The organism is Pedobacter sp. KACC 23697, assembly GCF_045348445.1.
Lineage (GTDB): Bacteria > Bacteroidota > Bacteroidia > Sphingobacteriales > Sphingobacteriaceae > Pedobacter.
In genome coordinates, this window is record NZ_CP157485.1 from 4,440,703 (window position 1) to 4,556,045 (window position 115,343).

Annotated in this window: 102 protein-coding genes and 1 riboswitch (2 of these 103 only partly in view); of the genes, 51 read left to right on the forward strand and 51 right to left on the reverse strand. The window is 38.4% G+C overall.

Annotated elements, in window-relative coordinates:
- Positions 1–3,009, reverse strand: the 5' portion of a protein-coding gene (locus ABEG20_RS17920; RefSeq protein WP_406824621.1) for a SusC/RagA family TonB-linked outer membrane protein. The gene continues 39 nt to the left of window position 1, outside the view; only the first 3,009 of its 3,048 coding nucleotides appear in the window; it begins with the start codon at positions 3,007–3,009; its stop codon lies off the left edge, out of view.
- A 179-nt stretch (positions 3,010–3,188) separates the two neighbouring features.
- Between ABEG20_RS17920 and murF the strand changes: the two genes are divergently transcribed.
- Entirely contained in the window at positions 3,189–4,490 is a 1,302-nt protein-coding gene (gene murF, locus ABEG20_RS17925) for a UDP-N-acetylmuramoyl-tripeptide--D-alanyl-D-alanine ligase (RefSeq protein WP_406824622.1), read from the forward strand.
- 1 nt (position 4,491) lies between these two features.
- On the opposite strand, the gene ABEG20_RS17930 is transcribed toward murF, so the two are convergent.
- From ABEG20_RS17930 to ABEG20_RS17945, 4 genes are read right to left on the reverse strand one after another with little or no spacing between them, the layout of a single operon-like run.
- Positions 4,492–4,965, reverse strand: coding sequence for a hypothetical protein (locus tag ABEG20_RS17930; RefSeq protein WP_406824623.1), 474 nt, complete (start codon positions 4,963–4,965; stop codon positions 4,492–4,494).
- A gap of 7 nt (positions 4,966–4,972) precedes the next feature.
- On the reverse strand, positions 4,973–5,476 hold the full coding sequence (locus ABEG20_RS17935) for a gliding motility lipoprotein GldH (RefSeq protein WP_406824624.1): 504 nt from the start codon (positions 5,474–5,476) through the stop codon (positions 4,973–4,975).
- Entirely contained in the window at positions 5,445–6,983 is a 1,539-nt protein-coding gene (gene ricT, locus ABEG20_RS17940; RefSeq protein WP_406824625.1) for a regulatory iron-sulfur-containing complex subunit RicT, read from the reverse strand. The genes ABEG20_RS17935 and ricT overlap by 32 nt, the downstream gene beginning before the upstream one ends.
- Position 6,984: 1 nt before the next feature.
- On the reverse strand, positions 6,985–8,133 hold the full coding sequence (locus ABEG20_RS17945) for an ATP-binding protein (protein WP_406824626.1): 1,149 nt from the start codon (positions 8,131–8,133) through the stop codon (positions 6,985–6,987).
- A 578-nt stretch (positions 8,134–8,711) separates the two neighbouring features.
- On the opposite strand from ABEG20_RS17945, the gene ruvX reads away from it, so the two are divergent.
- The 7 genes from ruvX (at position 8,712) to ABEG20_RS17980 (ending at position 13,737) form a co-directional block, all read left to right on the forward strand.
- On the forward strand, positions 8,712–9,128 hold the full coding sequence (gene ruvX, locus ABEG20_RS17950; RefSeq protein ID WP_406824627.1) for a Holliday junction resolvase RuvX: 417 nt from the start codon (positions 8,712–8,714) through the stop codon (positions 9,126–9,128).
- Positions 9,129–9,135: 7 nt separating this feature from the next.
- A complete protein-coding gene (locus ABEG20_RS17955; protein ID WP_406824628.1) occupies positions 9,136–9,774 on the forward strand; it encodes an O-methyltransferase in 639 nt (212 codons plus the stop codon).
- A gap of 80 nt (positions 9,775–9,854) precedes the next feature.
- Positions 9,855–10,529, forward strand: coding sequence for a glucosaminidase domain-containing protein (locus ABEG20_RS17960; protein ID WP_406824629.1), 675 nt, complete (start codon positions 9,855–9,857; stop codon positions 10,527–10,529).
- 124 nt (positions 10,530–10,653) lie between these two features.
- Complete coding sequence (locus tag ABEG20_RS17965; protein ID WP_406824630.1) at positions 10,654–11,496, forward strand: glucosaminidase domain-containing protein; 843 nt, start codon at positions 10,654–10,656, stop codon at positions 11,494–11,496.
- A gap of 48 nt (positions 11,497–11,544) precedes the next feature.
- Positions 11,545–12,297 (forward strand): hypothetical protein, encoded by a 753-nt coding sequence (locus ABEG20_RS17970; RefSeq protein ID WP_406824631.1) that lies wholly within the window; start codon positions 11,545–11,547, stop codon positions 12,295–12,297.
- Positions 12,294–12,617, forward strand: coding sequence for a hypothetical protein (locus tag ABEG20_RS17975; RefSeq protein WP_406824632.1), 324 nt, complete (start codon positions 12,294–12,296; stop codon positions 12,615–12,617). Before ABEG20_RS17970 ends, ABEG20_RS17975 begins: the two co-directional genes overlap by 4 nt.
- Before the next feature lie 94 nt (positions 12,618–12,711).
- Positions 12,712–13,737: a DUF3078 domain-containing protein gene (locus ABEG20_RS17980; RefSeq protein ID WP_406824633.1), complete on the forward strand. Its 1,026-nt coding sequence runs from the start codon at positions 12,712–12,714 to the stop codon at positions 13,735–13,737.
- Positions 13,738–13,739: 2 nt separating this feature from the next.
- Here ABEG20_RS17980 and ABEG20_RS17985 read toward each other — a convergent pair whose 3' ends face one another.
- A complete protein-coding gene (locus ABEG20_RS17985; protein WP_406824634.1) occupies positions 13,740–14,471 on the reverse strand; it encodes a hypothetical protein in 732 nt (243 codons plus the stop codon).
- Between the two features lie 96 nt (positions 14,472–14,567).
- Here ABEG20_RS17985 and ABEG20_RS17990 point away from each other — a divergent pair, with 96 nt between their 5' ends.
- The 7 genes from ABEG20_RS17990 (at position 14,568) to ABEG20_RS18020 (ending at position 22,060) form a co-directional block, all read left to right on the forward strand.
- Positions 14,568–15,557 carry a helix-turn-helix transcriptional regulator gene (locus ABEG20_RS17990; RefSeq protein ID WP_406824635.1) on the forward strand — a complete coding sequence of 330 codons (990 nt, stop codon included), beginning with the start codon at positions 14,568–14,570 and terminating at the stop codon, positions 15,555–15,557.
- 231 nt (positions 15,558–15,788) lie between these two features.
- Positions 15,789–17,126, forward strand: coding sequence for a signal recognition particle protein (gene ffh, locus ABEG20_RS17995; RefSeq protein WP_406824636.1), 1,338 nt, complete (start codon positions 15,789–15,791; stop codon positions 17,124–17,126).
- Positions 17,127–17,490: 364 nt separating this feature from the next.
- Positions 17,491–19,029 (forward strand): YifB family Mg chelatase-like AAA ATPase, encoded by a 1,539-nt coding sequence (locus ABEG20_RS18000; RefSeq protein WP_406824637.1) that lies wholly within the window; start codon positions 17,491–17,493, stop codon positions 19,027–19,029.
- A 126-nt stretch (positions 19,030–19,155) separates the two neighbouring features.
- Complete coding sequence (locus tag ABEG20_RS18005) at positions 19,156–19,875, forward strand: hypothetical protein (protein WP_406824638.1); 720 nt, start codon at positions 19,156–19,158, stop codon at positions 19,873–19,875.
- Positions 19,876–20,237: 362 nt separating this feature from the next.
- Positions 20,238–20,612 carry a hypothetical protein gene (locus tag ABEG20_RS18010; RefSeq protein WP_406824639.1) on the forward strand — a complete coding sequence of 125 codons (375 nt, stop codon included), beginning with the start codon at positions 20,238–20,240 and terminating at the stop codon, positions 20,610–20,612.
- 112 nt (positions 20,613–20,724) lie between these two features.
- Entirely contained in the window at positions 20,725–21,294 is a 570-nt protein-coding gene (locus ABEG20_RS18015) for a Crp/Fnr family transcriptional regulator (protein WP_406824640.1), read from the forward strand.
- An 85-nt stretch (positions 21,295–21,379) separates the two neighbouring features.
- Complete coding sequence (locus ABEG20_RS18020; RefSeq protein WP_406824641.1) at positions 21,380–22,060, forward strand: type 1 glutamine amidotransferase domain-containing protein; 681 nt, start codon at positions 21,380–21,382, stop codon at positions 22,058–22,060.
- A gap of 53 nt (positions 22,061–22,113) precedes the next feature.
- On the opposite strand, the gene ABEG20_RS18025 is transcribed toward ABEG20_RS18020, so the two are convergent.
- The gene (locus tag ABEG20_RS18025) at positions 22,114–22,368 is read right to left on the reverse strand and encodes a hypothetical protein (RefSeq protein WP_406824642.1); all 255 of its coding nucleotides are present in this window, start codon (positions 22,366–22,368) and stop codon (positions 22,114–22,116) included.
- Positions 22,369–22,462: 94 nt separating this feature from the next.
- Between ABEG20_RS18025 and ABEG20_RS18030 the strand changes: the two genes are divergently transcribed.
- Both ABEG20_RS18030 and ABEG20_RS18035 read left to right on the forward strand, forming a co-directional pair.
- A complete protein-coding gene (locus ABEG20_RS18030) occupies positions 22,463–22,813 on the forward strand; it encodes a hypothetical protein (protein WP_406824643.1) in 351 nt (116 codons plus the stop codon).
- A 183-nt stretch (positions 22,814–22,996) separates the two neighbouring features.
- Complete coding sequence (locus ABEG20_RS18035) at positions 22,997–24,379, forward strand: MBL fold metallo-hydrolase (protein ID WP_406824644.1); 1,383 nt, start codon at positions 22,997–22,999, stop codon at positions 24,377–24,379.
- Positions 24,380–24,615: 236 nt separating this feature from the next.
- Here the strand turns inward: ABEG20_RS18035 and ABEG20_RS18040 are convergent, their stop codons facing one another.
- Complete coding sequence (locus ABEG20_RS18040; protein ID WP_406824645.1) at positions 24,616–25,863, reverse strand: glutamate-5-semialdehyde dehydrogenase; 1,248 nt, start codon at positions 25,861–25,863, stop codon at positions 24,616–24,618.
- 112 nt (positions 25,864–25,975) lie between these two features.
- On the reverse strand, positions 25,976–27,055 hold the full coding sequence (gene proB, locus ABEG20_RS18045; RefSeq protein WP_406824646.1) for a glutamate 5-kinase: 1,080 nt from the start codon (positions 27,053–27,055) through the stop codon (positions 25,976–25,978).
- Between the two features lie 238 nt (positions 27,056–27,293).
- Here proB and ABEG20_RS18050 point away from each other — a divergent pair, with 238 nt between their 5' ends.
- The 4 genes from ABEG20_RS18050 to def all read left to right on the forward strand — a co-directional run bounded on the left by ABEG20_RS18050 (position 27,294) and on the right by def (position 31,981).
- A complete protein-coding gene (locus ABEG20_RS18050; RefSeq protein WP_406824647.1) occupies positions 27,294–29,444 on the forward strand; it encodes a S9 family peptidase in 2,151 nt (716 codons plus the stop codon).
- A 117-nt stretch (positions 29,445–29,561) separates the two neighbouring features.
- A complete protein-coding gene (locus ABEG20_RS18055) occupies positions 29,562–30,014 on the forward strand; it encodes a hypothetical protein (protein ID WP_406824648.1) in 453 nt (150 codons plus the stop codon).
- A gap of 26 nt (positions 30,015–30,040) precedes the next feature.
- Positions 30,041–31,273 (forward strand): M16 family metallopeptidase, encoded by a 1,233-nt coding sequence (locus ABEG20_RS18060; protein WP_406824649.1) that lies wholly within the window; start codon positions 30,041–30,043, stop codon positions 31,271–31,273.
- 147 nt (positions 31,274–31,420) lie between these two features.
- Positions 31,421–31,981: a peptide deformylase gene (gene def, locus ABEG20_RS18065; RefSeq protein WP_205056946.1), complete on the forward strand. Its 561-nt coding sequence runs from the start codon at positions 31,421–31,423 to the stop codon at positions 31,979–31,981.
- Between the two features lie 161 nt (positions 31,982–32,142).
- Here the strand turns inward: def and ABEG20_RS18070 are convergent, their stop codons facing one another.
- The 4 genes from ABEG20_RS18070 to ABEG20_RS18085 all read right to left on the reverse strand — a co-directional run bounded on the left by ABEG20_RS18070 (position 32,143) and on the right by ABEG20_RS18085 (position 34,807).
- The gene (locus ABEG20_RS18070; RefSeq protein ID WP_406824650.1) at positions 32,143–32,643 is read right to left on the reverse strand and encodes a hypothetical protein; all 501 of its coding nucleotides are present in this window, start codon (positions 32,641–32,643) and stop codon (positions 32,143–32,145) included.
- 118 nt (positions 32,644–32,761) lie between these two features.
- Positions 32,762–33,397 (reverse strand): hypothetical protein, encoded by a 636-nt coding sequence (locus ABEG20_RS18075; protein WP_406824651.1) that lies wholly within the window; start codon positions 33,395–33,397, stop codon positions 32,762–32,764.
- Between the two features lie 53 nt (positions 33,398–33,450).
- On the reverse strand, positions 33,451–33,696 hold the full coding sequence (locus ABEG20_RS18080; protein WP_090497495.1) for a NifU family protein: 246 nt from the start codon (positions 33,694–33,696) through the stop codon (positions 33,451–33,453).
- Positions 33,697–33,730: 34 nt separating this feature from the next.
- Complete coding sequence (locus tag ABEG20_RS18085) at positions 33,731–34,807, reverse strand: Mrp/NBP35 family ATP-binding protein (protein ID WP_406824652.1); 1,077 nt, start codon at positions 34,805–34,807, stop codon at positions 33,731–33,733.
- 131 nt (positions 34,808–34,938) lie between these two features.
- Between ABEG20_RS18085 and ABEG20_RS18090 the strand changes: the two genes are divergently transcribed.
- The 3 genes from ABEG20_RS18090 to ABEG20_RS18100 all read left to right on the forward strand — a co-directional run bounded on the left by ABEG20_RS18090 (position 34,939) and on the right by ABEG20_RS18100 (position 38,577).
- Positions 34,939–37,104, forward strand: coding sequence for a transglycosylase domain-containing protein (locus ABEG20_RS18090; RefSeq protein ID WP_406824653.1), 2,166 nt, complete (start codon positions 34,939–34,941; stop codon positions 37,102–37,104).
- Positions 37,105–37,319: 215 nt separating this feature from the next.
- A complete protein-coding gene (hpt, locus tag ABEG20_RS18095) occupies positions 37,320–37,862 on the forward strand; it encodes a hypoxanthine phosphoribosyltransferase (protein WP_406824654.1) in 543 nt (180 codons plus the stop codon).
- Between the two features lie 55 nt (positions 37,863–37,917).
- Positions 37,918–38,577 carry a phosphatidylserine decarboxylase family protein gene (locus ABEG20_RS18100; RefSeq protein WP_406824655.1) on the forward strand — a complete coding sequence of 220 codons (660 nt, stop codon included), beginning with the start codon at positions 37,918–37,920 and terminating at the stop codon, positions 38,575–38,577.
- Positions 38,578–38,954: 377 nt separating this feature from the next.
- Here ABEG20_RS18100 and ABEG20_RS18105 read toward each other — a convergent pair whose 3' ends face one another.
- The 7 genes from ABEG20_RS18105 to ABEG20_RS18135 all read right to left on the reverse strand — a co-directional run bounded on the left by ABEG20_RS18105 (position 38,955) and on the right by ABEG20_RS18135 (position 43,805).
- A complete protein-coding gene (locus ABEG20_RS18105) occupies positions 38,955–40,130 on the reverse strand; it encodes a mechanosensitive ion channel family protein (RefSeq protein WP_406824656.1) in 1,176 nt (391 codons plus the stop codon).
- Positions 40,131–40,200: 70 nt separating this feature from the next.
- On the reverse strand, positions 40,201–40,548 hold the full coding sequence (gene rplS / locus ABEG20_RS18110) for a 50S ribosomal protein L19 (RefSeq protein WP_057930964.1): 348 nt from the start codon (positions 40,546–40,548) through the stop codon (positions 40,201–40,203).
- A gap of 138 nt (positions 40,549–40,686) precedes the next feature.
- On the reverse strand, positions 40,687–41,361 hold the full coding sequence (gene trmD, locus ABEG20_RS18115; protein WP_010600017.1) for a tRNA (guanosine(37)-N1)-methyltransferase TrmD: 675 nt from the start codon (positions 41,359–41,361) through the stop codon (positions 40,687–40,689).
- Positions 41,362–41,611: 250 nt separating this feature from the next.
- Positions 41,612–42,079, reverse strand: a complete 468-nt coding sequence (locus tag ABEG20_RS18120; protein ID WP_406824657.1) for a hypothetical protein — start codon at positions 42,077–42,079, stop codon at positions 41,612–41,614.
- A 28-nt stretch (positions 42,080–42,107) separates the two neighbouring features.
- Positions 42,108–42,536, reverse strand: a complete 429-nt coding sequence (locus tag ABEG20_RS18125; RefSeq protein WP_406824658.1) for a hypothetical protein — start codon at positions 42,534–42,536, stop codon at positions 42,108–42,110.
- 77 nt (positions 42,537–42,613) lie between these two features.
- Positions 42,614–43,141: a ribosome maturation factor RimM gene (rimM, locus tag ABEG20_RS18130; protein WP_406824659.1), complete on the reverse strand. Its 528-nt coding sequence runs from the start codon at positions 43,139–43,141 to the stop codon at positions 42,614–42,616.
- 118 nt (positions 43,142–43,259) lie between these two features.
- On the reverse strand, positions 43,260–43,805 hold the full coding sequence (locus tag ABEG20_RS18135) for a 30S ribosomal protein S16 (protein WP_406824660.1): 546 nt from the start codon (positions 43,803–43,805) through the stop codon (positions 43,260–43,262).
- Between the two features lie 142 nt (positions 43,806–43,947).
- On the opposite strand from ABEG20_RS18135, the gene ABEG20_RS18140 reads away from it, so the two are divergent.
- Positions 43,948–44,469, forward strand: a complete 522-nt coding sequence (locus ABEG20_RS18140) for a 5' nucleotidase, NT5C type (RefSeq protein WP_406824661.1) — start codon at positions 43,948–43,950, stop codon at positions 44,467–44,469.
- Positions 44,470–44,781: 312 nt separating this feature from the next.
- On the forward strand, positions 44,782–45,105 hold the full coding sequence (locus tag ABEG20_RS18145) for a heavy metal-binding domain-containing protein (RefSeq protein ID WP_090497467.1): 324 nt from the start codon (positions 44,782–44,784) through the stop codon (positions 45,103–45,105).
- A gap of 84 nt (positions 45,106–45,189) precedes the next feature.
- Here the strand turns inward: ABEG20_RS18145 and pfkA are convergent, their stop codons facing one another.
- The 4 genes from pfkA to ABEG20_RS18165 all read right to left on the reverse strand — a co-directional run bounded on the left by pfkA (position 45,190) and on the right by ABEG20_RS18165 (position 49,233).
- Entirely contained in the window at positions 45,190–46,173 is a 984-nt protein-coding gene (gene pfkA / locus ABEG20_RS18150; RefSeq protein WP_406824662.1) for a 6-phosphofructokinase, read from the reverse strand.
- Entirely contained in the window at positions 46,166–47,860 is a 1,695-nt protein-coding gene (locus ABEG20_RS18155; RefSeq protein ID WP_406824663.1) for a protein-disulfide reductase DsbD family protein, read from the reverse strand. The genes pfkA and ABEG20_RS18155 overlap by 8 nt, the downstream gene beginning before the upstream one ends.
- A 139-nt stretch (positions 47,861–47,999) precedes the next feature.
- Positions 48,000–48,449, reverse strand: coding sequence for a protein-disulfide reductase DsbD domain-containing protein (locus tag ABEG20_RS18160; protein ID WP_406824664.1), 450 nt, complete (start codon positions 48,447–48,449; stop codon positions 48,000–48,002).
- Positions 48,450–48,456: 7 nt separating this feature from the next.
- A complete protein-coding gene (locus ABEG20_RS18165) occupies positions 48,457–49,233 on the reverse strand; it encodes a biotin--[acetyl-CoA-carboxylase] ligase (RefSeq protein ID WP_406824665.1) in 777 nt (258 codons plus the stop codon).
- 44 nt (positions 49,234–49,277) lie between these two features.
- On the opposite strand from ABEG20_RS18165, the gene rsfS reads away from it, so the two are divergent.
- From rsfS to ABEG20_RS18180, 3 genes are all read left to right on the forward strand, one after another.
- Positions 49,278–49,652 (forward strand): ribosome silencing factor, encoded by a 375-nt coding sequence (rsfS, locus tag ABEG20_RS18170; RefSeq protein WP_205056929.1) that lies wholly within the window; start codon positions 49,278–49,280, stop codon positions 49,650–49,652.
- A gap of 27 nt (positions 49,653–49,679) precedes the next feature.
- On the forward strand, positions 49,680–51,695 hold the full coding sequence (ftsH, locus tag ABEG20_RS18175) for an ATP-dependent zinc metalloprotease FtsH (protein ID WP_406824666.1): 2,016 nt from the start codon (positions 49,680–49,682) through the stop codon (positions 51,693–51,695).
- A 64-nt stretch (positions 51,696–51,759) separates the two neighbouring features.
- Positions 51,760–52,404, forward strand: a complete 645-nt coding sequence (locus ABEG20_RS18180; RefSeq protein WP_090497452.1) for an LUD domain-containing protein — start codon at positions 51,760–51,762, stop codon at positions 52,402–52,404.
- Between the two features lie 5 nt (positions 52,405–52,409).
- Here ABEG20_RS18180 and ABEG20_RS18185 read toward each other — a convergent pair whose 3' ends face one another.
- The 3 genes from ABEG20_RS18185 to ABEG20_RS18195 all read right to left on the reverse strand — a co-directional run bounded on the left by ABEG20_RS18185 (position 52,410) and on the right by ABEG20_RS18195 (position 55,367).
- A complete protein-coding gene (locus ABEG20_RS18185) occupies positions 52,410–53,549 on the reverse strand; it encodes a lipid A-modifier LpxR family protein (protein ID WP_406824667.1) in 1,140 nt (379 codons plus the stop codon).
- Positions 53,539–54,306, reverse strand: a complete 768-nt coding sequence (locus tag ABEG20_RS18190) for a C1 family peptidase (protein WP_406824668.1) — start codon at positions 54,304–54,306, stop codon at positions 53,539–53,541. Before ABEG20_RS18190 ends, ABEG20_RS18185 begins: the two co-directional genes overlap by 11 nt.
- A 77-nt stretch (positions 54,307–54,383) precedes the next feature.
- Positions 54,384–55,367, reverse strand: a complete 984-nt coding sequence (locus ABEG20_RS18195; protein ID WP_406824669.1) for a cell envelope integrity protein TolA — start codon at positions 55,365–55,367, stop codon at positions 54,384–54,386.
- Positions 55,368–55,514: 147 nt separating this feature from the next.
- Here ABEG20_RS18195 and ABEG20_RS18200 point away from each other — a divergent pair, with 147 nt between their 5' ends.
- The 3 genes from ABEG20_RS18200 to ABEG20_RS18210 all read left to right on the forward strand — a co-directional run bounded on the left by ABEG20_RS18200 (position 55,515) and on the right by ABEG20_RS18210 (position 59,197).
- Positions 55,515–57,392, forward strand: coding sequence for a 7TM diverse intracellular signaling domain-containing protein (locus ABEG20_RS18200; RefSeq protein ID WP_406824670.1), 1,878 nt, complete (start codon positions 55,515–55,517; stop codon positions 57,390–57,392).
- A complete protein-coding gene (locus ABEG20_RS18205) occupies positions 57,392–58,042 on the forward strand; it encodes a response regulator (protein WP_406824671.1) in 651 nt (216 codons plus the stop codon). Before ABEG20_RS18200 ends, ABEG20_RS18205 begins: the two co-directional genes overlap by 1 nt.
- 78 nt (positions 58,043–58,120) lie before the next feature.
- Positions 58,121–59,197: a 3-oxoacyl-ACP synthase III family protein gene (locus ABEG20_RS18210; protein ID WP_406824672.1), complete on the forward strand. Its 1,077-nt coding sequence runs from the start codon at positions 58,121–58,123 to the stop codon at positions 59,195–59,197.
- On the opposite strand, the gene ABEG20_RS18215 is transcribed toward ABEG20_RS18210, so the two are convergent.
- The 5 genes from ABEG20_RS18215 to ABEG20_RS18235 all read right to left on the reverse strand — a co-directional run bounded on the left by ABEG20_RS18215 (position 59,194) and on the right by ABEG20_RS18235 (position 63,698).
- On the reverse strand, positions 59,194–60,681 hold the full coding sequence (locus tag ABEG20_RS18215) for a tetratricopeptide repeat protein (protein ID WP_406824673.1): 1,488 nt from the start codon (positions 60,679–60,681) through the stop codon (positions 59,194–59,196). The genes ABEG20_RS18210 and ABEG20_RS18215 overlap by 4 nt on opposite strands.
- A gap of 172 nt (positions 60,682–60,853) precedes the next feature.
- Positions 60,854–61,597, reverse strand: a complete 744-nt coding sequence (locus ABEG20_RS18220) for a C4-type zinc ribbon domain-containing protein (protein WP_205056920.1) — start codon at positions 61,595–61,597, stop codon at positions 60,854–60,856.
- Entirely contained in the window at positions 61,597–62,694 is a 1,098-nt protein-coding gene (locus ABEG20_RS18225; protein ID WP_406824674.1) for a Nif3-like dinuclear metal center hexameric protein, read from the reverse strand. The genes ABEG20_RS18220 and ABEG20_RS18225 overlap by 1 nt, the downstream gene beginning before the upstream one ends.
- Before the next feature lie 309 nt (positions 62,695–63,003).
- Positions 63,004–63,390 (reverse strand): TM2 domain-containing protein, encoded by a 387-nt coding sequence (locus tag ABEG20_RS18230; RefSeq protein WP_090497432.1) that lies wholly within the window; start codon positions 63,388–63,390, stop codon positions 63,004–63,006.
- Positions 63,391–63,395: 5 nt separating this feature from the next.
- Positions 63,396–63,698 carry a DUF2752 domain-containing protein gene (locus ABEG20_RS18235; RefSeq protein WP_406824675.1) on the reverse strand — a complete coding sequence of 101 codons (303 nt, stop codon included), beginning with the start codon at positions 63,696–63,698 and terminating at the stop codon, positions 63,396–63,398.
- Between the two features lie 230 nt (positions 63,699–63,928).
- Here ABEG20_RS18235 and mfd point away from each other — a divergent pair, with 230 nt between their 5' ends.
- From mfd to ABEG20_RS18250, 3 genes are all read left to right on the forward strand, one after another.
- Complete coding sequence (gene mfd / locus ABEG20_RS18240; protein WP_406824676.1) at positions 63,929–67,267, forward strand: transcription-repair coupling factor; 3,339 nt, start codon at positions 63,929–63,931, stop codon at positions 67,265–67,267.
- 91 nt (positions 67,268–67,358) lie between these two features.
- The gene (locus ABEG20_RS18245) at positions 67,359–68,495 is read left to right on the forward strand and encodes an ATP-binding protein (RefSeq protein WP_406824677.1); all 1,137 of its coding nucleotides are present in this window, start codon (positions 67,359–67,361) and stop codon (positions 68,493–68,495) included.
- On the forward strand, positions 68,496–68,714 hold the full coding sequence (locus tag ABEG20_RS18250) for a DUF3820 family protein (RefSeq protein WP_025141651.1): 219 nt from the start codon (positions 68,496–68,498) through the stop codon (positions 68,712–68,714).
- Positions 68,715–68,901: 187 nt separating this feature from the next.
- Here the strand turns inward: ABEG20_RS18250 and ABEG20_RS18255 are convergent, their stop codons facing one another.
- Entirely contained in the window at positions 68,902–69,618 is a 717-nt protein-coding gene (locus tag ABEG20_RS18255; RefSeq protein WP_406824678.1) for a DsbA family protein, read from the reverse strand.
- 222 nt (positions 69,619–69,840) lie between these two features.
- Complete coding sequence (locus tag ABEG20_RS18260) at positions 69,841–72,528, reverse strand: M14 metallopeptidase family protein (RefSeq protein WP_406824679.1); 2,688 nt, start codon at positions 72,526–72,528, stop codon at positions 69,841–69,843.
- Between the two features lie 126 nt (positions 72,529–72,654).
- A riboswitch (cobalamin riboswitch) is annotated at positions 72,655–72,863 on the forward strand.
- Between the two features lie 192 nt (positions 72,864–73,055).
- Here ABEG20_RS18260 and metE point away from each other — a divergent pair.
- From metE to ABEG20_RS18275, 3 genes are all read left to right on the forward strand, one after another.
- Positions 73,056–75,389: a 5-methyltetrahydropteroyltriglutamate--homocysteine S-methyltransferase gene (gene metE / locus ABEG20_RS18265; RefSeq protein WP_406824680.1), complete on the forward strand. Its 2,334-nt coding sequence runs from the start codon at positions 73,056–73,058 to the stop codon at positions 75,387–75,389.
- Between the two features lie 111 nt (positions 75,390–75,500).
- Positions 75,501–75,887, forward strand: a complete 387-nt coding sequence (locus ABEG20_RS18270) for an acyl-CoA thioesterase (RefSeq protein WP_406824681.1) — start codon at positions 75,501–75,503, stop codon at positions 75,885–75,887.
- 52 nt (positions 75,888–75,939) lie between these two features.
- Entirely contained in the window at positions 75,940–76,614 is a 675-nt protein-coding gene (locus tag ABEG20_RS18275) for a class I SAM-dependent methyltransferase (protein ID WP_406824682.1), read from the forward strand.
- A 33-nt stretch (positions 76,615–76,647) separates the two neighbouring features.
- On the opposite strand, the gene ABEG20_RS18280 is transcribed toward ABEG20_RS18275, so the two are convergent.
- The 3 genes from ABEG20_RS18280 to ABEG20_RS18290 are packed head-to-tail and all read right to left on the reverse strand — an operon-like array spanning position 76,648 to position 78,614.
- Positions 76,648–77,457 carry a phosphatidate cytidylyltransferase gene (locus ABEG20_RS18280; RefSeq protein WP_406824683.1) on the reverse strand — a complete coding sequence of 270 codons (810 nt, stop codon included), beginning with the start codon at positions 77,455–77,457 and terminating at the stop codon, positions 76,648–76,650.
- 43 nt (positions 77,458–77,500) lie between these two features.
- Positions 77,501–77,707, reverse strand: a complete 207-nt coding sequence (locus ABEG20_RS18285) for a putative signal transducing protein (protein WP_406824684.1) — start codon at positions 77,705–77,707, stop codon at positions 77,501–77,503.
- Entirely contained in the window at positions 77,688–78,614 is a 927-nt protein-coding gene (locus ABEG20_RS18290; RefSeq protein WP_406824685.1) for a lysostaphin resistance A-like protein, read from the reverse strand. The genes ABEG20_RS18285 and ABEG20_RS18290 overlap by 20 nt, the downstream gene beginning before the upstream one ends.
- A 43-nt stretch (positions 78,615–78,657) precedes the next feature.
- Here ABEG20_RS18290 and dusB point away from each other — a divergent pair, with 43 nt between their 5' ends.
- The 3 genes from dusB to ABEG20_RS18305 all read left to right on the forward strand — a co-directional run bounded on the left by dusB (position 78,658) and on the right by ABEG20_RS18305 (position 81,111).
- Positions 78,658–79,665: a tRNA dihydrouridine synthase DusB gene (gene dusB / locus ABEG20_RS18295; RefSeq protein WP_406824686.1), complete on the forward strand. Its 1,008-nt coding sequence runs from the start codon at positions 78,658–78,660 to the stop codon at positions 79,663–79,665.
- Between the two features lie 35 nt (positions 79,666–79,700).
- Positions 79,701–80,087 (forward strand): Co2+/Mg2+ efflux protein ApaG, encoded by a 387-nt coding sequence (apaG, locus tag ABEG20_RS18300; protein ID WP_406824687.1) that lies wholly within the window; start codon positions 79,701–79,703, stop codon positions 80,085–80,087.
- A gap of 103 nt (positions 80,088–80,190) precedes the next feature.
- On the forward strand, positions 80,191–81,111 hold the full coding sequence (locus ABEG20_RS18305; protein WP_406824688.1) for a hypothetical protein: 921 nt from the start codon (positions 80,191–80,193) through the stop codon (positions 81,109–81,111).
- 12 nt (positions 81,112–81,123) lie between these two features.
- On the opposite strand, the gene ABEG20_RS18310 is transcribed toward ABEG20_RS18305, so the two are convergent.
- From ABEG20_RS18310 to ABEG20_RS18320, 3 genes are all read right to left on the reverse strand, one after another.
- Positions 81,124–83,580 (reverse strand): Hsp70 family protein, encoded by a 2,457-nt coding sequence (locus tag ABEG20_RS18310; protein WP_406824689.1) that lies wholly within the window; start codon positions 83,578–83,580, stop codon positions 81,124–81,126.
- 3 nt (positions 83,581–83,583) lie between these two features.
- Positions 83,584–83,877, reverse strand: coding sequence for a hypothetical protein (locus tag ABEG20_RS18315; protein ID WP_406824690.1), 294 nt, complete (start codon positions 83,875–83,877; stop codon positions 83,584–83,586).
- Positions 83,878–84,024: 147 nt separating this feature from the next.
- Positions 84,025–84,720: a zinc metallopeptidase gene (locus ABEG20_RS18320; protein ID WP_406824691.1), complete on the reverse strand. Its 696-nt coding sequence runs from the start codon at positions 84,718–84,720 to the stop codon at positions 84,025–84,027.
- 82 nt (positions 84,721–84,802) lie between these two features.
- Between ABEG20_RS18320 and ABEG20_RS18325 the strand changes: the two genes are divergently transcribed.
- On the forward strand, positions 84,803–85,942 hold the full coding sequence (locus tag ABEG20_RS18325) for an NAD(P)/FAD-dependent oxidoreductase (protein ID WP_406824692.1): 1,140 nt from the start codon (positions 84,803–84,805) through the stop codon (positions 85,940–85,942).
- A gap of 115 nt (positions 85,943–86,057) precedes the next feature.
- Here ABEG20_RS18325 and purU read toward each other — a convergent pair whose 3' ends face one another.
- Positions 86,058–86,897 carry a formyltetrahydrofolate deformylase gene (purU, locus tag ABEG20_RS18330; protein WP_406824693.1) on the reverse strand — a complete coding sequence of 280 codons (840 nt, stop codon included), beginning with the start codon at positions 86,895–86,897 and terminating at the stop codon, positions 86,058–86,060.
- Between the two features lie 118 nt (positions 86,898–87,015).
- Between purU and ABEG20_RS18335 the strand changes: the two genes are divergently transcribed.
- Positions 87,016–88,401 carry a DNA recombination protein RmuC gene (locus ABEG20_RS18335; RefSeq protein ID WP_406824694.1) on the forward strand — a complete coding sequence of 462 codons (1,386 nt, stop codon included), beginning with the start codon at positions 87,016–87,018 and terminating at the stop codon, positions 88,399–88,401.
- 353 nt (positions 88,402–88,754) lie between these two features.
- Here ABEG20_RS18335 and thiL read toward each other — a convergent pair whose 3' ends face one another.
- The 3 genes from thiL to nadA all read right to left on the reverse strand — a co-directional run bounded on the left by thiL (position 88,755) and on the right by nadA (position 92,205).
- Positions 88,755–89,795, reverse strand: a complete 1,041-nt coding sequence (gene thiL, locus ABEG20_RS18340) for a thiamine-phosphate kinase (RefSeq protein WP_406824695.1) — start codon at positions 89,793–89,795, stop codon at positions 88,755–88,757.
- An 85-nt stretch (positions 89,796–89,880) separates the two neighbouring features.
- A complete protein-coding gene (locus ABEG20_RS18345) occupies positions 89,881–91,110 on the reverse strand; it encodes a dicarboxylate/amino acid:cation symporter (protein WP_406824696.1) in 1,230 nt (409 codons plus the stop codon).
- 54 nt (positions 91,111–91,164) lie between these two features.
- Complete coding sequence (gene nadA, locus ABEG20_RS18350) at positions 91,165–92,205, reverse strand: quinolinate synthase NadA (protein ID WP_371717080.1); 1,041 nt, start codon at positions 92,203–92,205, stop codon at positions 91,165–91,167.
- Positions 92,206–92,614: 409 nt separating this feature from the next.
- On the opposite strand from nadA, the gene nadB reads away from it, so the two are divergent.
- Entirely contained in the window at positions 92,615–94,201 is a 1,587-nt protein-coding gene (nadB, locus tag ABEG20_RS18355; protein ID WP_406824697.1) for an L-aspartate oxidase, read from the forward strand.
- Between the two features lie 71 nt (positions 94,202–94,272).
- Entirely contained in the window at positions 94,273–94,785 is a 513-nt protein-coding gene (locus ABEG20_RS18360; RefSeq protein WP_406824698.1) for a gamma carbonic anhydrase family protein, read from the forward strand.
- Between the two features lie 172 nt (positions 94,786–94,957).
- Here the strand turns inward: ABEG20_RS18360 and ABEG20_RS18365 are convergent, their stop codons facing one another.
- From ABEG20_RS18365 to ABEG20_RS18385, 5 genes are all read right to left on the reverse strand, one after another.
- Entirely contained in the window at positions 94,958–96,598 is a 1,641-nt protein-coding gene (locus ABEG20_RS18365) for an Ig-like domain-containing protein (protein ID WP_406824699.1), read from the reverse strand.
- A 122-nt stretch (positions 96,599–96,720) separates the two neighbouring features.
- On the reverse strand, positions 96,721–98,583 hold the full coding sequence (gene mnmG, locus ABEG20_RS18370) for a tRNA uridine-5-carboxymethylaminomethyl(34) synthesis enzyme MnmG (RefSeq protein WP_406824700.1): 1,863 nt from the start codon (positions 98,581–98,583) through the stop codon (positions 96,721–96,723).
- Between the two features lie 201 nt (positions 98,584–98,784).
- Entirely contained in the window at positions 98,785–100,647 is a 1,863-nt protein-coding gene (locus ABEG20_RS18375; protein WP_406824701.1) for an ABC-F family ATP-binding cassette domain-containing protein, read from the reverse strand.
- Positions 100,648–101,321: 674 nt separating this feature from the next.
- A complete protein-coding gene (gene ybeY / locus ABEG20_RS18380) occupies positions 101,322–101,759 on the reverse strand; it encodes an rRNA maturation RNase YbeY (protein ID WP_406824702.1) in 438 nt (145 codons plus the stop codon).
- 123 nt (positions 101,760–101,882) lie between these two features.
- The gene (locus ABEG20_RS18385) at positions 101,883–105,200 is read right to left on the reverse strand and encodes a DUF4175 family protein (RefSeq protein WP_406824703.1); all 3,318 of its coding nucleotides are present in this window, start codon (positions 105,198–105,200) and stop codon (positions 101,883–101,885) included.
- Between the two features lie 544 nt (positions 105,201–105,744).
- Between ABEG20_RS18385 and ABEG20_RS18390 the strand changes: the two genes are divergently transcribed.
- Both ABEG20_RS18390 and ABEG20_RS18395 read left to right on the forward strand, forming a co-directional pair.
- Positions 105,745–107,250 (forward strand): glycerophosphodiester phosphodiesterase family protein, encoded by a 1,506-nt coding sequence (locus ABEG20_RS18390; RefSeq protein WP_406824704.1) that lies wholly within the window; start codon positions 105,745–105,747, stop codon positions 107,248–107,250.
- Positions 107,251–107,472: 222 nt separating this feature from the next.
- A complete protein-coding gene (locus ABEG20_RS18395; protein ID WP_406824705.1) occupies positions 107,473–109,842 on the forward strand; it encodes a phosphocholine-specific phospholipase C in 2,370 nt (789 codons plus the stop codon).
- Positions 109,843–110,052: 210 nt separating this feature from the next.
- Here ABEG20_RS18395 and ABEG20_RS18400 read toward each other — a convergent pair whose 3' ends face one another.
- Positions 110,053–110,622: a DUF2911 domain-containing protein gene (locus ABEG20_RS18400; RefSeq protein WP_406824706.1), complete on the reverse strand. Its 570-nt coding sequence runs from the start codon at positions 110,620–110,622 to the stop codon at positions 110,053–110,055.
- Between the two features lie 130 nt (positions 110,623–110,752).
- Positions 110,753–110,938, reverse strand: a complete 186-nt coding sequence (locus tag ABEG20_RS18405; protein WP_025141696.1) for a hypothetical protein — start codon at positions 110,936–110,938, stop codon at positions 110,753–110,755.
- Positions 110,939–111,275: 337 nt separating this feature from the next.
- Here ABEG20_RS18405 and ABEG20_RS18410 point away from each other — a divergent pair, with 337 nt between their 5' ends.
- The 4 genes in view from ABEG20_RS18410 to ABEG20_RS18425 are tightly spaced (at most 8 nt apart) and all read left to right on the forward strand, a layout consistent with a single transcriptional unit that may run on beyond the window.
- Positions 111,276–111,902: a TetR/AcrR family transcriptional regulator gene (locus ABEG20_RS18410; protein ID WP_406824707.1), complete on the forward strand. Its 627-nt coding sequence runs from the start codon at positions 111,276–111,278 to the stop codon at positions 111,900–111,902.
- Positions 111,899–113,218 carry a TolC family protein gene (locus tag ABEG20_RS18415; protein WP_406824708.1) on the forward strand — a complete coding sequence of 440 codons (1,320 nt, stop codon included), beginning with the start codon at positions 111,899–111,901 and terminating at the stop codon, positions 113,216–113,218. Before ABEG20_RS18410 ends, ABEG20_RS18415 begins: the two co-directional genes overlap by 4 nt.
- Before the next feature lie 8 nt (positions 113,219–113,226).
- Complete coding sequence (locus tag ABEG20_RS18420) at positions 113,227–114,264, forward strand: HlyD family secretion protein (protein ID WP_406824709.1); 1,038 nt, start codon at positions 113,227–113,229, stop codon at positions 114,262–114,264.
- A gap of 8 nt (positions 114,265–114,272) precedes the next feature.
- A protein-coding gene (locus ABEG20_RS18425) for a DHA2 family efflux MFS transporter permease subunit (protein WP_406824710.1) crosses the window boundary here: on the forward strand, positions 114,273–115,343 show its 5' portion. Its footprint extends 477 nt past the window's final position; 1,071 of the gene's 1,548 nt are visible here — the first part of the coding sequence; it begins with the start codon at positions 114,273–114,275; its stop codon lies beyond the right edge, outside the window.

Genomic DNA, 115,343 nt, shown 5'->3' on the forward strand with positions numbered 1-115,343 from the left:
TGTCGGGGTAACAAAATTGGTAAAACTGGCACCATTACCTGTTCCGTACAAACTTACTTCCGGATCCGAGCCCGTGTAATGTGGGGCGTAAATCCATAAGTTTCTACCTGTAGCCGCGATACTCAATCCTTTAAATGGAGTTCTTTTTAGAAGCGATGGACTAAAACTATAAGATAGGGTTACTTGCCTTAACTTATAATAGGTACCATCTTCTACACCGGTTTCATCTACCACACTCTCATTGTTTTGATAATATTTCTGATCAAGTTTAACTACAGTTGTATTGACCGTACCATCACTTTCTCTTATCCCATCAAACACTTTCGTAGCTGTTCTGTCTTCAGTCTTTTTGGTTGTCCCGTAAAAATCTAAATAATGACCATCCAGGTTATATACATCTCCGCCATACCGCATATCAAATACGGCCGATAAACTAAAGCCCTTGTAGGAGAAACTGGTGGTTAAACCAGCATTCCATTTCGGCGTAGTGTTTCCGATGACACCTAACTGATCATCAATGATCGGATATCCATCATCATCAATCAACAATTTGCCATCGCCATTTCTTTTATACCTGGAACCATATATTACCCCATAAGGCTGGTTTTTATAGGCAAAAATACCTGGGTTAGTAAAGCCTGCAAATTGTATATTCTCCAGGCCCTGACCAATTTCGGTAACCTCATTTTTAATTTTAGAGAAATTAAGTCCAATATTCCAGGTAATATCTTTGGTTTTTACAGGTGTACCATTCAAAACTAATTCTATCCCCTTATTGTACATACTTGCCGCGTTAATAGTGGCCGCATTAAAACCTGATGACGGCGTAATTGGCGTTGTGGTAATTAAATCAACACTTTTTTTGTCAAAATAGGTAGCCTCCAAACTCAATCTGCTTCTAAACATCTTTAATTCGACCCCTGTTTCAAACTCTTTTAATCCCTCGTTTTTAAGGTTCGGATCGCCATAAGTGTTGGTAAGCAAAAATCCATTCTGGCCTTGATAAGGAAATTCTATGTTAGAAATTACAGGATGTAAATAGGTATTGCTTAACGCATACGGCCCTACGTTATCATTTCCTACGTATGAATATGACACTCTGATTTTACCAAAATTTAATATGGCATTATCTTCAAGATGTAGCGGCTCGGTAAAGATAAAAGCAGCCGATGCTGAACCATAAGGATAGTAATTTTTATCCTGGCTCAAAACCGAAGTACCGTCATAACGCCCGGTTAGAGATAAAGATATCATTCTTTTATACTCGGTTGTTAACTGGGCATAATAACCAACTTTTCTTTTGGTATAATTATTTATAGAAGATATCTGGGTGGAAGCATTGTTGATATTATAAAAATCGTTAACAGATAATCCTACTCCCTTATCAAACACAATCCGCTGAGAGTTGCTTAGAATGTTGTTACCAACAAGGATACTACCAAACCAATCTTCATTAAAGTTCTTTTTGGCCTCAACAATAATATCATTATTGAACTGTTTGTAATTTATTTCACGGTTATACATCTTGCCATCTGCAGATTCTCCACCCACTATGCCAGGTGCTTCATGGTAGTTGCTATTATCATTGTAAATATCGGCACCTCCACGTTCGGTTATGGTTAACCATGGCAAAGGATTATAACTCACCGTAAGCACTGGTAAAAAGCGATTAATCGCAGATACGAACTTGGTATTATCTACCAGCCAGTATGGGTTATTTCTAGCTGCACGGTAAACACGTTGTGAACCGTCCGGATTGGTTGTAGGGAATGGATCCCACGAAATAGGAGCTGCGTACACCGTCCAATATGGGCTGGCTAATCCGTTACCTTCGGCCAAACGATCGTTTATAGAGTTAACGTAGTTAAACTGACCGGTAAGCGTAATGTCTTTTGTAATTTTATTAGAGAATTTTGTAAATAAGGAATGTCTGCCAAAATCCGTTGACGGCACTGTTCCATTTGTTTTTAAATAGGAATAAGAAACCAGGTATGTAGAATTATCTGTTGAACCGTTTACCGCCAGGGTATTATCTGTTGTGAAACCCGTTTTAAAAAATTCTTTCCTGGGATCATGCTTTTGTACAGGCTGACCATTTACCATCAGACCATCAATAAGTGGCCCCCATGAAGATGAACTTAACTTACCATTGTTTCCATCCACATAAACACCATTACTGCCTTGAGCATATTTATCCTGAAACTCTGGTAAAATAGGATTATCAAATGTTACACCAGAACTCAAGGTTACAGATGGTTTTCCTTTTCCTGTTTTTGTCGTAATAATCACTACACCTCTTGCCGCTGCTGCTCCATATAATGCACTTGCTGCTGCTCCTTTTAATATGGTTACGCTCTCAATAATGTTCGGATCGATATCAATTGCACGGTTGGATGTTCCGCCGGCGCTTAACGCACCATCAGGATTACCGGCTTCAGAGTTGTCGATTGGCACACCATCTAAAATAAAAAGCGCACCATTTTCGCCTGTTAAAGATGTATTACCACGAATTACAATTTTTGACGATCCTCCTGCTGCACCGCTCGAGTTCGTAATCTGAACGCCAGCAACCTTACCCGCTAAGGCATTAACCAGGTTGTTTTCTTTCGCATCTACCAAAGCACTGCCACTAACTTCTTGTGTAGAATAGGTCAGTGTTCGTTTTTCTCTTTTAATACCTAAAGCCGTAACCACAACCTCGCCCAAAACTTTAGAGTCGGTAACCAGCACAACGTTAATTACATTAGAAGCACCGATATTTACGTTTTGCGTGGAAAATCCGATAGATGAAAATTGTAAACTCTTTGCCCCGGATGAAATTTTAACTGAAAACTTCCCGTCTGCCCCGGTAGATACACCGGTATTAGTGCCAATTACTTTTATGCTTACCCCAGGTATCGGCATGCCATCCTCCTTGGCCGTAACTGTACCCGTAATGGTTCTTTCTTGTGCCATTGCGACAGAAGCCAATAGCAATAGGACGAACAAACTTTGTAGTAGTTTCTTCATGATATAAATTAGTTTAGTTAATAATGGTCCGAAAACGATGCTAAAAACAAGCACAAGTCGGTTATAAATAATGAATTTAGCGCCTTTTAAAAGGAATTTGATGAAGAAATGGTGAAGATTGGAAAAAGAGTGTTTTATTTGGACTTGATTCGTAATTTTACCCGCGTAATTCATTTGAGATGACAAATACAGAAACTCTTTACCAGCATTATTTACAGCATCATATTATTTCTACGGATACCAGGAACATTACACCCGGTTGTATTTTTTTTGCCTTGAAAGGAGATCTTTTTAATGCCAACGAATTTGCGGCCGAAGCCATAGAAAAAGGAGCTGCATTTGCCGTAATTGATGAAGAAAAGTATGCGCAAAACGATAGGTTTTTATTGGTTAAGGATGTGCTAAGTAGCTTACAGGACCTGGCACGCCATCGCCGCAAACAGCTCAATATCCCGGTTATTGGCTTAACAGGCAGCAATGGAAAAACCACAAGCAAAGAATTGGTAAATGCTGTATTAGCCGAACGATATAAAACCTTTGCCACCTTTGGCAACTTAAACAATCATATTGGTGTTCCACTATCCATACTATCCATTACCGATGAGGTGCAGGTTGCCGTAATTGAAATGGGTGCTAATCACCAAAAAGAAATCGAACTGCTCTGTACGATTGCCCAGCCTACTCACGGCATTATTACCAATGTAGGCATGGCGCATTTAGATGGATTTGGTGGGTTTGAAGGCGTAAAAAAAGGCAAAGCAGAACTTTACGCTTACCTTAAACAAACCAATGGCTATACTTTTATCAATAGAGACAATGCGAGCCTACTCGAAATGAGTACCGCTGCGGGTTTAAGCAAGCTTATTTATTATGGGACCGAAAATGGAAATACCATTAAAGGGGAACTAAAAAGCAGCGATCCTTTTATCGAAGTGAACTGGACCAATCACGAAGTTTCATCATCAGTAAAAACCAATTTAACCGGCAGTTATAATTTTGAAAATATCCTGGCAGCCATCTGCATCGGTGATTTTTTCGACATGAGCCCTGAAGAGATCAATATGGGCTTATCAAACTATCAGCCAAAAAATAACCGCTCGCAACTTACTAAAACGGAGAAAAATACCGTGATCTGCGATTTCTATAATGCCAATCCAAGTAGTATGACGGCAGCACTGAAAAATATCGCCGTATTATCGGCCGATAAAAAAACCGCTATCTTGGGCGATATGTTTGAATTAGGCCCCGAGTCACCAAGTCAGCATGAACTTATTGCAAAACAAGCCACAGAAAGCGGTTTAAACCAGTTAATTTTTATTGGAAAAGATTTCTATGCTTATAAAAACAATTATAAAGGCATCTATTTCGAAACGCCCGCTGAGGCCGCCCAATACTTACAAGAAAACTCAGTTCAAGATCATTTAGTATTACTCAAAGGCTCGCGGGGAATGAAACTGGAAACCCTGTTAAAATACCTATAACTTATTTTGAAAATTGAATTTCATACCTTTCACCAGTAATTTCTAAAAGTTCAGGTTTCATTTTATCCGGATAGCTAATCAGCAATATTCTTTTTAAACTTTTTTGAGGCCCTAAAGTTGTTTTATTTTTTGCGGGTATTGCAACAACTGTAGCCTGGTACACAAAAGAAACCGGATATTCTATCTTATTTACAAGATCCAACAATGAAACTTCTGAGAAATCTAAATCAACGGTTTCGTTGGTTTTATTAGTCACTTTCATCTTTACACTAACAAAAGTATAACCTTTTTTAGCAACTATTCTGCTGTTTCCCGTGGCTTGCTGACTTGCAGAACTCATTCCATAAACTTCATATTCAATATTATTTTTGTAGTTGAAGTTGTTTTTCGCCGGGCTGAGCTGATAGATAGTCACACATGATGAAAGTGTTAAAATTAAACCTAAAAAGATTAAGCTAAAGAGAGGTGTTTTCAAGAGTTAATTAATTTTTATTGCTTAGGGATTCACTTACGGTTAAACCAACATCGCTGATTTCCAAAAGCGGATTATCGCGCATATTCTGCTCAATTTCAATCTCAAACTTACCATTATGGGTAAAATGATAATTGGTTAACATCGGAAGGGTATAACTGAATACATTTCCAGAACCGCTACCCAACCATTCTCCATCATTTTTAGCCAGTTTATATTGATAGCGTTTGGTTACCATCCTTTTACCGTCTTTAAAATGGGCCAGTATAAAAATATTGGCATATTTATAATTGGCGGTATGCCTTAACTTAAAGTAAACATTATAGGCTTTTGTATGATCCTTAATGTCAAATGTTGTAGAAATATGGTTACGGTAAGTCCACCTGCGGTCGGCAATTTCTACATTGCTATCAACTACACTGTCTGTACAGCCAGCAAATAAGGTAGTAATCAATAAAAAAACAAGCAAAAATACTGGTCTTTTATTCAGCAGCAGGTTTATTTTCTGAGCCATTATTATTGTTGCGGCGGTTATTGTTTTTCCTACGGTTATTTCTGTTCTTATTTTTGCTCTGCTCTGGCTTGGCACCTTCTACAGTAACATTTCCTTCAGCTTTAACTACAGGCTTTGGCCCTTGCGAAGGCTTTGGTTTGTTATTTTGAGGCTTTGGTCCATTAACATGCTGTGGTTTCGGCACTGTTTGTTGAGGCTTTTGCCCAGAATTTTGCTGCGGCTTTGCGCCGTTAGGCTGCTGTTTTCCGCCCTGTTGCGTTTTCTGTACACCTTGTTGAGACTGCTGAGGCTTGTTATTAGGCCCTGTATTTTTCTCTCCTGCAGGAATTCTTTCTCTCTTATTCTGGTTATTGTTGCGGTTATTTTTCTGGTTATTGTTCCTGTTCTGATTATTTTTGCTGCGAGAACGTTCGTCAAGGCGGGTTAAACTATCCTGCCCTACTACATTTTCGTAATCGAAAGATTTTTCGACCACAACCGGCGCGGCAATCTGAACAGCTTCTTCTTTTAAGTTAGGTGCTTTTTTACCTGCCTTATTCATTGCCATGATCTCTTTTACACGTGCGGCTTTAACCGGGATCCAGTTTTCATCACCCTGATAACTAAACCACATGATTTTTTTGAAAATATCGGTTTTCTGGTGACGGGCATAACCAGCCTCGGTATCCAGGTTTTCGATCCTGTCGGGAATATCTTTTAAAGCATCCAGATACGTATCCAGCTCATAGTTTAGGCAGCATTTTAATTTTCCGCACTGCCCGGCAAGTTTTAAGGTATTTAACGATAAATTTTGATATCGGGCTGCAGCTGTAGATACGGTTTTGAAATTGGTTAACCAGGTAGAGCAGCATAATTCGCGTCCGCAAGAACCGATTCCACCTAAACGTCCGGCTTCCTGGCGCATTCCAATCTGGCGCATTTCAATCCGGATGCGGAAACTCTCCGCCATCTTTTTAATCAGCTCGCGGAAATCCACACGCCCATCTGCAGTATAAAAGAAAGTGGCTTTTGTTTTATCGGCCTGATAATCCACATCGCTGATTTTCATCTGCAAACGGAGATCAAGTGCCAGTTTACGCGCCTTATGCATGGTTTCCCATTCCATTCCTTTGGCAGCATTCCATTTCTCCACATCAGCTTCTGTAGCCTTGCGGTATATTTTTTTAGTTACCTGGTCAAGGGTGGTTTTGCGGCGTTTCATCTGGATCCGCACCAGCTCGCCGGTAAGCGAAACATGTCCTACATCAAAACCACCTGTTGGCCCTTCAACGGCAACAAGTTCTCCAATTTCCAGGTAAATGTTATCGCTATTGAGGAAAAATTCCTTCCGCGAGCCCTTAAACTTAATCTCTGTAACCTGAAAAGGTTTATAATTAGAAGGCATATCCAAATTAGACAGCCAATCGTGTACTTCCATTGTCTGGCAACCACCGGTGCCACATGAGCCATTACTTTTGCATCCATTAGGGGTGCAACCACCACCTGTTGAACAACTTCCACATCCCATATTAATTGTATATATATTGAGTCCCCGCAGGGAGCGTTTTAAACTTGATAATTTTTACCAATTGTAAAGATACATCTAAAAACAGAATTTTTGGGTTTGCGTTTCTTTCAATGTGGTAATGTGCCTTTTCCAGTTCGCCAATTATGGCCTCTGCCATCGGTAGGGTAAGCACGTGTGTGCTGAGTTTTTTAGCGGTTTCAAACGTTAGGGGAGGTAATTTAACCAATTCCTCAGCACCGCTTAAAATTAAACAGCATTCGCGTAAATAATTTACGCCATATTTTAAAAAATTCTTCTGGTTTTCTCTTCCCCACTTGGCCGCCTCATCGGTAAAATCGATCAGATCGGGCACTTTATTGCCAAAACCCATCCTTAGCCAGGCCGTAAACGTTCCGGAACTGTCGCTTTGTGTATCGGCAGCCAGTGCTTTGGCCTCAATTAAATTTCCATCGGCCAAAAAGGAATAATCAATAGCCTGGTGCTCGGTTAATCCGCTTGCATTTAATAAATATCCGGTTACCTCTTCTGACGAAAGTTTTGGGATCTTCACAATCTGCGTCCTGGATAAAATGGTCGTTAAAATCTGATCCTGACTTTGGGCAATTAAAATAAATAAGGTATTTGCAGGCGGTTCTTCAATTAATTTTAACAGGGCGTTCCCGGCTTTATCCAGGTATTCTGGAAGCCACATAATTAGAACCTTTGTCTCGGCTTCGAAGGCTTTGTAGCTTAGTTTTTTAATAATGTCGTGGCATTCGGCGATATTGATATTGGCCTGTTTATTGGCCGCATCAAGTTTGGAACGCCAGATATCCATATCGAAATAAGGATCCTGCAGTAACATTCCCCGCCATTCTTCCAGCACATCTACAGCCGTTTTTACACTGGCAGACGCAAAAAAAGGATAGGAGAAATGCAGATCGGGGTGGATGAGGCGTTCGTATTTTCTGCAACTCGAACACTCGCCGCAACTATCGTTCTCACCTTTATTAAGGCAATTGATGTATTGCGCATAGGCAATAGCCAGGGGTACAGCTCCGGAACCGGCAGGCGACAAAAACAGTTGCGCATGGCTAATACGGTTTTCTTTAACCGTTTGCACCAATTGTTGCTTCACTCTTTCCTGTCCGATGATTTCTTTAAACTGCATTTGGTGCAAAATAAGAAATAGATATGAGATTCACACACAAGTGACCATGTTCTTACGTTCGGCATACATATTTGGCATGTAGCAACCGCTTAAGTTTTCAAAATTTAAGCGGTTTGCCTGCACATCGTATAGCGATAGCGAAGCTTCATTATTGTTTTTTTTGGAAATGGCTGGTTCTGTTTCAATGGTAAATGCAGTACTGCTATCCCTTCAAGTCCTCGCTGCGCTCCGGGCTTTTCGTTCTATCAGGTTTATATAACTAAAATCAATAATTCTTCGGGAACATCAAATAGCACACTACGCAACTTTACCCAACCGCACTGGCCTGCATCAACTAAACCTGATGGGAGCGGCAGCCCCGAAGCATGAGGGCTAGCGCATACAGCAGGACCCGACATGCCAAAGTACTACAGGTTTTGCTGTCCAAAAAACAGAACAAATCAATTTTTCAGTCAACAACAAATACGTTACCAAGGCATTACCGCTTAGGTTTACCGATTATTTCAAAAACCTTACCTTTGGCTTTTATTTTTTAAATGGCAGTAAACACTTTGCGCCAAACACCCAACGCTTAATATATGGCACGGATCCTCGCATTTGATTATGGAACAAAACGCATCGGCATTGCGGTAACCGATCCTTTGCAGCTAATTGCAACAGGCCTGGATACGGTGCACCCGAAAGATGTAATCGAGTATATTAAAAAGTATATGCTTAACGAACAGGTGGAGGCATTTGTGCTTGGCGATCCTAAACAAATGGATGGTTCTCCGTCTGATTCGGCACAACATGTAAAAGGTTTTGCTACGCTGTTGAAAAAATCGTTTCCCGATATCCCCAGGCACTGGGTTGATGAACGTTTTACTTCTAAAATGGCCCATCAGGCCATTATGCAAAGCGGGTTAAAAAAAACCGACAGAAGGGATAAAAACAGGGTTGATACCATTGCTGCAACCATCATTTTACAATATTTTATGGAAAGTAACCGTTTATAACCAACAAATGAGCCTGATAAACGACGATTTACAAGATTTATTAATTGCCTATTGCGAGCCTGAAAGCGAATTGCTTCAACAGATAGACCGCGAAACCAACCTTAAAGTTTTAATGCCCCGTATGCTCTCAGGCCACTATCAAGGCCGGGTGTTGAGCATGCTCAGCAAAATGATTTCACCTAAAAGGATTTTAGAAATCGGCACTTTTACCGGTTATGCCACTTTATGCCTTGCCGAGGGCTTAACCAAAGATGGCCTGCTGTATACGCTGGATATTAATGAGGAACTGGAAGATATGGTTCGCAGAAACTTTGCCAAATCAGCATATAACAATCAGATTAATTATATCCTTGGCGACGCTACCACTACAATAAAAAGTTTGGATGAAGTTTTCGACATTGTTTTTATCGATGCCGACAAGAAGAACAACGGTACTTATTACGACCTGATTTTTGACTGTGTACGCCCGGGCGGGATTATTATTGTGGATAACGTGTTATGGAGTGGAAAAGTACTCCAGGAGAAACAAGATAAAGATACCAGAAATATTGCTAGTTTTAATGATAAAATAGCTGCAGATGAACGGGTTGAGAAATTGATTTTACCTGTGCGTGATGGTTTGTTTGTGATCAGGAAGAACGGATAATGGCATATTGTTAATGGCCCTTGGCCTTCCAAGCCAAGGCCATCAACCATTAAAACCATGGTCTATTAACCAAAAAAGAAATGAAGAAAATCTTTACTTTTTGCCTGTTCTTTTTAACAGGGATTATTGCAAAAGCGCAAGACACAGAAGAATATATTGCAGCGCACGTAGAATATGCACAAGGCCTGATGCATGATCATAAAATTCCGGCCAGTGTTATTTTAGCCGTTGCCATACATGAATCTGCTGCCGGAAACAGTAAAATCGCACAGCACCTTAATAACCATTTTGGCGTAAAAGGGCCAAATAACAATGCAGAAATCCATTCCTCATACCGCGATTATTTAAATGCCGACGAATCTTACAGTCACTTTGTAGAAATGATGGAAACCCGGGAGCCTTTTAACAATCTTTTTGGGAAATACGATCAGTACGATTACAAAGGCTGGATTTACGGCATCCGCCACTGTGGTTATGCAAGCAGCAGAAGCTGGTCCAGTCAGGTTATCGGGCTCATCAAAAAATATGAGCTTTACCAATATGACGAAAGGCCTGAAGGATACGAAGAACCTGTTTACGCCATTCCGGTTCGCCGCCACACCAGAAGCAGAAGAACAACAAAAACTTATACTGTAAAACCGGGCGATAACTTAAATATCATCGCCAAAAAGAAACGTACAACCGTAAAAAAACTGATGCAGAAAAACGGGATCAAAAAAGCAAATTTGAAACCAGGGCAGAAGATTAAGTTTTAGTCTAAAGTCCCTGGTCATGAGTCTTAAGTCTAATTTCCATTTTGCAATTTGCAGTTAAGCAATTTAAACCATTAACCTATTTCAGTTCACAATTAACCAGTTAACCGATTTAAACCATTAACCAATGCGTTCATCCATCCAACTTATCCTATTAGCGGCAATCCTCGTTTTTTTAAGCGCATGTGGTTCCAGGAAATTTTCCAAAAACAACAAACAGATTGAAAAAGCAGCCAACAAAGCGAATAACAACAATTATAAAAGTTACAATACTTTAAGTTATATCGATGAGTTTAAAGGTGTAGCCATAGAAGAAATGAACTCAGCCGGTATTCCTGCAAGTATTACTTTGGCACAGGGAATCCTGGAATCTGGTAGTGGAAACAGCGATTTGGCCAAGTATGCCAATAATCATTTCGGCATTAAATGTACTTCAGAATGGAAAGGAAAAAACTATTTCCGTGATGACGACCAGAAAAACGACTGTTTTAGGGTATATAAAGATGCCCGGGAATCGTTTAGAGACCATTCTGAGTTTCTAAAACGTAAGCGCTACAGTTTTCTTTTCCAGTTGGACAAAAACGATTACAAGAGCTGGGCGCAGGGATTGAAAACAGCGGGCTATGCAACCAATCCAAGATATCCGGACCTGCTGATCAACACCATCGAAAAATATGAGCTTTACCAATACGATCAACCGGAAAGCGAAAAGCAAAAAATTGCCCGTGAGGATCGTGTCTTTTCAGAAATTAATCAAAATATCCCAAAGGAGAAGGCTAAGTTTACCCCGGTTGAAACGCCACCAGCTGGTGCCAAACCTATTCTTGCCGATGGCACTTATACCGTTGTGAAAGGGGATACACTATATAATATAGCCAAACGCTTTAATTTAACGGTTGATCAGTTAAAAATGCTTAACGACATAACTACTGATGCTATTAAGCTTGGCCAGACACTTAAGGTTAAATAATGTTAAGTACAAACATAGCCAGCAAGATATTTGTAGTTTTGTAGCTGAATGAAATTTTTTATTCCCTTTATACTTGTTCTTGGCTTCTCTACGTGGCTTCATGCGCAAAATAAACCTGTGCAGGGTATCGTTATTGACAAAGAGACCAAACAGCGTTTGGCTAAAGTTTATATCTACAACATCCGTACGGGTGATGGCTTATACAACAATACGAAAGGTGAATTCAGCACTTTTGCCCTGCCAGGTGATACCCTGGTTGCAGCTTTATCGGGCTATGGCGTAGATACGATTGTTTTTAAGGGCCAAACTGCTGCATATTTTCAACTCAGATCGCTCGGCATCAGACTACGCGATGTCGTTATTCAACAAAAAAGACTGAGCCCGCAGCAGCAATACGAAAAAAATGTTCAGGAATACCGCTACCAAACCATGAAGGGAAGTAGTAAAGATTTATTGAATTTAGGCAACAGAGGTGTTGGTTTAGGTATTGATGCCATTTACAATCTGTTGAGCAGACAAGGGAGAAATGCCCGTCATCTGCAAAAAGTGCTGGAAAAAGATTACCGTGAAGACCTGATCGATTATCGTTTTAACGCTAATCTGGTTAGCCAGGTTTTAGGCATAAAAGATGCCGAACTAACAGATTTTATGCAGCAATATCGCCCTACTTATCAATTTGTATTAGATGCAACAGATTACGCTTTTAATCTTTTTATCAGGAATGCGTATAAAAGCTACAGGTTAAATCCTAAAGCCTTACAATTGCCGGCATTACCCAAAATAACCATCGATAAGCTGTGAAGGCGCCAATCCTCATCGTAAAAAAACTCCCTGCAGCTGGTATGGCCATCTTTCCATTTATCCTCTTAAAATCGGCAAGGCTTAAAAACGATATGGAGCTCATCAATCACGAGAAAATTCATTTGCGCCAGCAGCTGGAATTACTTGTATTACCTTTTTATATCTTGTACTTGCTTAACTATCTAATCAACCTGATCAGACACAAAAAACACGACCTGGCTTATCGGAATATTGTTTTTGAAAAGGAAGCGTACACTTATGAAACTGATTTAAATTACCTGAAAAATGGCAGCTGGTATGGCTGGATCAAAAATAGGTGAAATTACCCTTTTCAATTTTGCTTCAATTGTTGTTCTGGTAATCATTTTGTTAAATGCTTTTTATCTCTAAAATTTTTCTTTTTCTTTGTAGGTAATGAAGAACTGTTTAGCTGCCATCATCCTGACTCTAAGTTTCTGCTCTACAAAAATATATGCACAGGAAATTGATACTATTCCGATCAACACAAAAGACTTGAATATCAGGTTAAAGCGTAGTCCGTTGCCAAGCAGACAGGGGCCGTTAAATTTTGAGCCTGTAAAAATCAAACCATTGGTTGTAAACGCCAAGATTAATTACTGGAAAACAAGAACCAATATCGGCATTAACATTAACCAGGCCCAGTTCAGTAACAACTGGAAAGGCGGGGGTACAAACTCTGTGGCTGTTGGGGGGCTTTTAAACTGGAAGGCAGAATACAACAAAGACAGCTATAGCTACGTAAGCGAGCTGGTTTTACAATATGGCAAAATCAAAAATAAAGATCAGCTGCAAAAGAAAACCAACGACCGTATTTTCTGGGATAACAAAGCTTCTTTCCAACTCTCAAAAAGCTGGTTTTTCTTCGGATCGTTAAGTTTTGAATCCCAATTTGACAATGGCTATTCTTACAGCGTTACAAACGGACAGGAAACGGCCACCCTAATTTCAAAATTTATGGGGCCAGGTTATTTAACAGAATCTATTGGTTTCGAATATAAACCGGTTAAATATTTTTCTACCCGTATAGGTACAGGTACCGCACGCCAGACTTTTGTGCTGGACGAAAAGCTTTTTCTTGATCCTGTTGATAATACCAAGCCACCAAAAGCTACTGTTTATGGTGTAGAATATGGCAAAAAAATACGTAATGAGCTGGCTTTTCAGATTGTAAGTGCGATTGATAAGGATATATTTACCAATACAAACCTTAAGGCACGTTATCAGATGTTCATTCCGTATCAGGATTTTAAGATGAGTAATATTGATCACCGCTTAGATGTTGCATTAACGGCAAAAATCAATCGCTTTATGAACACGAGTTTAACTGGTGTACTCCTGTTTGATAAAGATACAGGCACGAACAAAATACAGGCGAACCAGACTTTAGCGCTGGGTTTTGGCTTTACCTTTCCTAGATAGGTTTACCCGCCACCAATTTTACCCATTTCCCAATAAGGCATGGTAATAATCTGCCTAAAACTTACACCCCTTTGTTTTAGGTAACGTTTAAACTGCTGTACTGATTTTGCCCTGCCTGTTAAGTAAAACGTAGCATTTTGCCACATTTCCCAACATAGCGGGTGCATATTGTCCATCCATTTGATGGCATTTTTCGCAGGGGCGTTCAGGTCAGATGGTACCGTATCAATCAATAATTTAAGGTGTTCAACTGAATTCAGGTTTTCTTCCTGAAGTTCCAATACCCCAAAATACTCTACATCTTCATCAATTACCTTTTTACCCAGCGACTCGTACAAACCAAGGCTGGTTTCATCGCCAAAAAAGAAATGCTGATTGGATGCTTCATTGTATTTTACTTTTGCCCGGTCTACAATCAGTTTTAAACGGTCTCCTTTTTGGATATTTACAGCCAGATGATGTCCGGGCCCTTGCCTGTTCAGGTAAAAAATCACTTCACAGGTTTCGTGTGCTTCGTCAAAGCCCGATAAAGTATAATGTCTGTATTCATTGGCGTTAACCCTTAGCAACACTTCGTTTCCGGGTATAAATTTAGCTTCAAAAAAATCGCCTTTAAAGGTAACGCACTTTAAGTTGCTGCTTAACATTTTGGTATCTACAACTTCTACTTGATATATTTTATTGCTGATCACTTTTTCCATTGTGTTGGCCAGCCATGAAGGTAATTTAGGCATCGTATTCTTTTGTTTAGTAACTTTGAACAAAAGTAGTTGTCTAACAAATGCACCTTTTTATATCAAAAGGATTAAAGTTTATATCAAAAGGATTTTATGGCCTTAAACATTTACGATAGCGATGATAAATATTATGTAGTAGGAAGTAATTTCGACATTGCTCAATTTAATCAACCACTGGTAACCGAAAGACGGGATAAATACAGTTTCCCTTTTGGCGATGCAGAGATCGTACAGATTGCTTTTTCGGGCATTTACATTGTTTACGGCGATATGGTGGTGAAACAAAGCCGCCTGCGCATTAAATCTTTTGATGAACCTGATATGGTAGAGCTCCACTTTGCACTTACTGGCGGAGGCATTATGGAAAATTACCTCACCAATAAACGCCTGGATATTAAAGCAAACCAGCATAACATTATTTATAGTCCTGATTTTGATGGGATGGCAGAGTTTGATACAGGAGGTCCGCATAAATTTTTTGAGATAAACTTCGAGAGGTCACGTTTTGTTGATTTAACCAGCGAAAGCAGCATCCTGCTAAGAAATTTTGCTGAAAACATCATGAACAGCCGTTCGGTAGAAATTTCATCAGAAAACCTGCCCATTACCCTGGCCATGCATAGCTGCATTAATGACATTATGAACAGCCACTTTACAGGCGGATTAAAATTATTGTTTCTTCAGTCTAAATGTTTGGAACTGCTGGCACTACAGGCCCAGGCTTTTGAAGAAGCTGCCAAGAAAACCGTGAATCCTGCTATTAAATCGGCTTATGATAAAGAAAGGATCTATTATGCGCGGGAATACCTGCTGGCCAATGCCAATCATCCGCCATCTTTAACCGAACTGGCAAAAACCGCAGGAATAAATGAATTTAAGCTGAAACATGGCTTTAAAGAGGTATTTCAGAACACTGTATTTGGTTATTTAAGCGATTATAAATTGATGCGGGCAAAAGAACTCCTAACAGATAGCAGCAAAAATATTAAGCATATTTCTGACGAATTAGGTTACTCTTCCGTACAGCATTTCAGTAGTGCTTTTAGTAAAAAGTTCGGCATCAGCCCCGCTAAAGCGAGGTGAGTTTAATTATGAATTTTGGCGTCTGCTTCACCCCCTGGCATCACAGTAACATAAAAAGTTTGAAGTGAATGATGGGAGTACAGCATTCATGAAGCACAAACAGCAAGTTTTCAAAAAAAGATTTTTGACTTTGAGGTGCAGCGATTTACAAGCAAAATTTGATACATTTGCCTTTTATTAAAAACAAGTTGCTTTTTGCCCTTTGGCATAAAGCTTTTAGCTTAAAAAAAGATGTTTGATAATTTACAGGACAAGCTAGACAGAGCATTTAAAGTATTAAAAGGACAAGGCAGTATTACGGAAATCAACGTGGCAGAAACCATGAAAGAAATCCGTAAAGCATTGCTAGACGCCGATGTTAACTATAAAACAGCAAAAGCCTTTACTGATGAGGTGAGGCAAAAAGCTTTGGGACAAAACGTACTTACCGCCGTTTCTCCAGGTCAATTGCTGACTAAAATAATGAACGATGAACTTGCGGCCCTAATGGGTGGCGAAGTTACAGAGTTAGATACAAAAGCAAACCCTACTATTATTTTAATTGCAGGTTTAAACGGTGCAGGTAAAACTACTTTTGCCGGTAAACTGGCCCTGCATTTGAAAGGCAAGGGTAAAAAACCTTTATTGGTAGCCGGCGATATGTACCGCCCGGCGGCTGTAGATCAGTTAGAGGTTTTAGGAACCTCGGTGGGTGTGTCTGTTTACGCAAACCGTGCATCAAATGATCCTGTTGGTATCGCTTTAGAAGGTATTGCACACGGTAAACAAAATGGAAATAACGTCATCATTATCGATACCGCAGGTCGTTTAGCGATCGATGAATCATTAATGAATGAAATTTCTGAAGTTAAGTCCAAAACTCAACCACACGAGATTTTATTCGTAGTGGATTCGATGACTGGTCAGGATGCAGTAAACACGGCCAAAGTGTTTAACGATCGTTTAGATTTTACAGGTGTGGTGTTAACCAAATTGGATGGCGATACCCGCGGTGGTGCAGCCCTTTCCATTAAATCAGTGGTAAACAAGCCTATTAAATTTATCGGTACCGGCGAGAAAATGGAAGCACTTGATGTTTTCTATCCAGATCGTATGGCATCGCGTATTTTAGGTATGGGTGATGTGGTTTCGCTTGTTGAACGTGCACAAATGCAGTTTGACGAGAAAGAAGCTGCAGAATTGCAAAAGAAAATCCGCAAGAACAAATTCGATTTCAACGATTTCTACAACCAGATTCAGCAGATCAAAAAAATGGGTAACATGAAAGATCTGATGGGCATGATACCCGGTGTGGGCAAAATGATGAAAAATGTAGATATCCAGGATGATGCTTTCAAATCAATCGAAGCCATCATCAATTCGATGACGCCATTTGAGAAAGAAAATCCGGATGCGATTCAGCAAAGCCGCCGTTTACGTATTGCTAAAGGTTCAGGAAGCAAGGTAGAAGAAGTAACCAAACTTATTAAACAGTTTGAAGACATGCGTAAAATGATGAAGCAGTTTTCGAACCCTGCAGCCGCAGCAGCCATGATGAAAGGTATGCCTAAAATGCCATTTGGCAGATAGTGGAAGGGTTTGAGGTAGAAGGTTTAAGGACTAAGGTTAGTCGTTGTGTCATGCTGATCCGATAGCGATCGGATTTGTTTCAGCATCTTTTAAAATAATATAGATCCCGATCAGTAATGGTCGGGATTTTTTGTTTACAGGTTTTGGAAACGAATGTTCAGCTTTCCATAGGTCGGTTCAGCCCTGCTTTCCCTGCTGCCGATATAAGGAATCGGCATTCGTCCAATCAGGTTTATTTAATAAAGGCTGTTAAAACCTATCCGCCAATAGATACCAAAGCTTGATCTTTTTTTAAATAATCTGTATATTAGAATCAATATTCATCCCGAATAATTTACATCCGAATTTATTTTAATTAAAATCAATGCTTGTAAAAACATACGGGAGTGCTGTTTATGGCGTAAATGCACTAACCATAACCATCGAAGTGAATATTAGCGCAGGTACCAAATACTATATGGTGGGCCTGCCCGATAATGCGGTAAAAGAGAGTTTGCAAAGAGTGGCCAGTGCCATTAATGTTTCGGGTTTTCGCATGCCTAAACAGAAAATAGTGGTAAACCTGGCACCTGCGGATATGAAAAAAGAAGGTTCCTCATATGATCTGCCAATTGCTATCGGCATTTTAGCAGCTTCTGGTCAAATCCCGGCCGACGAACTGGAAGATTATTTTATTATGGGCGAACTTTCTTTAGATGGAAGTATCCAGCCCATAAAAGGAGCATTACCAATTGCCATACAAGCACAACAGGATGGTTTTAAAGGATTCATCTTACCGAAACAAAACGTTCGCGAAGCAGCCATTGTAAACGATTTGATCGCATATGGCGTAGAAAACCTGGCACAGGTGGTTGCTTTCTTTAACAAAAGCGAGGTGCTGGAACAGGTTAAAGTAAATACTAAAGAAGAATTCTTAAAAAACATCAACAATTATGAACATGATTTTGCCGACGTTAAAGGCCAGGAAAATATTAAAAGAGCATTGGAAATCGCAGCTGCAGGTGGTCACAATGTTATTTTAATCGGCCCGCCAGGGGCAGGCAAAACCATGCTGGCCAAGCGCCTGCCTACCATATTACCCCCATTAAATTTAAACGAAGCCTTAGAAACCACTAAAATCCATTCCGTTGCCGGAAAACTCGCTGCAAGCGATGCTTTAATGACAAGCCGTCCCTACCGCTCACCCCACCATACCATTAGCGATGTAGCGCTGGTAGGAGGAGGAATCAGTCCACAACCCGGAGAAATATCACTGGCACATAACGGTGTTTTATTTTTAGATGAACTGCCCGAATTTAAACGAACCGTTTTAGAGGTCATGCGCCAGCCTTTGGAAGACCGCAAGGTTGCCATTGCAAGGGCAAGGTTTTCGGTAGAATATCCGGCCAGCTTTATGCTGGTAGCCTCCATGAATCCCTGCCCATGTGGTTTTTACAATCACCCGGAGAAAGATTGTGTTTGTGCACCTGGTGTGGTGCAAAAATACCTGAGTAAAATATCTGGACCTCTTTTAGACCGGATTGATCTGCACGTAGAAGTAACACCTGTTGATTTTACAGAATTGGCCTCTACTACGGAAACAGAAAGAAGTAACCACATCAGGGATCGGGTAATTAAAGCAAGAGAAATTCAGGATCTACGTTTTGCAGATAAAGAAGACTTACATTGCAATGCCCAAATGAGTCCGAAAATGGTCCGCAAAATATGCCAGATCAGTGAAGCCGGCACCCACTTATTAAAAACTGCAATGGAAAGGTTAGGATTGTCGGCCCGCGCCTACGATAGGATTTTAAAAGTGGCCAGAACCATTGCCGATTTAGCGGATAGTGAAAATATAGAACTTGAACATCTGGCCGAATCTATTAATTACAGGAGTTTGGATAGGGATGGCTGGGCAGGATAATTTTTTACACAAAGAAGCGGTTTAATTTGCTCGTTATCTTAATAAAAATTAAGTTTATTGATCAGCAAATACCATATCTGAAAAATTTATCTCCTTATTTTTGAGCTCATTCATCATTTACGTTATATGAGAAATATTACAGGCATATTGTTATTATTAATTTCTGTTCATTTATTTGCCCAAAGCGATCACCCTCAAATCCCTAAAACAGGCACTAATATAAATGCATTTGTTCCCAAAGGATGGAAAATAATTTATCGGGCGAAAGGTGATTTAAATAAAGATCATTTAGCTGATGAAGCGATCATTATTCAGAATACCAATCCGAAAAATATCATTAAAAACGAGGGGATGGGCAGTGATAAACTGAATTTGAACCCGCGCATGCTTCTGGTACTCTTTAATACATCCGGCAATTACAGCTTACGGGCTCAAAACGCCAGTTTTATTCCACTTGAAAATGATGCAGAGAATACTTGCCTCGCCGATCCTTTACAAGAAACGGGGGCCATCAACATCAAAAACGGCACGCTTATTTTAAGTTATCAATATTGGCTGAGCTGTGGCTCCTATGGGGTGAGTAATCTTGATTATACATTCAGATTCCAGAATCAAAAAATGGAGCTGATTGGCTTTGATACTGAGAGTTACAGCCGATCTTCGGGAGAAGAAACCATTACCAGCCTTAATTTATCTACTCGAAAAAAAAGTGAAACCTCTGGTGGCAATATGTTTAGCGACAAAACCAACAAACCAAAAACAGTATGGAAGAAGTTTGATTGGGGCAGATTGTTTACACTTGATGAAATGACGGAAGAACTTGCCCGGAAACTTTCAGAAATATAACATAAAATCCATTATAAGATAACAAACAAGAAAAGGATATTTTTCCTATGCTTTATATTTAAAAACAGCATGAAGTAAAACTTTTTTATCATTAACTAAATTGAACAAGTTCTTTTAAACTAAACAGTTTTGATCCTTTAAACGAATCAGCAGATCTTTGAAAACAGATGATTAAAATAGCTCCAGCCAAAAGAACAAACTACTTTAGTAACAAACTAAAAAACAAGTATTTAAAAAGTAATTTTAATTAACCCAACCCGCTTTTCACTCATCTCATCTACCAATCAAATTTTGGTTTGGCATAGTCATTGTCATAGTACTGTTACAATTATGACCTATTTAAAATTAAAAAAGTGAAAGAGATGAAAAAAACAGTCCAAATTTTCAGTATGCTTTTAATAGCATTAACCGTAATGGTATCGTGTAAAAAAGATACTGATCCAGCAGATCGCGATTTCTTTGTAGGCACATACAAAGGATCCGTTTCTTACCGCAGTGGCCAAAATACAATTACCAGCAGCGACGGAAAAGTAACTGTGAGCAAAGTTGGTGAGACCTATAATTTTTACTTCGGAAACAATATTCCCGACATTACCGGAGTAAAATTCGAAAAGAAAGGCGATAACAGCTACGTAAGTATTGGTTCGGGCCTTACAGGAATTAGCATTGATGCCAGTAACCTTACCATCAGGGTAGCTAAAGACAGTCAATTCTGGACTGCAGATTGTACCAGATAATAAAGAATAATTTAAGTTGAGGCCCGCTTCGTAACCGGGCCTTATTTTTTGCTCCTACTTTATTCAGCAATCAAAAATGAAGTTTCAGGCTTAATTTAGCTAATTTTATAGCATGAGTTTGGAATTAAAAACACACCTCGAAGAAATCATTTCTCTTACTGATCAGGAATTTGAGCATATAGTATCACATTTCAAACCCAAAACGCTTAAGAAGCACCAATACCTCATCCAGGAAGACGAATTTGTGAATCACATTTATTTTGTAATTAAAGGTTTATTAAAGGCCACATTTACAGATGCCAATGGTAAAGAATATATTATCCAGTTTGCAATGGAAAATTGGTGGCTTTCTGATTTCAGGGCTTTTTATGGCCATGTTAAATCGATCACCAACATCAGCTGTCTGGAAAATTCCGAATTGCTCTCCATCAGTAAAGATAACTTAGATCAGCTATGCCGCGACAGCCATAAAATGGAACATTTTTTCAGGATTAAAAATAGTCTAGGTTACGTAGCTTTACAACAAAGGGTTTTATCCCTTTTAACCACTAGCCCAAGAGAGCGTTTTGAACAACTTGCTCAACAGTATCCACAACTGATGCAACGGCTTTCTAAAACAATAATTGCAGCTTATTTGGGTATTTCAAGAGAAACCTTAAGCAGGCTTTCCGCAAAAACGTGATTTCGCGCACACTAAATCTGTGATTGAAGTCCTTTGCTACCAAAACCAGCAGCATTAATTTTGTGATACACTTAACATAAAAGATATGAATAAGAAAGTTTTATTCGTGCTTACAAGCCACGACGAATTAGGAAATACAGGTTTAAAAACAGGTTTTTGGTCAGAAGAATTGGCAGCGCCATATTATGCTTTAGCCGATAAAGGCATTGATATAGTATTGGCCTCTCCAAAAGGTGGTCAGCCACCAATCGACCCTAAAAGTGAGGATCCTTCTTTTCAAACCGAAACAACGAAAAGAATGGATAAAGACACTGTTCTTTTAAACAAATTGAAAAATACCACCCCATTGGCCGATATAAAGATGGATGATTATGATGCCGTTTTTTATCCTGGTGGCCACGGACCGCTTTGGGATTTGGCAGAAAGTAAAACTTCACAACAGCTTATTACCGAATTCTATACCGCTAACAAACCCGTTGCTTTTGTGTGTCATGCTCCTGGAGTGCTTAAAAATGTAAAGATAAATGGCGAATACCTGGTGAACGGAAAAAATGTAACCGGGTTTACCAATACCGAAGAAGAAGCGGTACAATTAACAAACGTAGTGCCTTTTCTGGTAGAGGATATGTTAATAAAAAATGGTGGAAATTATAGTAAGATAGCCGACTGGAGCCCTTATGCTGTAGTTGATGGTTTATTGATTACTGGACAAAATCCGGCCTCATCAGAAAAAGTTGCAGAAGAATTATTAAAGCTTCTTGCGTAAATTTAAATCCTCAACAGGGGCTGGTTTAGCCAAACCTTGTTGAGGATTGCTTATTACAGTTCGTCTTCTTCCTCGTCTTCAGCTTCAGGCACGTAATTTTCAATGGCCTGGCCAATGGCATTCACCTCTTCATCTTCCTCGAAAATGGGAAGTTCTGTTTTATAGTCCATTTTCAACCAGATCGATGAAGTATCTTTCTGAATCTGGATATATTCTTTTCCATCTTTAAAAATGGTATACGAATCATTCCCCTCCGGAAAAACTGAATAATTAATTGGCCCTATTTCTATATCAAAAGGTTCTTGCATCGCGGATATTTTTCTTCAAAGATAAAAAATCTTTTCTTTGGGTTAATCCAGTTACATATAATGACATTTTTATCTTTATGGTATAAATTTACATATGGATTTTTCAAAAGCAGGCAACAAAGTTGCACGCAGATTATTCGAGGTAGCTTTACAACGGGAATTAAAAAAAGAAATGCAGCTATTCTCCGAAATTTTAGATCAATGGAAAACACAACAGCCTGAAGATAACAGAGACGATTATTATAAAATTTTTGCTGCTGTAACAGATTTTGATAAACATCTTGCCAGAAGATACGACGGACTTAGAAATTCGCGGTTTTTTGATACGATGATTGCTATGCTTGTAGATAAAACCATTACTACAGCTGATTTAGGAGATTTTTCGGAAGAAGCGAAAAGTGAAATATTAAAGAGCCTTAAATTCAGAGAAGTTAATCAACTATAAATAAGTCCAAATTCAGGAATGGCAGAGGTCTGATTTTATATTTTAAAGGAATTACTATTCATTCAGTGTGCGAAGTGATCCTTCTCTGTGGTAAATGATAATTAAAAAATTACGCATGATTGTTTAAAAATCCCATCATTTATACTACTTTACGGCTAAAGATTTTACGCGATAGATAAGAAGATGAAGTTAACGTTTTGGGGCGCAGCACAACAAGTAACGGGCAGTATGCACCTGCTCGAAATCGGGCATTATAAAATACTGATAGATTGCGGATTAGATTACGAAAAGGAGACCTACCAGGAAGAAAACCAACAATTCCCTTTCGATCCGGCAAGTATAAACCTGGTAATTTTAACCCACGCACACATTGACCATTCTGGCAATTTACCTACACTGGTTCGATTAGGTTTTGAAGGCCAGGTACTTTGTACACCCCCTACTGCCGATCTTACATCGATATTATTATTCGATTCTGTTGAGCTTTTTTTAAGAAAGGCAGGCCGCAAACCCAGAACGAAACGGGGTAACTTCAGCGGACCAAAACCGCTATACCTGCATAAACACGTGATGGATACCATCGATCGTTTTGTAACCATTGCTTTTAATAAGCCTTTTAAGATTAATGGCGATATCAGCTTAACCTTTGTGCCTGTTGGCCACTTATTGGGTGCTGCCGCAGCTGTTTTAACCATAAATGATGAGGGCATAGAAAAGAAAATTGCTTTTACAGGCGATATCGGTAGAGATAACTACCCGGTATTGGTTAATCCAGAGCCTTTGCCAGAGGTAGACTATGTAGTAAGCGAAGCCACCTATGGAGGCAGAATGCACACTAAAGACCAAACGCTTGAAGAACGCCTGGTACAGGAAATTACCGAAGCCTGTATCAAAAGTCCTGGCCGATTGATTATTCCGGCATTTAGTATTGGGCGTACGCAATCACTGGTATTTGCCTTAAACCAGATATTTACTAAAAAACTGTTGCCACCCATTCAGATTTTTGTAGATAGCCCAATGGCGATTCAAGCTACGGAGGTTTACCGCAAACACCATAACCTGGTAAACCAGGAAGCGAAAGATTTTTACCAGACCATGGGTGATGAGTTTGAATTTGATCACCTGGCTTACGTTCAAACCATGAAAGAAAGTAAAGATGTTTCCAATTATTTCGATCCCTGTATCATTATCTCCTCTGCAGGCATGTTAGAAGGTGGAAGGATTCAGGATCACTTATATTACAACATTCAGAACTATTATTGCACCATCCTTTTTATTGGTTATTGTGCAAAAGGAACGCTTGGCTATAAATTATTAAGCGGAGCACCCATCGTGCGCATTAAAGACCGCGAGATGATGGTTTACGCTACGATCCGACAAACAGATTTACTCAGTGGACACGGTGATCATAACGATTTAGTGAAGACAATTAAACAAACCGGCCAACCTAAAAAGGTTTTTCTCGTTCATGGTGAAGACAAAAGCCTGCAAAGTTTATCGCTGAGCCTGCAAGCAGATGGTTTTAATGTAGAGGTGCCTGAAAGGGGAGAGGTATTTGAGTTATAAACTCCGCTGTCATTCTGAGCGCAGCGAAGAATCTCTAAGTTAGTTCTACTGCTTTAACATTTACCGAAGGCAACAAATCTAATGACTACTTTCCATCGTTGCAGATTCTTATATGCGCACCTCGTGCTTCTCGGCTGCGTTGCACTCCGCTCGAAGTGACGATGATACAAACGGTAGCTATTAGTCCTTGTAAATTGGTTATTCATCCTTTTCCATCATCCCTCTTCCATCAAACATCACTTCCTCACTTGTCCATCGCCCCGTACCACCCATTTGTAACTGGTTAGTTCCTCCAAACCCATTGGTCCGCGGGCATGTAGTTTTTGCGTGCTGATGCCAATTTCGGCACCAAGACCAAACTGTGCGCCATCGGTAAAACCTGTTGAGGCATTGGCATACACCGCAGCAGCATCTACTTCATTTAAAAATTGAGCAATATTAGCAGCATCTTCAGAAATAATGGCTTCACTATGTTTCGAACTGTAATCGGCAATATGGTTCAGTGCAGCAGTCAAATCATCTACTATCTTAACAGCCAGCTTTAATGATAAAAACTCTGTTCCAAAATGTTCTGGTGTGGCTTGGTTTAATAAGTGGGATGGATAAGAGGATTTTAATACTGCATAGCTTTTCTCGTCAGCAAATAACTCCACATTTCCATCTGCCAAAGGAGATAAAAGCGCCGGCAGATCATTTAATCTGTTTTCGTTAACCAATACACAATCTAAAGAATTACAAACGCTTACCCTCCTGGTTTTCGCATTAAAAATAATCGCTTTACCTTTCTTTAAATCACCCGATTCATCAAAATAAGTATGTACAATGCCCGCACCGGTTTCAATAACCGGGATTTTACTGTTTTCACGCACGTAATTAATCAACGATTGACTTCCTCTAGGAATCAATACATCCACAAATCCCCGTGCATTTAATAAAGCTTCTGTTGCCGCCCTTTCTGCAGGCAGTAAGGTTAAAACATCGCGGTTTATTTTATGATTATCCAACACCCCATGTATTACCTTTGCAATTGCGAGATTAGAAAATTCAGCGTCACTTCCTCCTTTTAACACCGCAACATTCCCGGTTTTAAAACAAAGTGAAAATACATCGGCAGTAACATTGGGGCGGGCTTCGTAAATTACCCCCACAACGCCCAAAGGCACGCTAATCTTTTGTATATGAAGCTGGTTATCCAATATTTTATCAGAAAGAATTTTACCCAAAGGACTATTTAAGCCTGCAACATTTTTAAGATCGTTGGCAATATCAGCAATCCGAGTTGCGCTTAACTTTAACCTATCGTATTTGGGATCTTCAGTGGACATTTTAGCTAAATCCTTTGCATTTGCGCTAAGAATTTCGTCCGTACTTACTACTAAAGCCTGCGCGAGGTCATTTAAAACAGCATCTGTAGTTTTTTTGCCCAAGCTTATCAAAGTGCGACTAGCCTGTTTTGCATTTTCGAAGTATTGTTTGTAATCCATTTTTTTCCATTTTTACCACAGAGAACACCGAGTTTTCATAGAAAAAAGAGAGAATTTATCAACTCTTTGCCACTCTGTGATTTTTTCTCTGTGGGCTCCGTGGTTAACCTAACTAAATAGCCGAATAAAAATAATCGTAATGCACCAGGGCTTTCTGTTTTTTCAGTCCGATTCTTTCTCTGGCTTTATCAGAACCATATTCGGCAATACCCAATCCAATCAGGTTATTTTTTTCGTCGATAATTTTAATAATATCGCCTTTTAAAAAGTCCGTTTGAATTTCAATAATACCTACGGGCAATAAACTGGTTGCTTTGCCGGAAGTTAATACTGCTTTAGCACCATCATTAAGCTTTACCACACCGGTTGCCGCAGTTTCGGAATGGGCAATCCATTTTTTCTTGCCCGATTTACTTTTCTCCGGGACAAAGCGTGTATGCACCAGTTCATTATTTAACAGAGAAATCAGCACATCATCTTTAGTTCCATTGGCAATATGAACCGTTATACCCAGTTTAGCAACTTTTTGTGCCATGGTCGATTTGGTGATCATTCCACCACGGCCAAACTGCGATTTTCCGGTTTGAATAAAAGAAGCCAGATTAGCAACCGAACCGTTAATTTCCTCCATAACAGCTGACCCCTCAACTTTCGGATCACCGTTATAAATGCCATTTACATTTGACAGGATAATTAAGGCATCGGCATTTAACATAGAAGCAATGAGTCCGGCCAGTTCATCATTATCGGTAAACATCAGCTCGGTTACCGAAACCACATCGTTTTCATTCACCACCGGGATTACTTCATTCTGCAGCAAAATCTGCAGGCAGTTTTTCATATTTAGATAATGCGCCCGGTCGCGAAAATCCTCTTTGGTAACCAAAACCTGAGCGCATTGGATAGCATGTGTTGCAAAGAAATTGGAGTAGGTATTAATCAGTTTAACCTGGCCAATAGCGGCCAATAGCTGTCGGGTAGTTACGGCATCCTGCTTTTCAGCTATTTTGATTAAACTTCTGCCTGATGCTACTGCACCTGAAGACACCAAAATTACTTCAATACCCTGTTTTTTAATGTTTGCCAATTGATTTACAAGGTGTTTAATCCTCGCTTCATCCGGCAAACCATTTGCCTGCGTAATTACATTTGAACCAACTTTAACAACTATCTTTTTGTACCCTAATTTCATTATAATTTCAAACCGTTTGGATGAAGGCAATTTAACATCAATTTTTCTAATTCAGATGATTATCTATAGGTTTGGTGGATTTTTGCGAAAATGATAATTGGGTTTGGCGTTTAGCGTTTGGGGTTGGGATTAGACCGACCGGTTTAAAGCATTAACCCACTAACCACTAATAAACCAATGACTATTGAACTAATAAACTATTTCATTAAATTGCGGTTGATCCCTAAATCAAATTGCTATGAAACGTATCTTACCCGGCCTGATATTGCTTAGTGCTATTACGGCCTGTAATCAACCTCAAAAGAAAGAAATGAAAGCAATAAAGTGGCCTGATGCCAAAGCTCCGGTAGCAGAAATTATTCCACATCAAAGAGTAATACATGGCGATACCGTAGGAGATAACTACTATTGGATGATCGATTATTTTAAAAAAGGACCCGACAGTACTAAAGTTGTGAATTACCTGAAAGCAGAAAATGCTTACCTGGATACCATGATGAGAAGTACCGAAAAGTTTCAGGCTGATCTGTTTAAGGAAATGAAAGGCCGGATCAAAGAAAAAGATGAATCGGTTCCGGTTTTTAAAAACGGTTACTATTATTATTCACGTACAGAAGATGGACAGCAGTATTTTAAATATTGCCGCAAAAAAGGAAGTTTATCGGCTCCGGAAGAAATTTTGCTGGATGTAGACCAACTGGCAAAAGGCCATTCCTATTACAGCGCAACAGGGTTTAGTGTGAGTCCCGATAATAAACTTTTAGCTTTTGGGGTCGATCAGGTTTCGCGCAGGCAGTATACCATTAAGATTAAAAATTTAGAAACAGGCGAAATTTTAAAAGATGCCATCACCAATACAGAAGGTGGAGTAGCCTGGGCCAACGATAATAAAACGTTCTTTTACACGTCAAAAAACCCAGTTACCCTCTTGAGCGAAAAAATTAAAAAACATGTGCTCGGCGCAGATGCCAAAAAGGATGCGGTGGTTTACGACGAGAAAGATAATACAAACTATATCGGGGTAGGCAAATCGAAAAACGGCAGATATATCTTCATCGCTTCACAGGGAACTTTAACTGCTGAATATAAAATGATCGATGCCGACCATCCTGAAAGCCCCTTTAAAGTTTTTGCGGCCCGCTCAAAAGATGTGCTGTATGATGTCATGCCTGTTGACGATAAGTTTCTGATCTTAACTAACTGGAACGCTAAGAATTTCCGTTTAATGGAATGTCCGCTGGATAAAACCGAAAAAGAAAACTGGAAAGAAGTGATTCCGCACCGTGCCGATGTTTTATTGGAAAGCGTTGAAGAATTTAAAGATTTTACTGTTTTATCTGAACGTAAAAACGGATTAACCGAATTACGTGTACTGAAGAAAGACAAAAGCGATTATTACATCAAATTTGATGAACCTGTATATGATGCCGGCGTTGGCGCGAATCCAGAATACAACAGCACGACCTTACGTTACAACTATACTTCATTAACCACACCCAACTCGGTTTACGATTATGATCTGTTAAAAAAAGATCAAAAACTCATGAAACAACAGGAGGTTTTGGGCGGCTATAATCCAAAAGATTATGTTACTGAGCGTATTTTTGCAACCGCTAAAGATGGCACCAAAGTGCCCATTGCACTGGTTTATAAAAAGGGCTTCGAAAAGAATGGTGAATCGCCATTGCTGCTTTATGGTTATGGGTCCTATGGTTCAAATTCCGATGTTTATTTCTCTTCACCCCGTTTAAGTTTGTTGGATCGGGGCTTTGTATTTGCTATCGCCAATATCCGGGGCGGACAGGAAATGGGCCGCCAATGGTATGAAGATGGAAAACTGATGAAGAAGAAAAATACCTTTACTGATTTTATTGCGGCAGGGGAGTATTTAATTGAGCAGAAATACACCTCAAAAGGCCATTTATATGGCCATGGTGGCAGTGCAGGCGGTTTATTAATGGGTGCTGTGGCCAATATGGCGCCTAATTTGTGGAACGGTCTTATTGCTGATGTTCCTTTTGTGGATGTCGTTAACACCATGCTGGATGAAAGCATTCCGCTTACCACAAACGAATTTGATGAATGGGGAAATCCAAAACAAAAAGCAGCTTACGATTATATGAAAAGCTATTCCCCTTATGAAAATATCGAGAAAAAAGCTTACCCCAATATGTTGGTCACTACAGGCTTACACGATAGCCAGGTGCAGTATTTTGAGCCTGCAAAATGGGTAGCTAAACTAAGGGCCACCAAAACCGACAAAAATGTGCTGTTGCTTAAAACCAATATGGAATTTGGCCATGGTGGTGCATCGGGTCGTTTTGATTATTTGAAAGATGTTTCTTTGAGATGGGCCTTTTTATTTTCGCTGGAAGGCATAACGAAATAATTTTACTCGGCTCGTCATTCCCAACTTGATTGGGAATCTTAAAGCTGACTGCATTAGATTCCTGCCCACGCAGGAATGACGGCCGTATTTTTAATTTGAATCAAAACTTATCCCAACATGAACACTAAATTCAAAACAATACAAACCGTTCATCTTGCACTGTGCTCAAGCGTACTGCTTTTTGCACTGGTAACGATATTTCTTAACCGCGAGATCATGTTTTTTGATGCCGATCCTAAAACAACGGCACCTTTTAACCCGATTTTTCCGGTCATGGGATTAATCACGCTCTCTGCAAGTATCTTTTTTTACCGAAATTTAATCGCTAAAATTGATAAAACGGCTTCTGATGATGTTAAAATCAACATGTACCAAAGTGCATTTATCATTAGTTCAGCTTTATTGGAAGGTGGAGCCCTCTTTAATATCGTTGGTTTCTTTATGACACGTAATTCGTTCTTTTTGATTTTCGGGGCAGCTAATTTTATATTTTTGGTATTGAAACGCCCAACTAAGGATAAATTGATTTCCACTTTACAATTGCAACATCCAGATTCCGGGTCTTTATAAGCAATTAGCCTTATCTTTGCCCCTCAATGGAATACAATGTTCACACTTTGCCAAATGGCATTCGCTTATTACACGTGCCCGCGGCCTCTGCCATATCTCACGCATGCATCATCGTTAACACAGGATCGAGAGACGAACCTGAAAACAAAGCGGGTTTAGCACACTTTATAGAGCATTTGATTTTTAAGCGTACCGAAAAACGGAGCACGAACCAGATTCTAAATCGTTTGGAAAGTGTTGGGGCGGATTTAAATGCCTATACCACCAAAGAATATACCTGCATACACGCCTCTTTTTTAAATCCTTATTTAGATAGAACTTTAGATCTTTTCAACGATATCCTCTTCCATTCCACTTTTCCTGAAGAAGAAATGGATAAAGAGAAAAGTGTAATTCTGGATGAAATTTCCTCTTATCTGGATCAACCCGAAGAAGCCATCAATGATGATTTTGAAGATATGCTTTTCGCCGGGCATGCCTTGGGTAATAACATTTTGGGCACAACCGAATCCGTTCAAAACTTTACACGCGAGGATGTCATCAATTTCAGAAAAACCAATTACCGCACTAACGAAATCGTGGTGGCCGTTTTAGGTAATTATACTTTAAATCAAGTCGTATATAAAGGAAACAAACATTTTGCAGATGTTGAAGAGAATAATCCAAATAAAGTGAGGGTTAAACCAGCTATACTCCCACCAGGCAACATCACCATTTACAAACCCATTATGCAGGCACATTGTATTTTGGGCACACAGGCATATTCCACACACCAATCGCAAAAAGTGCCCTTAATGCTATTGAATAATTACTTTGGCGGCAATGGAATGAGTTCGGTATTAAATCTGCAGATCAGGGAGAAATATGGCATTGCTTATACCATTGAATCCAATTTTTCACCACTAAGCGATACCGGCATCTTTTCTATTTATTTCGGAACAGATAAAGAAAAACAGGCTAAGGCACTATCTTTAATTTTTAAGGAAATCAAAAAGCTCAGAGAGCGTCCTTTAAATGATTTGCAGCTTCAAAAAGCCAAAAACAAGTTTATCGGACAGATTGCTTTAGGAGAAGAAAACAGGATCGGTTTGATCATTTCAATGGCCAAAAGTCTGATCGATCACAACAAAATAGATTCCTTGGAAACCGTTTTTGAGAAAATTAACGCAGTTACCACCAGGCAAATGATAGATGTTACCAATGATATTTTAAATATCGAGCAACTGAATGTCTTTACTTTCTGCCCAATAGCGGAATAATTGTTATTTTTGTTGGTCAAATATCTTTTGGTCTGTCATCCTGAGCCTGTCGAAGGACATAACAATAGGTCTTCGACAGGCTCAGACCGACAACATTTTATAATAATTAATAAGTTCAGATCCATATCTGGGAATAAATACAATACAATGAAATTACCAATAGTAGCTTACGGCGATCCGGTTTTAAAAAAGGTTTGCACCGATATTGATAAAGATTATCCAGAATTAGAAAAATTAATCAGCGATATGTTCGACACCATGTATTATGCCAATGGTGTGGGCCTTGCTGCGCCGCAGATCGGCTTGCCTATCCGTTTGTTTATTGTAGATACCGGTGAAGATGAAGACGGAAACCCTGGCTATAAAAAAGTGTTTATCAATGCCGAAATTTTGGAAGAAACAGGTGAGGCCTGGAGTTTTAACGAAGGATGTTTAAGTATTCCTGATATCCGCGAAAACATCATGCGTAAACCGAACATCAAAATTACCTATTTCGACGAAAATTGGGTAGCGCATACTGATGATGTTGATGGAATGCCAGCACGTGTAATCCAACACGAATACGATCATATTGAAGGTAAATTATTTACCGATAAAGTAAGCGTTTTGCGTAAAACCATGCTCAAAAGTAAACTGGATGCCATTTCGAAAGGAAATATCAAAACGGATTACAAAATGAAATTTCCGAACAAGAGCAAAAAAAGATAGACTTCGATGGAAGATGTAAAAGGGAAAATGGAAAACGTTTTCCCTTTTTTATTAGAAGGTAATATTACCAATATTTAAACTCCAGGCGTCATCCTGAACTTATTTCAGGATCTTTTTTGACATGATTTCCTTACTCACCATTATTTCCCTTTAAAGATAGTTTACGGTTCAACCTTAAAAATAGCTTTTAGTTCTTTTCGGCACGTTTCACAATCAGATTTGAAGCCAATAGATACAATCAGATAGCAAAACCCAATCATGCCCAATGCGATCAATGAGCCAATTGCAAGGTATGGCTCTTGCTTATTTATCGAGCCAAAGAGAAACATCAGGCAAAAAATCGCTACGAATGAGCACCAAAGCATTAAAAAACCTTTTACAAAAGGCATTAAACTTAGCTTAAGGGTTACTTTACAACCACCACTTTCTGCGAATATCTCTCCTGAAATTTCTGCCTGAAATGAGTTTCTGTACCATAAATTTCTTTTGATATTAAATGTCGAACCGTAGATATACCCTTTGAATGGTATATTTTGATTTGGGGAAAGGAAATCCATTGAACGCTTTGAATCCTGTGACAAAGCGCCTGATAAATTAGCCAGGGCTTCATCAGCCGAAATAACCGAATGTAATACAAATGATTGAGCGGGGAAAAGTTTCATGTTACGATAGCACTTGATCAGGAAATAAATCCGATAGCTCATCGGATCAGGATGACGATTGCGCTGCGTCTTACACCCAAGACTAAAGACTTCCGACTAACGACTTTGGACTAAAAAACTAATTCGTTCTGCTCTTATCGCCATCAAAGATCTGCTGCATCAGCTTGCCCCAGGCGAAAGGGTTAAGTAGCGGATTGGTTTGCACCATGTTCTTATTGATCATCCTGTCGAAATTATAGCGGTAGTTCTGGCTGCCAATTTCCTGTCCGTCGCGCGGTAACGTTTGAATCATACCATCAATTGATGAACGCGAAAGATTCTTTTTGGCAATAGCCATGTCGTCATCCGCCAGTTTCATCGATAAAAACTCACGGGTAAATTCTTCTGTAGTAGCCCAGGGGAAAACGCGCACCGAAGGTAAATCGATCACATTTGCTTTCAATTTTACCATAATGGTGTACTTGCTGTCTGGTGTACTTTCCGGGATCACCGTAGAAAACTTTTTGTAACCAATGGCTGTAAATAAAATCGTATCGCCTGGGTTAACAATAAAAGTAAAATATCCCCTGTAATCGGCACCAACCCTTTTACTCCTGGCAGAAAGATTGGTAATGGTGACATATGGTATTACGTTTGAACTGTCGATATCGGTAATAATCCCGGAAAATTGGATCAGTTTATCCTGAGCCGGCTTTTGTTGTGCGAAAGCGGTTGCAGAAAAAATAAGGCAAATTAGGATAACACAATATCTCATTAAGACAAAAGTAATTTTATTAATAAAACTTCCTTGTTAAATATTGTTAAAGCTTATTCTTGTTCGGCCATGTTAACGGCAACTACTGAGGTTATCTGTGGAACAGCTTTCATAATGGCTTGCTCGATACCAGATTTCATCGTCATAAAACTCATTGGACAAGAACCGCAGTTGCCTAAAAGCTTAAGCTTTACCGTTCCTTCGGCTGTAATTTCTTCAACAGAAACATCACCTCCGTCAGCCTTTAAATACGGCCTGATAGTTTCCAATGCCTGTTCTACTTCTTCTGTTAAATTCATTATATATCTTTTAATTTATAAAAATAGTAATTTTTTAGCAATTCACCATTTGTGCATTGTTAATGGAGATCTGTTGCGCAATTTTACTGGCAATATCTCCAAATACAACATCCAGCAACGGGTTTTGATTTAGTGCTACAGGTTTTCCTTTATCCCCAGCTTCAGAAATGCTCTGGATGATCGGAATTTCACCTAAAAAAGGCACATCAAAACGTGCTGCGAGTTCGGTACCGCCACCTTTTCCAAAGATATAATATTTGTTCTCCGGCAATTCGGCTGGTGTAAAGTACGACATGTTTTCTATAACACCTAAAATAGGGATATTAATTCCTGGCATCCTGAACATCGCCAAACCTTTATGTGTATCAGCCAGTGCAACCTGTTGCGGTGTAGTAACCACAACAGCACCCGATATCGGGAAACTCTGCGTAATCGTGATGTGGATATCGCCTGTTCCCGGTGGAAGATCTACGATCAGATAATCCAGTTCTCCCCAATTGGTGTCGTTAAATAGCTGTTTCACCGCATTTGATGCCATTGGTCCACGCCAGGGTACAGGTTGCCCCGGATCAGCAAAAAAACCAAGAGATAACAACTTAATGCCATACTTTTCGATCGGTAAAATCTTGGTCTTCCCATCAGCCGTTTCTTCGGCAGCTGGTTTGGCATCAACCAGATCGAACATGGTTGGTACCGATGGACCATAAATATCGGCATCAATAAGGCCAACTTTGGCACCGTCTTTAGCCAATACAACCGCAAGATTGCTCGCTACAGTAGATTTGCCAACTCCTCCTTTTCCAGATGAAACCAAAATAATGTTTTTGATGTTATCTAATGATGATGAATTGCTGGGCTGCGTAACCCTCGACGTTACATTGATTACTACTTCTGCCGCTGGCGATACAAAATGCTTTATGGCATTTGTACAGGCATTTTTCAGCATTTCCTTCATCGGACATGCCGGCGTGGTAAGCTCTAATGTAAAGTTGATCAGGTGATCTGTGATCTGTAAATCCTTAATCATGTTTAAAGTAACCAGATCTTTTTTAAGATCGGGATCTTCAACATTTTTAAGCGCATCTAAAACTTGTTGCGGGCTAATCTGCATGGTATTAATTTAAATTCAAAATTAACAAAACATAGCCACAAATACTTTTATTTAGGCTTTTTAACTGTAATTTTAACACGAAATAAACATTTAATTGTTACGTTTAAGCAATTAATCATTTTAACGACTATATGCGAATACCAAAAATTAAGATCCCCAAAAAATATTTAAAAATCGCAGCCTGGTTTTTAGGTGTTTTTTTTGTTGTTTGTATTGCTTTTGGGGCCATAGCCTACAGCAAAAGGGAAGCACTTCTTAAAAAAATGGTGGCCAAAGCAATTGCCAAGGCTGATAAAGATTATGATTTGGAGGTTAAAATCGGATCAGCCGATTTTGCAGGGCTCAGCACCGTTAAAATGACTAATATCTCTATCGTTCCTAAAGAACGGGATACCCTTTCAAACATTAATGAACTGAGTGTTAGCGTTAAACTTTTGCCCTTAATATTGGGTAACGTAAAACTTTCGGAAATAAAACTGAAAGAAGGTTATGTTAGCATCGTGCTAAAAGATTCGACCACCAATATCGATTTCATTTTAAAACGAAAGAAAAAAGACAGCACGCAGACCAATCAAAAAGCCAATTTATCAGAAATCGCCAGCAACATTTTAAATCAGGTTCTATATAAAATCCCTGATGACATGGATGTAAAAAACATGATTTTTAAGCTAAACGATCATGATACGGCCAAACTGAGTTTTGCAACCACCGCCACAATCGATGGAGGAGATTTAAAATCAACCATTGATGTAAATCATAACGAAGCTACCTGGCATATTAACGGCTATGTTGATCCAGGGAGTAAAAAGTTGAACTTTTTAGCCTATGCTGATGGAAAAAAGCTGGAATTACCCTACCTCAACAGTAAATTACATGCCAAGCTTAGCTTTGACACCTTACAAACCGAATTAAAAAATGCCAAATACAGCGGCGATGATTACAAGATATCCGGCTCCTGGTCAGTTAAAAATATGTTGATCAACCAGCCCCGTATTGCATCAAACGATATTATTGTACAAAGTGCAAAACTGGATGCCGATATCTTGGTTGGACCAAATTACATCGCGTTAGACAGTACCTCTACAGCCTACTTGAAAGATGCACAAATACACCCGTTTGTTAAATATACATTAGGAAAAAATAAAATATATGAGTTAAAGCTCAATGCTGAAGAACAGGATGCGCAAGGGGTTTTGGATGCTTTTCCACAGGGCCTGTTCGAATCACTGGAGGGATTAAAGGTACAAGGCAAGGTTAAATACAGCCTTAACTTTTACCTGGACACCAAAGAGCCCGACAGTGTCCGCTTCAACTCCACACTCACACCGGTAAATTTCAAAATTTTGCAGTGGGGCAAAACCAACCTGCAAAAAATCAACAATACGTTTGTTTACACACCCTACGAGTATGGTAAACCGATGCGTGATATTACCATTGGTCCAACGAATCCAAATTTTACGCCATTACCAGCCATTTCAAAGAATTTTATCAACGCCGTTTTAACCGCAGAAGATCCATCCTTTTTTACGCATAATGGTTTTGTGGAAGAATCGATCCGCAAATCCATCGCTGTAAATTTTAAGGAAAAGAAATTTAAGCGCGGTGGCAGTACTATCAGCATGCAATTGGTTAAAAATGTGTATTTGAGCCGTCAGAAAACATTGGCCCGTAAGGCAGAAGAGATTTTGATTGTTTGGCTTATCGAACATAACCACCTGATCAGTAAGCAGCGGATGTTGGAAGTATACTTCAATATTATGGAACTGGGGCAGAATATTTATGGTATAGGAGAGGCTTCAAGGTACTATTTTGGAAAACAACCTGCCGATTTAACCATTGGTGAAGGGTTATTCCTGGCCAGTATAGTGCCTAAACCTAAAGCCTCGATGTACAAATTTATGGCCGATGGCAGCCTCAAACCTTACATGTTCAACTATTTCAGGTTTATGGGTAATATTATGGCCAGAAAAGGTTTAACACCCAGCGATACCTCGGGTTATGGCTTTTACAATGTTCGCCTCAGGGAAGGACTGCGTCGTTACTTAGCTCCAGATACTGCTGTGGTTGATACCTCTGCTTTTGACGATGATGGAGACGGGTTGCCGGTTGTCATTTTACACGATAAAAATAAAAGTTTCTTTGAGCGCCTTTTTGGTGGCAGTTCTAAAAAAGATACTACAACCAATAAACAGATGAACACGCCAGCCGATACCACTAAAACTAAAAAGCAGCTAAGGCAGGAGCGAAGAGAAGAACGGAGACGCCAAAAGGAACTGGAAAAGAGCCAGGAGCAATAGTTTTGAGTAGGGAGTTTAGAAGCTGGAGCGGAGTAACCATTTTTCAGTTCTCAGTTTTCAATTAGTGGCTTACAGTTAACTTAACGATTAACCAGTTAAACAATTTAGACGATTAGACTAAACCCGCCGATTAAGGTAATCCACTGCCTCAACAATAAAACAACAACTAACGATAACATTACAACTTTCCAACGTTTAAACTATTTAACATCAAAATGCACAAAATAAAAGTAGAAGATAAAGAGTTCGAGATATTTTTGGAAAATGATACTTTAAACAAAAGGATTCGTTTACTGGGTATCCAGATGAATGTAGATTATGAGGACAAATGTCCATTATTTATCGGTGTGCTAAATGGTAGCTTCCTCTTTATGGCTGATTTGATTAAAGAGATTCATGTACCTTGCGAAGTTGCCTTTATGCGGGTAGCTTCTTATGCAGGAACATCTAGTTCGGGGAATGTGAAAGAACTCATTGGCTTGCCAGACAATCTAGAAGGTAGAGATATAGTTATTGTAGAAGATATTGTTGATACAGGCTTAACCTTAACGCATATTTTAAAAATGATAAATGAAAAAAATCCGGCTTCAGTTAAAGTAGCTTCTCTTCTACTTAAACCAGGTGCTTTAAAACATGAAATTAAAGCGCTGGAATACGTTGGCTTTGAAATACCCAATGAGTTTGTGGTGGGTTATGGCTTGGATTATAATGGCCTTGGCAGAAACCTGACTGATATTTACAGAGCAACAGGCGCATAATTTTTAGATTGGATTAATTTATTTTTCGCACCTTTGCCCAATAATTTCTAAAACAATGACCATACATAAAGAAGGCTACACCACTATTGCCTTAAGCCTATTGTTTATCTTCGTAATCAACGCTGTCGTTGATTATAAATATCATGACATTACCTGGTTGCGCTGGTTTATCTATATCTTTTCCGCTGCACTATTTATTATTGTATTGCAGTTCTTTCGCAACCCAAGCCGCAGCTTCTCTTCTGGTGATAACCTGGTTATATGCCCTGCAGATGGTAAAGTTGTGGTAATCGAAGAGACTGAAGAAGGCGAATATTTTAAAGATAAACGTTTACAGGTTTCGATTTTTATGTCGCCAATTAATGTGCATATTAACCGTAATCCTATTTCGGGAGTAGTGAAATTTTTCAAATATCACCCCGGAAAATATCTGGCCGCGTGGAATCCAAAGTCATCTACAGAAAATGAGCGTACCACCACCGTTGTTGAACATAAAAATGGTACGCCAGTATTGTTCCGTCAAATTGCAGGTGCTTTAGCGCGCAGAATTGTATGGTATGTAAAAGAAGGCGATCAGGTGATACAAACTGAACAGTTCGGTTTCATCAAATTCGGATCAAGGGTTGATGTTTTTCTTCCGGTAGGCACCAAAGTTAATGTAGAACTAAACCAGGTTGTAAAAGGTGGGATCACTACCCTGGCAACCTTAAGTTGAGGATATTATATTTCATAAAAAAGCCGGTTTAGTTAACGCTAATCCGGCTTTTTGTTTTTTACTATTATTGGATTTTTGCATTGGTTAGTGGGGTCACAGATCACAGATTTCGCCTGGAAACTTTAAATGGAGCGTTCAATTTTGAAACATAAAAAGCCGCCAGATAAACCTGACAGCAACGGAAAGAACGCGTCCCGATTTTTCATCGGGAGAGGACTTGTAGTGCAAAGCAGGAACAAACTTTAATCAATGCCACAGGCTTTGCTTTCTAAAAAAGCAACTTTTTCCTTATCCATTACTCCTTCCGGATGGCAATTTCTAATTATCGCAATGGTCTGTGAGGGCACCAACCACGGAAGTTATTTGTCGGAACCCATCTAATCCGTAGCATCGTTACCCACTTCTTCCTTACCATCGGGAGCCGCGGGCTTGTCGCTGATTAAACGCTGTGTAGGATAAGCAAAATCCGATTTATTCCGAACAACGATATCCATAATCTCCAGGTTAATTTCTTGCCTGATTTTTAGGAATTCAGCATAATTAAGCACGGTTACGAAATAATTGATTTCCACATTCAGGCCTGAGTCGCCAAAGCTTTTAAAGGAGGCATTTCCGTCATCGCTGGTGCCTTGATGGCTGTTGATATAATCCTGTATCTCGAAAATAATTTTTCTTAATGAATCTGAACTGGTTTCGTAGGTAAGTCCGATTACAAATGATACTTTACGCGAGTTTCGCAGGGAAAGATTTTCTAAAACCCCGTCAATCATGCCCCTGTTGGGTAAAGTTGCCATAGTTTTTTCGGAAGTTCTGATCCTTGTGCTCCTGAAACCAACCTTTTCCACAGTACCTTCCACACCATCAACCTTTACCAGATCGCCAACTGTAAAAGGCTTATCCAAAAAGATGGTAAATGAGCCTATTAAGTTCTCTAAGCTCTCTTTTGCAGCCAAAGCAATAGCAATACCACCGATACCCAATCCTGTAATCAGCGTCAATACATTAACTTCGAAAACAAAACCCAGCAAGGTAAAAAAACCGATAAAAATGACCGTTGTTTTAAGCAGTTCTTTTAAAAAAGGCACCAATTGATCATCAGCCTTATTCTCCGTAAGCGATGCTTTAAACAATAAAACATGGCTAATGAAATCGATTATCCTTAAAATAATCCAAAAAACTGAGAGAATGATCCCAAACAAAAATATCCGGTCTACACAATCGCCAATGGAAACCGGTATAGATTCTTTAACCTTTCCAATTAACTTGCTGTAATGAAATACAGTTACCTCTAACGGGTGTTTTAATTGGTTGATAGAAAGATAAAGTGTGGTTAAAAGAATAAAAACTTCTATGGGTTTTACCAGTAGGGCCACAAAAGCATCATCATGTGATTGATTTGAAAAGTTCCTGAAAAGCTTAAAAAGCAATCTGCTTAACAGCTTGGAAACAATATTTTTAAAAACCAAGCCAAAAAGGAGTATTCCTCCAAAAAGGAAATAGGCTTTTATGGTATTACCCCAAAAAACCTGGTCGAAAAAGGCAGAATCTAACATTTAACAAAGGTACAAACAAAAAAACCTCCACGAAATTAATCGTGAAGGCTATATTTTATAATAAAGAATATTATTTTCTCAAAGATTTGATACGAGCAGCTTTACCGGTTAAAGCACGTAAGTAGAACAATTTCGCTCTACGAACTTTACCATAGCTATTCACTTCTACTTTCTCGATGTTTGGAGAACTAAAAGGGAAAATACGCTCAACACCAACGCCGTTGCTCATTTTACGAACGGTGAAGGTTTCATTAGCACCTGCACTGTTACGTTGTATTACAACACCTTGGTAAATTTGAACACGTTCTTTATTACCTTCGCGAATTTTATAGTGTACGCTCACTGTATCGCCAGACTTGAACGCAGGAAAATCTTTTTTCGCGATGGCCTGCTCTTCAACAAATTTTACTAAATCCATGATTTTAAGCTATTAAATCGATATTTCATCCCGTGAAAATCGGATTGCAATATTAGGGATTATTTTTGAGAAAAAAAAACCTATTTTAATTTTTTCCACATTCTTTATGAATTCCACATTCGATTGCGTTAAATGCTTCTATTCCAAAAGGTCAGGACGGCGGCTTTTAGTCCGTTCCAAAGCCTGTTCGTGCCTCCATTCGTTCACTTTTGCCTCATGGCCGCTCAGTAAAACATCCGGCACTTTATGTCCGCGCCAATCTGCAGGGCGGGTATAAACCGGTGCATCCAGCAGCTCGCCCTGAAAACTATCAGAAAGGGCAGAAGTCTCATCATTTAAAACCCCGGGAATTAAACGCACCACAGCATCTACCACAATGGCAGCAGGCAGCTCTCCTCCACTCAAAACATAATCACCAACAGATATCTCTCTTGTTACGAAAATATCGCGTATACGCTGATCTATGCCCTTATAGTGGCCACACAAAATAATGATGTTTTTTTTAATAGATAGCTCATTGGCCGTACTCTGGTTTAAAGTAACCCCATCAGGGCTCATGAATATAATCTCATCATATTCCCTTTCTGCCTGAAGTTTTTCAATACAAGCTGCGAAAGGCTCAATACTCATTACCATACCGCTACCACCACCATACTGATAATCGTCTACACTTTTCTGTTTATTGGTGGCATAATCCCTTAAATTATGCACAACAATTTCTGCAATGCCCTTTTTTTGTGCACGCTGCAAAATAGAATGGGCAAAAGGGCTTTCTAATAAAGCGGGTAAAACTGTAATAATATCGAAACGCATGTGACAAAGATAGCCTTTTGAGTTAAATTACCTTTGTTATATCTATTTGCAATCTGCTACCTTTCTCCAAATCTTGCGGCTCAACGGTCTCTTTCTCGTTAAAACCTTTTTCCACCTTCTATTATCAGGTATTGTACAAAATCCGCCTAAAGGAATTTATGATTAAAGTTGTAAGTCTAACCTATTTTGATTGTATTAGCATCAAAATGAGACTGGAATTATTTGACGTGCAGACATAAATAAAATTAAATTATTCAGCCTTTTTTATTTTATCCACTTTCCGCCATAGTTCCTGCCATTCATACGTTTCTTTTCCGTCAACCTGTTTTGCGCCACCCTTTATGCCTAGATACCTGGTCCCGTCAGGCCCATCAAAAATTTTATATTTCAGTTTAAAAATGGCATTATTTAAAGGCTGGCTAACAGAATAATTTACACTTTCTTTCAAAGTATCTTCGCTTTCTACTTCAATTTTAGCCGTTTGCCAGATCACTGTACCCTGTTCAGTTACTTTTAACTGGAGACAGTTGCCCATGGCATCAAATACTTTAAGTGTGGATAGGAACGGCATCGGAGGAGCATCAGCCTGCCGTGGCGGAGTTACAAATTCCCATGCACCAACAAAATCGGACAACGTTGCTTTCTCCTGGGCGATAATACAATTGGAGCTTAAGGAAAAAAGAGCCACAAGAAGAAAGTATCTAAAGACTTTTCTCATATCAGTTTTAAGATTTTTGAAAGTAATGCTACAATGATTTCACTTTCACCATATTTTCTTCCCACTTAAGCGTATCCGATCCAGATTTACCATACACAACGCCGGAAAGCTTTACGCTTTTCAGATCCTTCCCAAAAATATAATGATTGATATACTGGCGATCTTTTAGTGCATACGTTCGGTTAGGCAATTCATAAGTGATATCCAGTAAATAGGCATCGCTACTTATAACCTTATAATTGCCACTGTGGGTAATTACCTGGTTGTTGCCTTCATTATAACTGTTGTAAAAATGGCCATCTTCGGTATAAGTGATGAAAGAGCCTGGATCTTTAACGTTTTGCCAAATCCCAACTAGAGGTTTGTTGGCTTTTAAAGATAGTTGTTGCGTAGTGCAGGAGTGAAATGATGCGGCAATTAAAAATAGCGCAATGGCTTTAGCTAGTTTTTGGAACATAAAAGAATTAATTAGATACAGCCAATATAAAAATTTAGATCTATATCTTGATAATTAATTTTAATATACCCGACTATCTATTTTTCCAGATACACGTCCAGTAAACCTTCAGGTAAACCGAGGGTGAGGGTCTTTTCATCCTCATCGTATTCTACAATAAAATCTTCGTTTAACGGAAACAAGACTTCGGTTCCTTTATATATCACTGTAGCCACAAATTGCTGTGGATATTCATTCACTTCCAGAATTTCACCCAATTCGCCCAAAATCTCGTCTATTGCTAAATAACCTTTAAAATCGGTATAGAAAAATTCGCCCTCTTCCCGTTCGGGCATTTGCGACAGGGGCAGGTATAATTTCTTTTTTAATAATGGCTGCACTTTATCAATATGATCAGCATCATCAAAGTTGAAGTAGCCTGTTTTATTGGCCTGTAGTTTTGCAGAGGCTACAAAATACGGAACGAGTTTGCCATTCATATCAGCAAAAACCACATCAAATTCAAGCTGTTCGTATTCTTCAAATTCAAAAAAAACCTGAACTTCTCCTTTTAAACCCCTGGTTTTGGTTACGTAACCGATATAGAATGCTTCTTCGTGTGTCATATTTACCCTAAATCCCCTAAAGGGGACTTGTTAATACCCCCCTTTAGGGACAAGGGGTATTAATAAAAATAGCGTTCCGGAGATCGGAACGCTATTTCATGAGACAAAATAATTAAAACTATTCTGCGCCTTCTTCTTTAGGAGCTTCTTCAGTTGCTTCAGCCTCAACAGCCGGAGCCTCTTCTTCCACAACCTCTTCTGCAACTGGTGCATTTTTGGCTGCGATAGCTGCTGCTTTATCTTCTTTTTTCTTAGCTTCTGCTGCTAATGCTGCTTTACGCGCATCTGCTTTAGAATTAGCTAAACCTTCTGTTTTACCAGAAATTTTACCTGCTTTAGCATCTAACCAAGCTGCAAATTTTTCATCTGCCTGTTCTTGAGTTAAAGCTCCTTTTTTAACACCACCTTCTAAGTGTTTTTTGTATAAAACACCTTTGTAAGAAAGGATAGCACGAGCAGTATCAGTTGGTTGCGCACCACTGTTAACCCAAGCTAAAGTTTTTTCGAAGTTAATTTCGATGGTAGCAGGATTGGTGTTTGGGTTGTAAGAACCTAAACGCTCAATAAATTTACCATCACGTGGAGCGCGCGAATCTGCTACCACAACGTGGAAAAAAGGTTTTCCTTTTTTACCGAATCTTTGCAATCTGATTTTAGTTGCCATTTTCTTTTGTATTTATGTATTCAACATAGTTCCCGGAGCTTCATGCTGCGGGGCTGCAAAGATAACTAAAATCCTGGAAATTAAAAACATAGTTTAATTTCTTTGTTTTCAGGATATTTACGCCAAAATACTGCAGATACAAATGGAAAGAATTGCGATTGATATGGACGAGGTGATTGCCGATGCCGTTGGAAAATTTATTAAATTGTATAACCGTGACTTTAATATACCATTAGACTTAAAAATTGACGCTGGAAATGAAATCTATCACCATGTTCCGCAAGATGTGAATCAGAAATGGTTCGAATATATCAATGAGCCTGGGTTTTTTCGTGATCTTGACGTTATTGCTGATAGCCAACGCGTAATTAAGGCCCTACAACAGAAATATGATGTTTATATTGTTTCAGCAGCAATGGAGTTCCGCAATTCATTGGTGGATAAGTATGATTGGTTGGCCGAACATTTTTCTTTCATAGATTGGCAGCACATCATGTTCTGCGGAAACAAAATTGTAAATGTTGATATTATTATAGACGACCGCACTAAAAACTTTGTAAATTTTGCCGGCAGGCCGTTATTGTACACATCTCCGCACAATTTGCTGGTTACCGAATATGAGCGCGTAAATAACTGGGAAGAAATAGCTGGTTTACTGCTATAATGCCCGGCAAAGTCTGTTATTCCAGGCTGCAATGGAGAAAGCAATAACTAAGAACAACTTATAGATTTCTCCATTCCGTTACACTCCGGCCGGAATGACGATCCAAACTCTTAAGGCCACTTAATCAAAGTAATCCAACATCTTCGTCATCACCTCCCCTTAAAAATTAAAGTGATGAACCTGGATATTTCCATTGATTAATTTTCATTGATGAACCTTTAGGAGCAAAAACGTAATGATTACTGAACTTCCCGTTTTCGGAAAGATGTAACATTTTGAAAAAGATTTGCTCTAATAATAAAAACTAAAACTATGTTAGTAACCACAACGCCTACAGTTGAGGGCAGAAAAATTATAAAATATATCGGTTTGGTAACCGGCGAAACCATTATTGGCGCAAATATCTTTAAGGATTTATTTGCAGGAATAACAGACATAGTAGGAGGCAGATCGAGTTCTTACGAACGTGTTTTAAGAGAGGGGAAAGATACTGCAGTTAACGAAATGCAACAATATGCGGCCGCGCTTGGTGCAAATGCTATCGTTGGTGTAGACTTAGACTACGAAACTGTGGGCAGCGGCGGAAGCATGCTGATGGTCAGTGCTAATGGTACTGCGGTAATCCTGGCAGACTAAGAAATTTGCTTATTGTGAAACTAAGCAAAAACAAGAAAGTCTTTCCGGTGCGGGAAAGACTTTTCTTTTATGCTTTATTTTTGTTTAAAATGAAAGAATGTCTATAAGCTTGAGCCATTTAGAACTTACCTTCTCTGCATTAATATGTTTTATGGCGTGATCAAAAGGCGTAAAAACGATTTCGCGGTTAATCTGCCCCACCATTACACCACTTTCACCTTGAATTAAACCTTCTACTGCAACTACGCCTAAGCGGCTGGCCAGCACACGGTCCATGCAGGTAGGCTTGCCCCCACGTTGAATATGCCCCAAAACCGAAACTTTAGTATCGTAATGTGGATATTTTTCCTGCAAAATTTCACCAACCTTAAACGCACCTCCGGTATCATCACCTTCAGCAACAATAATAATTTTCGATGCTTTATCTTTACGGCTGTGTTCCAGCTTGTGCAAAATATCGTCAGCGTTCATGTTTGCTTCAGGGATCATGATGGCTTCGGCACCAACGCCTATACCACTTCTTAAAGCGATTAATCCAGAGTCTCGCCCCATCACCTCTACAATAAAAAGACGGTCATGCGATTCAGCCGTATCCCTGATTTTATCTACCGCATCAACAACTGTATTGATAGCAGAATCATATCCAATGGTAAAATCGGTACCTGCTAAATCGTTATCGATGGTGCCTGGCAGGCCAACTATCGGAAAATTGAATTCTTTAGAAAAAACATTGGCTCCGGTAAATGTTCCATCACCACCAATTACCACCAATGCATCAATTCCATTGGCTTTCAGGTTTTCGTAAGCGGTCTGCCTACCTTTTACTGTTTTAAATGCTTCGCTACGGGCTGTTTTTAAAATAGTTCCGCCACGCTGAATAATATTCGCCACAGATTTGCGGTCCATAGGAATAAAATCATTGTTGATTAATCCTTCATATCCGCGGAGAAATCCTGTTACTTCGATATCATAATAAATAGAGCCTCTAACAACAGCTCTAATTGCAGCGTTCATGCCTGGCGAATCTCCACCAGAGGTTAAAACGCCAATGTTCTTAATCTTATTCATTTGTTTGTTTCTTGGCAAATACTGATAATCCATTATCCAGATATTGCAAATATTTATCTATATTAAATTCTACTCCAATAGGAGGGGAAACTAATTCTTTTTCATCTGTACCCAAAAGTACATAATATGGTTGCGAAATGGTATTAAATCGCTCTGCCTGCAAATGTTTGAATTTTTTACCAACGGTATTCACTTTTGTGCCTAAAACTTTAGAGTCAAATTGTTCTGCTTCAGGCAAACTGGTTTTATCATCTGTGTAAAGGGATACCACAATATAATCTTCTTTCAACTTTTTAAGCACCCTTGGATCAGACCAGACCCTGGCTTCCATTTCGCGGCAATTTACACAACCATGTCCGGTGAAATCGAGAAATAACGGTTTTTTTACTTCCTTAGCATAAGCCAGGGCTTCTTCATAATCAAAAAAACCATCAATATTGTGGGGAATGTGCAGGAATTCAGCATATTTACGTTTAGCATGGCTGGTGGCTGCCGTTTGGTTTGATCCGCCACCGCCGTCTTGTCCAATCACAAAATCCTGTGTAGAAAGGGGAGGTACCAGTGCACTTACAGCTTTTAAAGGTGCTCCCCACAAACCTGGAATGAGATAAATGGCAAACACAAAAGTTGCTGTTGCAATAAATAATCTTGGTACAGAAATATAAGGGAGGTCACTATCATGAGAAAACTTAATTTTTCCCAATAAATAAACGCCCAAAATCAAGGCCAGTACAATCCATATCGCCAGGAATATCTCACGGTCCAATATTCCCCAGTGATAGGCCAGATCGGCTGTTGAAAGAAATTTTAAAGATAAACCCAACTCTAGGAACCCCAGAAAAACTTTAATAGAGTTTAACCAACCGCCTGATTTTGGCAGACCCGTCATTAAACTTGGGAAAATAGCAAACATGGTAAAAATTAATGCCAATGAAAGCGAAAAGCCGAACATAACGATAACTGGTGTTAACAGATCGGTATTGATGGCAACCAAAGAAGTTCCAATTAATGGCCCTGTACATGAAAAGGAAACAACCGCCAGGGTTGCAGCCATAAAAAAGATTCCGCTTAACCCTTTAGCATCAGATTTTGCATCAAGTTTATTTACAAACGAACTTGGCAGGGTAATTTCGAAAGCACCTAAAAACGATACGCCAAAAACAATTAGGATAAGAAAGATGAAAATATTAAAAAATCCATCGGTTGATATTTCATTTAACGCACTGGCACCCCAGATCAAGGTAATAATTACACCTAAACCTACGTAAATTACGATGATCGATAGACCATAAATAATGGCACTTCTGATTCCTTTTGCCCTGCTTTCGGCCCTTTTGGTAAAAAAACCGACAGTAAGCGGAACCATCGGAAAAATACACGGAAGGAAAAAAGCAGCAATACCGGCCAAAAGTCCTAAGCCAAAGGTTACCCAAAGCGATTGTTTTGGAACATCTTTGCCCGCTACCGTAGTTTTTACCTCTTTAACAGCGGCCTTTTTAAGTGTATCATTTTCTGTTGGTACCTGCTTATTGGCAGCACTGTCCTGTGCAGAACCTACCTCAGTAAAAACAATATCATCCGGAGGAGTGGTTGCTGTGGTATCTTGAGTTACCAATGCATAACCCTTAACGGCAGGCCAGGCAATGAACATGGCAGCCATTAACAACAATAATAAAACCTTTTTCATTTGTGTGTGTATTTGAAACCGTGAAATTAAGAATAATTTTAGAAACGATTTTTGTTTAAACCACAACACCCTGTAGATTTTACTTTAAAAAGAAACAGTCCCAAAAATTCGGGACTGTTTGTAAATATTTTGAAGTCAATTATTTAACCGGAACACTAAATTCAACTTCTTCCGGCGGAAGACATTGTTTATCATTACAAACCATAAATTCTACCACACCTTTAACTACGGTTGTTGCTTTGTTCAGTTTAATTTTTTGTTGAAATATTACTGATTTTTCAAAGTAACTTACATTCATTTTAAATGTGCTTTCATATTTAACTATGGCTTTAGGCTCAATTGTTTTGCCTACAAGGCTAAAATCTTTAGAAGGAGAAAAAGTAAAAGTAGTTTTTACTGGTCCTCCGTCTTTTACATTCTGAGAATAAATATGCCATCTATCATCAATTGTAGCCTTTAAATAAATTATAGCTTCAGTTTTACTTACCTTCTTTGCAGAGTAAGCCCAGGTTACCGGTTTTTCGATCTGAGCAAATGCACCAGCAATGGTAAAAAGTACCATTGAAAGTACCAGGGTGATTTTTTTCATTTGTGTTTTATTTTGTGTGTATAAATTCAATTTCTTTAAAGTTAAAAACTTTTAAACCGTTTTTTGTATCAACTTTTAACCTGCCGTTATCTTCAACTCCTTTAATCGTTCCGTCAAAAATCTCGCCGTTATGTTTGTATAACGCAGGAATCTGGTAATTATAAAGTTTGGCAAGGTAATCATTTTGTAAAATAACCCATTTCCCTGCCCTCAAAATTAGGTAGTATTTTTCCATAAACATGAATATTTTCTCCATAATATCCATTAATGGCACCTCTCTTTGTAAAATTTGAATGACGGAAGTAGCACGACCGCTAATGCTTTCCGAAAATTCTGCTTGATTCACATTCAAGCCAATGCCAATCACTGATGACTTAAAAGCAATACCTGTCAGTGTATTTTCGATTAATATCCCGCCCAATTTCTTATCATGATAATAGATATCATTTGGCCATTTGACCATTATTCCTTGCGGCACAAAACAAGATAAAGCCTCACTAACAGCCAAACTAACGGCAATATTTAAATAGAACTGCTTATAAAGTGGCAAAAAAGAAGGTTTTAGATAAATACTTGTACTGATGTTTTTTCCTTCCTGGCTTTGCCAAATACTTTCCTGCTGCCCTCTTCCGGCAAACTGATGGTCTGCCATAATTACAGTCCCTTCTACTAATGGCTCGGATTTTGACACCAAATTTTTCAAAAAGTTATTGGTAGAATCAACTTCTTTTAATTTGATTAAATTTTGACCAACAAATAGTGTTGAAAAAGTGTTATTTTGCAAGTGTTGAATTTATAATATTGTAATTCCAAAATTAAAGCATTTTAATGGTAAAAAAGAAAATAGTAGCCCTTTCTACATATCTTTCTGAGTTGGCCGTTCACGGCATACAGGAGAAAAAAGGAGAAGATATCGTGCGGTTAGATCTTAGAAATATTCACACTTCAGTAGCTGATTACTTTATTATAGCAAGTGCCAATTCTGGTACTCAGGTAAAAGCTATTGCCGATAGTGTAGAAAAAGAAATATATAAAGCCACTCAGGCCGATCCAAGGCATAAGGAGGGTTTCGAATCAGCGGATTGGATAATTCTTGATTATTTCGATGTTGTTGTACATATTTTTAAAACTGAAAAGCGCCACTTTTATGGCATAGAAGAACTTTGGGGGGATGCAGAAAGCACAAATTTTCAAAGCGCATAACCTAATACACCATTTTGACAAAGACAAATGAACGACAATCAAAATAATAACGAAAAACAGGGAAGAAGAATTCCAAACATTCCTAAAAAACCACAAAAAGGATCAAAATTTAATATTTTCTGGGTTTATGCAGCCATTATTATCGCCATCATTGCTGCACAGTTTTTATTTACCACAGATGGGGGTAAAGAAGTGACCTACCAAAAATTTGAGCAACAGATGCTACTTAAAGGCGACGTGCAGAAGGTTGTTGCCTATAAATCAGACGATTTAGTACGTGTAGAGGTTTATATCAAAAAAGATAGTCTAAAAAAACCAATATACGATCCATATAAAAGCAATAGTACTTTTAGTGTAAATAATGCCGCGAGCCCTGTTGTATTTTTCAATGCCGGAACGATGGATGGGTTGGATAAACAACTTGCCGATTCGCAAAAAGATCTTCCTGCTAACCAGCCAAGGATATTGGCAGAAAAAACCAGTCGCAGCAATCCGTTGGCCAGCTGGTTTTTAAGTATCATTTTACCGGTACTGCTTTTAATCGGTTTCTGGATTTTTATGATGCGCAGAATGGGCGGCGGCGCTGGTGGTGGCGGTCAGATTTTCAGTATCGGAAAATCAAAAGCGACTTTATTTGATAAAGAAAGCCAGGTAAACATTACTTTTAACGATGTTGCAGGTTTAGAAGAAGCAAAAACCGAGGTAATGGAAATTGTAGATTTCCTTAAAAACCCTAAAAAATATACTGATTTGGGTGGAAAAATCCCTAAAGGTGCTTTACTGGTAGGTTCGCCGGGTACCGGTAAAACCCTATTGGCCAAAGCGGTTGCAGGTGAAGCACAGGTTCCTTTCTTCTCTCTATCTGGTTCTGACTTTGTAGAGATGTTTGTTGGCGTTGGTGCATCACGTGTTCGCGACTTGTTTAAACAAGCAAAGGATAAATCTCCTTGTATTATCTTTATTGATGAGATTGATGCCATTGGCCGTGCCCGTGGTAAAAACGGTGTAATGGGCGGAAATGATGAGCGTGAAAACACCTTAAATCAACTTTTGGTTGAAATGGATGGTTTCGGTACCAATACGCATGTTATTATTCTGGCGGCAACCAATCGTGCTGATGTTTTAGATAAAGCCTTATTAAGGGCCGGAAGGTTCGACAGACAGATTTATGTTGATTTACCGGATGTTATCGAACGTAAACAGATTTTTGAAGTACACATTGCCCCACTTAAAAAATCGGAAGAGCTTGATACCGAATTTTTAGCTAAACAAACACCGGGGTTTTCGGGTGCAGATATTGCAAACGTTTGTAACGAAGCTGCATTAATTGCCGCCCGTAAAAATAAATCAGCTGTGGATAAACAGGATTTCTTAGATGCAGTTGACCGTATTGTAGGCGGTTTAGAAAAGAAAAACAAAATTATTACACCAAGTGAAAAACGTGCGATTGCTATTCACGAGGCTGGCCACGCTACTGTAAGCTGGTTGCTGGAACATGCAGCACCGTTAGTTAAGGTTACCATTGTTCCACGCGGACAGAGCTTAGGTGCCGCCTGGTATCTGCCAGAAGAGCGCTTAATTGTTCGCCCTCACCAAATGCTTGATGAAATGTGTGCAACAATGGGTGGTAGGGCAGCTGAAAAGGTTATGTTCGATACCATTTCTACAGGTGCCCTTAGCGATTTAGAAAAAGTAAATAAACAAGCCAGGGCCATGGTAACCATTTATGGCTTGAACGAAAAGTTAGGAAATATTACTTATTATGATTCTTCTGGTCAGAACGAATATAACTTCTCTAAACCATATTCAGAAGATACCGCTTTAACTATCGATAAAGAAATTTCGGCATTAATTGAGGGCCAATACCAGAGAGCAATTCAGTTATTGGAAGAAAATAAAGATAAATTGATCCAGTTGGCCGATATCCTGATCGAAAAAGAAGTTTTATTTAAAGACGATTTAGAAGTGATTTTTGGTAAAAGGTTATTCGAAAATCAGGGTGAAAGCGGAACACCCGGACATATTACGCCAGTTGAGGCTTAAATAAATAATTTCTATTATTACATTTGCTACCCTAGTTTAATCATTAGGGTAGCTTTTTTTTATAATGAAGGATAATACGACAGCGAAAGAACAAATACTGAAAAAGATAAGGAAAGCACTATTAGAGAAGCGCGAAAACCCCTATCCTAATTTAGAAGAAAGTCCACTGTATAAAAAAAATACAGATGAGCTGGAGATATTATTTGCCGAACAGCTTACGGCTATATCCGGTAATTTTATCTTCTGCGAAGACGGAATCGATTTTTTTGAAAACATGTTGCAGCTGGCCGATAAATTTAAATGGCGAAAAATATACTGCTGGGAACCTGAGCTACAGCAGTTTTTAAGCAAATACGAGTTTCCTTTTTACCAAACCGACAAGGATTTTGATCAGGCCGAGGTAGGCATTACCCTTTGCGAGGCCTTAATTGCCCGTAATGGAAGTGTAATGGTAACTAACCAGGGCGCTGCAGGAAGAAGGCTCAGCATCTTTCCACATCATCATATTGTGATCGCCAAAACCAGTCAGTTGGTTTTAGATCTAAAAGACGCTTTTCTGTTATTGAAAAACAAGTATGGCAATCAGCTTCCATCCATGATCAGCAATATTACAGGGCCAAGCAGAACGGCTGATATCGAAAAAACATTGGTTTTAGGCGCACACGGGCCTAAAGAGCTTTTTGTATTTTTAATTGATGATTTTAGTTGATTAAGTCACCATTCATAGTATGCCTGAAAACTTACCCATGAATGCCATCGTTTAAATTCTCTTACGGTATTAAACTCAGGTGAACGCCCAACAGCCATAGCAGATAACCTTATTGCCTGTTTTCCACAGGTTGGTATTTTAGCGCCTAAACCTAAATTCCAATCAAGGGTTGCTTTATTTAGTTGTTTAAAGCTTATCGTATAAGGACTGTCTCTAAACTGCCCCAGTAACAAAGCGTTGTAAAGCCAACCATTACCTTTAACACCCGAAAGGAGATAAACCTCCCATAAATTTTTATTTTCACTAGTGATGCCAACTAAATTTGCCATTGGCAAAGTATTCATTGCCCAACTTTTTTTATCAAGCAAACCTAACCTCGTATTTAAACCTAAGCCTGTACTTACATAATAACCTAAACGCACCTCGGCACTAGTGTTTAGCTGAAAAAGGCCAACATCGGTTCCCTCTCGCTTACCAATAAGCAACCAATCCTTTTTACCGGTAACCAAGAGTGTGGGTTCTCCTCCCTTTGAGATCTGACCTTCCCATCCGTAAGGAATATCAGCAGTATTTCCGAACCAGTGATCACGGTGAATTTTCGTTTGTACGGCTTTTGAAACATTTAATCCTATAGCCCCAACATTAATACCTAAAGTAATCAGCTCATTACCAGAATTATCCTGCAAACCCAAGCTCGTACCAATAACATTTAGACTGGCAAACGGCCGATCATTTTCGCGTTTAAATTCATGTACAGGATCGTGCAAATTACCTAAGTACTCAGGCGTAAATGTGGTGTTTGCAAGCATTATACTTGCATCATATACATCGTAATCTTTAAGTATTTTGCTAAAGAGGTTTTTCGCTATAAATCTATGCGGAGCGAAAAACCATGACCCACCGAGCCCTTTATCCTGATAAATTAAGCCAAGCCCCATAGTATAGTTCCTATCCGTAGCATAAGATGGCTTTACGAATTTTAGAAAATAATCTTGATCAAGAACAATTCCCACCCTTGTGTTGGGATTTATTGTCTGGGCATGCAAAGCAACACTATATGTAACGAAAAGTATAAGAATTTTAAGAGATCTCATGAGCGATAATTGTATATTATATAAATTTATTTGAAAGAATTTAATCTTCAACAATGGAGGTTAGATAATCTTCTGTATTTTCAAACTCCATTTGTTGATCGCCTCTATCGGTTATTTCACTTACTTCCCAAAAGTTAGCATATCCTTTTTTATCAAAAACATTGAAATCTATATATTGATATCCACTATCCCCATTCTCCGTTCCCCAAGAATTTTTGACCAAAAAGTATCCTTTTCCATCTTCTACTTTATAACCTGATACGCAAATTGCATGCCCACCTGAAAGAATCCGTGACGTTCTTTCCACCTGTGCTTTTCCTGTGTAAAGATCTTCTGGGGTTTGTAGGGCTACTATACATGGATTTCCGATATCAAGAGCCTTTAGAACAGCTAAGTAATCATTTTTTAAATCTTTAACTCCAGTCAAAAGGAAGCGCCCCTTACTACTATATCTAGTATCAAATCTAATTTGATATTGTGGCCAATAGATTTCTTCTAATATATAGTGGTGTTGAGCTGCATTGATTGCTTGCGGGGTTGAGAAAACCCCGTAAAAATCCCATAATGATCTTTCAGATAGATCAATTTTACCACCTAGTTTATTTTCAATCGCAGCAATAGTTGCAAAAGATGTACATGTGCCATTCCATTGGTTCTTAACTGATGTGTCTCGTTGTTTTAAAGAAACAACCCGATTTGAGCCCCAATTAATATCACTTTTTTGAATAAACCCTGCAGCCTTTAGTTGTAAAAATTTATCTAGCCCAATTACTTGATAAAAATTCGTTAAAATTGGTTTTTGATTCATGGTATTTTCGTTTCTATTAGTTTTCGGTGATCCTGTTTATTATTTTTATTTAAATTCTTATGTCATTCATATTTCTATTACCTCGAACCCTGAAACCTTTTCACCACCAACTCACCTGCAGCATTGATGCAATAGATGTCTTCATCATAGTTAGCATATCTTCTTGATAACACCGGTTTTAGTCCTTCATCTTCCAGTTTATGATGATCAAATGTTAAATAAAGTTCTACTCTGGAGCGGTCTTTATCCAAAGTGATGGTTTTTTTCGTTTTTACATTGTAAATATCTACTTCCTGAATTCGCCTGTAATTATAGCCCCAGCTAGAATCCTCTCCAAAATCTTTGCTTCTGCCAATCACAAAATAATCGTTCATCAAATGAAAGATGGTACTGATGCTCTTATCATTAAAAAGCCGTTTTCCCTTCAGGTCAACTAGATCTGCAACATTTCTCGTTTTACCATTGGTTAGGGTATTTTCTTCATTCAAAATCACGATCCCTATATTCTTAGGGAAATTATTTTTATTGTCTCCAAAAGCAGCGAAAGTGCTGTTATAATCCTTGCTTTTTAAAACCGTATCGCCATTTTCGTTCAAAAAATAGTTTAAACTTTTACCACTCATCGACATTGATCCTGGATAGTCGGCAAAAAACAATACATCTTTTGTGGGTTTAGATGGTGCTCTTTTTACGGGTACTTCAGCCTTTTTGCTTGCTGTTACAGGCATTTTCCCCATCGTTACGCGTACTTCCGTCACCTTATTCCTTTCTGCCGTTTCGGCCAGTTTCTTTTTAAAGTCAGCCTCCCTTTCGGCCTTTAGTTTTGCATTTCTGATTTTGCCCGCTTCATAGGCAGCTTTATCATCGGCTATCTTCTTTTTTCTGGCATCTTCATTCTCTTTTGCGCAAGCTGGACACATATTTTTGCCCTCCGAGTTATTCGAGCCTTTAGGGGCAAATCTGCAGTTATACCTTGCATATTCGCTTCTCGAAACATGTGATTGCGCATTTGCCATTTGTACCAGAAACAGCAACAAAATAGTGATTAAGAAATTTTTCATTTTAAGTTCGTTTAATTTATTGTAAAAATACCCGATCAACCAAACGATTTATATACCCTTTACTCGGTATATTTAGTACATAGTTTATATACTATATTTATGAAAAAATAGGTGTTACCTTAAACATTACAGCTAATTCTCTCATCAATGGATAAAGTTTTCTTGCTATTCTTATTTTTCCTAAATCTACTTCGGGTATGCTTTGCCCAGCAGGGCAACCCCATTTTAATCGATACGGCCAAAAAATTCAATATCAGCAAACATGGGTATTTCTTTGAGGACAAAAATTTAAACCTGAGCATCGATTCCATTATAAAATACAAGCAGGCCAATAAACTCTCGCCATTAACACCAGGAAAAGTGTTTAGTAAAGGTTATACCCAATCTTATTATTGGGTTATTTTTGATATTGAAAACACCTTAAATCAATCAGTACACCTGATGTTTAAGGAGCAGAGCTCCAGCATTAACCAACTTCAGCTGTTTAAAGTAGATGAGCAGGGAAAGATTTATCCACTGGGCTTAACCGGCGATCATTTCCCTTTTAAACAACGTCCTTATCGCAACAGAAGCTTTATCTACCCAATGATTCTTTCGCCTCATGAAAAAGCTACTTTTTATTTATGGGCAGATAAACGCGGCCAGAATATGTATATGCCGATGTCTATCGGACGTGATGTGGATATTATTCAGGCAGAAATTCCGCAGCACACCTTATTTGGATTTTATACTGGTGTTTTTGTTTTTGCTGTGATCTTTAATCTGCTGCTTTATGCCTCTGTCCGAGATCGCATCCACCTATATTATGCCATTTATATTTTCTGTACCCTCATTTTTATCCTGGAGGAAGAAGGACTAGCCTTCCAATGGTTTTATCCGAACCTGCCAGGTCTTCAAGACTATATGCGGTTAATTATGGCTTCGTTAAGTTGTGGTTTGTTAATCCAGGTGATGCAGCTGTTTGTGAATCAAAATAGGATGAACAGTAAATTATACTGCTTTACAAACTATTATAAAAGGTTCTGCTGGGCCATGTCCATTATTCCGGTAATGATGCTTTTCAAATCGTTTATCCTTTTAGAAAAAACGGTTTTTTACATCAACAATTTTCTGGCGCTACTCACGGTAATCATTATAATTATCTGTGTAGTGGAAAGAATTAGAGCAGGCTATAAGTTGGGCTGGTATTATTTTATTGCTACCGTAATGTTGTTATTTGGGGTTTTTAATTATGTTTTTAACACGTTGGGCCTCACAAACTTTAATTTATTAAAGCCAAATGGTTTAGTGGTAGGTTTAACAGCTGAAATTATTTTCCTTTCTTTTGCACTAACACAACGCTATAACTTTTTAAAGAAGGAAAAAGAAATTCTGCTCGAAGAAAAGAGCAAACACCAGGTAGACCTGGCCGATGGCATTTTTAATGCCCAGGAAGATGAACGGACACGTTTAGCCCGTGATCTTCATGATGACCTCGGCGGCACACTTTCCATTATAAAACTAAATATCACCGCTTTTCAGCACAAAGTTTTAAAACTTACAGCAAATGACCGCATATTTTACGACCAAACCATTAGCATGATTGAAAAGGCATGTGCCGACTTAAGAGAAATTTCGCACAATCTGATGCCTAAAAACTTTGAGCAACTGGGTTTAATTGAAACCCTGAAAGAAAACTTCATCACCTTAAACCACTCGGGTAATATTGCTTTCGAATTTGTTTACCAGGTAGAACATCCCATCGAAAGCGCTATGGAAATTACCATTTACCGTATGGTTAACGAACTCGTAAATAACATTAACAGGCATTCTTTTGCAACAAAAGCGACCATTCAGATTTTATCTTTTGATGAAAGGATCAATATCATGGCTGAAGACAACGGTATTGGTTTTAGTCAGGAAGAGGATAAAAAGGGACTAGGTATGCAGAATATCCGCTCAAGGGTAAGCTATTTGAACGGGAAAATTCAGGTAGACAGTAATCAAAATGGAACCACAATCGTTATTGATATTCCGCTGAAATAATGGACATAGTTGAACAAAAACCGACCACGTTGATGATCGCAGATGATCATAAACTGTTTGCCGAAGGATTATCAGCCATCCTTTCTGAACAACCGGGCTTTAAGATAATCGGCATGGCATCAAATGGAAAGGAAATCCTGCACCTTTTAAACCACCAAATACCTGATATTTTAATCCTGGATTTGAATATGCCTGTTTTAGATGGAGAAATTGCCGCCGAAAAAGTAAGACAGTTATTTCCTTCCGTAAAAATTATGGTATTATCAATGTATTATACGGTTAAATTAGCGGCAAAATTGGAAAGTATAGGGGTGAAGGCTTTCGTTCAAAAAGATACCGATGCAGAAACATTGTTTAGCATTATTTCCGCCTTGCAGCGTGGCGAAAAATATTTCCAGAAAATAAAACCTGATGTACAGCCATCGGCATTTAACGATGGGGACCATTTTCAAAAAAACCACAACTTAACAGCGAGAGAAATGGAAATCCTACAATTGATCAGTGAAGACTACTCTTCTCAGCAAATTGCCCAAAAATTATTTATTGCTTTAAATACTGTTGATACTCACCGTAAGAATATGGCGCAAAAGCTAAATGTAACCGGAAAAGCAGGATTATTAAAATTCGCCCTCGAAAATAAGCTCCGCTAAAATTTAATATATTTTCGATTATCGAATATAATTGGTATTTTTATACTACATACCGTTTTAGTATGCGGTATTATAATTATGAGCAAATCAATAAATACGGTAATAACCGGTACCGGAAGTTATATTCCACAAAATATTATTTCTGGTAATGAATTCTTAAGTTCGACGTTTTTTGAGAATGGTAACCGATTGGAGAAAGAGAATTCAGAGATCATCGATAAATTCTCTGAAATTACGGAGATCGTAGAAAGACGTTATGCCTGCCCTGAGCAGTTAAGCAATCATATTGGTGCTAAGGCCGCAGAAAAAGCCATTGAAAATGCAGGCATTGATAAAGAAACCTTAGATTATATTATATTCTGTCATAATTTTGGTGATATTCCTTTGGGTAGCAACCGAACAGATATTTTACCCTCTTTAGCCTCAAAGGTAAAACAGCAATTAGGTATTCAAAATCCGGATTGCGTTGCCTACGATATCATTTTTGGCTGCCCGGGCTGGGTTCAAGGCGCGATACAGGCTGATTACTATATTAAAAGCGGAGATGCGAAACGTGTTATGGTTATCGGTGCAGAAACTTTAAGCCGTATTATCGATCCGCATGACCGTGATAGTATGATCTTTTCGGATGGTGCCGGAGCAGTAATTTTCGAAGCAGAAGAAGCCGCAGAAAAAAAAGGAATATTAGCACATAAAACGGAAACGCATGCTGTTAACTACGGCAATTTGCTAACCATGGGCAAGAGCGCTCACCCTGATGAAACCAATGGAAACCTTTATTTAAAAATGAACGGACGTAAACTTTATGAGTTTGCGGTAGTTCAGGTACCTCAGGTGATTAAAAAGGCTATCGACAAGGCAGGTTTAAATGTTGATGATATCAATATTGTATTTGTGCATCAGGCCAATGGTAAAATGGATACCGCGATTATGAAACGTCTGTTCAAACTTTATGGTAAAGATACCGTGCCAGAAAACTTAGTCCCAATGACGATTTCCTGGTTAGGAAACAGTTCCGTTGCCACAGTACCAACGCTATTGGACCTGGTGCTAAAAGGAGAAGTGAAGGGCTATAGTGTTAAGGCTGGTGATGTAGCCGTATTTGCTTCAGTAGGGGCAGGTATGCACATTAATGCTTTTATATACCGCTTTTAATTGGCCAACCGTTTTAACCCGGCCCTGGCCTGGTTTTCAATACTGCTTTCAAACTCATGATTTTTCATGGCAATGGCAGTATTGAAAGCCTCTTTTGCTTTTACTACGTTTTTTCTCCTTTCATAAATCTTACCCATCTGCACCGCAGCGTTTGCCGCAAAATAATATCTCAGGTTTTTTCCTTCACTAATCGTTTCCTGATAAGCCGCTAACGCCTGGTCGTCTTTCCCTAAATCATCATAAATTCTACCTAAACGATAATTTAGTTCTGTTCTGTCTTTATCGTTAGCGTAATCTGTTGCCTTCTTATCATCAATGATCTGCAATGCCCTGCTTAAATAACCACCGTCAAACAGCAACCTTGCTTTTAAAAGATCAATGGTTGGGGTTCCTGCGGCAGCTTCAGCCTTTGCTTGTTTATCCTTTTCCATATAAGTATAGCCATTTTTAACCGCTTTGGCTGCAAAGGCTGTATATGCAGCTTTATCGCCTTTCAGAAGTGCGATCCAGCCCAAATGAAGGTAAGCATCCTTTACAAAGTTTACACCCTTTGTATTTTGCAGAAACCGGTTAAAATAGGTGCCGGCATTGAGGTCGAGTTTATTTAAATGCGCAATTCCTTCCAAATAGTCCAAATAAGGAAAAGGCTGATAAACGCCTCCCTCTGGCCGCCTGGCTAAAATGGCTATCGCCTCTTCACTGTGCCCGTTTTTTATGCATACATAACTCTGCAAATAACTTTTTAATAAACTGGTATCGGCAATACGTTCAGTATATTTCATGGTTTTGGCATAGGCCTGTGGGCTGTGTGCCACATCGGTTAAAACATAGGCATAATAAAACACCACCTCTTCGTAAAAAGGTTCGTAAGACGACTTCGGCAAGTTATCAGCTAGTTTTTCGAACATATTTAACCCGCTCTGCAGGTTTCCTTTAATGCCGAAAGTTGAAAGCGCCGTTTTTAAGGCACCATCAGGAAGATTGCCTAAAACAGCATTAATCAAGCCCAGGCCCTTTAAATTCAGGTGAAAATTTGGAAACTTCTTACTGTTATCCTGTAAAAGGCTGTTTGCTCTTTTAACTTCCATAGCCGCGTTAAAATACTCTCCGAAACGACCGCGAATGAGCGCCCATTGCAAATTAATTTCTGCCTGTGCATAAAGATAGTAGGGTGAATTTTTATCGTCATCACTTATTTGATCCAACCGTTTAGATTTATTTCCCTTTAAACGGTCAAAATCGGCCTTGCTTTCTGAAGTTAAAACAGTAAAATAATCTACATAATTTTCGAGAAGCGGAATAATGGAATTATTAGGATGCTGTTTCTTTTCTGTAGAGATATAGGCCCTTGCATTGCCCAGCTTAAGTTCGAATATGCTTTTATAAGCATTTAAGCAGTTGTTATTAAAATCGAAGTTTGCAAGCGAGAACAAAGGAGAGAAAAGCAGGGCAGATGTTATCAAAAAACGGAAACTTTTATTCATTAGGGATTCTATTTCGGTTTTGTGCTGTGCTGCCACAACAACTTCACATTTAAACAAATATCTACATTAAACGCTAAAATCATATTCTTGTTTTGAGTAAGGCGAAGAAAACAGGCTTAAACAAAAAACGTCCCGATTAAATCGGAACGTTCAAATAATCTTATGATTGAGCTTAAGCTTCTGCTACTTCGTGTGTTAGCGCTTCATCAACCAAAATACGACCGCAGTGTTCGCAAACAATAATTTTTTTACGCTGACGGATATCTAACTGCCGTTGAGGTGGAATCTGATTAAAACAACCAGAGCAAGAATCGCGATCGATGGTTACCACAGCCAGACCATTTACCGCATTTTTGCGTAAACGTTTATAGGCAACCAATAAACGCTCCTCGATTTGAGGCTCAGCTTTATCAGCTTTCTTTTGTAAATCCTGTTCTTCTTTTTCAGTTTCAGCAGTAATTACATCTAATTCGCCTTTTTTAACTTCTAAATCTTTCTTTCTTCCATCTAACTCTGCTTTAGCTGCTTCATAGATTTCAGTTTTAGAAGTAATTTCGAAACCGTGTTCTTTAATTTTCTTTTCAGAAACCTGGATATCTAAACCTTGAATCTCAATTTCTTTGGTTAAAGCATCGTATTCACGGTTATTTTTAACTTCTTTTAATTGAGAATCATATCTTTTGATCGCAGCTTGCGCATCTTTAATTGTATTTTTACGCGTTACGATCGAATCCTCAAGATCATCAAGCTCAGCTTTAATTTTTGCAATTCTAGTTTCTAATCCTAAAACGTCATCCTCAAGATCGGCAACCTCCATTGGTAATTCTCCACGCACCTGGCGGATCTTATCAATTTTTGTGTGGATATTTTGTAATTCGTATAAAGCTTTTAGCTTTTGTTCTACGGTTTGTTCCATTAAAACAAGTAATTTATGGGGTTTGTATTTTGCTCCGTTAAACGGATTGCAAAGTTAGTAAATTTTTTCTGAATAATTTCAAGCAATAAATTTGAGGTAAATTGTTCAGTTTCAAAGTGTCCGATGTCGGCAATGATCAGTTTTTCCTCCGCATCAAAAAACTCATGATATTTAAAATCTGCGGTAATAAATGCATCTGCCCCTGCAGCAATGGCTTCCTTTAACAGGAAACTTCCCGAACCTCCGCAAACTGCAACTTTTTTGATCCTTTTACCAATTACCTCTGTATGTCTGACTACTTTAGCCTGCATCCTGTCTTTTACCAGATGCAGAAAATCGTAGCCGTCCATATCATACTCCAGCCAGCCCACCATACCCGAGCCCACCAGTTGGTGTTTGTTTTCAAGTTTATAAATATCGTAAGCCACTTCTTCGTAAGGATGGTTCTCGAACAAAGCAACCAGAATTTTCCGCTCTGCCTGTGTAGGGTAAACCATTTCAATCCGCACTTCAGCCTCGCGATGGCGAACACCTTTTTCGCCCACAAAAGGGTCAGAATCTTCATTTCCCTTAAACGTACCAAAACCATCAGCATTGAAACTGCACTCGCTATAATTGCCAATGTTACCCGCTCCGGCATAAAATAAGGCAGATCGCAATTGTTCGGCCTGGGCCTGCGGGCAGTAGGTAACCAGTTTTTTTAACAAACCTGCTTTTGGCGAAAGTACCTTTGTACCTGTTAAGCCCAAACGCTCGCAGATTCTGGCATTTACGCCGGTGTGGATGCTGTCTAAGTTGGTATGGATGGCATAAAGTGCAATGTTATTTTTAATGGCTTTTAACACCACGCGCTCCACATAATTTTTGCCGTTCAGCTTTTTTAGTCCTTTAAAAACAATAGGATGATGAGTAATGATAAGGTTACAGCCTGTAGAAATGGCTTCATCTACAATTTTCTCCACGCAATCTAAAGCCACCAGCGCAGCACGGATTTCCATATTTGGATCGCCCACAATTAAACCGGAGTTATCATAATCTTCCTGGTAATTAAGTGGCGCAATGCTTTCTAAATAATTGGTAATTTCAGCTAATTTCATTTGATAAATATAAATAAAGCCTGCAGGTTTCGAAACTTGCAAAGCTAAAAAGAGACAACAATAAGTTAAAGCGTTTTCCTAAGATGTTATCAGATGCCTTAGGTGGTCACGTTATCTGGAAAATAGCTTCAGTGCGCTTCGGAGGTAAAAGTCCTGCTATCGCTGCAAGTCTTCACTCGTTCCGCGCTCCGGGCTTTACGCTTGATCAGGTTTATTTAACAAAGCGTTTGGTTCTTAGGGTATTAGAAAATTAAAAAACCTCTCAGGTTTCTGAGACCTGCGAGGTTTAAATATCAGATAATAATGATACTAGAATTTTCCTGCCTGCTGAAATCCACCGCCCATTCTTACCATCTGTAAACTTTCGAAAACCATTTTCTGGTTATGTTCAAAAGCAAGTGTTTTGTGGTTTACCACATCGATAATTGATCCGATGAAGCACAAACCTGCGGTTAAAAGGTACAAAATACCCATGCCGATCTGGCCTATGATAAACCTTTGTAAGCCCGGAACAGCAAACAGTCCGATTAAACAGAAAATCAACATATCTGATGGGTTTTTTCTTTTGCTGCTGTAAACCATCAGGAAATTACGTAACTGCTCTTCAGTTAAACCGGTTGTAGCTTGTTGTAAATATGAGTATTCCTCTGGTGTTATACCTGGTAACGACATTAGAGGTGATTGAAATATATCCATGGTTTCTATGTATTTGTGGTTGAAATTTTAAACTTATTTTTATTTTTTATCAATGTGTAAATTCTGTAAACGATGATTAAAAGTGCCGGAAACCCAAACCAATGTTCTGAAAAGCTTTCGGTAAACTCGCCATGTAAAATATGACTGATCGACCTGCCTATACCACATCCCGGACACCAATCCTTAAAACCCAAATTGGCTAAAGGACAAAGTGTAAAATGATGCTCATGGCCATTCGCTGTTGCCAGTAATATTAAAGCTGTTAACCAGAAAAAAAGTTCCAGTGGAAAGCTTTTAATGTACTTCATTGTTTCACTTTTTATAACATTTAGAGGCTATAGAACTACCTTTGTTACGTCGATTTGCCCTTAATCGACGAAAGGGGGATATATTTCGACCAAATGAACCATACCATCTAAGAATAAGTTTTCGTTTTTTCCCAAATCTGATTTCCATATCACAACCCAGCCAAAAATAGTTAAAAAAACCTTTACACAAATTGCGGGTTAATATTAAAAGATAAGCTTATTTTTGTGCCTTGAACATTCGAGATTTAATAAACCGATACAAAACCGACGATAGGGTAACCCAATTTACCAAAGCGTTGAATGCGACCAAAAACCCAAAGATACAATTAAAGGGATTGGTCGGTTCTGCCGATGCTATTGTTGCGCTTTCTTCTTATTTTTTATTACACAAACCCATCATGTTCGTTCTGCCGGACAGGGAAGAGGCTGCCTATTTCCAGTCGGACCTGGAAAGCGTGCTGGATAAACAGGTTTTACTGTTCCCTTCTTCTTACCGGAAATCTTTCGATTTTACGCAGGTAGATACTGCCAATGTATTGGCCCGTGCCGAGGTATTGAACGAACTGAACCACGATTCGGAATACGGAAAAATTGTCGTTTCTTATCCTGAAGCCATTGCCGAAAAAGTAATTGACCGCTCGGCACTGGAAAAAAACACGTTGGAAATCAGTCTTGGAGCTAAACTGGGTATCGATTTTATCAATGAATTTTTAATTGATTACGATTTTGACAGAAGAGATTTTGTTTACGAACCCGGACAATTTTCTATCCGTGGCGGTATTGTAGATATCTTTTCGTTTTCATCTGATCTTCCTTACCGCATCGAATTTTTTGGCGATGAGGTAGAAAGCATCAGAAGTTTCGAGATCGAAAGCCAGCTTTCAGTGGCCGATGTTAAATCGTTGACCATTGTTCCAAATGTTCAGGCCAAGTTTTTAACAGAAAGTAATATCAGCATTCTTGATTATATCGATCAGGATACACAGCTCTGGTTTAAAGATGTAGAATTTACCCTGGATATTGTTAAAGCTGGCTTCAAAAAGGCTGTCGATCTATGGAAAGCTTTGCCAGCAGCAGATAAAAGCCAAAACCCGGAATGGATTGATCCAAAATTTGCCTTTACTGACGAAAAGTTATTGGGTGATCACCTTCAGGATTTCCCCTTGGTAGAATTTGGCAAACAGTTCTTTTATAAAACAGACAACCGTTTCGAGTTCGAGACCAAACCCCAGCCATCCTTCAATAAAGATTTTAACCTGCTGATCCATAACCTGAAGGAGAATGAAAAAGCAGGGATTGTTAATTTTATTTTTACTGATTCGCCAAAGCAGATTGAGCGCTTATATGCTATTTTAGAAGATATTGATAAAACGGCCAAGTTCACACCAATCAATAGCATGCTGCGCGAGGGATTTGTTGATCCGCAGATCCAAACGGCATTTTACACGGATCACCAGATTTTTGACCGTTACTATAAATACAAGCTTAAAAAAGGCTATCAGAAAAGTCAGGCCATTACCTTAAAAGATTTGAGGGAACTAAAATCAGGTGATTATGTTACCCATATCGATCACGGAATCGGAAAATATGCCGGGCTAGAAAAAGTGGAGGTAAATGGCAAAACGCAGGAAATGATCCGCTTAATTTATGCCGATAACGACCTGCTTTATGTAAACATCAACTCATTAAACCGCATCGCCAAATACAGCGGTAAGGAAAGCGGTGTACCCAAGATGAATAAACTGGGTACGGATGCCTGGGACAAGCTAAAAAAAACTACTAAAAAAAAAGTTAAAGATATCGCCCGGGATCTGATCAAGCTTTATGCTTTGCGCAAAACCCAGGCCGGAACGGCATTTTCTCCAGATAGCTATTTACAAACTGAACTGGAAGCATCTTTTATTTACGAGGATACCCCTGATCAGTTAAAAGCGACTCAGGATGTAAAAAAGGATATGGAATCGCCACACCCAATGGACCGTTTGGTGTGCGGTGACGTAGGTTTTGGAAAAACAGAGATCGCCGTTCGTGCGGCATTTAAAGCCGTAGCGGAGGGTAAACAGGCTGCCGTTCTGGTGCCAACAACCATTTTAGCTTTACAACATTTTAAAACCTTCTCTTCCCGTTTAAAAGATTTCCCGGTTACGGTAGATTATATCAACCGTTTTAAAACCAATAAGCAGATTAAAGATACCCTGGCCGAAGCTGCTGCTGGCAAAGTTGACATCCTCATCGGAACACATCGTTTACTGAGCAAGGATGTTAAGTTTAAGGATCTCGGCATCATGATTATTGACGAAGAGCAGAAGTTTGGCGTTACGGCAAAAGAGCGTTTAAAAGCGGTACGTGTAAATGTTGATACTTTAACACTAACCGCAACACCAATTCCGAGAACATTGCATTTTTCTTTAATGGGCGCAAGGGATTTATCGATCATCAGCACCCCACCACCAAACCGCCAGCCGGTAAGTACAGAATTGCATGTTTTTAATGATAAATTGATCCAGGAAGCCGTTCAGTTTGAATTAGACCGTGGCGGACAGGTATTTTTTATCCATAACCGCGTCAACGACCTGATGCAATTGGGTGGGCTGATCCAGAAACTGGTTCCAAAGGCAAGAATCGGTATTGCGCACGGGCAGTTAGATGGCGATGCTTTGGAAGATGTTATGCTCGATTTCATTAATGGAGAAAAAGATGTTTTAGTAGCCACTACCATTATCGAAGCTGGTTTAGATATTCCGAACGCCAATACCATCATCATCAACCATGCACACATGTTTGGTTTGAGCGATCTGCACCAGATGCGTGGCAGGGTTGGCCGAAGCAATAAAAAAGCTTTCTGTTATTTACTTTCTCCACCTTTATCAACTTTAACCTCCGAAGCCCGTAAGCGTTTAAGTGCTATCGAAGAGTTTTCTGATCTGGGCAGTGGTTTTAATGTGGCCATGCGCGATTTGGATATCCGTGGGAGTGGAAATTTACTGGGCGCTGAGCAAAGTGGTTTCATTGCCGAAATCGGTTTTGAAATGTACCATAAAATATTGGACGAAGCGATACAGGAGTTAAAGGAGGCTGAATTTAAAGGGCTGTTCGAAAATGAACCTGCCCGTCCGTTTGTGGGCTTTACGCAGGTAGATACCGATCTCGAATTGTATATTCCGGATGCTTATATCACCAATATTACGGAGCGTTACAATTTATATACTGAACTTTCTAAACTCGATAACGAGGCAGAACTCGCCATTTTTGAAAAACATTTGGCGGATCGTTTCGGACCGGTTCCGCCACAGGTAAAAACCATGCTCAGTGTGGTTCGATTACAGTGGCTGGGTAAGAAATTAGGTTTTGAGAAAATCAGTTTCAAGAAAAATAGTTTGCGTGGCTATTTCTTAAGCGATAAACAATCGGCTTATTTCGACTCGAATACCTTCACTAAAATTTTAACTTTTGCACAGAACCATCCACGGATGTGCAATTTAAAAGAGGTAAAAAATACGCTAAGGATTGCTTTTGATCATGTAAAAACCGTTGAGGAAGCAATCGAAACTTTAGAACTTATCGATTAAAAACGTTAATTCAGTCAGTTCATTGACTGAATTAACGTTAATTCAGTCAGTCTATTGACTGAATTAATGTTTTTTAGTATATTTGACTTAAATGAGCAGTCAAATTGTTAGATCTTTAAAACCTATTATTCTCAACAAAATTGGGAAGAATAAGGTCATCTTAATTTTCGGCACAAGGAGGGTAGGCAAAACCTGGTTAGTAGAAAGCATTATTAAAGATGCGAATATCAACCATCTTTCTTTAAACGGAGAAGATCAGGATGTACAGGTATTATTGTCAACCCGTACAGCGGCAAATTATAAAAGGGTTTTAGGTGATGCCAAACTGCTCATTATTGATGAAGCCCAGGTTATACCCGAAATCGGAAAAATATTAAAGTTACTGATCGATACTTTTAAAGACCTTACCATTATTGCCAGTGGATCATCCACCTTCGATTTGTCGAACCAAACAGGTGAGCCCTTAACCGGAAGAAGTTTAACTTATTATCTATACCCCATAGCACAGGTTGAACTGGATAAACAGGAAAATGCCTTACAAACCACCCAAAACTTAGAGGAAAGATTAATTTTTGGTTCTTATCCGGAGTTGTTTCATCTGAGTTCATTAGCTGAAAAAGCACAATATTTAACTGAATTGGTTAAATCATATCTTTTAAAAGATATTTTAATGTACGAGAACATCCAAAATAGCGCGAAACTACTGGAATTATTAAAACTTATTGCCTATCAGGTAGGATCGGAAGTTTCGATTGATGAAATTTCCCGTACTTTGGGCATCAGTAAAAATACCGTAGACCGTTATCTCGATTTACTTTCGAAGGTTTTTATCATCTATAAAGTTGGCGGATACAGTAATAATTTACGGAAAGAGGTTACAAAGTCATCCAAATGGTATTTTTACGACAATGGCATCCGGAATGCGATTGTTAATGATTTCAGATTATTAGCATTACGTAATGATCAGGGCATTTTATGGGAAAATTACTGTTTTAGTGAGCGCATTAAAAAAATGGAGTACGAACAGCAAAGTACCACTTACTATTTTTGGAGAACTTATGACCAACAGGAAATAGACCTTATTGAAGTTAATAACGGAGAAATTTTAGCTGCCGATTTCAAATGGGGAAACCAAAGGAAAAAAATACCTGGTTTTTTTGCCAAAAACTATCCTCAAGCCACGTTTTCTGTAATTAACAAAGAAAATTATTTAGATTTTATATTATAAATGTTAGATCCGACCTTATTGCTCGATTTAGTGAAAATGCAAATGCCTTATGGAAAATACAAAGGTTACCTGATCTGCAATATACCTGAAAGTTACTTGCTTTGGTATAAAGATAAAGGTTTCCCGAAAGGCAAATTGGGCGATTTGATGGCTACGATGTTCGAAATCCGGGTGAATGGTTTGGAGTATTTATTAACGCCGTTGAAGAATCAGCGGTGATGGATCGCTAATGGATATAACGTCATTTCGAGCGAAGTGCAACGAAGCCGAGAACCACGAAGTGCAGCTAAGCTAAATCTATGTAGACAGATCTCTCCATTGCGCTGCGCTCCAGTCGAGATGACGATTTTTCTATTGATTTCCACAGAAAATCTGCGTCGATCAGTGTAATCTGCGGGAAAAAACTTTATATCTCACACCCATTCTCATTACAAACTGCATCATCATTTTTATTTAACGAAGTAAGTTTGGTTTTAGGCTGCGTTTCTTTCCACTCGGTAAAACTTTGGGTAAGCGCATCGGTGAAAGCCTGAACGGGCTGAGCACCCGAAACACCATATTTGCGATCCATTACAAAGTAAGGTACGCCACGAATGCCTAAATTCTGGCTTTCATAAATGTCGTAGCGCACGGCTTCGGCAAATTGGTCACTGCTTAAAACGGCTACAGCTTCATCCTTATCCAGGCCAATTTCTACAGCAAGATCAACTAAAACATCGGTTTCGCCAATATTTTTGCTGTTTACAAAATGAGCTTCAAATAATTTCTCTTCAGCTAAATCCTGAAGACCATGTTTTGCTGCCAAGTGAATCAAACGGTGTGCGTTAAAGGTATTAGCCGGAATATTGGTATCGAAATCGATGCTTAAGCCTGCATTTGCCGCCATATCAACCACCTGTTTTGTCATCTGTTTGGCTTGCTCAACTGGCATTCCTTTACTTCTTGATAGATAATCGTATACCGTTTCATTATTGGTATTGTGATACTCCGGATTGAGCTGGAAACTCTTCCAATCTATTTCAATTTCATTTTTGAAGGGCAATTGTTCCATCGCCTGCTCAAAATGTCTTTTCCCGATATAGCAAAACGGACACATTACGTCCGACCAGATTTCTACTTTCATAATCCAAAATTAAGCGGATTATAATTGGCTATAGTAAGAACAAAGTAAAAAGCCACTATCGTTTGGGATAGTGGCTCTCACGCTTCAAAAAAAGTTTTTTAGCTCAAGATATCTCGATTTCGCTATGCTTCAGTCGAAATGACGAATTTTATATTAAATTTTTCAATGGCAGTTTGCTGAAGACAAGGTACATGCATTTTTAAGCAACTAACTCAATTATAATTATTTATACAACTGGTTAAATATTAGCTTGAAAGTACCATGCGTTTGTGCTCTAAAGACAATTTCAGGGCCAAAAGCAAGCAATTTACCTTTACCCACTTTTGCTTCAAAAGCTGTTATCCCATCTTGCAGATAGGCCTGCCCCCAGGCCCAGCCGCTGCGCAACGGTACAGCATTTTGAAACCACATCAAAGGTTTAATCTTTCCAGCTGCAATGGCGTCGCCAGTGAGTTTAAAAACAGGACTATTATCGAAATATACATCAGCTTCTTTTTCCATTCCCCAATTGGCTGGCAAATTGGTATCTACACTAACATTCAACACACTCCCGGGAACATAATATTTCTCAGCAGGTAATCTTTTTTCTTCTCCGTTTACAATTTCTACCATCGCATTACGTACGGGAAGGTTTAAGTGATAAGCCAGACTGGTACTGCTGCCAATGGTTACAATATTTCCACCGGCTTCTAAAAATTTCTTTAACTCAGGGATCGATTTATCAGCAGTAATCCTACCTAAACGGTTTCTAAATTCCTGAGGAATCTCTTCTGCTTTTGGTCCGAAAGTTCTGTTTCCAAACCCTCCGCCCTGAACAGATGGTATAGCCCCACCCACAAAAATGATCACATCGAATTTAGATTTTAAATTTCCGGCATCAATGTCCTGCGGATAGATAACCGTGGCATTATAATGATACTGCTCCATTAAAAACCGCACCCAGCCCGAGGCCATAGAACCTCCGTATGTATCCCAAAGGGCAATTCTGGCGGTCGAAACTTTAGTTTTATCCTTTGCAGCAGCAGCAATTTTTAGTTTAATATTTGCTTTTTCCAATATTGATTTCCCTGCTGATGAAACATAAAAATCTCCATTTTCAGTAGAACGGTAAACTTCAATTTTGTTTTTTAATAATTCATTAACTGCGCTATATGAATCATTTTGAGCAGCACTTAATACATAGCCTGATCCATTTGGCAGTTTATGCTCTGGTTTTAAGAGTTCCCCGTAAGGATTTTTTTCAAAGGGACCTGAAAAATCGTCCAGAATACGGTCGAATTTCACATCCATTAAATATGCCAAAGTCCATCCGGCAGCATCATACGGCGGAATGGGTGCACCCCCTTCGTATTTAAAATCATTTGGGTGATCCTGAGGCTCAAACATATCCAACACATGTGGACGGAAAGCCTGATCGGTTTTGACGATATAACTTCCGGCAGGATAATCTTTACCGGCAACGGTAAATGGAGCTGTTGCCTTTTGAACTACAACACCCGTCCTGATCAGCGCGTTTAAAAATTTAATGGCAGTATTAAAATCAGGCTGATCTGCTGATAAAATATAACCCCGTGGATCACGGTTTGATGGGGCTTTCATTACCGTATCAAAAGCTTTTATGCTGATCGGACGTCTTGGTCCAAAATCTGCATCGCCCCCAATAGCAGAACTGCCTTTTGCAGCTTTATTAATGGCTTCTATCTTTTTAGGCGAAAAAGACCAGGTATCTTTTTCACCGCGTTCTATAGAATTTCTGCCCATCTGGTAAATATTAAACAACAATTCATCGCGGTAACGCTGTGCATAATTTAAAACAGCATAATTTAAGGATACCGAATAATCGATTGAATTTTTAAAATACCATTTCCTTGGTGTAATGGGATTGGGTGAATCGCCATTCGGTAATAATCTGGAAGGAACGAGCGGAATTTCAGAAGGCGTAGGATTTCCGATAATTTCGGTCAACAGTCCAATCATGTTATGAAAATAGGTTGTGGTTCTTAATCCGCCATTGTACCAGGTAGAATAAACCGACCCTCCCCGTTGTGTATACCCGGGTTTATTTTCAACGTTCATCCTGTTGTGCATAGCGGCACCAACGGCATCTAAACTGGTTAACAAGGTTGGATCAAAAACATAATTAAACGGATCCCGATAGGGTGGCCCCGCCACAACCGTTCCCGCCGGACCAGCCTGATGATGGTTGTACATAATCTGCGGAATCCACTCTACAAAAAGCTGACGACCGATATTCTGCGTTTCTTTAAGATTTAACATAAAGAAATCACGGTTATTATCGTGCCCTGCATATTTTTCGTACAAAACCGGCAAGCCTGAGGTTGTTCTTTTATTAGGCTCTTTATCCCTCATGTACCAATTACTCACCAGCTCCTGCCCATCAGGATTGGCATGTGTAAACAATATAATTACATTATCTAAAATGCGTAAGGTCTCCGCATCCTTTCTTGAAGCAAATTCATATATTGTTTCGATCAATTGATGTGCACCAACCACCTCGTTTGCATGCAGGCCTCCATCTATCCAAACCACCGCTTTACCTTCCCGGGCCAGTGCTTTAGCCTGCTCAGGTGTAATTTCGGCATGGGCCAGCTGTTGTGAAATTTCCTTATATCGATCTAATTTCTTCAGGTTTTCAGGTGAAGAAACAATCAACATATATTGACTTCTGCCTTCTTCGGTTTTACCAATATCAACCAGTTTAATACGGTTAGAAGTTGCTGCAATCTTTTTAAAATAGGCTTCTGTTTGGGTATAATTGGCCAATTGATAATCGTCGCCGATATCAAAACCGAAATGAGATTTTGGCGTTGGTACCTCCTGCGCCAGCACTGCATAGCTGTTTACCATTAAAAAAGCAATGCAAAGCCCTTTAAAGTAGTTTTTTATCATAATAAGAGTTTAGTTAGGTAACCAAATATAACAGAGAATAGGTACCAAAAACCGCTTGCTGTAAATTTGTTACAAGTTTTAAATCCTAATCCATACATTTGCCTCGATGTAAGTTCTTAACTTTATTTTTCATCAACCGATACAGGTTCCCGGAATTACACCCGGGATTAATAGGGAATCGTGTGCAAATCACGAGCTGTCGCGCAACTGTAAATTCTGTCTTTTAGCAAAAAGACAACGGTCTTATCATTCATGCCACTGTGCCGCTTATCGGGATGGGAAGGCGATAAAATCGGGAATAAGTCAGGAGACCTGCCTATATTGAATTGACGGTACTTTCGCGTTATAAAGTAATTGGTCAGGTCTGATTGTACACGATAAAATTAAAATTTTATACGCTTGCTTTAAGCTTTTTGCTGATAAGCGGGCAGGCTGTGCCATAACCTTTCCTTTAACTTTTAACAAAGAGTATTACAAATATTGCTTAAGAGCTTTTAAACGATTTATTTACTTAATCTTTAAGAGAAATGCTAACGCAAAATCTGGGCTATCCGCGGATAGGTAGCCAAAGGGAATTAAAGAAAATCTGCGAAAATTACTGGGCAGATAAAACTGGGTACAAAAATGTACTGCAGGTGGGCAAAAACATTCGCCACGAAAACTGGAAACTTCAAAAAGAAGCAGGCATTGATGTGATTCCATCAAACGATTTTTCTTTTTACGACCATGTACTCGATCACTCTTTAACTTTTGGGGCCATCCCGAAAAGGTACAATGAGGTAATCCTGAAAAAAGGCAATGAAGAACTGGATCTTTATTTCGCTATGGCGAGGGGCTACCAAAAAGAAGGACTGGATGTGGTAGCGATGGAAATGACCAAATGGTTCGATACCAATTACCATTACATTGTGCCCGAATTTTACAAAGACCAGCCTTTTAAACTTTTCTCAACAAAAATCATCGATGAGTTTTACGAGGCCAAACAATTGGGTATTACCACCAAACCTGTTCTAATCGGTCCGGTTTCCTACCTTTTATTGGGTAAAGAAAAAGAAGCCGGCTTTGAAAAAATAGACCTGATTAAAAACCTGCTTCCGGTTTATATCGAGATTTTATCTCGCTTAGATGCTTTGGATGTAGAATATGTACAGTTTGATGAACCATTTTTGACTTTAGATTTAACCGACAAAGACAAAAAAGCTTATGAATATGCTTATAAGGAAATTAGAAAAGCTTTCCCTGGGTTAAAGATCATTTTAGCGACTTATTTCGAGGGTTTAGGCAACAATCTTGCTTTAACTACTTCATTGCCTGTAAATGTTTTACATATCGATCTGGTACGTGCCGAAGATCAGTTAAATGACGTTTTAGCTTCTTTAAAAAACGAAACCATCCTTTCTTTAGGCGTGGTAGACGGACGAAATATCTGGAAAAATGATTTCGAAAAATCTGTTTCTATCATCAATCAGGCGGTAGAAAAACGAGGATTGGATAAAGTATGGATTGCACCATCCTGCTCATTAATCCACTCACCGGTTGATCTGGATAATGAAACCAATGAGAAAAATTTATCGGAAGAAATTAAACAATGGCTGGCCTATGCGAAACAAAAAGTTGCAGAGCTGGCAACCTTAAAAAAACTGATCATCAACGAAAACCCTGCATCTACCCTGCAAAAACTCGAAGAAAATAAGATGGCTATTGCTAACCGGAAAGTTTCTAAAATCATCCATAATCCGGCAGTAAAAGAACGTGTTTTGGCCTTAAAAGAGCAGGATGCCGAACGTTTGAGTCCATTTTCTGCCAGAAAAATCAAGCAACAGGAGCTTAATCTACCCATTTATGCTACGACAACCATCGGATCATTTCCGCAAACCGCAGAGGTTAGAAGCTGGCGGGCCAAACTTAAAAACGGAACTTTTACTGTTGAAGAATACGATAATTTAATTGCGCAGGAAACCGAAAAAGCGGTAAAATGGCAGGAAGAAATCGACATCGATGTACTGGTACATGGTGAGTTTGAGCGTAACGACATGGTTGAATACTTCGGTGAGCAATTAGACGGTTTCGCTTTTTCTAAAAACGGATGGGTACAAAGTTATGGCTCACGCTGTGTAAAACCGCCAATCATTTTTGGTGATGTTTCGCGCCCTGAACCTATGACGGTGAAATGGACAGCCTATGCGCAATCGCTTACTTCGAAATACATGAAAGGTATGTTAACTGGTCCGGTTACCATCTTACAATGGTCATTTGTGCGTAACGATCAGCCCCGTTCTGAAACCTGCACACAAATTGCATTGGCCATCCGCGATGAAGTTTGCGACCTGGAAAATGCGGGTATTAAAATCATCCAGATTGATGAACCCGCCATTAGAGAGGGTTTGCCTTTGCGCAAGGCGGATTGGCAAAATTACCTGAACTGGGCAGTTAAAGCTTTTAAAATATCAGCCAGTGGCGTAAAAGATGATACCCAGATCCACACGCATATGTGCTATTCGGAGTTTAACGATATCATTCAAAACATTGCCGATATGGATGCAGATGTAATCACGATCGAAACCTCGCGTTCGCAGATGGAATTATTAGATGCTTTTGCCGATTTTAAATATCCAAACGAAATTGGACCAGGTGTTTATGATATTCATTCTCCTAGGGTTCCGAAACGCGAAGAAATGGTTCAGTTGCTCAAAAAAGCCAAAGCGGTTATTCCTTCCGATCAACTTTGGGTAAACCCTGATTGTGGCTTAAAAACCCGCGGATGGGATGAAACCAAAAAAGCATTGATTGAAATGGTTGAAGCGGCAAAAGAGATGCGTAAAACAGAAGAAGTACTTTCAGCAGATCTGCAGGCAAATTAATTGCCACATTTGTTTCCCCTGAGAGACAGTTTTCTCTGAAGCAAATCCTTACTTTGACAACTTTCTAATCAGAAAGTTGTCAAAGCTTTTTACTCACCCTATATTTACCCCATGACCCTAGCAGAAAGAATAGAAAATTCAAAAACCAGTATTTTTAAAGCCGTTTTCCCAAATACAACCAATCATTACGATACGCTTTTTGGCGGCACCGCTATGCATTTAATGGACGAAGTTGCTTTTATTACCGCCACGCGTTTTAGCCGCCAGATTATGGTAACAGTAAGCAGCGATCGGATCGATTTCAAAAAACCAATCCCAGCGGGTACCATCATAGAGCTTATTGGCCAAGTAAGCCATGTTGGGAATACCAGTTTAAAGGTTAATGTAGAAATTTACATTGAGCAGATGTACGCCGAAGGAAGGGAACTGGCCGTACATGGAGATTTTACTTTTGTAGCTATTGATGAAAACAAAAAACCGGTACAGGTAATCAAATAATGTTATAAATATTAGCTAAGATCGTTTACAAATCATTAGTTTAAATTTGATTATGGAGCATCAACATGCTGAAGAAGATTTAAAAAATATTGCCAAACAATTAAGCTGTCCGGAGGGCGAACATGGCCTTAAAACAGGGGAGATGATGCATGCCAGTAATCTAGGAATGACCAGTTCGGCCATTAATGTGTTAAACCTCCAAAACAGTAATACCGTTTTAGAAATTGGCCATGGTAATGGTGGGCATATTGCTCAATTATTATCCAAAGCCGAAAATCTAAGGTATTATGGCGCTGATATTTCTGCTACCATTATTGCCGAGGCTGTAAAGATTAATCAAGATTTTGTTACAAGCGGAAAAGTTCATTTTAAACTAACAGATGGAGCAACATTACCGTTTGATGATGATCGGTTCGATAAAATTTTTACCGTGAATACAATATACTTTTGGCAAAATCCAGGCGAATATCTCACCGAAATTAAACGGATCCTGAAACATAATGGTACTCTGGTGATTTGTTTTGCCGACAAGGCTTTTATGCAAAATCTCCCTTTTACGCCTTATGGTTTTACACTTTATGAAGTAGAAGAGGTAAAAGACCTATTAAAAAACGTAGGCTTCATCATCGAAAATATTCTTAGTAAAACCGAACAGATCAAAAGCAAAACAGGCGAGCAGGTAGAACGGGAATATCATGTTGTCGTTTCTACTCCTGTTTCACAATAAATGGCTACATCTCTTTATGCTTTCTTGATTAATCTAATACAAAATCAGATAAAGATATGCGTAAACCACGGGAGCGGCCAATAACAAGCCATCAAAACGATCTAACAGACCACCGTGTCCCGGTAACAAACCTCCACTGTCTTTAGTATCCAAACTGCGTTTAAGCATCGATTCGACCAGGTCTCCCAGTGTACCAAAACTAGCAATTAATACTGCCATGCCAGCCCAAACCCAAGCCGGACTTTCGGTAAAAAGAAAGGATAAACCAAAACCGACCAAAACGCTGGTGAACATCCCCCCAAAAAACCCTTCCCAGCTTTTCTTTGGCGAATGACGTTCGAACAATTTGCGTTTACCATATTTTACACCAAAAAGATATGCGCCAGTATCATTTGCCCAAAGCATTAACAAAAATGCGAGTGGTAAATGAAAGTTATATTCATTCCAGTTTTTTAAAAAGCCCAGGGCATGGAAAAAGCAGAAAGGGATGGTGACATAAACAAAGCCAACAAATGTATAAGAGATATTGGCAAACGGAATTTTGTTTTTCTTATACAGCTCAGTAATAAAAACCGAAAAAATTAGCGGGATACAAAGCAACAGGTACTTCACATCATATTCCAAGTAATGCAAACCTGCAGCCATCAAAAAGATTAAGGACCCTGCCATTAAACCAATATTCCGATGTGGCCTGATGCCGGCATTTTTGATCAGCTTATAAAATTCGAATAAGGATAATACACTTAGAATAAGATAGAAAATTGTAAATGCATAACTCCCCAAAAAGATAGAGCCAAGCATTACTATGGTAAAAAAGAAAGCGGTTATTGCCCTGGTTTTCATTTAAGGTAAGAGGTAAAGGGTATAAGGTTTAAGGTCATTATTACTATTCAATTTCGTTCTCAACGATGTATTCTATGGCTTTATTGAAATCTACCTTATTCACCAAAACATTTATTTCGCCAAAATTATATGCCGAGAGCTGTTTATTTATTGTAACTGCAGGGATACCAGCTTCTGTTAATCCCTGTTTTAATACCTCTGCCGCAAAGGCATTGCTGGTGGTATATACTTTAACCCAATTTTCGCTCACGTAATGCGCTATCTTTAAAAAATTTAAACAAAGCTATGGTAAATATTGCACTAATTAAATAGCCATACCATGGAAAACCGATCGGTTCATCAGCTTTATCAAGTGGCATGTGGTGTTTTTGCATATAAAAAGCCGCACAAACTGCATAAGCATTGTTTAAAAAGTGGGCAAACATGGCATACCAGATACTACCACTAAAATAATACAGATACCCGAAGCCAGCTCCTAATAACAACCTGGGTACAAAACCATAAAATTGAACATGTATGGCACTAAAAATTATAGCAGTAAGCCATATAGCCAAATGAGGATTGCCAAAAGACCGTTCCAATGAGCGTTGCACGCCACCCCTGAACATCAGCTCCTCGCCAATGGCAGGTAAAACTGCAATCATGATCAGGTTAACCACAAAATCGAAATTACTTCTTACGGTAATCAGTTGAAGGGTCATTTTTGCTGCCAGTTCTTCTTTTTCTTTCATCCATGCCTCAATTCCTCTCAAAAAGTCGGGCAAAACCATTTTTTGATTCCATATTACTGTCCACTCCATAAAAGGCATACTCGCAATCATAATCACGATCACCAGCAGAAGCAGTAAAACCTTTGGTTGTTTAAAGCTATAAAACCGGGTTATTTTTATTCTTTCTGTCAAAGCTAGTGCAAGAGGTGGTAAAATGAATGTACCAATTGAACTTAAAATCTGTATGACCTTAAAACCCGAAATATATTTGGCGTCACCTGATAAAAGCAGGCTGAAATTACTCACCATACTCATTCCGTACATCGCCATACAGATTACGATGCCAATGAGACCGAAAACAAAAGCCCCGGCAACTGCGTAAAATAAAAGTAAAAGTAATTGCAAGAAAGGATTGATTTCCTCGTGTTTAGGTGTTACAAAATTCATTATTTGTACCTTTGTATGTTTTATTAATCGTTGAAGATAGAAAATGTCTGTAAAGATAGGAAATATAGATTTAGGTGAGTTCCCTTTATTACTCGCTCCAATGGAGGATGTAAGTGATCCGCCCTTCCGTTATGTATGCAAAAAAAACGGGGCTGATATGATGTATACCGAATTTATCTCTTCGGAAGGCTTGATCCGGGATGCCGCAAAAAGTTTACAAAAACTTGATATTTTCGAATATGAGAGACCAATCGGTATCCAGATTTTTGGCGGCGATATTGAACACATGCGGGAAGCCTCAGAAATTGCTTCTGCAGCAGGCCCGGATCTGGTAGACATTAATTATGGCTGTCCGGTAAAAAATGTGGTTTGCAAAGGCGCAGGCTCCAGCTTGCTTCAGGATATCGATAAAATGGTAAAAATGACAGATGCGGTGGTTAAAGCTTCGCATTTGCCTGTTACCGTAAAAACCCGCTTAGGCTGGGATGATAATACCAAAAATGTTTACGAAGTTGCCGAGCGACTTCAGGATGTAGGCATCCAGGCACTTACCATTCATGGCCGAACAAGGGCACAATTATATAAAGGTGAGGCCGACTGGAGTTTAATCCGCGAAATTAAACGTAATCCACGCATCAAAATTCCCATTTTTGGCAACGGTGATGTAGATAGTCCTGAAAAGGCAGCTAACTGGCGCATGGAATATGAGGTAGATGGTATCATGATTGGTCGTGCCGCAATCGGTTATCCTTGGATTTTTCGCGAGGTAAAACATTTCTTCAAAACCGGAAAACACCTGGCCGGACCTACGATAGCGGAAAGAATTGAGGTGTGCCGTACACACCTGGATAAATCATTGGAATGGAAAGGTCCTAAAACCGGTATTTTCGAAATGCGCCGCCATTATGCCAACTATTTCAAAGGCCTGCCCGATTTTAAACCTTACCGCATGCGTTTGGTTGCTGAGCCAGATATCAGCAACATTTACAGCATTTTAGAGGAAGTGGCAGAAAAATTTGCCAGCTATGACGCCACTACTGTACTGGCTTGATTTTTGAAAGCTTTTTTCTTACATTCGTTATCATCATGGTTACAGCTATTACAGACGGGGTTAAGGTTTCGGTAGAAACCGTTTATCAGCCAGAATATTCAAATCCGGCGAACGAACACTATATGTTTGCCTATCGCGTAGAAATTTCCAATCTCTCTGATTACGCTGTTCAATTAATGCGCAGACAGTGGTTAATTTTCGATTCGAACAGTAGCAAAAGAGAGGTAGAAGGTGAGGGTGTTGTTGGTTTACAGCCAATAATACAACCGGGAGAAACACATGTATATGTTTCGGGTTGTAACCTCAAAACCGATATGGGGAGCATGAAAGGTACCTATTTGATGAAACGTGATATGGATGGTTTAGAATTCGATGTTGATATTCCCGAATTTCAATTGGTGGCACCTTACAAATTGAATTAAATTTTTCTCGCTGAGCTAAATTAGCTGTTTATTAGCCTCTTTCGACATTTTAATTTTACATTTGTAAATCCATTTTGGATATTTAACGCCTCGTATTGATAAAATGATCCAGCTAAATCTTTTAGAATTAGTTTTAAAGCAGTTTCCGACACTAAACTTCGATTCAATTGATGACATCATCAAGGTCGAAAAAATCCTAAAAGCAGAAGCAAAGCTAGACAGTTCGATCAAAATCAATGACATAGAAAAACTTATCCTTTTTTTAAAAACCTATGGAAACAGGTTTATTCCAATCCTAAAGGATAAAAACATCGGTATTATTGTAGCAGGAAAGCGGGGTACTGTCAATTCTGCAAAGTTAGACCACAACCAGATCAGTGATAAAACGCTGGAAGAATTTGAACAGGCTTTTTCCGAAAATATTCTTGATTACCTCAAATATTGCATCCGGAACAATAAGTGGAACAGCCTCAGAAGTATTTTTATGAATTATCCATTTCTTATTGGAGACTTTACGCGTAATCAAACTTATGAGGTGCTAAAAGATAAAAATCAATCCATTATTTCTGCGCTGTATAATGATCAGTTTGTAAGTTTTATCTCGGCTAATACTTATGCCGCAGAAATTCAATATTATTCTTGTTTAAGCTGCATAGATCCGCTTTTCTTTGACGATGATATTTTGAGTATAAATAACATTATCAGTGAAAAACAACATACAGGCTTCAACAACAGAATATACCTGGGTAAGATCCTCTATGCAGCAACATTTTTCAGTGCTTATTCCGATCAATTGAAGCAAACGCTGGAAAACAACCGTCAAATTGCTTTACAATGGATCCATCCACAACTAGAGTTTGAAGATAACCGTGAAAATGATTCATCCTTATATAAAGTTTTGGTTTATATTGCAGCTATGCTGGCTATTATCATTCTTATATCGGTAGGCGGAACATCATTTATTGGCCCATTGATTTTGGGCGTTAGCTTTGTGGCACGGATAGCCAGCCGTCTTAACAAATAAGGGAATAGTTAATTATTTTAAACCAAGAGTTCCATTCTTGTCTTCAAAAAAGCTTTTTGGTTTTACCTTAAGCAAATGATAAAGACTGTTAATAATGGCCTTTAATTCTGCATAATTTTCTTTATCGATCGCTTTTTGACCATTTATTATGCTTTTTTTTGCCTGGTTTTCGTCGGTATAATCTTCCAATGGCTTAATAGCGAAGTAGTAAAAAAGCTCTATATATGAATGATCTTGCTGATAGTAGATTTCGTTTGCGATTTTTTGAAGTTCCCTTATTTTTGATCTAATAATGGATGATTGATTGGAGTTTAAAAATTTGATTTCATTTTTGATTATATTATTGAAAGCATGCTCAATCTTTGGATTTGGTTTTAACAGTAATTCTTCTCTGATTTCATTCTTCTGCAACTGATATTCTTCTATTTCAGCTACTATGTTTTTTTTCCGGATGAGATGATCGTAAGCTTGAAAAGCCTTGCGTTTACGTTCATCTATATTGTATATTTTATCGGTTAAAAAGTCACCATCAATATCAATAAGCAACTTTAAAAGCTCGATTACTTCAACACGCAGGTCTTCGAGTTTTGGTACATCAGCCATGGCAAATTCATCATCGTCTATGTTTTCAAGTTCTACCAAAACTTTCTCCAGTTCCTGCACAATTTTTACAGCCGAAACCTGTTTTGCAGAAGCATTAAACACCTGGTTAATCTCTAACATGATGGCCCCGATATAGATATTTACAGTTAAATCTCTCGATTCGCTGATATCAAAATCAATTTCAATATCTGTACCTTTCAATAAATTTGATGGCAGATCTTCCGAATCAATTTCGAGGTAACCGATACAGAGATTACTGGCAGGACTAGTATCCGATTTTCCTTCTACAATATTGATAATCAGTTTCTCACCCGATTCTTTTAAAATGGTTTTAGAAATGGTTTTATAAAGCTTTTTGTTAAGTGGTAAAATATCGCCTTTCCTGAATACCTGTTCCAAATAGGTTGTACCTAAAGTATCGTCAATTTCAAGGCAGATATCATTCGGAAGCGGTTGTCCGGATATGTTATAAATGCCATGATTAATGCCGATATGCTCATTTTCATATACCACAGTATGGTATTTGTCGAGGATTTTAAGGTTGAAAATATTAGTAGTTTTGGGCACAAGTTTTAAAAATTCATTGAATTTGGAATGAAAAGCAATCATACCGCTGTCAAAACCGCCATCCGTACGCGTAACCCGATAATAGCCAGAGAAATCCGGATCAACAAGGCCGGTTAAAAGTTCTTCATTGTCTTTCGAGTTAACCTCATAGGCTAACTTCACATTTTTAAGTGTAGCTGGCAATGCTTCTTTTATAATCGTGCTTTGTTTATTTTTAGTTCCCGCATAATAACCCGCACCTAAAATAATAGCGGTTGTAGGATCGATGGTTACATCTACATGGGTTTCGAACACATGGACGAGGGAGGTCCTGATGTACGGAATATATGTGGTACCACCCACCAAGATAATACGTTCTAACTGGCTGTTCTCAATATTGTTCTTTTCCAGCAGATGTTTGGTAAGCCTGATGGTTTCATCAACTTTTGGATGGATAAGCTGGTTAAAATCCTTTCGGGTGATTAAAAGTTCTATATACCTTTCTGCAATTTCTATCTCTACAAAAGCCTCTTCTTTTATGGATAATTCCTTCTTTGCTTCTTCAGCACGATAAAGCAATTCAAAAAAAAGCTTATTGTAAGTTGCATTCTCGCCATTTACCATTTGCTTCCACAGGTTTTCCTCCTGCAGCTCTTTTTCAAGCGCAGGGCAAAGTAGCTTTTCTAGCATCAGGTGATCTATATCCAGGCCGCCCAAAAAATTATTTCCTTCATGATCAATGACTTTAAGTTCCCTATTATCAATGCTCACCAGGGCCACATCAAATGTACCCCCACCAAAATCATAAACCAACCAATTCTTTAATTCGTCAATAGCGATATTCTGTACATTGGCATAAGCTAAACATGCAGCAATCGGTTCCTGCAATAACAGAACTTCCTGTATTCCGGCAGCCTCTCCAGCCAGTTTTGTTGCATTAGATTGTATGGTATCAAAGGATGCTGGAATGGTAATGACTGCAGCAGTCGGCTTTTCTTCAGTAATAAACCCCAGGAGTTCTTTTAAAATCAATGCCGAAAAATCAATGGCTGTTTTGGTTTCAAAGCTATCCGGAACCTGATATAAATGCGCACTGCCCATTTTGCGCTTAAAACTGGAAAAAACCTGATCAGGATTAATTATTGTCATTTCACGGGCCTTATCTCCAACCAAGATCCTATTGTTCCTGTAGGCGATAACCGAAGGCAATGTATCTTTAAAGCCGACCGGGTTTTTAAAGATCGTAACTTTCCCTGCCTGAAACTTACCGATTCCGGAATTTGTGGTTCCCAGATCTATCCCAAAGTTTATATTTTCCATCTCTTAGCCAACAATAACAACTGCTTTTTGAATTAATGTCCGGATACCCGATTCTGATTTGTATATGATCGGTTTTAGAACTTTGGTAATTATTAAAGCCCGTTTATCCTCATTCGATATATTTGCTTCAATTGAAACATCCCTCTCATCATAGGGCTGCCCGATGGGGTTGATCACGGTATAACCTTCCTGTTCGAGTTCATGATAAATCCGCTGGAAATTTCTTTTAAAGGCTTGAAAGTCTTCAGGCCTGATCTTATTTTCAATTTCGAACAATTGGGTAATGATATCTTTCATTTGAGCCGTTTCATTTAAATTATTTTCCTAAGATAATTGAAACAGCCCGTTTTTAAAATTTATTATGAATAAGCATTCACATAGACCCTAAAAAAGAAATGCGGAAAGATATTTCTTTCCGCATTTACGCTTTCCATAGGTAATATTTTAATCCCTGCTTCTTCCAAAAAGCATTGATGCATAATACAATAAATTGGCCAGTGCACCAACAGCTGCTACCACATAAGTCATTGCCGCCCACCAAAGCGCATCTTTCGCCTGCGCATTTTCTTCTTGCGTTTGCATTACACCATTATTGTTTTTTAACCAGGCCAATGCACGGTTACTGGCATCAAATTCTACTGGTAGGGTAACGATACTAAATACAGTCACTAATGCTAAACCCACTACACCAATCGCCAAAACAATTGGGTTTCCGGTAAAACCTATTAATAATACGCCAATTAATAATACCCATTGCAAAAGATTAGATGATATACTCACCACAGGTACCATGCTGCTTCTTAATTGCAACCAGTTATATGATTTTGCCTGTTGCACTGCATGGCCACATTCATGTGCCGCTACTGCCGCTGCTGCTACGCTTCGGCTGTAGTATACATCTGTACTTAAATTAACGGTCTTATCTGATGGATTGTAATGATCGGTTAATTGTCCTTCGGTACTCATCACCTTCACGTCGTATATCCCATTATCATGCAGCATTCTTTCTGCTACCTCTTTGCCCGATAAACCAGAGCTTAATTGCATTTCGGCATACTTGGAAAACTTGTTTCTAAACCGCCATTGTACAAACATGCTCAGCAATAATACCGGGATGATTAATATTAAATAAACTCCCATTTTCTTATGTATGTTTTTCAACTATCATATATCAAAAAGCGTTCCCATATTATTTAAATTTGAAAAACAGTACATTTATACTATGCCAACCGAATTTTCATACTGGGAAAAAGAATCATTTTTTTGTAATTATGATGCAGTTATAATTGGTAGCGGAATAGTAGGTTTAAATGCTGCTATCCACCTTAAAAAAACAGCTCCATCCTTAAAGATCGTCATACTCGAAAAGGGATTTTTACCTACGGGCGCAAGTACAAAAAATGCTGGTTTTGCTTGTTTTGGAAGCATTTCTGAACTAATTGAGCAAGAGGAAATAATGGGTAGCGATCGACTGGCAATGCTCATTGAAAAACGTTGGAAGGGCCTGCTCAAACTGCGTCAATTGCTGGGCGATAATACCATTGATTATCAATGCCTGGGCGGCTATGAACTATTTAAAAACGAAGACAATTTTTCAGCTGACCTTGGTGTATCCAAAATTGAACATTTTAACCTTCTGGTTAATGATATTGTCGGATCCAATGCTTTTCTTGTAAACAATAAAAAAATCAGTTTATTTGGTTTCGAAGGGGTAAGTACTTTAATCGAAAATCAATATGAAGCGCAGATTGATAGTGGTAAAATGATGTACGCCTTGATTCAATATGCACAACAGCTAGGCATTGGTATTTTTAACAGTTGTAAGGTAGATCGGATTGAAGAAAAATCAGAAGGTTTTTGCCTGATTTCCAAAAATGGAAATTTTTCTTGTAAACGACTAATTGTTACAACCAATGCCTTTATCAAAGATCTATATCCTGATGTGGATATAAAACCAGGTCGCGGTCAGGTTTTAATAACCAAACCGATAAAAGATTTAAAGATAGCGGGTACTTTCCATTACGATAAAGGTTATTACTATTTCAGAAATATAAATAACAGAATTTTATTGGGTGGTGGCAGAAATATTGATTTCAAAGCAGAAGAAACGACTACTTTTGGCCAAACGGAGCCAGTGCAATCGGCGCTTGAGCGTTTGCTAAAAGAAGTAATTTTACCAGCAACTAAATATGAGATAGATTACCGTTGGAGCGGGATTATGGCCTTTGGCAAAGTATTGGAACCCTTTGCTGAAGAAATCAGGCCGAATGTATTTTGTGCAACCAGGTGCAACGGTATGGGGGTTGCTATAGGCTCGCAAACCGGAGAAGACGTGGCGAATTTGCTATTAAATAAATTATAGCTGTTTCTTTACCACAGAGAATACGGAGATAGCTTTCTCAAAGAATTCTTCATTGCATTCGGGATAACAGACAGTGGCAAAAGAGCATGTCATCAATTCCATCATCCGTTTTACATCATTTAAACACTACCGTCTTATTACCACTCACAAAAACCCGGTCTTCAAAAATGAGTTCTAAAGCCTCTAATAATACTTTTTTCTCAATTTCTTTTCCAGCCCGTACCATTTCCTTTACACCAAAATTATGGTCTACGTGATTGGTATGCTGGGTAATAATTGGGCCTTCATCCAAACTATCGGTAACAAAATGGGCGGTTGCCCCAATAATTTTTACCCCACGCTCAAAAGCCTGACGGTAAGGGTTGGCACCTATAAAAGCTGGCAAAAAAGAATGATGGATATTGATGATTTTACCTGCATAATCTTTAACAAAATCAGCTGACAGAATCCGCATAAATTTAGCCAATACCAGGTAATCTACCTCAAATTGGTTAATAATAGCTTTTATTTCAGCCTCGAATTCATTTTTATCTTTATTATTATGATCTACATAAAAATAGGGTATTCCCAGTTTTTCGGTAAAATCCTTAAGGCTTTCGTAATTACCAATTACACATTGAACATTTGCTCCTAAAGTTTTAAACTGGTTTTTAATCAGTATCTCTGCCAAACAATGATACTCTTTCGTTACCAAAACAGCAATCTGCTTTTCCTGCCTGGTAATTAAGTTTACCTCTGCGGCATTTGGTAAGTTTTCTAAAAGCTTTTCCTTTAATTTTTCTGCATCTTCCAGGTTTCCGGTACAGGCAATTCTTGTAAAGAATGCTTTATTGGCTTCATCAACAAACTCCCGCATGGCGATAATATTCAATTGATGCGCAGCCAGCACACGGGTAATATGGGTTACCAAACCCACCTGATCGGGGCAGGAAATAAGGACTGTTAATGCGTTCATTTATAAAATACTAATATTCAATAATAGAAAAATTTTACGGTTTTATCTATTTCAATTTGACTAATTTTTTTTGGTATATCTATTTTAAATTTCCATTTTTACTAAAATTTTTATCATTATGGAGACTGCAGGCATCGCTTTACTAATTGCTATTTTAATTGTTCTGGTCATTTTATTAATAAAGAAACCCCAGGCTGCGTTATCTATTGTCTCAGTAGAAGATTTTGAGCGGATAAAAAGCGAAAATGAAGCTTTGAAAATCAGTTTAGCTAAAGCTGATGAACGTGTTTCCAACTTATCGGTAGAAAAAGAACATATTACTATCCTTCTTAAACAGGAGCAACAGCGTTTAATTGATGAACTGCAGGCCGAACGCGATCGCCTGGCAGATGCCAACCGTGAGCTCGAAAGTACAAGATCGTTCTACCGGGCCGAAAAAGAAAAACTGGTAGAGCAAAAATTAAGCTATGAGCAATCGCAACAAAAGCTGAATAAAGATTTCGAATTGATTGCCAATAAAATCCTGGAAGAAAAATCCACCAAATTTATTGAGCAAAACCGTACCAATCTGGATATCATCCTCAATCCTTTGAAAGAAAATATAAAAGCTTTTGAAGATAAGGTAGAAAAGGTTTACAAAGCCGAATCAGACGAAAGGAATATTTTGAAAGGTGTGATTTCTGAACTGCAGATTCAAAGCAAACTCATACAGGAAGATGCCAATAATTTAACCAAAGCTTTAAAAGGTGACAGTAAAAAGCAGGGAAACTGGGGAGAGATCATTCTGGAAAAGGTATTAGAGCGCTCTGGTTTAGTGCGTGATCAGGAATATCGCATCCAGGCTTCACATACCTCCGCAGAAGGTAGCCGCTATCAGCCAGATGTGGTGATCGACCTGCCAGATGATAAACACCTTGTTGTTGATGCTAAGGTAAGTTTGGTCGCTTATGAACGATCGGTATCTGCAGATACCGATGAAGAGCGTGAAGGCTATTTAAAACAGCATTTAGCTTCCATTAAGAGCCACATTCTGGAACTTTCATCAAAAAACTATCATGATTTATATAAAATCAATTCTCCGGATTTTGTGCTATTGTTTATTCCCATCGAATCTTCTTTTAGCATTGCGGTACAAAAAGATGCAGAACTCTTTAATTTTGCATGGGATAGGAGAGTTGTAATTGTAAGTCCGTCTACTTTGCTCGCTACCTTACGCACCATTGCAAGCATGTGGAAACAGGAGCGTCAAAACCGTAACGTGATGGAAATTGCCCGTTTAAGTGGCAGCATGTATGATAAATTTGTGGGTTTTGTTGCCGACCTGGAAAACATTGGCAGATATATTAAAAATGGACAGGATGCTTATGATAAAGCCGTTAATAAATTGTCAGTCGGTGCAGGAAATTTAACCAATACTTCAGAAAAGATTAAAAAATTAGGAGCGAAAGCTACCAAACAGATTGATACAAAGTACTTAGATTTAAATGAAACGCAAGATTTATAGCTTTTAAATTATGAAGCGAAGCCTCCTGATTTTTTGAAAATTTATAGAAGAAAAAATAAAAGTCAAAACCTGCAAATTTAGCTATTTTTTCTGACAGCCTTAGGACAATTTTTTTATTATTTTTTTCCCAGTGATAGAATAGATTTTATTTTGCCTAGAAACAATATAGATGGCTTTAAAATAAAAAAGTTGATATAGCTGAGAACGTTTTATATTTTCCTGGCAATATCAACTACAAAGTAAAATCGTCATTTCGACTGGAACGTAGTGGAATGGAGAGATATATCCAGACAGATTTCCCGACTTCGTTGCACCCGATAGCTATCTGGTCCGCTCGAAATGAAGACTTATTTTTATTTCTTAAAAGCATTCCAGCCCTGGGCTTTCAGCTCGTGTATTTTTTCTGATTTAGAAACCATTTTGCAGCCCGAGTTTTTATCGGTAACATGACCAATTACGGTGATATCTACATCATGTTTCAATTTTTTATAATCATCCTGGCTAATGGTAAATAACAATTCATAATCTTCGCCACCACTTAAAGCACAAACGGTAGGATCTAAACCTAACTCGCGGGCAGTTTCATAAGTCATCGGATCTAAAGGAATTTTCTCTTCGTAAATCGTCATTCCTTTATCCGACTGTTCTGCCAAATGCAAAATTTCGGAAGCTAAACCATCTGATACATCGATCATAGAAGTTGGCTTAATATTCATCTCATCTAAAAGCGCCACAATATCCATCCTGGCTTCTGGTTTCAATTGTCTTTCGATGATATAATCTTTACCCTCTAAATCGGGTTGAATTTGTGGGTTTTCGAGATAGATTAATTTCTCTCTCTCTAAAATCTGAAGACCAAGATAAGCACCACCTAAATCACCGGAAACACACAATAAATCATGTTCCTGAGCACCATTTCTGTATACCACTTTATCTGCATCGGCATAACCGATACTGGTGATACTGATCACCAAACCCTGTTTACTAGATGAAGTGTCGCCTCCAATTAAATCAATATTGTATTTATTACAAGCCAGCTCAATGCCTTTATAAATTTCTTCAACGGCCTCTAATGGAAATTTGCTCGATAAACCCAGGGAAACTGTAATCTGACTTGCTTTTCCATTCATGGCATAAATATCACTCAGGTTTACCTGCACGGCTTTGTACCCCAGGTGCATTAATGGCACATAAGCCAAATCAAAGTGGATTCCTTCCAACAATAAATCGGTCGAAATTAAAGTCTGTTTACCTTTTGCATCCAGTACTGCTGCATCATCGCCAACACCTTTTACCGAATAATCATTTTTAATTTTAAAATTGGTGGTCAGGTGTTTAATTAACCCAAATTCGCCTAATTCATTAATATCTGTGCGTTCTTTATTTTCAAACATATTATATTGTAATTATCGTCATGCTAAACTTGTTTCAGCATCTTAATGATAAGACCCTGAAACAAGTTCAGGGTGACGGATTTATCTATTTAATATTTTCCATCCAATTTTTTCCTTCAGTAAACCTGGCAATTAACATTGCCGCAACATTATCCCCGGTAGCATTTAACAAAGTAGCCATTGGATCAACCAAAGTACCTATAATCATAGCTGGTGGCAAAGCTTCAGATGGCAATTGGTAAGCCGAAATCATCAATAATTCGCCTATATAACCACCATTTGGTATTCCACCCTCAACAATACTTACCAGCACGGTAATGCCAAGCGCTAAAATTATCGTATCAACATGTACCAAATCTTTACCAAAAATGGCAAAAACAACGGCAATTTTAATAATGGAACTAATGCTCGACCCATCTTTATGTAAAGTTGATCCCAAAGGAATCGTTACATTGGTGATGTATGCCGGTACGCCCATTTTTGTAGTCCCTTCTAAGTTTGCCGGAATAGTGGCAATGCTGCTACAGGTTCCGATAGAAGTTAAAGAAGGTACAATATTATTTTTCCAAAATACTTTAATTGCCTTAAATCCACCCGCAACGAAAGCGTACAAAGTAAAAAAAACAATAAAATAAAATGCGCCAACGCCATAATACAACCCCAAAGCTTTTGCATAGGTACCAAAAAGCTGTGGACCAAATACCCCAACCTGGTAGGCAAAATAAGCACCCAGGCCAACCGGACCCAATTTCATAATTAAAATGATGAGTTTTTTCATCACTTCATTGCCTGATACCAGAAATTTTTTAAATCCTTCACCTTCCTTTTCGGCATATAAAGTTGAAAAACCTACCAGTACCGAAAAAATAATCAGTGCAAGCATATTTTTTCTGCTTCCGATTTCGAAAAATTCACCAACCGTTAAAAGTTGTGTCATTTGTTCGCCAAACGACTGGATTTTTTCATTTTCAGTTGGTAAACTCGCGTTCCCCAATTGCTGATGGATAGGAAAAATCCATGTTGCAAATAAAGTTAAAACCGCAGAAATAAGGATAGTAGAAAGGAATACCAAAACCATAATGGTTAATAATCTGCCTAACTTTTTTGTTCTATCGATATTTGCAATGGCCGAAGAAACCGCAAAAAATACCAAAGGAATAACAGCTGTAAACAACAGGTTTAAAAATATATCCCCTAATGGTTTAATACTTTCAACGCTTTTCCCAAAAATTAAACCGATAATGCTTCCAGCAGTTATGCCCGCCAAAAGCCATAATAGGCCTGAATAATTTTTAAGAATGTTGTTGTTTTCCATAAATAATTTCAATAAGCCTATCAGGTTTTAAAAACCTGATAGGCTTGGTAGATTTTACAAACCCAATTCAGCCGAAATATCCAGCATCCTTTGGATGGGTTTACGCGCCTGTTCAATAATATGCTCAGGAACAGTTACTTCAGGCAAACCATTTTTAATACATAAATATAGTTTTTCCAAAGTATTTCTTTTCATGTAAGGACAATCGTTACAGGCACAGCTATTGTTTGGCGGCGCCGGAATAAATGTTTTTGTTGGATTCGCCTTTTCCATCTGATGGATAATTCCACTTTCTGTTGCCACAATAAATTCAGTAGCCGGGTTAGTGATGGTATATTTTAAAAGTCCGGTTGTAGAACCGATATAATCAGCCATTTTTAAAACCACTTCTTCACATTCAGGATGTGCTATAAACTTAGCATTCGGATGGCGTTCTTTCAGTTTTGTAATTTTTTCCTGTGAGAAAATTTCATGTACCATGCAGGCACCATTCCACAATACCAGATCCCTACCTGTTTTTTTCGCAACGTAAGCCCCTAAGTTACGATCGGGTCCAAATATTATTTTTTGGTCTTTAGGTAAACTTTCTACAATCTGTACCGCATTTGTACTGGTACAAACAATGTCACTTAAAGCTTTTAATTCAGCTGTACAGTTTACGTAAGTAATCACCAGGTGATCTGGATACTTTTCTTTAAATTTCCTAAACAGATGTGGTGGACAACTATCTGCTAATGAACAACCTGCTTTTACATCAGGCAATAAAACGGTTTTATTGGGCGATAAAATCTTTGCCGTTTCGGCCATAAAATGCACACCTGCAAACACAATTACATCAGCATCTGTTTTTGCAGCTTCTTGTGATAAGCCTAAACTATCGCCAATATAATCGGCAATATCCTGTATATCAGGTTCTTGATAATAGTGTGCGAGGATGATGGCATTCTTTTCCTTTTTTAATTTCTCAATCTCTGCAAAAAGATCGAGCGTAGGATCAATTTCTTCTTCTGCGAAACCTTTTTTATTGATTTCTTCTAAGACATCTATGTTCATTTTAAAATTTTCCTTTTTTGAATTTTGACGTTGGTCAAAGATAAAGCTTTCCACGTCTCAATAATTAATAAGTTATTTTAAATAAATAAATCTTGTTTGTTTATTAGTGTGTTAGTATTGTTGGCAAGTTTATAAATTTCTTTCTTCAAGATAAGTTATTAATTGTTTACTAACATTTAGGTTACATTTATCTAATATTATAGGTTTGATTTTCAGTGTTATCGAAAAGTCACTCAATTTTTATCAATAGTGGAATGTTAATTGTTTATAAATGGGAAAAAAGTTAATTACTTGTATAAAGCTGCTTAAAAATTGCGCAAAAGATTGTGGCAAATTGTGTTTTTAGAGTAGCTTTAAACATTCAAATTTATTTGTTAGGATAATTTAGACACAACGCTAACATTTATTAACTAGTTGTTAACATCGTGGATAAAGTAAATGTTTTTTATTAATGAAGAAAGTAGATTTTCTGGTAATTGGTTCAGGTATAGCGGGTTTGAGTTTTGCACTTAAAGCTGCAAAGTTTGGTAAGGTTTTAATTGTTACTAAATCAAACGAGGATGAATCCAATACAAAATACGCTCAGGGCGGTGTTGCAGTTGTGGTAGATAAAGGTGATTCTTTTGAAAAACATATCGAAGATACATTGATTGCGGGCGATGGATTATGTGACGAAAAAATTGTGGAAATCGTTGTAAAAGAGGGACCTCAGCGCATTCAGGAGATCATTGACTATGGTATAAATTTCGATAAAGATAACTCCGGTTTCTATGATTTAGCGAAGGAGGGGGGACACTCTGAACACCGTGTTTTACACTATAAAGATATCACCGGATATGAGATCGAGCGGGTATTATTAAATGAAATTCATAAGAATAAGAACATAGAGATATTAACACATTACTTTGCACTGGAGTTAATTACCCAGCATCACCTTGGTGAGTTTGTGGATAAACGTACAGAAGATATTAACTGTTATGGTATATATGCCTTTAACACAGAGCTTAACGATGTGGAAAAGATTCTGGCAAATGTGACTGTGATGGCTTCTGGTGGTGCCGGTCATGTGTATTCGGCCACCACAAATCCGGTTATTGCAACGGGCGATGGTATGGCCATGGTTTACCGTGCAAAGGGAAAAGTAAGAAATATGGAGTTTATTCAGTTTCATCCAACGGCTTTATATCATCCCGGTGAGTATCCTTCGTTCTTAATTTCGGAGGCGGTTAGGGGTTTTGGTGGGGTTTTAAGGCGTAAGAATGGTGAAGAATTTATGCATGAATATGATGAGCGTAAATCACTGGCACCACGTGATATTGTAGCACGTGCAGTTGATAATGAAATGAAGAAATCGGGTGATGATTTTGTTTATCTCGATATTACCATGCGAAGTAAGGCTGACATATTGAAACACTTTCCTAATATATATGCCAAGTGTTTGTCCATAGGGATTGATATGACTAAAGATTATATACCGGTTACACCTGCTTCTCATTATATGTGTGGTGGTATACTGGTTGATGAATATGGCCGTTCTTCCATTAAAAATTTATACGCTTGCGGAGAATGTTCTTCAACAGGTTTGCACGGAGCTAATCGATTGGCTTCCAATTCATTATTAGAAGCTACAGTTTTTGCACACCGGATCTATCAGGATGCTGTTGAGAACTTTAAAAATAATATCATTCCGGATCATATTCCTGAATGGGATTCACATGGTGTTACGCAAAGTAATGAAGATGTATTGGTAACGCATAACCTGAGAGAGCTTCAAAAAGTTATGGGCGATTATGTAGGTATTGTACGTTCCGATTTCCGTTTAGAAAGGGCACATCGCCGTTTGTTTTTAATTTACCAGGAAACGGAAGAATTTTATAAAAAAAATAAAGTTTCAGTTAAACTTTGTGAACTACGAAATGTCATCCAAACGGCTTACCTGGTAATAAAATCGGCGATGCAAAGAAAAGAAAGCAGGGGATTGCATTATACTACAGATTATCCGGAACATGCTAATGAATTGGTAGATACTGTTTTTTAGTCCACTACTAAATTCCCTTAAGGGGACGTTAACACGTTGTCCATTTTCCATCAACCATATTACATTATATTATGCCTTTAATACTGCCAGTAAAAGATAAATATCCTGAAATAGGAAAAGATAATTTCATTGCAGAGAATGCCACCATTGTTGGTGATGTAACCATCGGAGCCAGATGTTCTGTATGGTTTAATGCCGTGATTAGAGGCGATGTAAATGCCATTACCATAGGAAATGAATCAAACATTCAGGATGGCGCAGTAATACACGCTACTTACTTAAAAGCTTCTACACACATTGGTAATCGGGTATCTGTAGGACATAATGCCATTGTACATGGTTGTACCGTTCAGGATCATGTTTTGATTGGTATGGGTGCGATTGTAATGGATCATGCTGTTATAGAAGAATATTGTATTATAGCAGCTGGATCCGTGGTATTGGAAAATACCATTTGTGAAACCGGTTATTTATACGCTGGTACGCCTGCAAAAAAGATAAAACCCATTACTGAAGAGCAAAGGGCTTTATTAAATAAGTTACCTGATAATTATATCATGTATTCGGGCTGGTTTACTACCTAATTTTTCATTAAACAATACGAAATAACAAAGTGTCGTCACCCTGAATTTATTTCAGGGTATTTAGTATTAAAGGATGCTGAAATAAATTCAGCATGACGATTGGGAGCAATAAATCAGTTTAAAATATAGATCTTTCCGCTACACTAAGCTTTAGTCGAGATGACGGATTTTTCTAAGGCGTTGGAGGCGGTATTACCAATGGGTCTTCCCGTTCCCAATTCGGTTTTAAATCCATTACTGCCTTTAAATACCATACTTTTTCGGGCTGGTATCCTTCCTTAACATTTCCCGTATCCCAGATGCCATTTTTATTTTCATCATAAATAACCCTGAGCATGTACTTACCTGCAGGATATTTGGAGAAAGTAACTTTCGCATTTTTGCTAACCGGGAAAGATTTTATGACATCTTTTTTTTCATTTAGGAACTGTACCACATATCTTTTTGAGGTGTCAGGAACAGTTACGTTTAACACCAGTGTGGTATATGCATCCTGGTTTTCGAGTGTAAAACGTTTCGTAATATCTTTATTTTTAGCATTAAATATAGCTGTAAATGCACCTGCACCCAGTTTTAAATCATAGTTTCGTTTATTTTTCCACGGATATTTGATGTAGTATTTAAGAAAGTCTACGCTATCTTTCACCACCTCGAAAGTTGTTCTTTTTACGGAATCTTCCAGAAGGGTGATTTTAGATGGATCTGCAGCAGTTACCGGAAAAGGAAAAGTTAAGGTCAGCTGTTGGAAAGGGTTTAATTTGCCGCCCAGTAAGTTATCAGAAATTGTAAGTTCGCGCGTGTAAGTATCTTTTTTACCTTTTGTAAAATTTAGCGTTTGCAAAAGCTTTCCCTGATCTTCAATAGCCACTTTTACTGAATCGAAGCTCATGTCTTTCAGCCAAATTTTGGCGGTATCGTTATTTTTGGTAAAATGAACATACTTGCCCACATCTATTGAAGGAGGATCTGTAACTGTTATTTTAGGGCTTTTAAGCTGCTGATTAAAGATGATTGATATCGTGCCATCATTATTCAGTTTGCGGTCTAATATGCGGAATTCTGGTGCCAGTTCTTTAAATGTCTGGAGGTTAATGTTATCCAGGTTTTTTTCGATAACGATGGGTTCTTTTATAAATCCAACTTCATCTGATATCTGCTGGTATATTTTATCGCCACCACCACTATTTTCTTTAATTGCATAAACTTTATAAGTACCTTTTTTCAGGTTGCTCAATTTATAGGTCCCAGCGCTATCTGTCGTCGTATATATAGATGGACGTTTTTTTCCAAAAATGGTATCTCTTTCTAAGGGCAAGATAAATACAGTAGCTTCTTTTTCAGGTTCGTCGCTTAATGAGTTGATTACTTTGCCACTGATGGATAATGAATCTATATCCGGTCCGGTTGAAAAAACATAGGATAAATTTTTAACAACATTTCCTTCATTAACGTCTGCGATAGATTTTCCAAAGTTTAAGGTATAAGTTGTATTTTTCTCTAAAGAATCCTTAAGAATAATTTCTAATCTCTTTTGTCTCTTTCTTAACTCCGGAACTTTTTCCTGATCGGGAGAAATTGAAAATTCTTTAAACTCATCTTTTAAATTAAAATATTCATCAAATTCAATGACAATTTTTTTAGCATTAAAATTTCTCGTCAGATTCTTGGGGGTCATGCTTAAAACTTTGGGCGGCTTGGTATCTTTTGGCCCGCCCTGTGGTGTTTGTATACTGGCGCAACCAAAAAATAGGAGCAGGGTTATCACAACCGCTAAATTTTTAACTTTAAAATAATGATCTTTTAAATTTGGCATATTTTAATCGTTCTGACGAGTTTTTGTACTTTTTGGAATCTGATGTTTAAAAAATATTTTTTCTTTCTTAAATCGCTTTATTTGAGGTTGTATTTATTTTGATTTAAGCATCTGATTATCAGTTATTTATTAATATATACCATTAAAACAGAAATATCTGATGGCGAAACACCTGAAATTCTCGACGCCTGGCCCAAAGTGCGCGGTTTTATTTTAAATAACTTTTCGCGTGCTTCTTTGGAGATAGAAACAATTTTATTGTAGTCAAAATCTGGCTTGATTTCTTTGTCTTCCATTTTTAGCATTTTGGCTACAATCTCATTCTCCTTTTCAAAATAGCTTTCATATTTAATTTTAATTTCGGCTTGCTCAATAGTCTCTTGGTCTAATGCTTTTGTAGCTTCTGCCAAGGGTTTACTTACTTGTATGATGTCTTGTAAACCAACATGGGGCCTGCCAACTAAACTATGTATTTTTACATTTTGGTTCAAAGCACTTGAACCTAAACTTTCGAGCATTGGATTAGCATCTGCCATTTCAATACCCTGACTTTTGGTAAATTTTACCAAAGCATCAGCATCGGCAACTTTCTGATTTACCTTGGCCAGGCGCTCATCTGAAATTAATCCAAGTTCATAACCAATAGGAGAGAGGCGTATATCAGCATTATCCTGTCTTAGTAATAAACGATGTTCTGCTCTTGAAGTAAACATGCGATAAGGTTCTTCTGTTCCTTTAGTAACCAGATCATCAATTAAAACACCAATATAACTGTCAGATCTTTTCATGATCAGTTCGTGTTGATCAGTAATTTTTTGGTGCGCATTTATACCTGCCATGAAACCTTGACATGCTGCTTCTTCATAACCCGTAGTTCCGTTGATCTGTCCGGCTAAAAATAAATTGCTGATCAATTTGGTTTCCAATGTTAAAGATAACTGAGTAGGTGGGAAGAAATCGTATTCAATGGCATAACCTGGCCTGAACATTTTAGCCTGTTCAAAGCCTGGTATTAATCTAAGTGCTTTAAATTGTACATCCTCCGGTAGTGAAGTCGAAAATCCATTCACATAAATTTCGCAGGTATTCCAACCTTCAGGTTCGACAAAAATCTGGTGACGATCGCGCTCAGCAAAACGGTTAATTTTATCTTCAATAGATGGGCAGTATCTCGGACCTAAACCTTTGATACGACCAGTAAACATAGGTGATTTTTCAAAGCCTTCTTTCAAAGTTTCGTGCACCTCATCATTGGTATAAGTAATCCAGCAGCAACGTTGATCTGTTGAAACTGCTGTATCTGTGTAAGAAAATTTACCTGGATTCTCATCGCCCCATTGTTCTTCCATTTTGGTATAGTTGAGGCTTCTGCCATCAACACGGGGTGGGGTACCTGTTTTCATCCTGCCGGCTTCCATGCCTAACTCAACCAATTGTTCGGTAATGCCAGTGGATGCTCTTTCGGCTGTTCTGCCGCCGCCGAATTTCTTTTCACCGATATGCATTACACCATTTAAGAAAGTTCCATTCGTTAATACTACAGCTTTACTTTCGATCTCGATACCTAACGAGGTTTTAACGCCATATACAGTGTTATCTTTAACCAATAAACCAATAACGCTGTCTTGCCATATATCAAGATTTGGAGTTCTTTCTAATGCTAAACGCCACTCTTCTGCAAAACGCATTCTATCGATCTGCGCTCTTGGGCTCCACATGGCTGGTCCTTTAGATTTGTTGAGCATACGAAACTGGATAGTCGATTTATCAGATATTATTCCTGAATAACCGCCCATAGCATCTACCTCGCGAACAATTTGCCCTTTGGCTACACCACCCATGGCCGGGTTACAACTCATCTGGGCAATGGTACCCATATTCATTGTGATTAATAAAACAGTTGATCCTAAGTTGGCAGCAGCAGCAGCAGCTTCGCATCCTGCATGACCGGCTCCAACAACAATCAAATCGTATTTTGAAAACATTTTATGTATTTTATTAAATTGTTCCACGTGAAACAATTTTATTATTAGCTTCATTATAGTCAAGATGAGGGTATTCTGATCCTGACTATTTTTAATGTTTAAGTATATCCTTCAGATACGCTTAAGGAGATAACTCTAATTATTTTGATTAATGTTCCACGTGAAACATAACGTGGAAAACAAAATTCAATTGCATTGAATTTATTCTGAAAGTTCTAACCAACGCATTGTATATTCGTCCAATTTAGCTTTTAGATTTTCAATCTCGCTTGAAATTTCCTGGATTTTAATGTAGTCGCTGGCATTTATATTATTTAGGGTTTTGGTTAGATCGGCTATTTTAACTTCCGTTTCTTCCATACCTTTTTCACTTTCTTCTAATTCTTTCTGCTCTTTAAAACTTAATTTTTTTGTTGCTTTAAACGTTGTTTGTTCTTCAACGATAGCAGGTGTTTTTTTATTTTCTGCTTTAGCTTTGGGTTGCTCTAAACTTAAACGGTATTCTGAATAATTGCCATTATAAATTTTTACAATACCTTCGCCTTCCATGATAAAAAGCTGATCGCTCATTTTGTCGAGCAAATACCTGTCGTGAGAAACCAACATCAAAATACCTGGAAAATTTTCTAAAAATTCTTCGAGCACATTTAATGTGTCAATATCCAGATCGTTTGTAGGCTCATCCAGAATTAGAAAGTTGGGGTTTTGCATCAATACTTTCATCAGGTTTAAACGTTTCTTTTCGCCGCCACTTAATTTCTCAACCATGCCATGTTGCTTTTTAGGAGGGAAAAGAAAAAGCGTTAACAGGGCAGAAGCAGTAATCACTGAACCGTCTGCCATTTTAATATATTCGGCATCAGATTTTACGATGTCGATTACCCGCTCCTTCGGGTCGAAAGTTAAACCGCCTTGTTTATAGTATCCGAAAACAGTAGTTTCTCCAGTTTCAACCTTGCCCGCATCTGGTGTTATCTGGCTGGTGATGATATTTAATAGTGTAGATTTTCCGGTACCATTTTTACCTGCCAAACCAATTCTATCGCCTTTTTTGAAGGTATAGCTGAAATCATTGATAATTGGACGTCCGTCAAATGATTTTGCAATGTGTTCTACCTCAATAATCTTTCCGCCTTGACGTGACATTTTCATTTGGAGGTTAATACTCTGATTATCAGACTTTTTCTTCGTTTTTTCCTCTAAATCATAAAAAGCATTAATTCTGGCGTTTGATTTTGTTCCACGGGCCTGTGGCATGCGTCTCATCCACTCCAATTCTTTCTTTAACATCTGTTGGTTCTTATGTAATACCGTTGCATCTAAGGCTTCCCTTTCACTTTTCTTTTCTAAGAAATAAGCATAATTTCCATTATAATTGAAAATCTTACCCCTATCCAGTTCAACAATGGTATTACACACGTTATCTAAAAAGTACCTGTCGTGGGTAACCAATAAAATCGTTTTTTGGCCGGTAGTTAATAATTTCTCTAACCATTCGATGGTATCAATATCCAAATGGTTGGTAGGTTCATCAAGTACCAGAATTTCTGGATCTTCAATCAAAAGTTTAGCTAATGCCAAACGTTTCTTTTGTCCACCAGATAGGGTAGATATTTTTTGCTGCAGATGAGTAATCCCCATTCGGTTCAGAATGGTTTTAATCTCATGTTCATATTCCCAGGCGTTATGTTCACTTAATTCTTCATACAAGCGGTTAAGCGTTTTTTCGTCGGGATTCGGATTTTCAATTAATTCTTCATACTCTTTAATAAGCTGTTGCTGCTTGTTTTCAAGTGAAAAGATATGGTCACTAATAGAAAAACCCTCGGTAAACTGAGGTTCCTGGTCTAAAAAACCAATTTTAACCGATTTATTTTTTACAATTTTACCTTCAAGGGGAGGGAACCGCTCGGCAAGTAATTTCAATAAAGTACTTTTACCTGCACCATTAATACCAACCAACGCTACGCGCTGTCCGGAATTAATTCCCAGGGTTAAATTCTTAAATAACCATTCATCATGATAACCATGACCTAAGCCTTCTGCCGCAATTAATGTGCTCAATTTTTTTGTATTTCGGATTTATAAAGAAAAATTAGTGCAAAGGTAAGTATAAATTATTTTGGAACGCTAATACATGATCCAAAGCTATTGTGTATCAGCTAAAAATGGCAGAAGCTTGATGCATTGGGATTTATGTTAAAAGCCTAGCAGCATGATAAATATTATTTATAAAAGGAAAACAGCGGTCGGAATCGCTCCACCGCTGCTTCAATCATTAACTAAAACTAAACTTTATCTTTTATAGCGATCCGGAAATACAAATTCTAGCCCGCTATTTACTGTTGCTTTTTTAATATAAGACGCTGGCAATTGGGAAAAGTTGCAGGAAGGTTGCTTGTATTATACCATTAGGGTGTTATTATCGACGAACGCCGATAACATTTAGACGAACGCTAATGTATGTGAGCGGATATGATTTATAGCTTCTAGACTAGGCATCGCGTCATGCTGAATTTATTTCAGCATCTTATTTTGCAGGAAGACCCTGAAATGAATTCAGGGTGACGACCCGAGTGTGCAAAATATTCATACATAAGAATTAGCTGCATTGTTAAGCGGAATGAGGATATTAGATTACGAGCATAAGAATTTGTTTTATTAAAAGATTTGCTTCGCAGAGCCTCCGGGTTCTTCGCTATGCTCAGAATAACATAATGGGGAAGAAAAGGAGCAGACTAAACTAGTCCTACTTGGGTTCTATACCCTAAATATTCATCTTCTTTCTGTGTCATAAGGGTTTTGGCAGCTTTTCCTTTATCCTTATAACCCAATAAGTGCAGGGTTCCATGAATCATAATGCGGCAAACCTCATCAAATTCAGAAGATTTGAAGGTTTTAGCATTTTCTTTTACACGCTCGATACTAATGAATATATCACTGATGATGTGTTTTTCTTCTTCAGAATTATCGAAAGTGATGATATCAGTGTAAGTATCATGATTTAAGTACTGCTGGTTAATACCGAGTAGATATTCGTCGCTGCAGAAAATAAAATTGAGTTCCTGCAATTTATACCCTTCCTTTTCAATAGTAGCTTTAATCCACTTTTTGATTTTGAGTTTTTGAGGAAGGTTATAGCTAACAGATTCAGTGAAAAAGGAAATTGCAGGCATATTGTGATTGTTTATGGTGCAAATTTAATTAAAATTTAAAGCAGTTCGTCACCCTGAATTTATTTCAGGGTCTATTCAAATAAAAGATGCTGAATCAAGTTCAGCATGACGTACCATAAGGTATTATCGCTCCATATTCAATGATTTCAAATACTCAGCGATTTTATTTTTATAGTAATAATTTAAACCAGGTGGTAGTTTTTGCAACATATCATTTCCATTCTGTTGCTGTTTTTTAAATTGGTCGAACATTTTTTGATAGGATGGAGGGAATTCCTTAGCGGCTTTACTTTCACGTTTAGAATCCTCTTCCTGATCGCGTTCTGCTTTTTCTGCTTCTAACAGTTTGGTTAACAAATTTTTCTGCCTGTTTAAAGTTTCCTGTTGTAAACGTTTATTCACCAGATCGCTCTCGGTTTGTTTCATTTCTTGAATGGCCTCGTTCAGGTTACCCATTTTCCCGGTACCGTCTTTATTTTCTTCCCGGTTAAGTTTTTCTAAAGCCTGGCGGATCATTTGCTGCTGCTGAGCCATTTTACCGAACTCCTGGCTCATTTGGCCTTTGCCAACTGTACCCTGATTACCCCCTTGTTTTTGCATTTGCTCACGGGCTTTTTGCATGCTTTTATTTAGCTGCTCCTGCATCTGAGAGAGCTGCTTCATTCCTTGCTTTTGTTTCTTTCCATTACCACCTTTGCCGTTTTTTTGCATATTTTGCAGCTGACTTAGTGCTTCGCTCATCATTAAGGTTAAATTATTTATGGAGGTCATGGTGAATTGCTGGAAACGATTCGCTTCGGCCGTTCTTCTATCACCCAGATTTTCCAAGCTTTTATCAAGGTTGAAATTAATTTTATTCATTTCCTCATTAACGGTCGATTCTATCTGTGGAACACGTTTACTTAAACTATACAAGCTATCTGCAATAGTTTTAAGGTTATCTTTGATGCTGCGTTGTTTTTGAACATGGCTGGTATATGATGGGTCAGCGGCGCTCATTCTCTTTAAGGCAAGCATTACTTTTTCCTGATCGAAAGAGGTGGTTAATAAGTTTTCCAGTAGGCGACGCAATTCTTTGGCATTCAGGTTATTCTCCATTTCTTCTCCCTGCTGCTGCATATCTGTCATTTTTTTGGATAATTTTTCCATCTGCTCACCTGCTTTTTGCTGTTTCTGGCTTGCATTTTTCGAATCTTTTTGATCCAGGGCATCTTTACTGTCTTGTTGATCTTTTTGTATATCCTGAACATCTTTTTCAGGGTTTTCGAAAGGATTTGGCCTGTCCAAGGATTTATTTTTATCTTCCAGCTTTTTAAGATCTTCTTTCAGGTCTTTCATTTCCCTACTTAATTCATCCTGTTTTTGCTTTAATGACTCATTATCCTGCTTTTTATCTTTGGTTTGCTGGGCAAGTTCCTTTTGTTCTTTTGCCAGCTCATTTAAACGGTCTATGTCATTTTGAAGGTTTTGCTCAAATTCCAGTTGTTTATAAAGTTCTAAAATTCGGTCGAGTTCGTTTTTGAGGGTTTTATTGTCCAATTGCATTTTCGAGAGTTCGTTCTGCGTTTGGTCTTTATTTTTTTCGTTCATTAGATTTTGCAGTTTTTGCAAAAGTTCTTTTGTTTTTTCATCCAGTACATTGTCAAACAGATCTTTAATCTGTTTTTGTTTTTCGATAAGTTCTTCCGTTTGTTTTTGGTCCTGCTGTTGCTGAATATTTTTATCATTCTGCGCTTTAATTTCTTTTACGGCCTCATCCAGCTGCTTTTGTTTATCTAATAGGGCTTCAATCTGTTTTTTATCTTCGAAAGAAATCTGTTTTTTATCAATAAGGCTTTCAGCCACTTTTTTGCTCTCTTTTTCAATGGTATTGGCTAAGCGTATAGCCGATTGCATTTTCTGCTTTAAAGCCTGGTTGCTTGCATTTACCTGTTCGGCGGTCTCTTTTTTAGTAGGCTGTTTAAAGATTTTAATTTCAGACCGCGTAACTTTTGCACCATTTACGCCGTCATTATCAGCTACCTCAAAATAATATTCAATTTCCTGACCAGGTTTGGCAGCAACAACTTTTAGATCCCAGAAATAAAAAAAGTTATTCGCTGTTGCATTGCTTTTAATGCTAATGTTCTTGGTAAATGTACCAACTATACGGTTATTCTCTTTGAGGTTATACCTAAAGCTTAATCGACTAAATCCGTAATCATCCGTTACCTGACCGCTAAAATACAATGCTTTGTTATTAACAGAATCCGGCTTTTCCTCTACCATAATCTGTGGAGCCTGATCTTTGATTACCGTAATTTGGTGTGAAAGTGAATCCCTGATGGTAACATATTGATTTTTTGGGGTAATACTATATTTTGAATTATTTTTGATAGTTGCGATAAAATTTGCCTGATCGTTAATAATTTTAAGCAGGTTTTCTGTCCCATTGAGCATAAATAAGAGTGTGTTGCTTTTTTCAGTCTGGAAATTCCAGGTAACTTTGGTGCCCTCGGGCAGAAGCAGATCACCAACATTGACAATCGATTCTGGTTTTTTTCCTAAATAAGCTGGATAATTTAAGGTAGCAGTAGCATTAAGCAATTCGGGTCGGGGTTTAACGGTTATGGTAAATAGAGCAGAACTAAATCCCCCACCTTTAAAAACCAGTTTTTTATCGTTCTGTATATTTTTGATACTATAATTAAACTTACTAATATTCTCTTTCTCCAGTTTATAGGTGTTTTTGCCGTCTTCTACATAAATTTCTGCCGGAATTTCATCACCAGTCAACTTTAGTTTCAAGGTTACATCATCACCTTGTGTAGCCGTCAAACTTTTATTTAAAATGGTAAAGCTGAATGGTGCTTTGGGAGCAATATATTCATCATACCTAAAGAAGCTGTTTGTACCTTCGCGTAAAATAGCGGGCGCTATAATGGCAATGAGCAGAATGATGGAAAGGGGAACCAAAAGATATTTTAAGTATTTTCGGTTATCATTAATCCTAACTGCAGTGTAGAATGGAATCGGCCTGAGCTCAATAATCTTTTGATCAATGCTGGCCATAATGAGGTGGTTGTTTTCAGGGCTTTTCTCCGCTAAATGATGAAGTTGTAAAGTATTCAACAATTTATCCTTAATATCGGAAAAGTGATTTCCGATGATAACCGATGCTTCGTCTAAAGTAAGGTACTTACCTAGTTTTAGCATGGCAAGCAAAGGTTTAAAGATTAAAAAACCAACTAAAAATATACTGATAAGTAAATAAGCAAAAAATACAAAGGTTTTAAATTCAGCAGTTGGGTTAAGATAATAAAGGCTTAAAAAAACGAAGAGATATAGCGCCAGAAGTATGGCAGCCGTATAAATACTGCCACGCAAAATTTTGTTCAGGTAAAATTTGCGGATAAACTCATCTATCTTGCGTAATAAATCGTTGTAATTATTGCTCACCATATCTCCGTAAATGTAAAAATTGTTCCAGTCAATTAAAAGGAAACTACTTAAGGTAACGCGTTTATTTCAAATTGTTTATTATCTGGATTTACGATAATTTAAAAGATATGCTGCGATTTGGAAACGGTTAGTGCTTCGGGGTGGCCTCAATTCCCGCTTTTTGGTATGAGTTCCGATGAAGAATAGGAAGCTCTCGCCGACAATCGGGTTTATTTAAATGGGCAGGTGCTTGGAAAACAAACCTCTGTTAAGTAAACCTGACAGGAGCGGTATCCTTTTTGGCCTCGATTAATATCGAATTTAAAGCTAAATTTTACCAAAAAGATTTAGCGGATGGCGGGGCTACAGTACCTATGAATACTGACCGCTCATTTACTAAGATTGGAAAAACATTTAAAAGACGTTATGCAACAAATAGTATTGGATCAACCATGCATTAATTTGAAAATCTTTATCTTGTTTTATTTAATACAAAGGTTACATAGATTTTAAACGAGTATTCTGATAAAAATCTACTTTTGGCTTTTTGTATAATCATGCTCATATGAAACAATTAATTATTTCTACACTGATGTTGTTCTTTTTTACTGCTTCTTTCGGCCAAAAATTTAACTGGAATAAAAACCAGGTAATTGCACACCGTGGTGCGTGGAAGAAAAACAATTTTCCTCAAAATTCCATCGCTTCATTAAACGAAGCTGTAAAATTGGGTTGTTATGGTTCAGAATTCGATGTATGGATGACGGCAGATAACATTTTGGTAGTTAATCATGATCCAGAATTTCAGGGTTTAACCATCGAGAAGGTAAATTATGCAGATCTTTTGACCAAAACCATGAGCAATGGTGAAAAAATCCCAACATTGGAAGCTTATTTGTTAGCAGGTAAAAAACAAAAGCGCACCAAGCTGATTTTGGAAATAAAACCTTCATTGATTAGCAAAGAACGTGGTATCGAAGTAACCGATAAATGCGTAGAAATGGTTCAGAAATTAAAAGTAACTGACTGGGTTGAATACATCAGTTTTGATTACGACTACTGCAAACGCATTTTAACGCTATTGCCAAATGCAAAAGTTGCTTATTTAAAAGGCGAAGTCAGTGCTGAGCAAATGAAAGCAGATAAATTAACGGGTGTTGATTACCATTACAGTGTTTATCAAAAGGACAATTGGATTGAAAATGCGCAAAAACTAGGTTTAACGGTAAATGCGTGGACGGTAAATGCAGTACCCGAAATGCAATGGCTTCTGGCACATAACGTTGATTACATCACGACCAATGAACCTGAACTGCTCTTCGATGAAATTAAAAAAACACCGGTTGCACAGGGATGGAAACTAAAATGGGCAGATGAATTTGACAATTCCGGATTGCCATTAACCAAAAACTGGGGCTATGATGTAGGTGGTAGAGGTTGGGGCAATAATGAGTTGCAATATTATACCGATGCCGATAGTGCAAATGCGATTGTTAAAAAAGGAAACCTGAATATTATTGCGCTAAAAGCGGAGAAGGAAAACAGGCATTATACATCAGCCAGGTTGGTAACTAAAAACAAATTCGATTTTAAATACGGGAGAGTAGAAGTAAGGGCAATGCTTCCAAAAGGCAGAGGTTTATGGCCTGCCATATGGGCACTTCCTACCGATTCAAAATATGGTAGCTGGCCAAAAAGTGGCGAAATTGATATTATGGAACATGTAGGATTTGATCCTGATAGCGTTCATGGAACGGTACATACGGAGAAATTTAACCATGTTATTCATACACAGGTAGGTAAGGCTTTAAAAGTCAATAACCCTTACACGGAATATCATATTTATGCAATTGAGTGGTTTACCGATCATATAGACTTCTTTATCGATGATCAGAAATACCTCACTTTTAAAAACACGCAAAAAGGATCTGGCGATTGGCCGTTTGATCAAAACTTCCACATCATTTTAAATTTAGCGGTTGGAGGCAATTGGGGCGGAAAAAAAGGAGTGGATGATGCTATTTTCCCGGCAACAATGAAAGTTGATTATGTAAGGGTATTTCAGAAGTGAGGAAAGATGTGAGATGAATAAGAGAAGATGGGATTATAGATCAATAGGTCATTTTAAAGGTTTATTGTAGAAATCGGTTAAATGAGAATTGCAAACTTCCAATTGAAAACTGGAAAATATTTTATTGCTGGCATATTTCACTTAGACTAAAATTTAACTGTCAACTGGAAAATGCTAACTGAATACTACAAATGCAGTATCTAAGCTATATGGTAAAATTTTATGGACTCACGTAGAGAATTTCTAAAAAAAGCGGCCTTGTTTGCCGGAGCTACAGGTTTAAACAATACCTTGCCCAGTTCTGTACTAAAAGCTATGGCCATTAACCCCGAGCCGGGCAGTACATTTTATGATGCCGAACACATTGTTTTTCTGATGCAGGAAAACCGGTCTTTTGATCACATGTTCGGTAAAATAAAAGGTGTACGCGGATTTAACGATCCACACCCTCACATTCAGCCAGATGGCAATAAAGTTTGGCTGCAAAAAGATGGGCAGGGTTATACTTATGCCCCTTTTCATGTCGATATTAATAAAACAAAAATTACCTGGCAGGGCGGTTTACCCCACTCATGGAATGATCAGGTAGCAGCACGTAACGGCGGCCGTTACGATAAATGGTTACCCGTTAAAACCCCTATGACATTGGCTTACTACGACCGGAATGATATTCCTTTCTATTATGCCATGGCGGATGCTTTTACAATCTGTGATCAGCATTTTTGCTCATCCTTAACCGGAACAACACCCAATAGACTATTCTTTTTTACAGGAACCGTTCGTGGAGAAAAAAGTGAAAATCGGATTGCGGTGGTTAATAACGATCAGGCCGAATCGCAAAATAATGTATTTGTAGATTGGCCAACCTTTCAGGAAACATTAGAGGATAATGGTATTGACTGGCGTATTTACCAAAATGAACTGTGGACTTCCAAACTCCCCGAGGGTGAAATAGATGACTGGTTAGGGAATTATGGTGATAATCCTGTAGAGTATATCAGCAGGCACAACGTGAAATTATCAGCTTATTTTAGAAAAAATGGCGATAATACGGTTAAACCAGCTTTAACGGCTAAAGAGGTACAGGAGAAATACGATAAACTATCACAACGGGAAAAGAATCTGATCGATAAAGCTTTTACCACCAATATTTCTCAGAAAGATTATCTAGATCTTGAACCCTTTACTTTTACAAATGATCAGGGTAAGCCTGAAACCATTAATGTACCTAAGGGAGATATTTTTCATCAGTTCAGAAAAGATGTAGACAGCGGAAAACTACCAACTGTTTCATGGTTAGTGGCTCCTCAGCGTTTTTCAGACCACACGAGTTCGCCATTATATGGCACCTGGTATGTAAGCGAAGCCCTGGATATCCTAACCAAAAACCCTGAGGTTTGGAAGAAAACAATTTTTGTTTTAACCTACGATGAAAACGATGGTTATTTTGATCACCAGCCACCTTTTGTGGTACCCAATCCTAATGATCCGGGCAGTGGAAAAACTTCAGAAGGCATAAATTATGCTACTGATTATGAAACCAGAAAAGGAAGTCCGATTGGCTTGGGTTACCGTGTTCCATTAATTATTGCCTCACCATGGAGCAAAGGGGGGTTTGTAAACTCACAGGTTTTTGACCATACGTCATCACTAATGTTTATGGAGAAATGGCTGGCAAAAAAAACCGGAAAAACCATAAGAAGCAATAACATAAGCGATTGGCGAAGAAATATCTGCGGTGATTTAACCTCGGTATTCAGGCCATATCATGGAGAAGAAGTTAAATCTCCTGAGCCCTTAAAACGCGATGCTGTGGTGGCCAATATCGGTAATGCAAAAAACAAACCTGCCCAGGTTGGCCCTACTGCATTGAATAAAACCGACGTGGCTAAAATCAATAAATTTGAATCTTTTTCGCGCGAAACATCGATCCATGTTCCTAAACAGGAGAATGGCACCAAATCTGCCTGTGCATTGCCCTATCATTTAACAGTTGATGCAAATTTAGTTAATGATGAAGTTGCACTTACTTTTCAATCAGTAAAAACCTTATTCGGTAGTGAGATTGAAACTGTTGGCGCACCTTTTAGTATGAATACCATTGCCAAATTTAAAGGTGTTGTGGGTAAAACATGGGCCTATGCCGTAAAAGCGGGCGATATACTGCATGATAACATTAAACTGGATGATTTTGATAATGAAGTTTATGATTTTACAGTAAATGGCCCGAATGGATTTTATAGAAATTTTGTAGGCAGCAAAAAAAATCCTTCCATTGTTGTTAAAGCATATCCGGAGCAAGGTGGTTTGGTAAGCAAAAAGCTTACAGGTAAGCTGGTTTTCGCTTTGGAGAATACAGGTACCAACTTGGTTACGCTTCAAATTTTAGATAACAAATATAAATCAGGAAGTAAAACAGTAAGTATCAGGCCAAAATCAGGTGCAAATGTTTCATTTAACCTGGCTAAAAATGCAAATTGGTACGATTTCAGTATTGTGCAGCCTGGTAATACCATATTTAAACACCGCTATGCAGGTAAAATAGAAACAGGAGAAATTACCCAAAGCGATCCATATATGGGTAATGTGTAATAAATGCCGTTCAAAAAGAGGGGAGCTTTTAAAAGAAATTAGGTTATTTGGTACTACGTATTCCGTAAATTCTCGATATATCCGAAGCTGTAACTTTACTCATTATGCCCTTAAATGAGAAATAATATTTTTGAGTGTTGGGGAGGTAAAAAACGATTTAAACAAAAAGTCCCGACAATAGCCGGGACTTGTATTTTTATTAATTTTGACTTAAAAAGTAATTGGTAATTCCACCTGAGTTCTGTCCCAGCCGATAACCAGATTTGCGCCCCCATTTCTTTCGGTGAAGGTTAAAGAGAAATATTCGATCGGTTTAGATAAGGTTTTTACCGGAACATTTACACGTACAATGTCTTTAGTCTGATTGTAGGTAAAAGCACCCCACTTATCTGTTTCGCTATTGACGATAATTGTCCAGTAATCTTTATCAGGAATGGCGAACAGGCTATAAGTACCTGCTTTGATTTTCTTGCCCCCAATGTTTACTTTTTTGAAGAAATGAACTTCTGTACTTTCGTTTGCTCCAAAACGCCAAACCTTGCCATACTGCTCTAAAACACCAAAAATATCACGACCTTTTTTCTGTGGACGCGAATAAACGATCTTTATAATCGGTTTTGTTGGGTCTCCGGCTTTTGCCTTCGGGGCATTAAGCGGAAAATAGACTATATCTGCAGGACTTGGATCTGCTGCAGGAAATTTTACTTCAGCGGGAGGGGCTTGTTGGGCCCTGGCGCTAAAACAAAAAAGAGCGAAAACAACAATGAAGATATTTTTCATTTGTAGGTTTTTGTTTTCATTTTGCGATGAGCAGTCATGATTTTACATTTTTTGTAAAAGCATAATATATCATTCGCAGCGAATTATTTTAAATCCTTAAAAGGATTGTGTTAAATAAAAGGCTAAAGAACTAGTATTTTCTTCCTTTTACGATAGCGTTTAAAAATAAGCCTGCCGTTAACAAACCTAAAACACCGCCTAACAAGGCAAAAATATAGTTTTGCGTAATGATTGCTCCGGTTAGCACTCCGAAGAATAAACCTAAAGCATAATATAACCAGTTGAAATTATTGCTGCTGTTCTCTTGTACACTCATGTTTTCTGTTATTTGGAGGCAAAGTTAATATTTATTTTAAATTTTAATTTGTCATACCCAATTTTAATTAATTATGAAGTGAGACTAATTCATAATGGATATTCATCTGTGTTCAATTGGTTTTCATTTGAGATATCTAGTTCGCTTTAGTGTCGTCCCCCGATCCGATAAATAGCAGATTTGTTTCAGGATTCATCAGGCTAAAGATGCTGAAATAAATTCAGCATGACGGTTTGAATAAATAAAAGACACCTTTTATCAAGATAATGTAAAAGAAGTATAAAAACATTTGGAATTTAATCAATCGTTTGATTAATTTTGTGCTGTTAAAAAAGAAATGAAAACAGAAAAAGTAGATAAAAGACAGGCCATTCTTGAAGCAGCTGAAAAGCTGTTTTGCGAAACGGGGTATGAGGGAACTTCTACCCGACAGATTGCCAAAGAATCTGGAGCGAACATGGCAATGATAAATTATTATTTCGGTTCTAAAGAAGGGGTGTTTGTAGAGATTATGAATGAGCGTATCGCAGGGTTCGCCTCTCAGTTAAAAATCATCAATGAAGATAAGATTTCGGCATTAGAAAAACTGCATAGGGTTATAGAGGGCTATGTAAACAGGATATTGAATAATACGGCATTTCATAAAATGATGCACAGAGAACTGTCTTTAACCCAGAGACCAGCGATGTACGATAAAATTAAGGATGCCATGAGTCACAACATGCAGCTGATTGACCGGATTATTACCGGGGGGATTGAAGACGGAACCTTTAACCAGGTAGATGTACGGATGGTAATCGCTACCATTATGGGTACGATAACCAATATTGTGATTGCGCCCCAAAAGGTGATATCATGCTCCAATTTTGACCTGAATAACCCAAAAGACAAAAAAATGATTAAGGAGCGGATAATTGCTCATTTACAAGATCTAACAACAGTTTATTTAACAACAAAAAAATGATACCCAAATCAATAAAACTAATGCTTGCGGCATCATTAATTCCAGCAGCTTTATTTGCACAAAGTAGCAGGGAATTAAATATCGGCCAGGCAATAGAACTTGGCATAGCCAATAGTAAAAACTTAAAACTTTCCCAGAATAAGATCGATCAGGCAGTGGCCCAACTGGAGGTAGTTAAAGACAATGCCTTGCCAACGGCAAATGCAAGCTTTATGTACAACCATGCCGAAATCCCAACCACAACTTTTGCTTTGCCGGGTAGCGAATCATCTTTCCGCCTGCCAAAAAGAGCAGATGCCTTTGTAGGTACAGCAGCAGTGCAAGAACTTGTTTATGGCGGTGGTAAATTAAAATACGCGAAAGAATCGACCAAATTACTGGCAGAGGTTGCACATTTGGATGCAGATAAGAGCAAAGAAGAAATCACCTATGCGGTTATCAATACCTACTATTCTTTATACAAGGTTTTACAAAGCAGAAAAGTGGTTGATCAGAATTTAGAATCCATCGCCGCTCAGATTAAACAGGCACAGCGTTTCTTCGAGCAGGGCATTGTAACCAAAAACGATGTATTGCGTTTCCAATTGCAACAGGCAAATGTTACGCTAACGCAAATGGATATCGAAAGCAACCGCAAAGTAATCAACTATAACTTAGACATTCTTTTAGGTTTACCTGAAGATACAGAAGTTAAAATTGTTGATCCAACCCTGGGCTTAAAAACACCAGGTTCGTTAAACGAATACATTGGCTTGGCCATGGCTAACCGCCAGGAGTTAAAGCAACTTGATGTACAAAACAAAGTTGCCGATTTTAATATCAAAACCATTAAGGCAAATACCTTACCTACTGTTGGTGTTGGTGCCAACTTGTATTACATTAACCCAAGTGGTAATTTTATTCCACCAGCCAACCAATACCTGATGCCGGTTACGTTAGGTGCAACAGTTTCATGGAATTTTGGGAACCTTTGGACCAATAAAAATAAAGTAAGCCAGGCGAAAATCCAGCAGAGCGAAATAACTATTCAGAAAGATATTTTAGCTGATCAGGTAAAAACCGACATCAATAAAAACTTTCAAAATTACCAGGTGGCCATGAACAAAATCCAGGTTTTGGAAACTTCAATTGCACAGGCTACAGAAAATGATAAATTATTGGCATCGAAGTATAAAAACAATGTGGCTTCGGTTACTGACCGCATTGATGCTGAAACCTTATTGTATCAGGCAAAAATAAACTTGGAGATAGCAAAGGCAGACGCAGGTTTGGCTTACTATACCTTATTAAAATCAACAGGAAAAATAACGCAATAAATACGGCAATGACAACTGAAAAGAAAAAAAAGAACATAGTAGTACCCATCATTTTAGGTGTTTTACTAGTAATAGGTATAATCTTCGGGATTGTAGAATGGAATTATTATAGCAAACACGTAGATACGGATGATGCTCAGATTGATGGAGATATCAGTCCTGTTGTTGCGCGGGTTGGCGGTTATGTAAAGGATATTAATTTTGAAGAAAATACACATGTAACCGAGGGGCAGGTTTTAGTTAAACTAGATGACAACGATTACAAAGTAAAATTAGAACAGGCTCAATCCGGTCAAAAAGGTGCCACTGCAGGGGTTGGCGTAGCGCAATCTCAAATTATTGCTACTGAAGCCAATACCAGCACTGCAAAAGCAAATGTAGCAGCAGCAAAGGTTAAATTAAACCTGGCTCAAAAAGATTATGACCGTTACTCCAACTTGATTAAAGACGGGTCGATTACCCAACAGGCTTTCGACCAGGCAAAGGCGGCTAAAGAATCAGCACAGGCAGCCTACCAGGCAGCAGTTGATCAATATAATGCAGCAGTTAAACAAGTGGGTACTACACAATCGCAGTTGGCGGTTAGCAGCAATGTAATCAGCCAGCGCCAAAGTGATATCGATTTTGCCAAGCTTCAATTATCTTATACGGATATTAAAGCGCCTGCAACTGGTATTGTTTCTAAAAAGAATGTGCAAAAAGGGCAATTGGTTCAGGCAGGCCAATCTTTATTCTCTATCGTAAACGACGGAAGTATTTATGTAACGGCGAACTTTAAAGAAACCCAACTGGAAAAAATTAAAGAGGGTTCTAAAGTAGAGATTGAAGTAGATGCTTATCCTGATCAAAAAATTGAAGGCGAAGTGTATAACTTTTCACCGATTACCGGTGCAAAAGGATCTCTGTTGCCTCCAGATAATGCCACGGGTAACTTCGTTAAAGTTGTGCAACGTGTTCCTGTAAAAATCAAAATCCATCCATCAAAAGAACTGTTGGCTAAATTACGTCCGGGAATGAGCGTTAAAGCTTCAGTGTCTACTAAATAATATTAAAAATGGCCGAAGTAGGTTTAAAAAAGTGGATTATTACATTTACAGTAATCACAGCTTCTTTGTTGGAGCTGATTGATACAACTATCGTAAACGTAGCAATTCCACAGATACAGGGAAACCTGGGCGCTACCCTGGAGGATGTGGCCTGGCTTTCTACCGGCTATGCGGTAGCAAACGTTATTGTATTGCCAATGTCGGGCTGGTTGGGTAACCGGTTTGGCAGGAAAAATTATTTTCTTACCTCCATTATTGTTTTTACACTCGTTTCCTTTTTATGCGGAAACGCGACTTCATTAAACGAGCTTATTTTATTCCGGATTATTCAGGGATTGGCCGGTGGTGGTTTAATATCAACAGCACAAGCTATTCTGATCGAAACCTGGCCACGTGAAGATGTGGGTATTGCAACAGCCTTGTTTGGTTTGGGTGCAGTAGTTGGGCCAACGGTTGGACCCACCATTGGTGGATATATTTTGGATGTGAGTTCATGGCCGTGGATTTTTTATGTAAATATTCCCGTCGGAATACTCGCGGCCTACTGTACCTATTCCTTTGTGCGGGCCACCCCGAAAGAAGGGCAGGGTCAACCTGTCGACTGGTGGGGTATTGCCTTATTGGCAGTTGCGGTAGGTAGTTTACAAACATTGCTCGAAAAAGGAGAGAGCGAAGACTGGTTTGCAACCCCTTACATTACAGCTTTGGCTGCGGCCTCGGTATTTGGCTTATTGCTTTTCATCTGGAGGGAGATGAGTACTGACCACCCGATTGTGAACTTTAAGATTATGCGGCATAGAAGTTTTTCTGTGGGTATGTTTACTTCCTTTATTTTAGGGTTTGGTTTATATGGCTCTGTGTTTATTTTTCCGGTATTCTGTCAGAATTTACTGGGCTTTTCGGCCCTGCAAACTGGAGAATTGTTATTCCCCGGCGGTTTGTGCACCATTATCATGATGCCTTTTATCGGTATTATGCTTAAAAAAGGTATACCTGCACAGTTTATGGCTACTTTTGGTATGCTGGCATTCTTTATTTTCTGTTGGATGCTGAGTAAATCAACACTTCAATCGGGTACC

What these genes read in the sequence shown, in the direction of transcription:
- ABEG20_RS18225 (WP_406824674.1), bottom strand. Translation starts at nt 62,694, where the DNA reads ATGAAATTAGCTGAAATTACCAATTATTTAGAAAGCATTGCGCCACTT.
- rimM (WP_406824659.1), bottom strand. Translation starts at nt 43,141, where the DNA reads ATGACACACGAAGAAGCATTCTATATCGGTTACGTAACCAAAACCAGG.
- mnmG (WP_406824700.1), bottom strand. Translation starts at nt 98,583, where the DNA reads ATGTTTTCAAAATACGATTTGATTGTTGTTGGAGCCGGTCATGCAGGA.
- ABEG20_RS18365 (WP_406824699.1), bottom strand. Translation starts at nt 96,598, where the DNA reads ATGCCAAATTTAAAAGATCATTATTTTAAAGTTAAAAATTTAGCGGTT.
- ABEG20_RS18260 (WP_406824679.1), bottom strand. Translation starts at nt 72,528, where the DNA reads ATGATAAAAAACTACTTTAAAGGGCTTTGCATTGCTTTTTTAATGGTA.
- ABEG20_RS18060 (WP_406824649.1), top strand. Translation starts at nt 30,041, where the DNA reads ATGGAATACAATGTTCACACTTTGCCAAATGGCATTCGCTTATTACAC.
- metE (WP_406824680.1), top strand. Translation starts at nt 73,056, where the DNA reads ATGCTAACGCAAAATCTGGGCTATCCGCGGATAGGTAGCCAAAGGGAA.
- ABEG20_RS18020 (WP_406824641.1), top strand. Translation starts at nt 21,380, where the DNA reads ATGAATAAGAAAGTTTTATTCGTGCTTACAAGCCACGACGAATTAGGA.
- ABEG20_RS18040 (WP_406824645.1), bottom strand. Translation starts at nt 25,863, where the DNA reads ATGGATTACAAACAATACTTCGAAAATGCAAAACAGGCTAGTCGCACT.
- ABEG20_RS18135 (WP_406824660.1), bottom strand. Translation starts at nt 43,805, where the DNA reads ATGGCAACTAAAATCAGATTGCAAAGATTCGGTAAAAAAGGAAAACCT.
- ABEG20_RS17980 (WP_406824633.1), top strand. Translation starts at nt 12,712, where the DNA reads ATGAAGAACTGTTTAGCTGCCATCATCCTGACTCTAAGTTTCTGCTCT.
- ruvX (WP_406824627.1), top strand. Translation starts at nt 8,712, where the DNA reads ATGGCACGGATCCTCGCATTTGATTATGGAACAAAACGCATCGGCATT.
- ABEG20_RS17970 (WP_406824631.1), top strand. Translation starts at nt 11,545, where the DNA reads ATGAAATTTTTTATTCCCTTTATACTTGTTCTTGGCTTCTCTACGTGG.
- ABEG20_RS18105 (WP_406824656.1), bottom strand. Translation starts at nt 40,130, where the DNA reads ATGTTAGATTCTGCCTTTTTCGACCAGGTTTTTTGGGGTAATACCATA.
- ABEG20_RS18215 (WP_406824673.1), bottom strand. Translation starts at nt 60,681, where the DNA reads ATGAATAAAAGTTTCCGTTTTTTGATAACATCTGCCCTGCTTTTCTCT.
- ABEG20_RS18310 (WP_406824689.1), bottom strand. Translation starts at nt 83,580, where the DNA reads ATGGAAAATATAAACTTTGGGATAGATCTGGGAACCACAAATTCCGGA.
- ABEG20_RS18070 (WP_406824650.1), bottom strand. Translation starts at nt 32,643, where the DNA reads ATGAAACTTTTCCCCGCTCAATCATTTGTATTACATTCGGTTATTTCG.
- nadB (WP_406824697.1), top strand. Translation starts at nt 92,615, where the DNA reads ATGAAGAAAGTAGATTTTCTGGTAATTGGTTCAGGTATAGCGGGTTTG.
- ABEG20_RS18415 (WP_406824708.1), top strand. Translation starts at nt 111,899, where the DNA reads ATGATACCCAAATCAATAAAACTAATGCTTGCGGCATCATTAATTCCA.
- ABEG20_RS18055 (WP_406824648.1), top strand. Translation starts at nt 29,562, where the DNA reads ATGAACACTAAATTCAAAACAATACAAACCGTTCATCTTGCACTGTGC.
- ABEG20_RS18385 (WP_406824703.1), bottom strand. Translation starts at nt 105,200, where the DNA reads ATGGTGAGCAATAATTACAACGATTTATTACGCAAGATAGATGAGTTT.
- ffh (WP_406824636.1), top strand. Translation starts at nt 15,789, where the DNA reads ATGTTTGATAATTTACAGGACAAGCTAGACAGAGCATTTAAAGTATTA.
- ABEG20_RS18290 (WP_406824685.1), bottom strand. Translation starts at nt 78,614, where the DNA reads ATGAATTTTGTAACACCTAAACACGAGGAAATCAATCCTTTCTTGCAA.
- ABEG20_RS18360 (WP_406824698.1), top strand. Translation starts at nt 94,273, where the DNA reads ATGCCTTTAATACTGCCAGTAAAAGATAAATATCCTGAAATAGGAAAA.
- ABEG20_RS18400 (WP_406824706.1), bottom strand. Translation starts at nt 110,622, where the DNA reads ATGAAAAATATCTTCATTGTTGTTTTCGCTCTTTTTTGTTTTAGCGCC.
- apaG (WP_406824687.1), top strand. Translation starts at nt 79,701, where the DNA reads ATGGTTACAGCTATTACAGACGGGGTTAAGGTTTCGGTAGAAACCGTT.
- ABEG20_RS18280 (WP_406824683.1), bottom strand. Translation starts at nt 77,457, where the DNA reads ATGAAAACCAGGGCAATAACCGCTTTCTTTTTTACCATAGTAATGCTT.
- ABEG20_RS18030 (WP_406824643.1), top strand. Translation starts at nt 22,463, where the DNA reads ATGGATTTTTCAAAAGCAGGCAACAAAGTTGCACGCAGATTATTCGAG.
- ABEG20_RS18100 (WP_406824655.1), top strand. Translation starts at nt 37,918, where the DNA reads ATGACCATACATAAAGAAGGCTACACCACTATTGCCTTAAGCCTATTG.
- ABEG20_RS18210 (WP_406824672.1), top strand. Translation starts at nt 58,121, where the DNA reads ATGAGCAAATCAATAAATACGGTAATAACCGGTACCGGAAGTTATATT.
- ABEG20_RS18305 (WP_406824688.1), top strand. Translation starts at nt 80,191, where the DNA reads ATGATCCAGCTAAATCTTTTAGAATTAGTTTTAAAGCAGTTTCCGACA.
- def (WP_205056946.1), top strand. Translation starts at nt 31,421, where the DNA reads ATGAAATTACCAATAGTAGCTTACGGCGATCCGGTTTTAAAAAAGGTT.
- ABEG20_RS18345 (WP_406824696.1), bottom strand. Translation starts at nt 91,110, where the DNA reads ATGGAAAACAACAACATTCTTAAAAATTATTCAGGCCTATTATGGCTT.
- ABEG20_RS17985 (WP_406824634.1), bottom strand. Translation starts at nt 14,471, where the DNA reads ATGCCTAAATTACCTTCATGGCTGGCCAACACAATGGAAAAAGTGATC.
- ABEG20_RS18245 (WP_406824677.1), top strand. Translation starts at nt 67,359, where the DNA reads ATGAGCAGTCAAATTGTTAGATCTTTAAAACCTATTATTCTCAACAAA.
- ABEG20_RS18420 (WP_406824709.1), top strand. Translation starts at nt 113,227, where the DNA reads ATGACAACTGAAAAGAAAAAAAAGAACATAGTAGTACCCATCATTTTA.
- rsfS (WP_205056929.1), top strand. Translation starts at nt 49,278, where the DNA reads ATGGTAAAAAAGAAAATAGTAGCCCTTTCTACATATCTTTCTGAGTTG.
- ABEG20_RS18160 (WP_406824664.1), bottom strand. Translation starts at nt 48,449, where the DNA reads ATGAAAAAAATCACCCTGGTACTTTCAATGGTACTTTTTACCATTGCT.
- ABEG20_RS18080 (WP_090497495.1), bottom strand. Translation starts at nt 33,696, where the DNA reads ATGAATTTAACAGAAGAAGTAGAACAGGCATTGGAAACTATCAGGCCG.
- ABEG20_RS18255 (WP_406824678.1), bottom strand. Translation starts at nt 69,618, where the DNA reads ATGAAAGTAGAAATCTGGTCGGACGTAATGTGTCCGTTTTGCTATATC.
- pfkA (WP_406824662.1), bottom strand. Translation starts at nt 46,173, where the DNA reads ATGAATAAGATTAAGAACATTGGCGTTTTAACCTCTGGTGGAGATTCG.
- ABEG20_RS18195 (WP_406824669.1), bottom strand. Translation starts at nt 55,367, where the DNA reads ATGAAAAATTTCTTAATCACTATTTTGTTGCTGTTTCTGGTACAAATG.
- ricT (WP_406824625.1), bottom strand. Translation starts at nt 6,983, where the DNA reads ATGGGATGTGGAAGTTGTTCAACAGGTGGTGGTTGCACCCCTAATGGA.
- ABEG20_RS18200 (WP_406824670.1), top strand. Translation starts at nt 55,515, where the DNA reads ATGGATAAAGTTTTCTTGCTATTCTTATTTTTCCTAAATCTACTTCGG.
- ABEG20_RS18220 (WP_205056920.1), bottom strand. Translation starts at nt 61,597, where the DNA reads ATGGAACAAACCGTAGAACAAAAGCTAAAAGCTTTATACGAATTACAA.
- ABEG20_RS18140 (WP_406824661.1), top strand. Translation starts at nt 43,948, where the DNA reads ATGGAAAGAATTGCGATTGATATGGACGAGGTGATTGCCGATGCCGTT.
- ABEG20_RS18315 (WP_406824690.1), bottom strand. Translation starts at nt 83,877, where the DNA reads ATGAAAGATATCATTACCCAATTGTTCGAAATTGAAAATAAGATCAGG.
- ABEG20_RS17955 (WP_406824628.1), top strand. Translation starts at nt 9,136, where the DNA reads ATGAGCCTGATAAACGACGATTTACAAGATTTATTAATTGCCTATTGC.
- ABEG20_RS17935 (WP_406824624.1), bottom strand. Translation starts at nt 5,476, where the DNA reads ATGGCTCAGAAAATAAACCTGCTGCTGAATAAAAGACCAGTATTTTTG.
- ABEG20_RS18010 (WP_406824639.1), top strand. Translation starts at nt 20,238, where the DNA reads ATGAAAAAAACAGTCCAAATTTTCAGTATGCTTTTAATAGCATTAACC.
- ABEG20_RS17965 (WP_406824630.1), top strand. Translation starts at nt 10,654, where the DNA reads ATGCGTTCATCCATCCAACTTATCCTATTAGCGGCAATCCTCGTTTTT.
- ABEG20_RS18230 (WP_090497432.1), bottom strand. Translation starts at nt 63,390, where the DNA reads ATGGATATATTTCAATCACCTCTAATGTCGTTACCAGGTATAACACCA.
- ABEG20_RS18235 (WP_406824675.1), bottom strand. Translation starts at nt 63,698, where the DNA reads ATGAAGTACATTAAAAGCTTTCCACTGGAACTTTTTTTCTGGTTAACA.
- trmD (WP_010600017.1), bottom strand. Translation starts at nt 41,361, where the DNA reads ATGCGTTTCGATATTATTACAGTTTTACCCGCTTTATTAGAAAGCCCT.
- ABEG20_RS18125 (WP_406824658.1), bottom strand. Translation starts at nt 42,536, where the DNA reads ATGTTCCAAAAACTAGCTAAAGCCATTGCGCTATTTTTAATTGCCGCA.
- ABEG20_RS17990 (WP_406824635.1), top strand. Translation starts at nt 14,568, where the DNA reads ATGGCCTTAAACATTTACGATAGCGATGATAAATATTATGTAGTAGGA.
- ABEG20_RS18275 (WP_406824682.1), top strand. Translation starts at nt 75,940, where the DNA reads ATGGAGCATCAACATGCTGAAGAAGATTTAAAAAATATTGCCAAACAA.
- ABEG20_RS18120 (WP_406824657.1), bottom strand. Translation starts at nt 42,079, where the DNA reads ATGAGAAAAGTCTTTAGATACTTTCTTCTTGTGGCTCTTTTTTCCTTA.
- ABEG20_RS18000 (WP_406824637.1), top strand. Translation starts at nt 17,491, where the DNA reads ATGCTTGTAAAAACATACGGGAGTGCTGTTTATGGCGTAAATGCACTA.
- ABEG20_RS17960 (WP_406824629.1), top strand. Translation starts at nt 9,855, where the DNA reads ATGAAGAAAATCTTTACTTTTTGCCTGTTCTTTTTAACAGGGATTATT.
- proB (WP_406824646.1), bottom strand. Translation starts at nt 27,055, where the DNA reads ATGAAATTAGGGTACAAAAAGATAGTTGTTAAAGTTGGTTCAAATGTA.
- ABEG20_RS18145 (WP_090497467.1), top strand. Translation starts at nt 44,782, where the DNA reads ATGTTAGTAACCACAACGCCTACAGTTGAGGGCAGAAAAATTATAAAA.
- ABEG20_RS18325 (WP_406824692.1), top strand. Translation starts at nt 84,803, where the DNA reads ATGCCAACCGAATTTTCATACTGGGAAAAAGAATCATTTTTTTGTAAT.
- ABEG20_RS17945 (WP_406824626.1), bottom strand. Translation starts at nt 8,133, where the DNA reads ATGCAGTTTAAAGAAATCATCGGACAGGAAAGAGTGAAGCAACAATTG.
- hpt (WP_406824654.1), top strand. Translation starts at nt 37,320, where the DNA reads ATGCACAAAATAAAAGTAGAAGATAAAGAGTTCGAGATATTTTTGGAA.
- rplS (WP_057930964.1), bottom strand. Translation starts at nt 40,548, where the DNA reads ATGGATTTAGTAAAATTTGTTGAAGAGCAGGCCATCGCGAAAAAAGAT.
- ABEG20_RS18405 (WP_025141696.1), bottom strand. Translation starts at nt 110,938, where the DNA reads ATGAGTGTACAAGAGAACAGCAGCAATAATTTCAACTGGTTATATTAT.
- ABEG20_RS18005 (WP_406824638.1), top strand. Translation starts at nt 19,156, where the DNA reads ATGAGAAATATTACAGGCATATTGTTATTATTAATTTCTGTTCATTTA.
- ABEG20_RS18335 (WP_406824694.1), top strand. Translation starts at nt 87,016, where the DNA reads ATGGAGACTGCAGGCATCGCTTTACTAATTGCTATTTTAATTGTTCTG.
- ABEG20_RS18390 (WP_406824704.1), top strand. Translation starts at nt 105,745, where the DNA reads ATGAAACAATTAATTATTTCTACACTGATGTTGTTCTTTTTTACTGCT.
- ABEG20_RS18155 (WP_406824663.1), bottom strand. Translation starts at nt 47,860, where the DNA reads ATGAAAAAGGTTTTATTATTGTTGTTAATGGCTGCCATGTTCATTGCC.
- ABEG20_RS18270 (WP_406824681.1), top strand. Translation starts at nt 75,501, where the DNA reads ATGACCCTAGCAGAAAGAATAGAAAATTCAAAAACCAGTATTTTTAAA.
- ABEG20_RS18075 (WP_406824651.1), bottom strand. Translation starts at nt 33,397, where the DNA reads ATGAGATATTGTGTTATCCTAATTTGCCTTATTTTTTCTGCAACCGCT.
- ABEG20_RS18320 (WP_406824691.1), bottom strand. Translation starts at nt 84,720, where the DNA reads ATGGGAGTTTATTTAATATTAATCATCCCGGTATTATTGCTGAGCATG.
- ABEG20_RS18035 (WP_406824644.1), top strand. Translation starts at nt 22,997, where the DNA reads ATGAAGTTAACGTTTTGGGGCGCAGCACAACAAGTAACGGGCAGTATG.
- ABEG20_RS18205 (WP_406824671.1), top strand. Translation starts at nt 57,392, where the DNA reads ATGGACATAGTTGAACAAAAACCGACCACGTTGATGATCGCAGATGAT.
- ABEG20_RS18025 (WP_406824642.1), bottom strand. Translation starts at nt 22,368, where the DNA reads ATGCAAGAACCTTTTGATATAGAAATAGGGCCAATTAATTATTCAGTT.
- ABEG20_RS18410 (WP_406824707.1), top strand. Translation starts at nt 111,276, where the DNA reads ATGAAAACAGAAAAAGTAGATAAAAGACAGGCCATTCTTGAAGCAGCT.
- ABEG20_RS18015 (WP_406824640.1), top strand. Translation starts at nt 20,725, where the DNA reads ATGAGTTTGGAATTAAAAACACACCTCGAAGAAATCATTTCTCTTACT.
- ABEG20_RS18190 (WP_406824668.1), bottom strand. Translation starts at nt 54,306, where the DNA reads ATGAATCAAAAACCAATTTTAACGAATTTTTATCAAGTAATTGGGCTA.
- ybeY (WP_406824702.1), bottom strand. Translation starts at nt 101,759, where the DNA reads ATGCCTGCAATTTCCTTTTTCACTGAATCTGTTAGCTATAACCTTCCT.
- ABEG20_RS18395 (WP_406824705.1), top strand. Translation starts at nt 107,473, where the DNA reads ATGGACTCACGTAGAGAATTTCTAAAAAAAGCGGCCTTGTTTGCCGGA.
- ABEG20_RS18050 (WP_406824647.1), top strand. Translation starts at nt 27,294, where the DNA reads ATGAAACGTATCTTACCCGGCCTGATATTGCTTAGTGCTATTACGGCC.
- ABEG20_RS18250 (WP_025141651.1), top strand. Translation starts at nt 68,496, where the DNA reads ATGTTAGATCCGACCTTATTGCTCGATTTAGTGAAAATGCAAATGCCT.
- dusB (WP_406824686.1), top strand. Translation starts at nt 78,658, where the DNA reads ATGTCTGTAAAGATAGGAAATATAGATTTAGGTGAGTTCCCTTTATTA.
- ABEG20_RS18090 (WP_406824653.1), top strand. Translation starts at nt 34,939, where the DNA reads ATGCGAATACCAAAAATTAAGATCCCCAAAAAATATTTAAAAATCGCA.
- murF (WP_406824622.1), top strand. Translation starts at nt 3,189, where the DNA reads ATGACAAATACAGAAACTCTTTACCAGCATTATTTACAGCATCATATT.
- ABEG20_RS18085 (WP_406824652.1), bottom strand. Translation starts at nt 34,807, where the DNA reads ATGCAGATTAGCCCGCAACAAGTTTTAGATGCGCTTAAAAATGTTGAA.
- purU (WP_406824693.1), bottom strand. Translation starts at nt 86,897, where the DNA reads ATGAACGCATTAACAGTCCTTATTTCCTGCCCCGATCAGGTGGGTTTG.
- thiL (WP_406824695.1), bottom strand. Translation starts at nt 89,795, where the DNA reads ATGTTTGAAAATAAAGAACGCACAGATATTAATGAATTAGGCGAATTT.
- ABEG20_RS18180 (WP_090497452.1), top strand. Translation starts at nt 51,760, where the DNA reads ATGAAGGATAATACGACAGCGAAAGAACAAATACTGAAAAAGATAAGG.
- ftsH (WP_406824666.1), top strand. Translation starts at nt 49,680, where the DNA reads ATGAACGACAATCAAAATAATAACGAAAAACAGGGAAGAAGAATTCCA.